This window comes from Mesorhizobium sp. CA7, from assembly GCF_020165015.1.
Lineage (GTDB): Bacteria > Pseudomonadota > Alphaproteobacteria > Rhizobiales > Rhizobiaceae > Mesorhizobium.
Genome location: NZ_JAIUHH010000002.1, coordinates 113,448 through 226,402 on the forward strand (window position 1 = coordinate 113,448; position 112,955 = coordinate 226,402).

Annotated in this window: 107 protein-coding genes (1 of these 107 only partly in view); 45 read left to right on the top strand and 62 right to left on the bottom strand. The window is 64.5% G+C overall.

Going from position 1 to position 112,955, the window contains the following annotated elements:
* A protein-coding gene (galU, locus tag LB552_RS05285; RefSeq protein ID WP_095766145.1) for a UTP--glucose-1-phosphate uridylyltransferase GalU crosses the window boundary here: on the top strand, positions 1 to 257 show its final stretch. Its footprint begins 640 nt before the window's first position; the window shows 257 of its 897 coding nt (coding positions 641-897); the start codon falls outside the window, past its left edge; it ends in the stop codon at positions 255 to 257.
* Positions 258 to 424: 167 nt separating this feature from the next.
* Complete coding sequence (locus tag LB552_RS05290) at positions 425 to 2,806, top strand: polysaccharide biosynthesis tyrosine autokinase (RefSeq protein ID WP_224527074.1); 2,382 nt, start codon at positions 425 to 427, stop codon at positions 2,804 to 2,806.
* Between the two features lie 62 nt (positions 2,807 to 2,868).
* On the opposite strand, the gene LB552_RS05295 is transcribed toward LB552_RS05290, so the two are convergent.
* From LB552_RS05295 to LB552_RS05310, 4 genes are all read right to left on the bottom strand, one after another.
* On the bottom strand, positions 2,869 to 3,582 hold the full coding sequence (locus tag LB552_RS05295) for a metallophosphoesterase (protein ID WP_224602451.1): 714 nt from the start codon (positions 3,580 to 3,582) through the stop codon (positions 2,869 to 2,871).
* 150 nt (positions 3,583 to 3,732) lie between these two features.
* A complete protein-coding gene (locus LB552_RS05300) occupies positions 3,733 to 3,876 on the bottom strand; it encodes a hypothetical protein (RefSeq protein WP_224602454.1) in 144 nt (47 codons plus the stop codon).
* Positions 3,877 to 3,891: 15 nt separating this feature from the next.
* Positions 3,892 to 4,032 (bottom strand): hypothetical protein, encoded by a 141-nt coding sequence (locus tag LB552_RS05305; RefSeq protein WP_224602456.1) that lies wholly within the window; start codon positions 4,030 to 4,032, stop codon positions 3,892 to 3,894.
* Positions 4,033 to 4,154: 122 nt separating this feature from the next.
* The gene (locus tag LB552_RS05310; protein WP_411965538.1) at positions 4,155 to 6,014 is read right to left on the bottom strand and encodes a propionyl-CoA synthetase; all 1,860 of its coding nucleotides are present in this window, start codon (positions 6,012 to 6,014) and stop codon (positions 4,155 to 4,157) included.
* 637 nt (positions 6,015 to 6,651) lie between these two features.
* Here LB552_RS05310 and LB552_RS05315 point away from each other — a divergent pair.
* From LB552_RS05315 to LB552_RS05325, 3 genes are read left to right on the top strand one after another with little or no spacing between them, the layout of a single operon-like run.
* Positions 6,652 to 6,939 carry a PqqD family protein gene (locus LB552_RS05315; RefSeq protein WP_224602461.1) on the top strand — a complete coding sequence of 96 codons (288 nt, stop codon included), beginning with the start codon at positions 6,652 to 6,654 and terminating at the stop codon, positions 6,937 to 6,939.
* Positions 6,939 to 7,370, top strand: coding sequence for a lasso peptide biosynthesis B2 protein (locus tag LB552_RS05320; protein WP_224602473.1), 432 nt, complete (start codon positions 6,939 to 6,941; stop codon positions 7,368 to 7,370). Before LB552_RS05315 ends, LB552_RS05320 begins: the two co-directional genes overlap by 1 nt.
* Complete coding sequence (locus tag LB552_RS05325) at positions 7,367 to 8,347, top strand: serine kinase (RefSeq protein ID WP_224602474.1); 981 nt, start codon at positions 7,367 to 7,369, stop codon at positions 8,345 to 8,347. Before LB552_RS05320 ends, LB552_RS05325 begins: the two co-directional genes overlap by 4 nt.
* Positions 8,348 to 8,354: 7 nt before the next feature.
* Here the strand turns inward: LB552_RS05325 and LB552_RS05330 are convergent, their stop codons facing one another.
* The 16 genes from LB552_RS05330 to LB552_RS05405 form a co-directional block, all read right to left on the bottom strand.
* Positions 8,355 to 9,338: a formyltransferase family protein gene (locus LB552_RS05330; protein WP_224602476.1), complete on the bottom strand. Its 984-nt coding sequence runs from the start codon at positions 9,336 to 9,338 to the stop codon at positions 8,355 to 8,357.
* Between the two features lie 7 nt (positions 9,339 to 9,345).
* The gene (locus tag LB552_RS05335) at positions 9,346 to 10,371 is read right to left on the bottom strand and encodes a nucleotidyltransferase family protein (protein WP_224602478.1); all 1,026 of its coding nucleotides are present in this window, start codon (positions 10,369 to 10,371) and stop codon (positions 9,346 to 9,348) included.
* Between the two features lie 266 nt (positions 10,372 to 10,637).
* The gene (gene dhaK / locus LB552_RS05340) at positions 10,638 to 11,624 is read right to left on the bottom strand and encodes a dihydroxyacetone kinase subunit DhaK (protein ID WP_224602489.1); all 987 of its coding nucleotides are present in this window, start codon (positions 11,622 to 11,624) and stop codon (positions 10,638 to 10,640) included.
* A gap of 77 nt (positions 11,625 to 11,701) precedes the next feature.
* Positions 11,702 to 12,133, bottom strand: a complete 432-nt coding sequence (locus tag LB552_RS05345) for a hypothetical protein (RefSeq protein WP_224527053.1) — start codon at positions 12,131 to 12,133, stop codon at positions 11,702 to 11,704.
* A 7-nt stretch (positions 12,134 to 12,140) separates the two neighbouring features.
* A complete protein-coding gene (gene ptsP, locus LB552_RS05350) occupies positions 12,141 to 13,715 on the bottom strand; it encodes a phosphoenolpyruvate--protein phosphotransferase (RefSeq protein WP_224527051.1) in 1,575 nt (524 codons plus the stop codon).
* 41 nt (positions 13,716 to 13,756) lie between these two features.
* A complete protein-coding gene (locus LB552_RS05355) occupies positions 13,757 to 14,059 on the bottom strand; it encodes an HPr family phosphocarrier protein (RefSeq protein ID WP_095766133.1) in 303 nt (100 codons plus the stop codon).
* Between the two features lie 19 nt (positions 14,060 to 14,078).
* Positions 14,079 to 14,468 (bottom strand): dihydroxyacetone kinase phosphoryl donor subunit DhaM, encoded by a 390-nt coding sequence (gene dhaM / locus LB552_RS05360; protein WP_140544084.1) that lies wholly within the window; start codon positions 14,466 to 14,468, stop codon positions 14,079 to 14,081.
* On the bottom strand, positions 14,468 to 15,067 hold the full coding sequence (gene dhaL / locus LB552_RS05365; RefSeq protein WP_224527049.1) for a dihydroxyacetone kinase subunit DhaL: 600 nt from the start codon (positions 15,065 to 15,067) through the stop codon (positions 14,468 to 14,470). Before dhaL ends, dhaM begins: the two co-directional genes overlap by 1 nt.
* A gap of 10 nt (positions 15,068 to 15,077) precedes the next feature.
* The gene (locus LB552_RS05370; protein WP_224602491.1) at positions 15,078 to 16,718 is read right to left on the bottom strand and encodes a dihydroxyacetone kinase subunit DhaK; all 1,641 of its coding nucleotides are present in this window, start codon (positions 16,716 to 16,718) and stop codon (positions 15,078 to 15,080) included.
* A gap of 62 nt (positions 16,719 to 16,780) precedes the next feature.
* A complete protein-coding gene (locus LB552_RS05375) occupies positions 16,781 to 17,794 on the bottom strand; it encodes an ABC transporter ATP-binding protein (RefSeq protein WP_224602493.1) in 1,014 nt (337 codons plus the stop codon).
* The gene (locus LB552_RS05380; RefSeq protein WP_224602494.1) at positions 17,787 to 18,893 is read right to left on the bottom strand and encodes an ABC transporter ATP-binding protein; all 1,107 of its coding nucleotides are present in this window, start codon (positions 18,891 to 18,893) and stop codon (positions 17,787 to 17,789) included. Before LB552_RS05380 ends, LB552_RS05375 begins: the two co-directional genes overlap by 8 nt.
* 2 nt (positions 18,894 to 18,895) lie before the next feature.
* On the bottom strand, positions 18,896 to 19,099 hold the full coding sequence (locus tag LB552_RS05385; protein WP_224545107.1) for a hypothetical protein: 204 nt from the start codon (positions 19,097 to 19,099) through the stop codon (positions 18,896 to 18,898).
* A 214-nt stretch (positions 19,100 to 19,313) separates the two neighbouring features.
* Positions 19,314 to 20,264, bottom strand: coding sequence for a carbohydrate ABC transporter permease (locus tag LB552_RS05390; RefSeq protein ID WP_140544069.1), 951 nt, complete (start codon positions 20,262 to 20,264; stop codon positions 19,314 to 19,316).
* Positions 20,261 to 21,208, bottom strand: coding sequence for a carbohydrate ABC transporter permease (locus tag LB552_RS05395; protein WP_140544131.1), 948 nt, complete (start codon positions 21,206 to 21,208; stop codon positions 20,261 to 20,263). The genes LB552_RS05390 and LB552_RS05395 overlap by 4 nt, the downstream gene beginning before the upstream one ends.
* A 107-nt stretch (positions 21,209 to 21,315) precedes the next feature.
* Complete coding sequence (locus LB552_RS05400; protein WP_041001246.1) at positions 21,316 to 22,647, bottom strand: ABC transporter substrate-binding protein; 1,332 nt, start codon at positions 22,645 to 22,647, stop codon at positions 21,316 to 21,318.
* Positions 22,648 to 22,917: 270 nt separating this feature from the next.
* Complete coding sequence (locus tag LB552_RS05405) at positions 22,918 to 23,583, bottom strand: PIG-L deacetylase family protein (protein WP_224602504.1); 666 nt, start codon at positions 23,581 to 23,583, stop codon at positions 22,918 to 22,920.
* Between the two features lie 23 nt (positions 23,584 to 23,606).
* Between LB552_RS05405 and LB552_RS05410 the strand changes: the two genes are divergently transcribed.
* The 5 genes from LB552_RS05410 (at position 23,607) to nhaA (ending at position 31,081) form a co-directional block, all read left to right on the top strand.
* Positions 23,607 to 24,497 (top strand): DMT family transporter, encoded by an 891-nt coding sequence (locus tag LB552_RS05410; protein ID WP_224602506.1) that lies wholly within the window; start codon positions 23,607 to 23,609, stop codon positions 24,495 to 24,497.
* A 55-nt stretch (positions 24,498 to 24,552) separates the two neighbouring features.
* On the top strand, positions 24,553 to 27,015 hold the full coding sequence (gene hrpB, locus LB552_RS05415) for an ATP-dependent helicase HrpB (protein WP_224602508.1): 2,463 nt from the start codon (positions 24,553 to 24,555) through the stop codon (positions 27,013 to 27,015).
* 366 nt (positions 27,016 to 27,381) lie between these two features.
* Positions 27,382 to 28,707 (top strand): ActS/PrrB/RegB family redox-sensitive histidine kinase, encoded by a 1,326-nt coding sequence (locus tag LB552_RS05420; RefSeq protein ID WP_176476965.1) that lies wholly within the window; start codon positions 27,382 to 27,384, stop codon positions 28,705 to 28,707.
* A gap of 293 nt (positions 28,708 to 29,000) precedes the next feature.
* On the top strand, positions 29,001 to 29,564 hold the full coding sequence (locus LB552_RS05425; protein WP_127227806.1) for an ActR/PrrA/RegA family redox response regulator transcription factor: 564 nt from the start codon (positions 29,001 to 29,003) through the stop codon (positions 29,562 to 29,564).
* Positions 29,565 to 29,890: 326 nt separating this feature from the next.
* Positions 29,891 to 31,081 (top strand): Na+/H+ antiporter NhaA, encoded by a 1,191-nt coding sequence (gene nhaA / locus LB552_RS05430; RefSeq protein WP_224602510.1) that lies wholly within the window; start codon positions 29,891 to 29,893, stop codon positions 31,079 to 31,081.
* On the opposite strand, the gene LB552_RS05435 is transcribed toward nhaA, so the two are convergent.
* The 3 genes from LB552_RS05435 to LB552_RS05445 form a co-directional block, all read right to left on the bottom strand.
* Positions 31,078 to 32,121 (bottom strand): RNA polymerase subunit sigma-70, encoded by a 1,044-nt coding sequence (locus LB552_RS05435; RefSeq protein ID WP_224602512.1) that lies wholly within the window; start codon positions 32,119 to 32,121, stop codon positions 31,078 to 31,080. The two genes, nhaA and LB552_RS05435, sit on opposite strands and share 4 nt — an antisense overlap.
* A 41-nt stretch (positions 32,122 to 32,162) precedes the next feature.
* Entirely contained in the window at positions 32,163 to 32,909 is a 747-nt protein-coding gene (locus LB552_RS05440) for an SDR family NAD(P)-dependent oxidoreductase (RefSeq protein WP_224602523.1), read from the bottom strand.
* A 177-nt stretch (positions 32,910 to 33,086) separates the two neighbouring features.
* A complete protein-coding gene (locus tag LB552_RS05445; RefSeq protein ID WP_181164855.1) occupies positions 33,087 to 33,587 on the bottom strand; it encodes an MmcB family DNA repair protein in 501 nt (166 codons plus the stop codon).
* Between the two features lie 128 nt (positions 33,588 to 33,715).
* Between LB552_RS05445 and LB552_RS05450 the strand changes: the two genes are divergently transcribed.
* On the top strand, positions 33,716 to 34,195 hold the full coding sequence (locus LB552_RS05450) for a hypothetical protein (RefSeq protein ID WP_224602531.1): 480 nt from the start codon (positions 33,716 to 33,718) through the stop codon (positions 34,193 to 34,195).
* Between the two features lie 394 nt (positions 34,196 to 34,589).
* Here the strand turns inward: LB552_RS05450 and LB552_RS05455 are convergent, their stop codons facing one another.
* Positions 34,590 to 34,835, bottom strand: a complete 246-nt coding sequence (locus LB552_RS05455; protein WP_224602533.1) for a hypothetical protein — start codon at positions 34,833 to 34,835, stop codon at positions 34,590 to 34,592.
* Positions 34,836 to 34,960: 125 nt separating this feature from the next.
* Here LB552_RS05455 and LB552_RS05460 point away from each other — a divergent pair, with 125 nt between their 5' ends.
* Positions 34,961 to 35,431 carry a nucleoside deaminase gene (locus LB552_RS05460; RefSeq protein WP_140846505.1) on the top strand — a complete coding sequence of 157 codons (471 nt, stop codon included), beginning with the start codon at positions 34,961 to 34,963 and terminating at the stop codon, positions 35,429 to 35,431.
* 13 nt (positions 35,432 to 35,444) lie between these two features.
* On the opposite strand, the gene cueR is transcribed toward LB552_RS05460, so the two are convergent.
* Complete coding sequence (gene cueR, locus LB552_RS05465; protein WP_095766116.1) at positions 35,445 to 35,834, bottom strand: Cu(I)-responsive transcriptional regulator; 390 nt, start codon at positions 35,832 to 35,834, stop codon at positions 35,445 to 35,447.
* 227 nt (positions 35,835 to 36,061) lie between these two features.
* Between cueR and LB552_RS05470 the strand changes: the two genes are divergently transcribed.
* Positions 36,062 to 36,679, top strand: a complete 618-nt coding sequence (locus LB552_RS05470) for a L,D-transpeptidase (RefSeq protein WP_140802045.1) — start codon at positions 36,062 to 36,064, stop codon at positions 36,677 to 36,679.
* Between the two features lie 158 nt (positions 36,680 to 36,837).
* On the opposite strand, the gene LB552_RS05475 is transcribed toward LB552_RS05470, so the two are convergent.
* The 3 genes from LB552_RS05475 to trpS form a co-directional block, all read right to left on the bottom strand.
* The gene (locus LB552_RS05475) at positions 36,838 to 37,407 is read right to left on the bottom strand and encodes a NifU family protein (protein ID WP_224602535.1); all 570 of its coding nucleotides are present in this window, start codon (positions 37,405 to 37,407) and stop codon (positions 36,838 to 36,840) included.
* 201 nt (positions 37,408 to 37,608) lie between these two features.
* A complete protein-coding gene (locus LB552_RS05480; protein ID WP_095766113.1) occupies positions 37,609 to 38,100 on the bottom strand; it encodes a universal stress protein in 492 nt (163 codons plus the stop codon).
* Between the two features lie 98 nt (positions 38,101 to 38,198).
* Entirely contained in the window at positions 38,199 to 39,266 is a 1,068-nt protein-coding gene (gene trpS / locus LB552_RS05485; RefSeq protein WP_140846520.1) for a tryptophan--tRNA ligase, read from the bottom strand.
* A 234-nt stretch (positions 39,267 to 39,500) separates the two neighbouring features.
* Here trpS and LB552_RS05490 point away from each other — a divergent pair, with 234 nt between their 5' ends.
* Both LB552_RS05490 and LB552_RS05495 read left to right on the top strand, forming a co-directional pair.
* The gene (locus LB552_RS05490; RefSeq protein WP_095766111.1) at positions 39,501 to 39,746 is read left to right on the top strand and encodes a type II toxin-antitoxin system VapB family antitoxin; all 246 of its coding nucleotides are present in this window, start codon (positions 39,501 to 39,503) and stop codon (positions 39,744 to 39,746) included.
* Complete coding sequence (locus LB552_RS05495) at positions 39,746 to 40,150, top strand: type II toxin-antitoxin system VapC family toxin (RefSeq protein WP_095766110.1); 405 nt, start codon at positions 39,746 to 39,748, stop codon at positions 40,148 to 40,150. Before LB552_RS05490 ends, LB552_RS05495 begins: the two co-directional genes overlap by 1 nt.
* On the opposite strand, the gene murJ is transcribed toward LB552_RS05495, so the two are convergent.
* Entirely contained in the window at positions 40,125 to 41,732 is a 1,608-nt protein-coding gene (gene murJ / locus LB552_RS05500; protein WP_224602546.1) for a murein biosynthesis integral membrane protein MurJ, read from the bottom strand. The two genes, LB552_RS05495 and murJ, sit on opposite strands and share 26 nt — an antisense overlap.
* 39 nt (positions 41,733 to 41,771) lie before the next feature.
* Complete coding sequence (locus tag LB552_RS05505) at positions 41,772 to 44,573, bottom strand: [protein-PII] uridylyltransferase (RefSeq protein ID WP_224602548.1); 2,802 nt, start codon at positions 44,571 to 44,573, stop codon at positions 41,772 to 41,774.
* A 185-nt stretch (positions 44,574 to 44,758) separates the two neighbouring features.
* On the opposite strand from LB552_RS05505, the gene LB552_RS05510 reads away from it, so the two are divergent.
* The 4 genes from LB552_RS05510 (at position 44,759) to LB552_RS05525 (ending at position 49,863) form a co-directional block, all read left to right on the top strand.
* Positions 44,759 to 47,263, top strand: coding sequence for a heavy metal translocating P-type ATPase (locus LB552_RS05510; RefSeq protein WP_224602550.1), 2,505 nt, complete (start codon positions 44,759 to 44,761; stop codon positions 47,261 to 47,263).
* A gap of 41 nt (positions 47,264 to 47,304) precedes the next feature.
* Positions 47,305 to 47,694 carry a DUF305 domain-containing protein gene (locus tag LB552_RS05515; RefSeq protein WP_224602560.1) on the top strand — a complete coding sequence of 130 codons (390 nt, stop codon included), beginning with the start codon at positions 47,305 to 47,307 and terminating at the stop codon, positions 47,692 to 47,694.
* Positions 47,695 to 47,783: 89 nt separating this feature from the next.
* Entirely contained in the window at positions 47,784 to 48,629 is an 846-nt protein-coding gene (locus tag LB552_RS05520; protein WP_224602562.1) for an aldo/keto reductase, read from the top strand.
* A gap of 424 nt (positions 48,630 to 49,053) precedes the next feature.
* Complete coding sequence (locus LB552_RS05525; RefSeq protein WP_224602563.1) at positions 49,054 to 49,863, top strand: MBL fold metallo-hydrolase; 810 nt, start codon at positions 49,054 to 49,056, stop codon at positions 49,861 to 49,863.
* Positions 49,864 to 49,871: 8 nt separating this feature from the next.
* Here the strand turns inward: LB552_RS05525 and LB552_RS05530 are convergent, their stop codons facing one another.
* The 3 genes from LB552_RS05530 to mutS all read right to left on the bottom strand — a co-directional run bounded on the left by LB552_RS05530 (position 49,872) and on the right by mutS (position 53,780).
* The gene (locus LB552_RS05530) at positions 49,872 to 50,441 is read right to left on the bottom strand and encodes a TetR/AcrR family transcriptional regulator (RefSeq protein ID WP_224602572.1); all 570 of its coding nucleotides are present in this window, start codon (positions 50,439 to 50,441) and stop codon (positions 49,872 to 49,874) included.
* A 64-nt stretch (positions 50,442 to 50,505) separates the two neighbouring features.
* Positions 50,506 to 50,970 carry a DUF1348 family protein gene (locus LB552_RS05535; RefSeq protein ID WP_224602574.1) on the bottom strand — a complete coding sequence of 155 codons (465 nt, stop codon included), beginning with the start codon at positions 50,968 to 50,970 and terminating at the stop codon, positions 50,506 to 50,508.
* Positions 50,971 to 51,047: 77 nt separating this feature from the next.
* A complete protein-coding gene (gene mutS, locus LB552_RS05540; RefSeq protein WP_224602576.1) occupies positions 51,048 to 53,780 on the bottom strand; it encodes a DNA mismatch repair protein MutS in 2,733 nt (910 codons plus the stop codon).
* A gap of 166 nt (positions 53,781 to 53,946) precedes the next feature.
* Here mutS and LB552_RS05545 point away from each other — a divergent pair, with 166 nt between their 5' ends.
* Together LB552_RS05545 and LB552_RS05550 are read left to right on the top strand one after the other, a co-directional pair.
* The gene (locus tag LB552_RS05545) at positions 53,947 to 55,134 is read left to right on the top strand and encodes a glycosyltransferase (protein ID WP_224602578.1); all 1,188 of its coding nucleotides are present in this window, start codon (positions 53,947 to 53,949) and stop codon (positions 55,132 to 55,134) included.
* A gap of 135 nt (positions 55,135 to 55,269) precedes the next feature.
* A complete protein-coding gene (locus LB552_RS05550) occupies positions 55,270 to 57,549 on the top strand; it encodes an NADP-dependent malic enzyme (protein WP_224602580.1) in 2,280 nt (759 codons plus the stop codon).
* A gap of 102 nt (positions 57,550 to 57,651) precedes the next feature.
* Here the strand turns inward: LB552_RS05550 and LB552_RS05555 are convergent, their stop codons facing one another.
* The 3 genes from LB552_RS05555 to LB552_RS05565 form a co-directional block, all read right to left on the bottom strand.
* On the bottom strand, positions 57,652 to 58,815 hold the full coding sequence (locus LB552_RS05555; protein WP_140846668.1) for a porin: 1,164 nt from the start codon (positions 58,813 to 58,815) through the stop codon (positions 57,652 to 57,654).
* Between the two features lie 380 nt (positions 58,816 to 59,195).
* Complete coding sequence (locus LB552_RS05560; RefSeq protein ID WP_224602582.1) at positions 59,196 to 59,903, bottom strand: antitoxin Xre/MbcA/ParS toxin-binding domain-containing protein; 708 nt, start codon at positions 59,901 to 59,903, stop codon at positions 59,196 to 59,198.
* A 262-nt stretch (positions 59,904 to 60,165) separates the two neighbouring features.
* Positions 60,166 to 61,158: an adenosine kinase gene (locus LB552_RS05565; RefSeq protein WP_224602598.1), complete on the bottom strand. Its 993-nt coding sequence runs from the start codon at positions 61,156 to 61,158 to the stop codon at positions 60,166 to 60,168.
* Between the two features lie 299 nt (positions 61,159 to 61,457).
* Between LB552_RS05565 and LB552_RS05570 the strand changes: the two genes are divergently transcribed.
* Both LB552_RS05570 and LB552_RS05575 read left to right on the top strand, forming a co-directional pair.
* A complete protein-coding gene (locus LB552_RS05570) occupies positions 61,458 to 62,360 on the top strand; it encodes a DMT family transporter (RefSeq protein WP_224602600.1) in 903 nt (300 codons plus the stop codon).
* Positions 62,361 to 62,424: 64 nt separating this feature from the next.
* Complete coding sequence (locus LB552_RS05575; protein WP_224602602.1) at positions 62,425 to 63,120, top strand: sulfate transporter family protein; 696 nt, start codon at positions 62,425 to 62,427, stop codon at positions 63,118 to 63,120.
* On the opposite strand, the gene LB552_RS05580 is transcribed toward LB552_RS05575, so the two are convergent.
* The 5 genes from LB552_RS05580 to LB552_RS05600 all read right to left on the bottom strand — a co-directional run bounded on the left by LB552_RS05580 (position 63,117) and on the right by LB552_RS05600 (position 66,868).
* Positions 63,117 to 63,923, bottom strand: a complete 807-nt coding sequence (locus LB552_RS05580; RefSeq protein WP_224602604.1) for an isocitrate lyase/phosphoenolpyruvate mutase family protein — start codon at positions 63,921 to 63,923, stop codon at positions 63,117 to 63,119. The genes LB552_RS05575 and LB552_RS05580 overlap by 4 nt on opposite strands.
* A gap of 79 nt (positions 63,924 to 64,002) precedes the next feature.
* Complete coding sequence (locus LB552_RS05585) at positions 64,003 to 64,791, bottom strand: hypothetical protein (RefSeq protein WP_224602606.1); 789 nt, start codon at positions 64,789 to 64,791, stop codon at positions 64,003 to 64,005.
* Positions 64,792 to 64,921: 130 nt separating this feature from the next.
* Positions 64,922 to 65,581 (bottom strand): HAD family hydrolase, encoded by a 660-nt coding sequence (locus tag LB552_RS05590; protein WP_224602608.1) that lies wholly within the window; start codon positions 65,579 to 65,581, stop codon positions 64,922 to 64,924.
* Positions 65,582 to 66,067: a dUTP diphosphatase gene (gene dut / locus LB552_RS05595; protein WP_224602611.1), complete on the bottom strand. Its 486-nt coding sequence runs from the start codon at positions 66,065 to 66,067 to the stop codon at positions 65,582 to 65,584.
* A gap of 330 nt (positions 66,068 to 66,397) precedes the next feature.
* A complete protein-coding gene (locus LB552_RS05600) occupies positions 66,398 to 66,868 on the bottom strand; it encodes an Lrp/AsnC family transcriptional regulator (protein WP_095766090.1) in 471 nt (156 codons plus the stop codon).
* A 115-nt stretch (positions 66,869 to 66,983) separates the two neighbouring features.
* Here LB552_RS05600 and LB552_RS05605 point away from each other — a divergent pair, with 115 nt between their 5' ends.
* From LB552_RS05605 to LB552_RS05620, 4 genes are all read left to right on the top strand, one after another.
* Positions 66,984 to 67,238: a DUF6356 family protein gene (locus LB552_RS05605; RefSeq protein ID WP_040994452.1), complete on the top strand. Its 255-nt coding sequence runs from the start codon at positions 66,984 to 66,986 to the stop codon at positions 67,236 to 67,238.
* A 16-nt stretch (positions 67,239 to 67,254) separates the two neighbouring features.
* The gene (locus LB552_RS05610; RefSeq protein ID WP_224602613.1) at positions 67,255 to 68,055 is read left to right on the top strand and encodes a class II glutamine amidotransferase; all 801 of its coding nucleotides are present in this window, start codon (positions 67,255 to 67,257) and stop codon (positions 68,053 to 68,055) included.
* A 148-nt stretch (positions 68,056 to 68,203) separates the two neighbouring features.
* Entirely contained in the window at positions 68,204 to 69,004 is an 801-nt protein-coding gene (locus tag LB552_RS05615; RefSeq protein ID WP_224602615.1) for a class II glutamine amidotransferase, read from the top strand.
* A gap of 126 nt (positions 69,005 to 69,130) precedes the next feature.
* Positions 69,131 to 70,504, top strand: a complete 1,374-nt coding sequence (locus LB552_RS05620) for an amidase (protein ID WP_224602618.1) — start codon at positions 69,131 to 69,133, stop codon at positions 70,502 to 70,504.
* Here the strand turns inward: LB552_RS05620 and LB552_RS05625 are convergent.
* Both LB552_RS05625 and LB552_RS05630 read right to left on the bottom strand, forming a co-directional pair.
* The gene (locus LB552_RS05625; protein WP_224602620.1) at positions 70,498 to 71,571 is read right to left on the bottom strand and encodes an NAD(P)/FAD-dependent oxidoreductase; all 1,074 of its coding nucleotides are present in this window, start codon (positions 71,569 to 71,571) and stop codon (positions 70,498 to 70,500) included. The genes LB552_RS05620 and LB552_RS05625 overlap by 7 nt on opposite strands.
* 62 nt (positions 71,572 to 71,633) lie before the next feature.
* Positions 71,634 to 73,448, bottom strand: a complete 1,815-nt coding sequence (locus LB552_RS05630) for a winged helix-turn-helix domain-containing protein (protein WP_224602622.1) — start codon at positions 73,446 to 73,448, stop codon at positions 71,634 to 71,636.
* Positions 73,449 to 73,651: 203 nt separating this feature from the next.
* On the opposite strand from LB552_RS05630, the gene LB552_RS05635 reads away from it, so the two are divergent.
* The 4 genes from LB552_RS05635 to LB552_RS05650 all read left to right on the top strand — a co-directional run bounded on the left by LB552_RS05635 (position 73,652) and on the right by LB552_RS05650 (position 76,503).
* The gene (locus tag LB552_RS05635) at positions 73,652 to 73,933 is read left to right on the top strand and encodes a DUF4242 domain-containing protein (RefSeq protein WP_067003570.1); all 282 of its coding nucleotides are present in this window, start codon (positions 73,652 to 73,654) and stop codon (positions 73,931 to 73,933) included.
* A gap of 15 nt (positions 73,934 to 73,948) precedes the next feature.
* Positions 73,949 to 74,464 carry a hypothetical protein gene (locus LB552_RS05640; protein ID WP_224602625.1) on the top strand — a complete coding sequence of 172 codons (516 nt, stop codon included), beginning with the start codon at positions 73,949 to 73,951 and terminating at the stop codon, positions 74,462 to 74,464.
* Between the two features lie 65 nt (positions 74,465 to 74,529).
* Positions 74,530 to 74,787 carry a DUF1127 domain-containing protein gene (locus tag LB552_RS05645; protein WP_224602626.1) on the top strand — a complete coding sequence of 86 codons (258 nt, stop codon included), beginning with the start codon at positions 74,530 to 74,532 and terminating at the stop codon, positions 74,785 to 74,787.
* Between the two features lie 123 nt (positions 74,788 to 74,910).
* Entirely contained in the window at positions 74,911 to 76,503 is a 1,593-nt protein-coding gene (locus tag LB552_RS05650; RefSeq protein ID WP_140843934.1) for a peptide chain release factor 3, read from the top strand.
* 162 nt (positions 76,504 to 76,665) lie between these two features.
* On the opposite strand, the gene LB552_RS05655 is transcribed toward LB552_RS05650, so the two are convergent.
* Positions 76,666 to 77,133 carry a VOC family protein gene (locus tag LB552_RS05655; RefSeq protein ID WP_140843932.1) on the bottom strand — a complete coding sequence of 156 codons (468 nt, stop codon included), beginning with the start codon at positions 77,131 to 77,133 and terminating at the stop codon, positions 76,666 to 76,668.
* A gap of 271 nt (positions 77,134 to 77,404) precedes the next feature.
* Between LB552_RS05655 and ilvD the strand changes: the two genes are divergently transcribed.
* Positions 77,405 to 79,249 (top strand): dihydroxy-acid dehydratase, encoded by a 1,845-nt coding sequence (ilvD, locus tag LB552_RS05660; RefSeq protein ID WP_224602628.1) that lies wholly within the window; start codon positions 77,405 to 77,407, stop codon positions 79,247 to 79,249.
* Positions 79,250 to 79,432: 183 nt separating this feature from the next.
* Here the strand turns inward: ilvD and LB552_RS05665 are convergent, their stop codons facing one another.
* Positions 79,433 to 81,187, bottom strand: a complete 1,755-nt coding sequence (locus LB552_RS05665) for an ABC transporter ATP-binding protein (protein ID WP_224602630.1) — start codon at positions 81,185 to 81,187, stop codon at positions 79,433 to 79,435.
* 176 nt (positions 81,188 to 81,363) lie between these two features.
* Between LB552_RS05665 and LB552_RS05670 the strand changes: the two genes are divergently transcribed.
* Positions 81,364 to 82,644 (top strand): amidohydrolase family protein, encoded by a 1,281-nt coding sequence (locus LB552_RS05670; RefSeq protein WP_224602632.1) that lies wholly within the window; start codon positions 81,364 to 81,366, stop codon positions 82,642 to 82,644.
* Positions 82,645 to 82,725: 81 nt separating this feature from the next.
* Positions 82,726 to 83,646: a DMT family transporter gene (locus tag LB552_RS05675; protein ID WP_224602634.1), complete on the top strand. Its 921-nt coding sequence runs from the start codon at positions 82,726 to 82,728 to the stop codon at positions 83,644 to 83,646.
* Between the two features lie 84 nt (positions 83,647 to 83,730).
* Here LB552_RS05675 and LB552_RS05680 read toward each other — a convergent pair whose 3' ends face one another.
* Complete coding sequence (locus tag LB552_RS05680) at positions 83,731 to 84,633, bottom strand: phosphotransferase family protein (RefSeq protein ID WP_224602636.1); 903 nt, start codon at positions 84,631 to 84,633, stop codon at positions 83,731 to 83,733.
* 96 nt (positions 84,634 to 84,729) lie between these two features.
* Between LB552_RS05680 and LB552_RS05685 the strand changes: the two genes are divergently transcribed.
* Entirely contained in the window at positions 84,730 to 85,362 is a 633-nt protein-coding gene (locus tag LB552_RS05685; protein WP_224602638.1) for a class I SAM-dependent DNA methyltransferase, read from the top strand.
* Between the two features lie 12 nt (positions 85,363 to 85,374).
* On the opposite strand, the gene LB552_RS05690 is transcribed toward LB552_RS05685, so the two are convergent.
* Both LB552_RS05690 and LB552_RS05695 read right to left on the bottom strand, forming a co-directional pair.
* A complete protein-coding gene (locus LB552_RS05690; RefSeq protein ID WP_224602640.1) occupies positions 85,375 to 87,828 on the bottom strand; it encodes an FAD-dependent oxidoreductase in 2,454 nt (817 codons plus the stop codon).
* Positions 87,825 to 88,709 (bottom strand): phosphotransferase, encoded by an 885-nt coding sequence (locus tag LB552_RS05695; RefSeq protein ID WP_224602643.1) that lies wholly within the window; start codon positions 88,707 to 88,709, stop codon positions 87,825 to 87,827. Before LB552_RS05695 ends, LB552_RS05690 begins: the two co-directional genes overlap by 4 nt.
* Positions 88,710 to 89,096: 387 nt before the next feature.
* Here LB552_RS05695 and LB552_RS05700 point away from each other — a divergent pair, with 387 nt between their 5' ends.
* Entirely contained in the window at positions 89,097 to 89,861 is a 765-nt protein-coding gene (locus LB552_RS05700; protein ID WP_224602645.1) for a DeoR/GlpR family DNA-binding transcription regulator, read from the top strand.
* 21 nt (positions 89,862 to 89,882) lie between these two features.
* Here LB552_RS05700 and LB552_RS05705 read toward each other — a convergent pair whose 3' ends face one another.
* Complete coding sequence (locus tag LB552_RS05705) at positions 89,883 to 90,776, bottom strand: NAD(P)/FAD-dependent oxidoreductase (protein ID WP_224602647.1); 894 nt, start codon at positions 90,774 to 90,776, stop codon at positions 89,883 to 89,885.
* On the bottom strand, positions 90,766 to 91,215 hold the full coding sequence (locus LB552_RS05710) for an RrF2 family transcriptional regulator (protein ID WP_224602649.1): 450 nt from the start codon (positions 91,213 to 91,215) through the stop codon (positions 90,766 to 90,768). Before LB552_RS05710 ends, LB552_RS05705 begins: the two co-directional genes overlap by 11 nt.
* A 90-nt stretch (positions 91,216 to 91,305) precedes the next feature.
* On the opposite strand from LB552_RS05710, the gene LB552_RS05715 reads away from it, so the two are divergent.
* The 6 genes from LB552_RS05715 (at position 91,306) to LB552_RS05740 (ending at position 98,294) form a co-directional block, all read left to right on the top strand.
* Complete coding sequence (locus tag LB552_RS05715; protein WP_140629159.1) at positions 91,306 to 92,217, top strand: LysR substrate-binding domain-containing protein; 912 nt, start codon at positions 91,306 to 91,308, stop codon at positions 92,215 to 92,217.
* A gap of 212 nt (positions 92,218 to 92,429) precedes the next feature.
* A complete protein-coding gene (locus LB552_RS05720; RefSeq protein WP_224602651.1) occupies positions 92,430 to 93,584 on the top strand; it encodes an ABC transporter substrate-binding protein in 1,155 nt (384 codons plus the stop codon).
* Positions 93,585 to 93,762: 178 nt separating this feature from the next.
* Entirely contained in the window at positions 93,763 to 94,761 is a 999-nt protein-coding gene (locus LB552_RS05725; RefSeq protein ID WP_224602653.1) for an ABC transporter ATP-binding protein, read from the top strand.
* A 223-nt stretch (positions 94,762 to 94,984) separates the two neighbouring features.
* Positions 94,985 to 95,950, top strand: coding sequence for an ABC transporter permease (locus LB552_RS05730; protein WP_224602662.1), 966 nt, complete (start codon positions 94,985 to 94,987; stop codon positions 95,948 to 95,950).
* A complete protein-coding gene (locus LB552_RS05735; protein ID WP_140629170.1) occupies positions 95,940 to 96,755 on the top strand; it encodes an ABC transporter permease in 816 nt (271 codons plus the stop codon). Before LB552_RS05730 ends, LB552_RS05735 begins: the two co-directional genes overlap by 11 nt.
* A 111-nt stretch (positions 96,756 to 96,866) precedes the next feature.
* Complete coding sequence (locus LB552_RS05740) at positions 96,867 to 98,294, top strand: gamma-aminobutyraldehyde dehydrogenase (protein WP_140843902.1); 1,428 nt, start codon at positions 96,867 to 96,869, stop codon at positions 98,292 to 98,294.
* Between the two features lie 185 nt (positions 98,295 to 98,479).
* Here the strand turns inward: LB552_RS05740 and LB552_RS05745 are convergent, their stop codons facing one another.
* From LB552_RS05745 to LB552_RS05790, 10 genes are all read right to left on the bottom strand, one after another.
* Entirely contained in the window at positions 98,480 to 98,794 is a 315-nt protein-coding gene (locus LB552_RS05745; RefSeq protein WP_095766062.1) for a hypothetical protein, read from the bottom strand.
* Between the two features lie 42 nt (positions 98,795 to 98,836).
* The gene (locus LB552_RS05750) at positions 98,837 to 99,199 is read right to left on the bottom strand and encodes a nuclear transport factor 2 family protein (RefSeq protein ID WP_027166011.1); all 363 of its coding nucleotides are present in this window, start codon (positions 99,197 to 99,199) and stop codon (positions 98,837 to 98,839) included.
* Positions 99,200 to 99,284: 85 nt separating this feature from the next.
* Complete coding sequence (locus LB552_RS05755) at positions 99,285 to 99,758, bottom strand: carboxymuconolactone decarboxylase family protein (protein ID WP_095766213.1); 474 nt, start codon at positions 99,756 to 99,758, stop codon at positions 99,285 to 99,287.
* A 109-nt stretch (positions 99,759 to 99,867) separates the two neighbouring features.
* Positions 99,868 to 101,421 (bottom strand): alpha/beta fold hydrolase, encoded by a 1,554-nt coding sequence (locus tag LB552_RS05760; protein ID WP_224602664.1) that lies wholly within the window; start codon positions 101,419 to 101,421, stop codon positions 99,868 to 99,870.
* Positions 101,422 to 101,534: 113 nt separating this feature from the next.
* Positions 101,535 to 101,846, bottom strand: coding sequence for a formate dehydrogenase subunit delta (locus tag LB552_RS05765; RefSeq protein ID WP_224602666.1), 312 nt, complete (start codon positions 101,844 to 101,846; stop codon positions 101,535 to 101,537).
* Complete coding sequence (gene fdhD, locus LB552_RS05770) at positions 101,836 to 102,666, bottom strand: formate dehydrogenase accessory sulfurtransferase FdhD (protein WP_224602672.1); 831 nt, start codon at positions 102,664 to 102,666, stop codon at positions 101,836 to 101,838. Before fdhD ends, LB552_RS05765 begins: the two co-directional genes overlap by 11 nt.
* Positions 102,667 to 102,810: 144 nt before the next feature.
* A complete protein-coding gene (gene fdhF / locus LB552_RS05775) occupies positions 102,811 to 105,723 on the bottom strand; it encodes a formate dehydrogenase subunit alpha (RefSeq protein ID WP_224602675.1) in 2,913 nt (970 codons plus the stop codon).
* 10 nt (positions 105,724 to 105,733) lie between these two features.
* Positions 105,734 to 107,290 carry a formate dehydrogenase beta subunit gene (locus tag LB552_RS05780; protein WP_224602677.1) on the bottom strand — a complete coding sequence of 519 codons (1,557 nt, stop codon included), beginning with the start codon at positions 107,288 to 107,290 and terminating at the stop codon, positions 105,734 to 105,736.
* A complete protein-coding gene (locus LB552_RS05785; protein WP_095766057.1) occupies positions 107,287 to 107,766 on the bottom strand; it encodes a formate dehydrogenase subunit gamma in 480 nt (159 codons plus the stop codon). Before LB552_RS05785 ends, LB552_RS05780 begins: the two co-directional genes overlap by 4 nt.
* Positions 107,767 to 107,959: 193 nt before the next feature.
* Positions 107,960 to 108,859: a LysR family transcriptional regulator gene (locus tag LB552_RS05790; RefSeq protein WP_224602680.1), complete on the bottom strand. Its 900-nt coding sequence runs from the start codon at positions 108,857 to 108,859 to the stop codon at positions 107,960 to 107,962.
* A gap of 159 nt (positions 108,860 to 109,018) precedes the next feature.
* On the opposite strand from LB552_RS05790, the gene LB552_RS05795 reads away from it, so the two are divergent.
* Together LB552_RS05795 and LB552_RS05800 are read left to right on the top strand one after the other, a co-directional pair.
* Entirely contained in the window at positions 109,019 to 109,660 is a 642-nt protein-coding gene (locus LB552_RS05795; RefSeq protein WP_095766211.1) for a DUF47 domain-containing protein, read from the top strand.
* A gap of 3 nt (positions 109,661 to 109,663) precedes the next feature.
* Entirely contained in the window at positions 109,664 to 110,668 is a 1,005-nt protein-coding gene (locus LB552_RS05800; protein WP_224602682.1) for an inorganic phosphate transporter, read from the top strand.
* 29 nt (positions 110,669 to 110,697) lie between these two features.
* Here the strand turns inward: LB552_RS05800 and LB552_RS05805 are convergent, their stop codons facing one another.
* Entirely contained in the window at positions 110,698 to 111,075 is a 378-nt protein-coding gene (locus tag LB552_RS05805) for a VOC family protein (protein WP_224602683.1), read from the bottom strand.
* A 207-nt stretch (positions 111,076 to 111,282) separates the two neighbouring features.
* Here LB552_RS05805 and LB552_RS05810 point away from each other — a divergent pair, with 207 nt between their 5' ends.
* Positions 111,283 to 112,470, top strand: coding sequence for an Mrp/NBP35 family ATP-binding protein (locus tag LB552_RS05810; RefSeq protein ID WP_224603387.1), 1,188 nt, complete (start codon positions 111,283 to 111,285; stop codon positions 112,468 to 112,470).
* 18 nt (positions 112,471 to 112,488) lie between these two features.
* On the opposite strand, the gene LB552_RS05815 is transcribed toward LB552_RS05810, so the two are convergent.
* Positions 112,489 to 112,938, bottom strand: coding sequence for an SRPBCC family protein (locus LB552_RS05815; protein ID WP_224602685.1), 450 nt, complete (start codon positions 112,936 to 112,938; stop codon positions 112,489 to 112,491).
* Positions 112,939 to 112,955 lie beyond the last annotated feature (17 nt).

The window sequence follows — 112,955 nt, forward strand, 5'->3', positions numbered from 1 at the left end:
TCTTTGCCCTGCTCGGCAATCAGCAGCGCGGCGCCGGCAACGAAATCCAGCTCACCGACGCCATGGTGCGGCTGGCCCAAAGCCAGTCTTTCTACGCCCGGCCTTTCGACGGCCGCATGTTCGACTGCGGCTCCAAGGAGGGCTTCATCGAGGCCACCATCGCCTTCGCCCTGGCGCGCGACGACATGAAGGGCCCTGTCTTCGAGATGCTGCAGCAATTTGTCCGGTCGCATGAGCGCCGGGAAGTGGCCGCATAATGCCCATCTTTCGGGTGCATATGCGGTTTCGCGATGGCGCGACAGCCACACCAGCGCCCGGGCCTTCCGGCCCGGCGCATCCTGGCAGCAACGTTGCGCGGTCTTTTCTGGTCACGACGCCAATCTACCAAGGCCGATAGCGCCTGCAACCTGGAATTGGACCGAAAATGAACTATGCCACCTTCCCCCTCGACAAGAGGATGCCGTTGCCCAGCACCGATCCGGAAAAGGGTGAAGACTTCATCGATATCGAGCGTCTGCTTGGCATGGCCGCCCGACAGGCCAAGGTGGTGGCGGTCTGCGCCATTATCGGTCTGTGCCTGGGCGTCATCTATCTGCAGACTACGCCCAAGCAGTATACGGCGGTCGCCAGCGTTTTGATTGATGAAGGGCTGAACAAGGTCGTTGACGACATCTCGGCTGCGAGCGCCACGGTGCAAACGGACGCGACGATTCTCAGCCAGATAGAGGTTCTCAACTCGGCGCGGCTGGCGTCTGTGGTGGTCGACAAGCTGAAGCTCGATCAAAACCCGGACTTCATGAGCCCGCCGCAGTCGGCTTTGGCCAAAGGTGTGGGGTTCCTGCGCAGTATTGTCGGCTATTTCCGCGGCAGCTCGGCAAACGAGCTCCCCGGCATCGAGAATGTCGACGCCGCGACGCGCGAAGCCATGATCAAGACCGCGACCCACGATTACGCGGTTCTCATGCTGCAGACCGGGTTGATGGCGGATCGCGTCGGCCGTGCCAACGTCATCAGCATCGGTTATCAGTCGACAAATCCGGCACTCGCCACGGCCATCACCAAGGCCTACGCCGACGCCTATCTGGCCGACCAGCTCAACGCCAGCTTCGACGCCACCGAGCGCGCGGCCTTGTGGCTACAGGGCCGGCTCACGGAGTTGCGTGAGAGCTCTCAGCGGGCAGCCCTGGCCGTCGAGAAGTTCAGGGCCGAACATGGATTGTCTGCCAACAGTGACGGCCAGCTCCTGAGCGACAAGCAACTCGCCGATCTCAACGCACAGCTCATCGTCGCCCAGGCCGATACCGCCAGAGCCAGCGCCCGCTATCAGCAATACAAGGCGATCGTCGAAAGCGGTTCCGAAAGCGCCTTCAACGATTCGGCCATCGGCGCCGACCAGCCGAGCAGCTCGGTCATCATCGCGCTCAAGACCCGCTATCTGGCCATTGCCAAGCGTCTGCAGGACATCGAGACTAATTTCGGCAAGGATCACCCGCAAGCGGTCGCGCTGGCCAAGGAAAAGGCCGATGTCTCGGCGCAGATCTTCGACCAGTTGAAACAGCTCACCGAAAGCTACCGCAACGATTTCGAGGTGGCGCAGGCGCGCGAAACTGCTTTGCGCGACAAGATTTCCACCGCTGCCGGCAAGAGCTCGATCGACAACCAGTCACAGGTGAAGCTCAAGGAGCTCGATCAGCAGGCACAGGCGCTCACCACGCTCTATCAGACCTTCCTCAGCCGCTATGAGGAAGCTTCGCAGCAGCAATCCTTCCCGGTCGGCAAGGTCCGCATCATTTCCGACGCGACGATGCCGCTCGCGGCCTCCAGCCCGCGCACCTTGCGCGTGCTGGCGCTCTCGCTGGTGCTCGGCCTGATGCTTGGCGCCGGCTTCGGCGGCCTCAACGAGTTCAACGAGCGTTTCTTCAGGACGGGCGAGGACGTTCGCGACCGCGTCGGCCTGAAATTCCTCGGTTATCTGCCGACGATCGGCGGCGGCAAAGCCAAGGATACCAAAGCCGACGACCTGCCGGCCGACGGCAAGGTGGCCAGCCTCTCCGCGGCTGAGAGACGGGCGCGCATGCGCGTCAGCATCGACGCCCCGGCCTCGATGTTCGCCGAGACGCTGCGTAACGCCAAGATCGCCTTCGACGTGGTGATGGAAGACCGCAGCAGCCGGGTCATCGGCGTCATTTCGGTGCTGCCTGGGGAAGGCAAGTCAACGGTGGCCGCGAACCTGGCCGGCCTGCTCGCGGCCAACGGTGCCAAGACCTTGCTCATCGACGGCGACCTGCGCAATCCGGGCCTGAGCCGCAGCCTCGGCATGGAGGCCGAGCAGGGCCTGATGGAAGCGGTGGTCAACGGCCAGAGCTGGCAGTCCGTCGGCAAGGTCGATCGCCAGACCAAGCTGGCGATCATTCCCGCCGTGCTGCGCGGCCAATTCTCGCACACCAGCGAGCTTCTGGGCTCGGCCGGCATGCGGCGCTTCATCGAAAACGCCAAGGAGACGTTCGAATACATCATCGTCGATCTGCCGCCGCTCGGACCCGTCGTCGACGCCAAGGCCTTCGCACCGCTGGTTGACGGCTTTGTGCTGGTCACCGAATGGGGCCGCACGCCCCGCAACATGGTGCGCTCGATGCTGGAATCCGAGCCTTATATCGCCAATAAGGTGATCGGCGCAGTGCTCAACAAGGTCGATCTGAAGAAGCTGGCGAAATACGGCTCGCTCGGCGGCTCGGAAAGGTTCTTCGACCGCTATTCGAGCTACTATCTGGAAAAATCGGAGCAGCGTCCCAAGCAGGCCGCCTGAGGCGTGGTTCCGTTCGGAAAGACAGAGATCGGGGGCGGTTCAGCCTAGGAGCGTGAACCGTCCTAATCCCTCGAAGACAGCAGCCGGCCGTATTTGCCGACGATCCTGAGCGCCGTCAGTCGTCCCGTTTGAAAGGCGCCGGTGTCGATGTCGAGCCGGCGTCCGTCGAGTGACGGAACATCCACGATCGTGTGTCCGTGCACCACCCAGCGGTCGAGACGGTGCGCCGCCTGGAAGAACTCCTCGCGGATGTTGAGCAGATCGCCCTCGTCCTGCGCCTCGAGCGCCACGCCGGGACGGATGCCGGCATGCACGAAGACGAAATGCTCGGAGCAGACCATCGCCGGCAGCGTGCGCAGGAAGTCGACATGGCTGGCTGGAATGGCCTCGCGTATGCGCGCATCCGCCTGCTCGCTCGAACCGTAGAGGCTCATCAGCCGGTCAGGGTCAACGCCGTAGGAGAACAGGGTTTCGCGGCCGCCATAGCCGAGCCAGGTTTCGCGCGAGAGATGACCATCCAGATAGAGGAGCAGCGCGACTTCATGATTTCCCACGAGGCAGATGCGCTGGAAGCCCTTCGGCGGCGGCGCCATCAGATGGTCGATCACGCGCCGCGAATGCGGCCCGCGGTCGATATAGTCGCCCAGCATGATGATGATCTTGCGCCCGCTGAAGCGCTGCGCATCGACTTGGATCTTTTGCTCCAGCGCACGCAATTCGTCGTGGCAGCCATGCACGTCGCCGATTGCGTAGACGACCATGTCGCGCATGTCCATGACGAGGCGCTCGCGTGGCGCGGGTCGAGGGCGTCTCGATCGTTGGAAAAGATTCACGGATTGAGGCTCGGCTACTTGCACTGATCTGCGCCTCGATATCATGCCGAATGCAAACAATTCCACACCGGCGCGCGATCGGCAGTCGCGTCGTCAGGCGGCCTTCAACCAATAGCGGAACAGCGTGTGATCCAAGAGCAGCCGGATGCGCGGCTCGGCCTCGGTCGCGATCAGCCAGCTCACCGCGATCATGGCCGCGCCGACGACATCATGGATGAGATAGAGCGGATAGGTCATCGGCCCGATCCGCCGTCAGCCGGGCCAGGAAAGGTCGAGGCGCAGCGACAATGCCATCAGCGCGACAGCCGACAGACTGTGATAGAACATCACCATGACGGCAGCCAGGAATCGCAGTATATCGACGCCGCCGAATGTCGTCTTGTGCTGGGCCATGCGGTGCCTTCGGTATGGCCCCCCACGCAAACTTTAAAGTCTGTTGCTGCGCTGCACAATAAGCGATTGCAGTGCGGTACAAATTGGTAAATTGATCCTTAACGCGGTTCGTCTACCGGCGACTACACCCCGATGCCGCGTCCCTTCAGCGCCGCCGTGATCTCGTCCAGGATCGCCGGATCATCGATCGTCGCCGGCATGGTCCATTCCTCCTTGTCGGCGATCTTCTGCATCGTGCCGCGCAGGATCTTGCCGGAGCGGGTCTTGGGCAGCCGCTTGATCGTCACCACGGTCTTGAAGGCCGCAACCGGGCCGATCCGCTCGCGCACCAGCCCGACAACCTCACTTTCGATCGTGCCGCTATCGCGCGACACGCCGGCATTGAGCACGACGAAGCCGAGCGGCACCTGGCCCTTCATGGCATCGGCAATGCCAATGACCGCGCATTCGGCGACATCGGGATGAGCCGCCAGCACCTCTTCCATGGCGCCGGTCGAGAGCCGGTGGCCGGCGACGTTGATAATGTCATCGGTGCGGGCCATCACATAGAGGTAGCCGTCCTCGTCCATCATGCCGGCGTCAGCCGTCTTGTAGTAGCCGGGGAACTCCTCGAGGTAAGCCTGGCGGAAACGGGCGTCGGCGTTCCACAGCGTCGGCAGGCAGCCGGCGGGCAGCGGCAGCTTGACCACGACATTGCCGAGCGTGCCGCGCGCCACCTCGTGGCCGGCATCGTCGAGGATGCGAATGTCGTAGCCCGGCATCGGCACCCCGGGCGAGCCGTATTTCACCGGTAACAGCCCGAGCCCCGCCGGATTGATCGTCATCGGCGAACCGGTCTCGGTCTGCCACCAATGGTCGATGACGGGACGGTCGAGCTTCTGCTCCGCCCATTTGATCGTTTCCGGGTCGGCGCGCTCGCCGGCAAGGAACAGCGTGCGGAACTTCGACAGGTCGTATTTCGGCACGAACTCGCCCTTGGGATCCTGCCCCTTGATGGCGCGGAACGCGGTCGGCGCGGTGAACAGCGCCACCACGCCATGCTCAGAGATCACCCGCCAGTAGGTGCCGGCGTCCGGCGTGCCGATCGGCTTGCCTTCGAACAGCACGCTGGTGCAGCCATGCAGAAGCGGTCCGTAGACGATATAGGAATGGCCGACCACCCAGCCGACATCGGAAGCCGCCCAGAACACCTCGCCCGGCTTGACGCCGAACTCGTTGTCCATGGTCCATTTCAGCGCGACCATGTGGCCGCCATTGTCGCGCACGATGCCTTTCGGCTGCCCGGTCGTCCCGGAGGTGTAGATGATGTAGAGCGGGTCGGTGGCTAAAACCGGCACGCAGTCGACATTGGCGCCGGCGGCGCGTTCGCGCGCAACCGCATCGGCATAGTCGAAGTCGTAATTGTCGTGCATCTCGCAGCGCAGCTGCTCGCGCTGCAGGATGAGGCAGGCGTCCGGCTTGTGCTTCGACATCTCAATCGCCTTGTCGAGCAGCGGCTTGTAGGCGACGACGCGGCCTGGCTCCAGGCCGCAGGAGGCGGTGATGATCAGCTTCGGCTTGGCGTCGTCGATGCGGGTGGCGAGCTCGTGCGAGGCGAAGCCGCCGAACACCACCGAGTGCACGGCGCCTAGCCTCGCGCAGGCAAGCATGGCGATAGCGGCTTCCGCCACCATCGGCATATAGATGATGACGCGGTCGCCCTTGCCGATGCCGCGATGCCTCAGCACCGACGCCAACGCGACCACCTCGCGCTTTAGCTCCGTATAGGTGAATTTCCGCACCGTGCCGGTGATCGCGCTGTCGTGGATCAGCGCCAGCTGGTCGGCGCGGCCGCCCGCCACATGGCGGTCGATGGCGTTGAAGCAGGTGTTGCAGCTGGCGCCGACGAACCAGCGGCCATAAACGCCGGCTTTTGGATCGAAGACACTCTCGGCCGGCCTATACCAGTCGATCGCCTTGGCCGCCTCGGCCCAGAACCCCACGGGGTCGCGTTTCCAGTTCTCATAGACTTCGCGGTAGCGTGAGGCCATCCGCCTTCCTCCCAGGACATTCTGCCGTCTGGGAATAGCTTAGAGCAATTCCAGGAAAAAGTGTGAAACGGTTTCCGTCCGGAATTGCGTAAAAACAAGGAGATGGAGCGGTTCGCCGTTCTGTGAAGGGCGAAACGCTCCAAGTCGTTCTTGCCGGCCATGTCTTCCTACATTTTGGTCGACATCGCCGGCAAACGGCTCCGTCCGGCGCCTGCCTGACACGACGCCGTCACGGTCCGCAATATCAGCCGGCTTAAAGCGGCAGCGCCGCCAGCATCAGCCCGACGCCGCCCGCGATCAGGATGGCCGCCGCAAGCGCCTTCCGATGGCGCTCGAACGCCGTCGGAGCCCGTTCCCAATTGTAACGCATACAGATCACTCCCCAAAGCCCGGCGGACTCATAGCTTACCCAAGGGCAGGAAGGCAACCCTGGCGGCCTGGCCGACTTGACAGTGGGCGCGACTATCCATGCTCATGCCGTGGTTTTTTTGCCGCAAGACGGCCGCCGCAACGGCGCAACCTCGGCGCGAGATGATGGACAGCGCAAGGTGGGCGCGCTATTTGCTCCCGGGCGAAGGGGAGCGGGCGCATGGCTGAGATTGGTTCTGAAACGGTGCTGCGGATGGCGGACGACGCCTCCGTGCAGCATGTCGGCGATGGCGCCGTCGTGCTTTTGGCGCGCAGCGGCCAGCTTTACACCTGCAACGACACGACCGAGGCTTTTCTCGACAAGGTGAACGGCGCGCGCAACCTCACCCAGATCGTCGACCTGCTGTCGGACGAATTCGAGATCGACAAGGCAACGCTCGATCAGGATATGGCCGAATTGGCCGCCGAGCTGGTGGCTGAAGGCATCCTCGCCGACCCGGACGCGTGATGGCGGACGGACCGGCCCTGCGCGTCCTGTTTCGCGTCCATTTGTGGTTCAGCGCCCGGCTGATGCCGGTGCTGGTCGGCCGGCGCGATTTCGAAAGCGTGTTGAAACTGGCGCCGCTGCAGTCGCCCGCACCCTATCGCGACTTGCCCTGGACCTACATCGTCCATCGCGTCAAGCGGACGGTACGGCGCCCCTGGCTGATGCGCGACCGCAGATGCCTTCGGGAAGGTCTGCTCGGTTTTCGCTTTCTGCGCATGGCCGGTCTCGACCCGGAGCTGCGTTTCGGCGTCGATGCCAAGTCGATGCACGAGCCGCGCCTGTCGGCGCATTGCTGGGTGTGCCTGGATGGCAAGCCGGTGGTCAGCGACAGCCAGCCCGGCATGGTGGAGATCTACCGCCACCCGGCCAGGATGAAGGCGCCAGCCGCTTGAGCGACCAGACTTTCCGCTACAACCTCAATGGCCAGGTCATAGGCATCACCGCCGCGCATGCCGATCTGTGGCCAACCTTCGACCTGATGCTCGGCACCCTGCGCGTGAACGAGCCTGTCCCGCCCGGTTTTCGCGTCGACATCGTCGAAACGCTTGAGTTGCAGGAGAACCCCGAAGGAAAGCTGGCTTTCGATGGCGACGTGCCGCTGGACGGCCATTGCCGCATGATCGACGCCGGAAGCGTCTTCCATCTCATCTTTCCGGGTCAGCAGACGCTGTCGATCCGCGACGGCGAGCGCCGGGCCGAAATCCGTCTTCATCCAGACAGCAAGATCAAGTGGACGCTGCTGGTGATGGTGCTGGATGCAGCGCTCGATGCGGACGGCCAGCACATGCTGCACACCGCGGGTCTGACCTTGCCCGGAAAGGACGGCCTGGTTCTCATTCATGCGCCAAGCGGCACGGGCAAGTCGACGACGTCGCTCGCGCTTGCGTCGCGGGGCTTCGGCCTCTGCTCGGACGACGTCATGATCCTCAACGCAAGAGTGCAAGGCATAATGGCTTGGGGCATGCCGCGCAGGGTGAAGGTCCACCGCAACACGGCGGCAATGTTGCCCTTCGTCGCGCCTTGCCTGGGCGAAAACTGGGACGCCGAGGGCGAGCAATCCGTTTCGCTGGACCGCCTCGGCGAAATCATTCGTGTCGAAGATGTGCGCGCCAGGCCCGTCGCCGCGCTCCTGCACCTTGCACGCTCGGCAGACGCCGAGACCCGGCTGCTGCCGATGGCCAGGACAGACGCCATGGTGGCTTTGGCCACCGACAATGTAAGGACCGGCATGACCGGCCTGCTGTCGCTGCAGAAAAGGCGCATGGCGACGATCGCAGCCCTGGTGAAGGCGGTGCCGACCTTCACGCTGGAAGTCGGGGCAAGTCCCGCGGATGCGGCCGCGTTGATCCAAGCTGCGCTGCCAAGTTGACGCGCGCTCAGCCCTTCGCGCCGAAACGCCGGATGTCGAAGGATCGCTGCCTCCACCGGGCCTGACGGGGTTTCGACTGCCATCGCAGCAACAGCCGGGACAGCTTGTTGTAAGCCAGATGGACGACGCGCGCGTCGGCGCAGTCGAACTCCACCAGTCCCCATCGGCATTTCGCCGCTTCGCCACTGGGTGGTCCCAGGCGGCGGATCGGCTGGGCCAGCCGAACCAGTCTTCCATTGATCAGCACACTGACCGGAACAATCGACCCGACGATCCGGCACAGCTGCGCGACATGGTCGCTTGACGATTGCGTGCCGACGGTCAACGGGCCGTGCTCGATGCGTGCCCAGACATATGTCCCATCCGGCTGGGGCATTCCGGCTAGCCTGCCCCGGCAAAACTCAGGCGCAATATCCGCCGCGAGCACAGCCATCGCGTCGGCCAAGGCCTGGTTCACCGTTGCGGCCGAACGCCAATCCTCTGCTGCAAAGCCAACCTGCGCCAGGATATCGCCCGCATCGAAGCCGGATGTCATCTTGTGCAAAGTCACGCCGCCATGGGTTTCTTGCATCTGGTCGATAATTAGGCGGTGAATCGGATGCGGGCCGCGATAGTGCGGCAGAAGCGCGGGATGCAGGTTGAGGCCGCCCTTTGGGAACAGCTCCAGCGCGGTTCGCGGGATCAGCTTGCCGTATCCGAAACAGATCAAAAGATCGGCGCCGAGCACGCTGAGCTCCCGCCCGAGCGCATCCCAGTCATGGGGCGGGCTGAATTCGATCAGCGGGGGCATGGCGTGTCTGGGATGCGATATCAACGCAAACCGTCGCCGCAGGCGGCGGCGCAGGGTACTGAAGCTGAAGCGCTTGCCGGCACGTGGGCCCGGCACGACCACGGCAGCAATGTGGTGGCCGCCATTTGCCCAGCGCGCAAGCATGGGCGCGGTCACGGACGAAATCTCGGTGATGAATACGGCCGAGAGCGGGTTCTCCATGCCGAGCTCAGGCTGGATATGGTCGCGGCCGCGCCAGCCTCTGCACCCAGCGGAAGGCATCGCGACTGAGGCGCGAGCGCAGTTTCTCGCGGGAATTGACCCGAAGCAGCATGTTGCCGGTGATAAGCCATTTCGCCAACCGTATCGAGAGGTCCGGCTTGATGCGGTCGGCAAGCTCGATCGCGCGCGGCGCGCCGAACAGGCGTCCGGTGACGTTGAGGACTGTGGCCAGCTCGAGCTCGATGCCGGTCATGCGGGCGGCATCGAGCAGCCGCGCTTCCTCTTGAGGCGATTTCAGCGCCCGCACGCCTTGCAGCACGTCGACGCAGAGCTGCAGGCGGTGGAACTTGTGGCCGCCGGCGGCATGCACGATGGCGATGGTGAGCAGCGCGGCCGGCGTGTCGGTTTCGCCGCCGTCGATCGCCTGCAACTCGCGGAAGCCAAGCGACAGTCGTCTGCGCATGCCGGTGTCGTGCACCAGATTGCCATGCAATTCGATCAGCAGGCTGGAGTTCTCTTTCTCCAGCCATTTGAATTCCTGCAGTTCATGCGACGCGGCCTCGTCGCTGCCGAGCTCGAAGCCGCATTCGCCGATGGTCTTGTTGGCCGCCTCGATGCTGGCGGGGTCGACGAGAATGTCGATGTCGGTGAAGGGACGGTCCGTAATCTGGCTGTAAAGCTTGCGCGCGAACACCGGCCCCTTAACGATCCGGGCCGGCACGCCCTTTGCCGCCAGCGCTTTCATGATGCGGTCGCCATGGTATTGCAGCAGCATCGATTGGCCGGTCGCCATCGTCGACTCCTCGCGCAACTCCGACAGTCTCCGCTGCAGGGTTGCGTCCTGCGGCAGTCGGGCGTCACCGATCTCCCTGAGTTTGCGCAGCATGATCGGCAGCACGCCGTGGAACTCCGCATTGGCGAGCAGCGCCAGCAGGGTTGCTGCCGCAAGGCCATCGCCAATGGCGGCCGATGCCACTGGGTCGGCGAAGGTCAGCAGCAGTTTTTCATCGGCAGGCGCAAGAGAAGGCAGCATCAACCCGGACGGCGTTCGAATGATAGCAACAAGCCCATGCTTACAGAAAAGCACACTGGAAACCAGTGCGCGGCGGCAAAGCCGGCTTGTGAGTTTGACTTTCCGCGCGGATCGTCCATTCTGTGGATTGATCCGGAGGGTGTTGGAAATGACGAAGAAGAAATATGAGGCGCCGTTGCTGCGCAAGGCTGGAAAACTGTCCAGCGTGGTGGCCGTGGCGTCAAAGACGCTTTGAGGCGTCGGGCTTCGGTTTTGGCTGAAGCCGGCTACATCCCCCAGCGCAGCGCCGCCGTGTGTACCGGCGCGTCCCAAAGTGCTGACGTTTCGTCGTCCAGCATGGTCAGCGTGATCGAGCACCCCGCCATGTCGAGCGACGTCACATAGGACCCGACGAGCGAGCGGACCACCGTTACGCCCTGCCTCTCGAACATTCTGCGGGCGCTGTTGTACATCAGATAGAGCTCCATCGACGGCGTGCCGCCGAAGCCGTTGACGAACAGCAGCGACGGCCCTTTGGCGCGATCGCCGAAGTCGCCGGCAATCGCGGCGCAAACCTCCTCGGCGATGGCGTCGGCGCTCTTCAGCTTGTCGCGCCTCCGGCCGGGCTCGCCATGGATGCCGACGCCGAATTCCATCTCGGCGTCGCCTATCGCGAAGGTTGGCTTGCCGGCGGCGGGCACCGTGCCGCTGGTCAGCGCCACGCCCATCGAGCGCGTCGCGGCGTTGACGCGGTCGCCCAGCGCCTTGAGGTCGGGCAGCGGCACGCCTTGCTCGGCGGCGGCGCCGACGATCTTTTCCACCACCAGCGTGCCGGCGACGCCGCGCCGTCCGGTCGTGTAGGACGAGTTCTCGACCGCGACGTCGTCATTGGTCACCACCTGCAGCACGCGGTCCGCCATCTCGGCCGCCATGTCGAAATTCATCACATCGCCTTCGTAGTTCTTGACGATGAACAGGCAGCCGGCGCCGGTGTCGACGTCCTGGACGGCCGCGAGCATCTGGTCGGGCGTGGGCGAAGTGAAGACCTGGCCGGGGCAGGCGGCGTCCAGCATGCCGTGGCCGACAAAACCGCCATGCAGCGGCTCGTGGCCGGAGCCGCCGCCCGAGATCAGCGCCACCTTGCCCGGCTTCAACGCCCTGCGGCGGATGAATTTGCGGTCGTCGCCAAGCACGAGGATGTCGGCATGAGCCGTCGCAAAGCCATCGAGGCTTTCGGCCAGGACCGTGTCCACCGAATTGATAAATTTTTTCATGGCAGTCCTCCCGACGTCTTAGTTTACGCAATTCCGAACGGAAAACCGCTGGACACTTTTCCTGGAATTGCTCTTGCTCAGCCGCTGCCCTTGCCGGCGATGCTGGTTATTTTCTGGATGAATTCGTTGATCGCCCGGTCGAGCGCGGCGTTCTGCCTGTCGTCGCCGAAATCCGGCACGATGAGTGAGACATGGCGTGTCTTGCGCGGCCCGGAGGCCGCGGGCGCCTTGCCGGGATGCGCCTGGTGATAGGCGGCCATGAACTGGTCGCGCTCGGCCTGGCTGAAATGGCAGACCGAAAAGATCGACGGCAGATGCTTTGACGGGATCGGGATCGAATAGGCCGGACTGGAAATCTGGGTGACGAAGCTGCGGTGCTTGCCGAGCGCGTCGGCAAGACGCTGGCGCATGCCCGACGGACGCTGGTCGATCACCTGCGACAGGATCGTCTTGTAGGCGCGGATCGCCTCCTCCGAGCCTGTTTCCGATATCTTCTCGGTCCTGGCCATGCCGCGTCTACACTAGAATGTCCGCGATGGCCGCCTTGGCCATGGCGAGTTGCGCAGGGGCGACCGACAGGTCGCGCAAGCCCGCCTCCAGCAGGGCCGGGATGGCTGCCGGATCGCCGCCCGCATCGCCGCATAGGCTGACCGGAATATCTCTCTCCCGCCCAAAGGCCGTGATCGCAGCGATCAGCCGCAGCACCGCCGGGTTGCGGACGGCGTTGAGATGCGCGACCGCCGCATTGTCCCGCGCCGCCGCCATCACATATTGCGTCAGGTCGTTGGAGCCAATCGAGAGGAAGGCGACATCGGCGAAATCCTCCGGCGCCAGTGCGACGGACGGCACCTCGACCATGATGCCGAGTGGCGGCAGCCTATGCGCGACGCCCTGCGCGGCAAGCGCGGCTTGTTCTTCCGCGAACAGCGCGGCGGCTTGGCTGTACTCCTCGGGCGTGGCGATCATCGGGAACATCACCTTCAGATTGCCGTGGATGGCGGCACGCAGCAATGCCCGTATCTGCACGCGAAAAATGCCGCGCCGCTTGAGCGAAAGCCTTATGCCGCGCAGGCCGAGAAACGGGTTGGTTTCCTCGACGGTGAAACCCGGCACCGGCTTGTCGCCGCCAGCGTCGACGGTGCGGATGGTCACCGGCTTGTCGCCTGCCCATTCCAGCACCTTGCGATACGCACGGTATTGCGTCTCCTCGTCCGGCAACGTCTTGCCGAACAGGAACTCCGTGCGCATCAGGCCGACGCCGTCGCAGCTTTCGATTTCGATGCCATCAACGTCGGAAGGGTAGGCGATGTTGACCTGGACGCGCACGGCGGTGCCGGCCTTGGTCACCGCCGGCTCCGTCAGGAACGTCCGCGCAGCGCCCTGGCGGTCGGCGAAGGTGGAGGCGGACTGCCGGAAGGTCTCGATCTCGGCCGGTGAGGGCGAAAAGACGATTCCGCCGCGTTCGGCATCGAGCAGCGCGACACCGGTACGCGTTTCAGCCTCGTCGCCGATGCCGACAACCATCGGCACGCCGCGCGAGCGCGCCAGCATGGCGACATGGCTGGCGGTGCTGCCGCGCTTGAGCGCGATGCCGCCGCCCTTGCTCCAATCGGTTGCGAGGAAGCGCGTCGGCGCGATGTCGTCGCCATAAAGGATCGCGCCCGGCGGTGTCGCGGCCTCGCTGTCCTCGCTCAACGCCCGCAGCACCTGGTCGCGGATATCGCGCAAATCCGCGGCGCGGGCACGGAAATAGTCCTGGTCCGACGCTTCATAGCCGGCGATCTCGCTGTCCAGCGCCGCGCGCCAGGCGGCGTCCGCCGGCTGTCCGGAGCCGATCGCCGCCAAGGCCGGTCCGCTCAGCGCGTCGTCCTCCAGCATGGCGATGTGGAATTCGAGAATGCCGGCGGCGTCGCCATTGGCTGTTTCGACCAGCGCCGCCAGCCGGCCGACGGCCTTGCCGATTGCGCTCACCAATGCGGCTTGTTCTTCCTCGGCGCTCGCCTTGGCCTTGTAGCTGGCCGGAGACTGGTCGAGGTCGAACAGCGGGCCTTCGGCGTAGCCGGGTGAGGCGGGGATACCCTCAACCCGCATGGCTCGCATTCCTTGCGGGCCTGGCGACATTCAGATCGGTCTCAAGCGGACCGGGCATGATCCGCGTCCTCGTCGAAGTCCCGCTGCACCAGATCGACCAGCGCCTTCACCGCCTGGGTCGCGCCGTCGCCCTTGGCGCGGATATGCAGCATGGTCCCTTTCGGCGCCTTTGCCGCCATCACCTTGACGATGCTCTTGGCGTCGAACCAGGGGCCATTTGCCGCGACCGCCACTTCCACCTCGGCCGCGAACGACTTGGCAAGCTTGGTGAACTTCACCGAAGGGCGCGCATGCAGTCCCACCGCGTGGGTGATCAGGACCGTTGCTTCGGCGGATGCGGACATTCTGTCGGTTCCCGTTCGTTCACGACGGCGACAATTCATGCGCCGTCGCCACCACTTCCTTGAGCGAGGCGCCGCCGGAGGATTCGGTTGCCGCCATCACCGCGCCCTCGACGATCGGCGCGTTGCAGACGACTATTCTGTGGGAGCGCGGCTCTCCGATCATCTCGACCGCCATCTCCGAGTTGGTCTCGGCGCCGCCGAGATCGACCAGGATGGCGACGCCCGCTTCCGACCAGGCCTTGTCGATCGCGCCCATGATCGCCTCGACGCTGGTGCCGAGCCCGCCATGACCATTTCCGCCGCACCAGGCAAGCGGCACTTCGTCGCCCACCATCTGGCGCACCATATCGGCCGTGCCCTCGGCGACCAAAGGCGAATGCGACACGATGACGATACCGACATTGCTCATCAATTGCCCTCTATCGCTTCCGCGACTGCGCGCACCAGCAGCGCGGTCGAGCGCGCCCCGGCGTCCATATGCCCGATCGAGCGCTCTCCCAGGAAGGAAGCGCGCCCGCGCAGGGCCTTCATCGGCACCGTGGCCTCGGCCGCCTTGTCGGCTGCGTCAGCGATCTCGCCAGCCGTCTTGCCTTGCGCCAATGCCTCATACACCGGCTGCAGCACGTCGAGCATGGTTTTTTGTCCCGGCTGCGATTTGCCGCGCGCGGCCACCGCTTCGATCGCCTTCCCCAATGCCGCCGCCAGCCCGTTGCGATCCGGGGCAGCGGGCAGCTCCTTGCCGAGCGCTATGAACAACGTGCCGAACAAGGGGCCCGAGGCGCCGCCCACGGTCATCACCAGCTTGGTGCCGACCGCCTTCAGCGCCTCGGGCAGCGGTTTCGCCGCGAAGGCGTCGGCCTCGGCGCGCACCGCCTCGAAGCCGCGTTTCATGTTCAGCCCGTGATCGCCGTCGCCGATCGCCTGGTCGAGCGCCGTCAACTCCTCGGCATGCGCCGCGATCGTATCGGCCGCCGCCGCGATCAATCGGGAGAAATCGGCTGCGGCCATCATTTCTCCTTCATGCCGGGGCGAACAGCGCCGCCACGGCAGCGAAAACTTCGGCCACGGCGAAGGCGCCGGGATCCGCGACGTCGAGCTGCGTGCCGATATAGGCGGAACGCCCGGCCTTCGCCCTCTGCATTGCCACCGTCGCCTCCGCGCCATGTCGTGCGGCCGAAGCGGCCGCTTCCAGTCCGCGCGCGTCGAGCGCCTTCAGCGCCGGCTCCAGCGCATCGACCATGGTGCGGTCGCCGATCCTGGCGCCGCCATAGAAGGTCATCCGGTCGAGCCCGGCGAGCAGCGCCTTGGGTAAAGTTGCGCCGAAACCCAAAGTCTGTGCGGTGGCAGTAAAAAAGATCGACAGCAACACGCCACTGGAGCCGCCCATTGACGTGCCCAGCGTATCGCCGATCGCGGCGGCCGTCGCGGCGCGATCGGCGAGCGGCAGCGCATCGATACGCTCGAGAATGCTGCGCGCTCCCGTCGCCACGGTCGAGCCGGTGTCGCCGTCACCTGCCTTGGCGTCCAGCGCGTTGAGGGGTTCTTCGAGCGCGATCAGCCTTTGGCAGGCAGCTTTGATCAGCCGCTCGGCGGCTGCATCGCGGCTGGCGGGCTTTGTGGCTGGGCCGGCGGCAGGCTTGGCCATCGCGACAACGACCGGCTGACGAACCGGCTTTGCCGGCAGCCAGGCAGGCGGCCCGACGGGTGCCAGCAGCGCTGCCTCGCGTTCCGCATCCAGCTTGATCAACGACAACGAAAAGCCGTTCATGTTGAGCGCGGTCATCAGGTGCCCAGGCCCGATCGTCAGCGCCACCGCCTTTGTCAGCGACGAAGACAGCACGGCATTCGCGATCAGTGACATTTCGAGCGGCGGCACCGATCCCAGATTGTTGACCAGCAGGGCGTAGCGGCTGCCTGCATCGAGCCGCGCGGCGAGGCGCTCGGCCATGATGGCGACGAGCGAGCTGGCGCTCTGCAGCGCGATGCGCTCGACGCCCGGCTCGCCATGAATGCCGAGGCCGAGCTCGCCGTCTTCGGCGCCGAAGCGCTCCTCGTGCGCCTGTCCGGGGATCGAGCAGGAGGAAAGCGAGATGCCGAGCGAAAAGATGTCCTTGGCCGCCGCCCGCGCCGCCGCGGCAACCGACGCCAGGTCGCGACCGGCTTCGGACAGATGACCGGCGATCTTGTGCACGAACAACGTGCCGGCGACGCCGCGCGGCTGGGCGATGTCGGGCAACGCGATGTCGTCGGCTACGATCACCATCTCGACTGCAAGACCCTCGGCACGCGCCTTCTCCGCGGCCAGCCCGAAATTGAGCCGGTCGCCGGTGTAGTTCTTGACGATCAGCAGGCAGCCGGCGGGACCGGTCGTGGCGCGGATCGCCGCCAGCACCGCCTCGACGCTGGGCGAAGCGAAGATCTCGCCGGAGACGGCCGCCGTCAGCATCCCGGCCCCGACGAAGCCGGCATGCGAGGGTTCATGCCCGGCGCCGCCGCCCGAAACGATCGCCACCTTCGACTTGTCCCAGTCGGCGCGCAGCACGACCTTGATCTCGGGATAGCCGTCGAGGCGGGCCAGCGCGCCCGATCCCGCCGTGGCGAGGAAGCCGTCCAGCGCCTCGGTGACGATCGTGTCCTTGCGGTTGAAAAAGTGCTTCATGAATTTCGTCCAGTCCGTATCTGCGGTCGTCAATCGGTTTGCAAATTTGTCGCGCGAGCCGGCTACATCAATCTTTGCCCGTCCGAGCCGAAATAGAGCGGCGCCAGGTAGCGGATCGTCACCTTATCCCCTTTGGCTAAAGGCGTGTCCGGATCGGTGAGCGTCACCAGCTTCTTCGGCCCAACCGTCACATGCAGGTGGTTCTGGTCGCCCAAATGCTCGACCCAGTCGACGACCCCGTCGGCATGGCCGTTCATCGCCTTCTCGATCGCGAGATGCTCGGTGCGCGCGCCGATCGTCGTCGTTCCGGTCGGGGCGCCGCCGTCAGGCAGCAGTCCGGCCGGCAGAAGGTTGATAGCCGGCTGTCCGAGGCGCGCCGCGACATGAAGATTTGCCGGCTCAGAATAGATCGCGCGCGGCGTGCCGATCTGCACTAGCATGCCGTCGGCGAGGATGCCGATGCGGTCGGCCATGGTCATCGCTTCGATCTGGTCGTGTGTGACATAGAGCATGGTGGCGCCGAGCTCGGACTGGATGCGCTTCAGCTCGAGCCTGAGATCGGCGCGCAGCTTGGCGTCGAGCGAGGACAGCGGCTCGTCCATCAGGTAGATCGCGGGCTTCCTCACCAAGGCGCGGCCGATGGCGACGCGCTGCATCTCGCCGCCCGACAGTCTTGTCGAGCGGTTGTCCAGCTTGTGGTCGATGCGCACCATGCGCGCCACGTCCTCGACGCGTCGCCGCACAGCCTCTTCCGGAAACCGCCGCGCCGGCGAGCGCAGCGGGAAGGCGAGATTGTCGAACACCGAAAGATGCGGATAGAGCGAATATTGCTGGAAGACGAAGGCGGTGTCGCGTTCGGCCGGCGACAGCGCCGTCGCGTCGTGGCCGCCGATGTGGATCGTGCCGCTGTCCGGCCGTTCCAGTCCGGCGATCAGCCTCAGCGTCGTCGTCTTGCCGGCGCCGGTCGGCCCGAGCAGCACGACGAATTCGCCATCCTTGATCGTGAGGTCGAGATCGTCGATCGCGACGGTGTCGCCAAAGCTCTTGGTCACGCCCTGGATGTGAACGTCAGCCATGGCGCGCCTCCGCTGCCTGATCATGCATGGCGGTCCTGACCGCGCGGCCGGAGCCCTTCTCGAATAGCGACAGCCGCGCGCTGCTCAGCGTCAGCCCGACCTGTTCGCCGGGGCTGAGATGGATGCCCGCCGGCACCCTCGCCTTGATGATACCGTCTGCCGTCTCGACGGCGACGATCTGCGTGGTGCCGAGATATTCGGTGCCGTAGATCGCGCCGCGCAGCTTCGAGCCATCGTCGAAGCGGATGTGCTCGGGCCGGATGCCGAGTGCCATGTCGGCGGGTGCCACATCCTCGCGTACCTCCGGCACCGCGACCTTGGCGCCCTGCACGACGATCTCCTTCGCGCCCCTGGCGAGCCCGCCGCCGAATTTCAGGAAATTCATCGGCGGCGAGCCGATGAAATCGGCGACGAACATGGTTGCCGGCCGGTCGTAGATTTCGCGCGGCGTGCCGAACTGCTCGATGACGCCATGGTTCATCACCGCTATCTTGTCGGCCATCGACATCGCTTCCATCTGGTCATGCGTGACATAGACCGTCGTGGCATGGATGCGGTTGTGCAGCTCGCGCAGCTCATGCACCATCAGGTCGCGGAACTCGGTATCGAGGGTGCCGAGCGGCTCGTCCATGAGAAAACATTTCGGCCGCCGCACGATGGCGCGGCCGAGCGCGACGCGCTGGCGGTCGCCGCCAGCAAGGCCGGAAACGGACTTGTCGAGCAGATGGTCGATGCGCAGTAGCTTTGCTGTCTCCTCGACGCGGCTTCGGATTTCGGCCGAGGGCATGCCCTGCGCCAGCAGCGGGAAGCCGATATTTTTGCGCACATTCATGTGCGGGTAGAGCGCGAAGAGCTGGAAGACGAAGGCGATGTCGCGCTCGCGCGCCCGGCGCATGGTGACGTCCTCGCCGCCGAGCAAGATCTTGCCGCCGGTCGGCAACTCGAGACCAGCGATCATCCGCAGCGTCGTCGTCTTGCCGCAGCCGGACGGGCCGAGCATGACGAAGAACTCGCCGTCCTCGACGACGAAATTGGAATCCTGCACGGCGACGAATGCGCCGAAGGCCTTCCTCAGATTCTGAACACGGATCTCGGCCATCGTTATTCCGGGAATTTCGAGACGATGATGAACATCACCGTGCCGGCAAGCATGGTGACGAAGGAATAGGTATAGAGCGACAGCGCGAAGGGCTGGAACAGCATCAGGAAGCCGATCGCGATGATCGCGGTCGCGATGTTTTCCATCAGGCCGCGCCTTGCCCAGACGGGCCAAGAGGAGCGCTTGGAGGCAACAGAGCGGTTCATGCGTTCCTCCCTTCCTTCTCGTTCAAGGGGAGAGATGGTTGCCAGGTGGTTCCCCCACTCCGTCGCTGCTTCGCAGCGCCACCTCTCCCCCCTCCGGAGGGAGAGGAAAGGAGCCTGGCTGAATGAAGTTCGCGCCCTTCCTCTACCCCGTCGATCGGGGGAGAGGTGTCGAGCGAAGCTCGACGGAGTGGGGGTCGACTTATTCCCACACTAGTCATTTGCGCACCGCGCCGAAGGTGATGCCGCGCAAGAGTTGCTTGCGGAGCAGGATGGTGAAGACGAGGATCGGCACCAGGAAGATGGTCGTGCCGGCGGCAACCGCCGGCCAGTCCTGGCCGCCCTCGCCGATGATGGTCGGGATGAAGGGCGGCGCAGTCTGCGCCGTGCCGGAAGTGAGCAGCGCTGCGAACGCGTATTCGTTCCAGGCAAAGATCAGGCAGAAGATGGCGGTCGCGGCGATGCCGGTCGTCGCCTGCGGCAGCACGGTGCGCCAGAAGGCCTGCAGCCTGGTGTAGCCGTCGATCATCGCGGCCTCTTCATATTCGCGCGGGATCTCGTCGATGAAGCCCTTCAAGAGCCATACAGCCAGCGAGACGTTAACCGCGGTATAGAGCAGGATCATGCCGAGCGCGGTGTCGGAGAGGCCGAGCTCGCGATACATAAGGTAGATCGGAATCGCCACCGCGATCGGCGGCATGAAACGCGTCGACAGGATGAAGAACAAAAGGTCGTCGGCCAGAGGCACCTTGAAGCGCGAGAAGCCATAGGCCGAGAGCGTGCCGAGGAACACCGCGCAGAAGGTCGAGCCGAAGGCGATGATCAGCGAATTGACGAAGCGCGGCAGGAAGTTCGACGGCCCGGCGATCACCATGTTGCGCTTGCGCACGGTCTCGTCGCAGAAGCCGGTCGCCGGTCCGAGCGACTTGATGTAGTCCGGCGTCTGCCTTGTGCGGGTCGTGAACAGGTTGCAATAGCCCTCGATGCTCGGCTGGAAGACGATCTTCGGCGGATAGGCGATCGAATCAGGCGGCGTCTTGAAGCTGGTGGCGAAGATCCACAGCAGCGGCACGATCGAGATCAGCGCATAGGCTATGATGATCGTGCCGGCGATCAGCTTCGCGTTCGACGAGGGCGCGACGACGGAATGGGCGGTGGTCAGGCTCATCTCTGCTTCACCTTGTTGAGCGCCTTGACGTAGATGTTGGCCAGCCCGAACACGGCGACGAACAGGATGATGGCGAAGGCCGAGGAATAACCGGTGCGCCAGCTCTCGAAGGCCTGCCGCTTCAGCGTGATCGAGGCGACTTCCGTGGTCGAGCCGGGTCCGCCGCCGGTGAGCAGGTTGACCATGTCGAACATCTTGAAGTTCTCGATGCCGCGGAACAGCACCGCCAGCATGATGAAGGGCAGCGCCATCGGCAGCGTGATCGACCAGAACTGCCGCCAGTTGGAGGCGCGGTCGACCTCGGCCGCCTCATAGATGTATTCGGGGATGGAGCGCAGGCCGGCGAGGCAGATCAGCATCACGTAAGGCGTCCACATCCAGGTGTCGACGATGATGATCGCCCACGGCGCCAGCTCGACATTGGACAGCATCTGCACATTCGTCGGCGGAATGCCGGTGACGAATGAGACGACATAGGAAAACAGCCCGATCTGCGGCTCGTAGAGGAAGCGCCAGAAATTGCCGACCACCGCCGGCGACAACATCATCGGTACCAGGATGATGGTGGTCCAGAAGGCGTGGCCGCGAAACTTGCGGTCGATCAGCCAAGCCAGCGTGAAGCCGATGACGGTCTGCAAGAGGATCGTCCAGAACACGAAATGCGCCGTCGTCTGCATGGCGATCCAGATGTCCTGGTCGCCGAGGATGCGCTGGTAATTGGCGAGCCCAAGGTTCTTCACCGCCTCGTTCGGCCGGTTGGCGCGGAAATTGGTGAAGGAGAGATAGATCGCCCAGAACAGCGGGAAGATGTTGATGGCCAACAGCAAAAGGATCGTCGGCGAGATGAACAGCCAGGCGAGGCCCTTGTCGCTGATGCCCCGGATCTTCTTGGCCAACGGTTCCGGTGTTGCCCGGGCAACGTTGTCCGCAGTCCGATCGAGCATGGTAAGTCCTGCTTCGGTCACGGGTAAGTCTCGACTGTGGAATTTATCTGAACTGCGTCCCGTGCCAAGGGCGGCACGGGACGCGTGAATCAAGCTCGGGAGGAGCCTTACATCTTGCCGTCGTCCTGGAAGACCTGCGTCCAGTCCTTGACCAGCCCGTCCAGCGCGTCCTTGGCCGAGCCCTGGCCGGCCACGACATAGTCGTGGAAGCGCTTCTGCGAGGCCTGCAGCAGCGGCGCGTAGCTGGGTTCCGCCCAGAAGTCCTTCACGATTGCCATCGAGTCGAGGAAGGCCTGCGCATAGGGCTGGCTGGACGGGAACTTCGGGTCCTTGACCACGGAGTTCAGGCAGGAATAGCCGCCGAGCGACCACCACTTGGCCTGCACATCCTTGTTGGCGAACCACTTGATGTATTTCAGCGCCGATTCCTGCTTGTCGGAATAGGAGACCACCGAAATGCCCTGGCCGCCGAGCTGCGCGAACTGGTCGCCGTCGGGACCCTTCGGATTGACGAAGTAACCGATCTTGTCGCCGCCGACATTCTCGTCCTTCTGCAGACCGGGCCAGGTGAAGGCGAAGTTCATGTGCATCGCCACCTGGCCGGATTTGAAGGCGTCGACACCTTCGCCCATGTAGCTGTTGGAAGCGCCGGGCGGCGTGCAGCAGTCGTAGAGCGCCTTGTAGAATTCCAGCCCCTTCACCGATTTCTCGGAGTTGACGAAGCCTTCCATCTCGTAGGGCTTCTTCGGGTTCTCATATTGGAAGCCGTAGCTGTAGAGCACGTCCATGGCGCCCATGGTGATGCCTTCCGAGCCGCGCTCGGTATAGATCGAGGCGCCATAGACGGTCTTGCCGTCGATCTGCCGCTTCTGGAAGAATTCGGCGATCTGCTTCAGCTGGTCGAAGGTGGTCGGCGGGGCGAGGTCCCAGCCATACTTCTCCTTGAATTCTTTCTGCAATTCGGGTCGCGAGAACCAGTCCTTGCGATAGGTCCAGCCGACGACGTCGCCCATGGCCGGCAGGGCCCAGTAGTTCGGCGTGTTCTTCGGCCATTCCGAATAGCCGACCACGGTCGCCGGCACGAAGTCGTCCATGCTGATCTTCTCCTTGTCGAAGAAGTCGTTCAGCTTGACGTAGTGGCCGTTCTCGGCGGCGCCGCCGATCCATTGGCTGTCGCCGATGATCAGGTCGCAGAGCTTGCCGTGCGAGTTGAGCTCGTTGAGGAAGCGGTCGGCGTAGTTGGTCCATGGCACGAACTCGAATTTCATGCCTATGCCGGTTTCCTTGGTGAAGTCCTTGGACAGTTCCACGAGCGCGTTGGCCGGATCCCAGGCCGCCCAGCACAGCGTCAGGTCTTCCGCATGCGCGACGTTCGAGACGGCTGTCGACGCAAAGATCGCCGAGGCCAGTCCCAACGCCAGTTTCAAGGTCGATTTCATGCCTTACCTCCCATTTGCGAAACGCGTCCGGATGACGGTTTCAAGAGCCCTCAACCCTCGCTCCTCCGAGGGGCCCAAACACGGCGGGCGAATGCACTGCCCGATGTTTAGTAATTTGTTTAGTGATGCGCTTTTTACTAAACAACGCAAGCGAATTCGTTGCTGCGCCGCAGCATGGCGAAATGCGTCATTGAAATCATTGGGAAATGATCGCCGGATCTGGGTCCTGCTGACGTCAGCTGGCCGCGTTGGCGGGGCCCGGACCTGTCGTCACACCGGCCGGATCGGCGGAGCCGGCGGCAGGAGCGCACGTATGTCAGCGAAGGGGAAGGTCGGCTCGAAGCGGAAAGCCTCGGCCAGCGCGCCGGGTGCGCCGTTGCACTGTCCGGCGCGAAACTCGTTCTGGAGGCGCGCCCTGTGCACATAGTGCTCCGGACTCTGCGACTGGTGCGCGAGGATCGCTTTCGCCTTGATGTCCCAATGATGCGAAATCTCGACATAATGCGTCGGCGAAAAGCCTGTGCCGCCGAGCGTATCGGCATGCAGCACCGGCACCGCGAAGGATGCGGCGAGCCGCACGCCGTCGGACAAGGCGCGGTGGTCGCCGTGATAATCGGAGGGCGCATGGGTGATAGCGAGGTCGGGCTTCACCTCGCCGATCAGTGCCTTCAGCGCCGCAATGAACGCGGCATCGGCGACGAGCTGCCCGTCGGGAAAGTCGAGGAAGCGCGGCTCGACGCCGAGCAGGCCTGCCGCCGTGGTCGCTTCCTTGCGCCGCAAGCGGGCAAGCGCCTTGGGGTCGCCCGTGCCGCCCCTGGCGCCGTCCGTGGCTACGGCGAAAGTCAGTTCTGCGCCTTGCGCGGCATAGGCGGCCAGCGTACCGAACATGAATATCTCGATATCGTCGGGATGTGCCCCCAGCGCCAGTATCTTCACGTCTCTCTCCCGGAAATGGAATCGTGCCGAACGGAATCCTGCTCGCACTTCTCGCTTACGCAAACTATTCGTTCAGCGACGCCGTCATCAAGGGTCTGGGCGGGCAGTTCACCGTCTTCGAGATCGGCTTCTTCATGACCTTGTTTGCCGGCTGTTTCCTCTTCTTCACCCGGCCGAAGGAGGAGCGCTGGCGCGATTTCTGGCGCACCGGGCGGCCCTGGGCCGTGCAGGCGCGCGCTTGGGCCGGCATCGCGTCGGGCGTGCTCAGCGTCTATGCCTTCACCACCATTCCGCTGGCGGAGGTTTACGCGCTGCTCTTCCTGGCCCCGTTGCTCGTCACCGTGCTTTCGACCGTCATCCTGAAGGAGGAGGTCGGCCCCTGGCGGTGGCTTGCCGTGGTCGCGGGCTTCGCCGGTGTCATGCTGGTGGTGCGGCCGGGCTTCCGCGAATTGCATCTTGGCCATCTCGCCGCCTTCGCCAATGCCTTCGTCGCGGCGACCATCGTCATCCTGATGCGGTCGCTTGCCCAGCAGGAAAAGCGCACGACCATGTTGGGCTCGCTGATCGGCTATGGGCTGCTCTTCAACGGGGTCGGCGCGGTCGCGACGTCATTTACGCTCCCCAATCTGTGGCAATTGGGCTGGCTGGTCCTGGGCGGCCTGTTCACCGCCGGCGGCCAATTGCTGCATCTCCTGTCGGCCAAATACGCGCCCGCAAACCGCATCGCCCCGACGCATTATTCGCAGATCGTCTGGGCCGTCATCCTCGGCGCGATGTTCTTCAGGGAATATCCCGACGCGATGACGCTGGTCGGCCTTGCAGTCGTCGGAGCCTCGGGCCTCCTCACCATGGTGCGCGAGGAAGTGCGGCTTGGCACCGTGCGCTGGAACCCGTTTACGCGTGCCCGGCTTTGACCGGCATAGGCCCGACAGTTTGCACTGGGACCGCGACCGCTGATATGCGGGCGAAATGACGACGAAACCCTTGCCGGAGCTTCCGGTCACTGCCGTGCTGCCGGCGCTCGGCGAAGCGCTCTCGCGGCGCAGCAGCGCCGTGCTGGTGGCGCCGCCGGGCGCCGGCAAAACGACGCTGGTACCGCTGGCGCTGCTCGACGCGCCTTGGCTCGGCGAGGGCCGGATCGTGCTGCTCGAGCCGCGGCGGCTCGCCGCCCGCGCCGCTGCCCGCCGCATGGCCGAATTGCTGGGCGGGGAGCCCGGCGGCACGGTGGGCTACGCCATGCGCATGGAGAACCGCACCTCGGCGCGGACAAGGATCCTGGTCGTCACCGAAGGCGTGCTCTCGCGCATGATCCTCGACGATCCGGAGCTGCCCGGCGTCTCGGCGGTGATCTTCGACGAATTCCATGAACGCTCGCTGGACGGCGATTTCGGCCTGGCGCTGGCGCTCGATGTGCAGGGCGCATTGCGGCCGGACCTGCGCCTGCTGGTCATGTCGGCGACGCTCGACGGCGCGCGCGTGGCGAAGCTTTTGTCGGCAGCGCCGGTGATCGAAAGCGAGGGCCGCGCCTATCCGGTCGAGATCCGCTACGACGAGCGGCCGGCAGGCACGGCGATCGAAGACGCCATGGCCAGGGCCGTGCGCGCCGCTTTGGCCGGCGAGCCGGGCAGCGTGCTTGCCTTCCTGCCTGGACAGCGCGAGACCGAGCGCACCGCCGAGCGGCTCGCGGGCAACGTCGCGGCCGACACCGACATCGTTCCGCTCTATGGCCAGCTCGACAACAGGGCGCAGGACGCGGCGATCAGGCCGGCGCCGGCCGGCCGCCGCAAGGTGGTGCTGGCGACCTCGATCGCCGAGACCTCGATCACCATCGACGGCGTGCGCGTCGTCATCGATTCCGGCCTGTCGCGGCTGCCGCGCTATGAGCCGGCAAGCGGTCTGACCCGCCTGGAAACCGTGCGCGTCAGCAAGGCCTCGGCCGACCAGCGCGCCGGCCGCGCCGGCCGCACTCAAGCCGGCGTGGCGGTGCGCCTGTGGCGGGCCGAGCAGACAGCGTCGCTTCCCGCCTTCACGCCGCCCGAAATCCTCGAGGCCGATCTGTCCGGCCTGCTGCTCGACTGTGCCGCCTTTGGCGTCGCCGATCCGTCGAGCCTTTCGTTCCTCGATCCGCCGCCGGCGCCCGCTCTCAACGAGGCGAGGATGCTGCTCAAGGCGCTGCATGCCATCGACGATGCCGGCAGATTGACCGAGGCGGGCGCCGCCATGCGCAAGCTGGCGCTGCCGGTGCGCCTGGCGCATATGGTGGCCGAAGCGGCGAAGAGCGGCCACGCGCTCGAAGCAGCGACGCTTGCCGTGCTCTTGACCGAGCGTGGGCTGGGCGGCGACAGCGCCGATCTGGAGCGGCGTCTGATCCGGTTTCGCGGCGAGAAATCCCCTCGCGCCAATGCCGCCAGGCAGCTCGCCGCGCGTTTGGCCGGGCAGGCCGGTGGCCGCCGGGGCGGCGAGACGGCCTCTGCAGGCGCCCTTCTGATCCACGCCTGGCCGGATCGCGTGGCAAGGGCGCGCGGCGAGCGCGGCCGCTTCGTGCTGGCCAACGGCTCAGGCGCCATGGTCGATGCCGCCGATCCGCTCGCCAATGAAACCTGGCTAGTGGTCGCCGACCTGCAGGGCAAGGCGCAGAACGCCCGCATCACCGCCGCCGCTCCGGTCGGCGAAGCCGATATCCGCACCGTCCTTGCCGATCGCATCGAGACAAAGCGTGAGACGAGCTTCGACCGCGAGCGCCGCGCCGTTCGCATGCGCGAGACCGCACGGCTCGGCGCCATCACGCTTTCCGAGCGTATGTTGCCGGCGCCGTCAGGCGCCGACGCAGACCGCGCCATTCTCGACGCCCTGAAAGAGCACGGCCTGTCTCTGCTCGACTGGGGCAAGGAAGCGGAGGCGCTGCGCCAGCGGCTCGGCTGGCTGCATCTCGGCCTCGGCGCGCCCTGGCCCGACGTTTCGGACGAAGCGCTTGTCGAGGGCCTCGATGATTGGCTCCTGCCGTTTCTCTCCGGCGATGCCTCTTTCGCCGCCATCAAGCCGGCGACTTTGTCGTCGGCGCTGATGGCGCTGGTCCCGCACGACCTGCAGCGCAAGGTCGACGCGCTGGCGCCGACCCATTTCGACGCACCGTCCGGCAGTCACGTGCCGATCCGCTATGACGGCGAGTGGCCGGTGCTTTCGATCCGCGTGCAGGAACTGTTCGGCCTCGACCGTCATCCGGCGATCGCAAACGGAACCGTTCCGCTGACGCTCGAATTGCTGTCGCCGGCACACCGCCCGATCCAGACGACGCGCGATCTCCCCGGCTTCTGGCGCGGCTCCTGGACGGATGTGCGCGCCGACATGCGCGGCCGCTATCCAAAGCATGTCTGGCCGGAAAACCCGCTGCTGGCCGCCGCCACCAGCCGCGCCAAACCGCGCGGGACGTAAGCTTGCGCAGTAGCTTTGGCGGCCAGCTCGCGTTAGCGGACGGCGTAGGTGGGCGATTGGCGCAAACATCCATCACGTCGTCATCCACGGGCGAAGCACGGAGCGAAGCGACGCGCGCAGACCCGAGGATCCATTCCGCGATGTCGACGCGTTGCCACAGTTCAGAATTCCGCTCCGCTGCGCTCTACCGGTAACGGAATGATCCTCGGGTCTTCGCTCCGCTTCGCGTCGCTCCGCCCGTGGATGACGAAGGCGCGAAGCCTCGGCCAATGGCCGAGAAGACGATGAAATACCGGCTGCCAACCGATCAAGTCGCTCTTATAGGGCTACTAGCGCTTACCCTCCCGCGGCTATAATCGTAAGTCGATGACCAACATCCTGCGCGCGCCCGATTCCCAGCAAAGCCAGCGGCTGCGGCTCAACACGCTGATCCGTCTGCGCTGGCTGGCGATTGTCGGGCAGAGCCTGACCGTGCTGGTCGTCGCCTATGGCCTGAAATTCCCGCTTCCGGTGTCGATGTGCTTTGCGCTGATCGCCTGCTCGGCCTGGATGAATCTGTGGCTCACCTTCCGCTATCCGGCGGCGCATCGGCTCACCCCGCTTTCGGCCTTCGTGATCCTCACCTTCGACGGCGTCCAGCTCACCGGCCTGCTCTACATGACGGGCGGCCTGACCAATCCGTTTTGCGTGCTGCTGTCGGTGCCGGTCGTCATCTCCGCCGCTTCGCTGCCGCTGCGGTTCACGGCCATCCTTGGCGCGTTGGTCATACTGGCGGCCACGCTTCTGGTGTTCTTCCATTTGCCGCTGCCCTGGTATGAGGGCTCGCCGCTGCCGATGCCCTTCATCTATGTCGCCGGCATGTGGATGGCTGTGTTTGCCTCGATCGCCTTCACCGCCATCTATGCCTTCCGCGTCGCTGCGGAAGCGCGCCTGCTCGCCAATGCGCTGGCCGCCACCGAACTGGTGCTGCAGCGCGAGCAGCACCTTTCGGCGCTGGACGGGCTGGCGGCGGCGGCCGCGCACGAGCTGGGCACGCCCTTGGCCACCATCACCGTCGTCGCCAAGGAGATGGAAAAGGCGCTCGGCAAGGATCCGAAATATGGCGAGGACGTGAAGCTCTTGCGCTCACAAAGCGAGCGTTGCCGCGAGATACTGAAGCGGCTGACCAGCCTTTCCTCGGAAGGCGAAGCGCATCTGTCGCGCATGCCGCTCACCTCGCTGGTCGAGGAGGTGACGGCGCCGCATCGCGATTTCGGCATCTCGATCCGGCTGCGGCCCGGCGAGCGCATCGGTCCCGAGCCGGTCGGCCAGCGCAATCCCGGCGTCATCTACGGGCTCGGCAATCTGGTCGAGAATGCCGTCGATTTCGCCCGCAACGCCGTCACCGTCAGCTGGAGCTGGGACGATGAGAAGGTCATCTTCTCCATCACCGACGACGGGCCGGGATTCCCCGCCGAGATCATCGACCGCATCGGCGAGCCCTATATGTCGACGCGCCAGGGCACTGAGGCCGGCGGCGGCCTGGGGCTCGGGCTGTTCATCGCCAAGACCTTGCTGGAGCGTTCCGGCGCCACCATCGATTTCCGCAATTCGAGCGGGCTCGGCGAAGGTGCAGTGGTGCAGATCTCCTGGCCGCGCGGCCTCTTCCTCAACCAGGAACAGGCCTCGGCCACCATGTTCGACAATGCCTAGCGCAATTCCAGAAAAAGTGCGCAGCGGTTGGGCTCGGCAACTTCGCCGCAGCTTTCCGTCCGGAATTGCGAAACGGTGAGAAAGCCTTGCAATTACCGCATGGCAGCTCTGTTGCCGGCTCTAAAAATTGGACATTGCCTTTGCAGGACTGTATCTGCGTAAAAGTGAGGCATGTCGCCTAAAACTGTGCAGCGGCTTGGGGAAGACGATATGCCCGGAAACAGGGATCGGACGGGCCTTCGCCAGGGTAGGTTTCGGCGCGGCGCGCCTCAGGTCAGTGGGATGCCGATAAGATGAGCGGAGACGAAACGACTGGCGCTATGGTCGAGGGCGAGGACACCTCGCTGCTCATCGTCGAGGACGACAAGCCGTTCCTCACCCGGCTTGCCCGCGCCATGGAGACACGGGGGTTCGTGGTCGAGACGGCGGAGAGCGTGGAAGAGGCGGTCGCCAAGGCGCGCGCCCATCCGCCGGCCTATGCGGTTGTCGACATGCGGCTCGGCGACGGCAACGGCCTCGATGTCGTCGCTGCCATCCGCGAGAAGCGCGACGACGCCCGCGCCATCATCCTGACCGGCTACGGCAACATCGCCACGGCGGTGACGGCGGTGAAGCTCGGCGCCATCGACTACCTGTCCAAGCCGGCCGACGCCGACGACGTCTTCGCCGCGCTTACCCGCACCTCCGGCGAGCGCGCCGCGCCCCCGGAAAACCCGATGTCGGCCGACCGCGTGCGCTGGGAGCACATCCAGCGCGTCTACGAAATGTGCGACCGCAACGTCTCCGAGACGGCGCGCCGGTTGAACATGCATCGCCGCACCTTGCAACGGATACTGGCAAAGCGCGCGCCGCGTTAAACGAGTGTCGTCATCCTAGGGCGAAGCAGGAGCGAAGCTCCGTCGCGAAGACCCTGGGATCCATTCCGTGACCCCGGCCACAGAACGCAGCGGAGCGGAATTCTGCACCGTTGGCACCGCTCCGATGTAACGGAATGGATCCTCGGGTCTGCGCCGCGTCGCTTCGCTCCTGCTTCGCCCGTGGATGACGAAGCGACGGGCGTTTCGGCCAACTGCCGAAGCAGGCGATCTGTCAATGTGAATTCGAACGCTTGCTTCGCCAGCCGGGCTGCGCATCATACGTTATAGGTTCCGGCCGTCAGGTCGGGGTGACGGGCGGAGGGACCATGCAAGATAAGCGGCCGAAATCGATCTTGCGTGAATTCCTCGATGGCGAGGCCGCCGGCGGCATCATCCTGATGATGGCCGCAGCCCTTGCGCTGATCGTCGCCAACTCGCCTTTGGCCGAAACTTATTTCGCCGTCCTGCACGCCTATCTCGGGCCGCTCAGCGTATCGCATTGGATCAATGACGGGCTGATGGCGGTGTTCTTTCTGCTGGTTGGGCTCGAGATCAAGCGCGAGATGCTGGACGGACAGCTCTCGACCTGGCCGCGCCGCGTGCTGCCGGGCATCGCCGCCGCCGGCGGCATGGCGGTGCCGGCGCTGGTCTATGTCTTGATCAACCGCAACAATGCGGCAGCGCTCTCCGGCTGGGCGATCCCTACCGCCACCGACATCGCCTTCGCGCTCGGCGTGCTCTCGCTGCTCGGCAGCCGCGTGCCCGCGTCGCTGAAGGTCTTCCTCACCGCTCTTGCCATCATCGACGATCTCGGCGCCGTCATCATCATCGCGCTGTTCTACACCAGCGGCCTGTCGCTCGCTTATCTGGCCGCCGCCTTAATCGTCATCGCCTTGCTCGTCGTGCTCAACCGCATGCAGGCCATGAAGCTGTGGCCGTATCTCCTGCTTGGCGTCGTCTTGTGGGTGCTGGTGCTGAAATCGGGCGTGCATGCCACGCTGGCCGGCGTCGCCCTGGCGCTCACCATCCCGCTGGAGCGTTCGCCCGGTATCGGCCACGAAACAGAACATTCGCCACTGCATAGGCTGGAACACGGCCTGCACAAGCTTGTGCCGTTTCTCGTCATCCCGATCTTCGGCTTCGCCAATGCCGGCGTCTCGCTCGGCGGCCTGAGCCTTGCAGCACTGGTTGAGCCGCTGACGCTTGGCGTCGCCGCCGGCCTTGTGCTCGGCAAGCTGGTCGGCGTCTTCGGCTCGTCGGCGCTCGCGATCCGGTTTGGCCTCGCCGACCTGCCGGCCAATGCCGGCTGGTTGCACATGCTGGGCATTTCGCTGCTTTGCGGCATCGGCTTCACCATGAGCCTGTTTATCGGCCTGCTTGCCTTCGCCGGCGACCCGGCGCTGCAGGACGCAGTGAAGGTCGGCATCCTCGCCGGCTCGCTGATTGCCGCCCTCTTGGGCGCCGCCATCCTGCTCATGGCGCCGGCGGGCGGCGGAGCGGAAGAAGATCTGAACTAACCGCGAGGTTCCGGCGGCAGACCGAAGGCTGGAAACAAAGCGGGGCCGAGCGGCGGGACATAGATCGTCAGCGAGGCGATCTTGTCGCCGGCGGCTTCGAGGACATGCAGCGAATGCGGCTGCCACATGGAATTCTGGCGGCCGAGCGCGTAGACGCCCACTGCCGGCTGGGTGTTGGCGCCGATAGCCACCGCGCGATAGCCGGCAAAATTGCCCCAGACGCTGCCCAGGAAAGCGCCGATCGCCGGGCGTCCATGATACCATTCCCGCCATGGCGGCATGTGGTAGATGGCGTCCTCGCGCAGCAACTCGACGAGTCCGTCGAGATTGTCGGCCTGCCAAGCCTGCATGTAGCGTTCGAGCAGCACGCCTTCGTTCGCGTTGGGCCGCGACCGCTGCGGCGGGCGCCCCTGCGGGTAGCGTTCGCCCAGCGTCGCGCGGGCCCGCTGCAAGGCGCTGTTGATCGAAGCGATCGACCCGCCCAACAATTGCGCGGTCTCGATGGCGGACCATCCGAGCACATCGCAAAGCAGCAAGGCCGCGCGCTGCCTCGGCGGCAACAGCTGGATTGCCGCCACGAAAGCGAGCCGCACCGCCTCGCGGGCCTCATAGCGCGCTTCCGGGCCGGGCCTGTCATCGGCGATGTCGGGCAGCTCGGCGTCCGGATACGGCTCCAGCCAGGCGAGCTCCGTGGCCGGGCCGCCGGTCGCTCTGCCCTCAGAGGCCGGCCGCTCGGGTTGCTCAAGAATGCGCCGCGCCAGCGAGCGTGCCTTGATCGCATTGAGGCAGCTGTTGGTGGCGATCGCGTAGAGCCAGCCGCGCGCCGAGCCGCGTCCGTCGAATTGCGACCGCGCGCGCCACGCCTTTAGGAACGTCTCCTGGACGAGATCGTCCGCCTCGTTGAGCGAGCCCATCATCCGATAGCAATGAAGCTTCAGCGCGCGGCGATGGGCGACGGTCAGGCGCTCGAAGGCCCGCCGGTCGAGGGCCGGCTGGCCTGGCCGGCCCAAAGGCTCGATAGGGCCGGAAGCGTCAGTCATGGGAGCCCGGGGAGCTGAATTCGGCCACCATCCTGCGCGTCTCATGGCGCCGCCGCAAGGCCGCTGCCGCTTACGGTGAAGGAGCTGCCCTGCGGCTTGCCCGTCGCGAGCTGGATCACAGCCTGTCCGACATCGGCCGGCGTCTGCATGTCGCTCATGCTGGCCAGGAAGTCGGCCGGGCGGATGCCCATATAGGCCGCGATGCCTTCAATGCCGCGATCGCCGACCCCGGTGCCCGGCATGATGCGGGCCGGCGAAAGCGCCATGAAGCGCACGCCGAGGCCGAGGCGGTCCGATTCCTTCTGGCAATGGCCGGCCAGAAATATCTGCATGCGCTTGGCGCCGGCATAGCCGCCGGAATTCGGCGGACCGCCGCTGAAGGCGGCGCCGCTGGCGATCAGCAGCACACGGGTTCCAGGCTTGAGCCGGCCCTTGAGGGCTTCCCGACAGAACAGGAACGATGCCTTGACGTCCATCTCCCAGTTCGCCGAGAAGGCCTCCCAGCTTTGCTCCTGGATCGGCGCCGAAGGGGCGAGCGCGCCCGCGCAGACCACCAGCACGTCGGGTGCCAGCGCATCGAAAACTGCTTGCGGCGCGTCTTCCGCCGTCGCGTCCGCGCTAAGGGTTTTCAAGCCTGGGCGTTCCCAGGCGAGCTGCTTCAGGTCGGCGCCGCCGCGGGCGACGGCAAGCACGGTCGCTCCCGCGCCAAGCGCTGCTTCCACGATCGAGCGGCCGACACCCCGGCTGCCTCCGACCACGACGACATTCTGATTTTGCAACGGCTTCATTTGATCACCTCTTATCCAGCCGCCGGCCATCCGGACGCGCCTGTAGGTGAAGACAATCGGGATCGGCGAAAATCATCGGTGCGAGACAAAAATTCTCGCTGGCCTTGCGCTTGGGGGCCGGCCTGAGCTCGGAAGCCAGCGGTTACGCAACCAACATCCGCACGCTGCGACGACGGTCTACTCGCTCTCGCCATCCAGCGCCGGCACGGCGACGCCGGCAAGCTCGGCCGCCAAGAGCCGCGCGGCGCCTGCGCGGGCAATCCGCAACATCAGCGCCTTGCGCGTCGCTGCCGCCATGCGGTGCTCGGGCGCATCGCGCAGGATCTCCGCGCCATAGCCGTCTGAAAGGATGAAGCCGCATTCCTCAGGAAAGATGTCCTGGGGAACGCCGGGATGGGTGGCGAAGAAGAAGCGGTCGGAATGCAGCCGATAGTCCGGCCATTTGCGGTCGACCCTGAAATCCTCGATCGAGGATTTGATCTCGATGATCCAGATATCGCCCTGCCTGGTCAGCGCCACGAGATCGGCGCGCCGCCCGGTGGCCAGGGAAAGCTCCGGCAGCACATGCGCGCCCATTTCGGTGAGCAGCCGCTGCACGCCGCGCCGCACCAGCATGGCGCGCTCGGACTGGCGGCCGTCGATCAACGGGTTAAGGGGAATCGGGGAAACGAGTGGCATGGGAGGCACCATGCCAGATTTTGTTCACGGTTTGAACCCCCTGTCAGGTCGGCGATTATGACCACGGAATATGTTCCTCGACAGGGCCGGCCCTACCCGGAATAGGCGTCACATGGTAAGGACCGCTGATGCGTGTCGCGAAGTTTAATTGCATATTGATGGCAATCGCTGCTTGTCTCCCTATCGCTGCAGCGGATCCTTCCGAAATAACGCCCGCACAGTTGGTAGGGGACTACATCAACCTCTCGGTCGAAAATCCCGAACAGGCTAAGGCGCTCCTAGTGCCGGATGCGACCGCTATCATATTCGACTACGGTTTGCCTTTGGCGGAGAATTTCCCAGAGTTCGTTAAACTTCTTCCAGGATCGGGCTGTTCAAAGCCACTCATTCGGACTGAGGGAAAAGCCGCACACGCCACCAACGTTCACACAGATGCTGTCATTGTCAGAGTTGAATGGCAGTGCACCAAGCCAACGGAGTTCGTGCTAGCCTCAAACGTGTTGCGCTTCGTCGTTGCCCAGCAAAAAATAGTAGCGGCAGTATTTGAAGACCCGCCCGGCTATCCGCCCAGGTTGAACAGTGGGAACGTCAATCCAAACGGTCCCTAGCTGCAAGCCTTAGGCGTGAGCCGAGTCTCTGTTTGTAAAGTACGCATCGTCTGAGGGCAGGGGGGTATCTGGTTGACAGGCCGCTGCTCAAATCAGGCGAGCACATGAAAGGCGCATGATGAAACCCAGCAAGTTTATGATGAGAGTCGTTATGGTCGCTATGGAGCTTGCTCTAGTCTGGTTGGTTGCCCAATCCCTTTGGACGGGCCGGATTCCTTTTAAGGATGACGCTGTAGAGCGAGGCCATGACCCATTTACCTACTGGGTCGAGTTGGCCGTGATCGTGTTCGGGATGGTAACCGTGCCGCTCTGGATGATCTACCGGGAACGGCAAGGGCGCTAAGGGATGTTACTTCGACCCCAAACCGCCACCGGCTGAATGGCACCCTTACTGCTAGTCCCCCGCTCGAAATTCATCCGCCAGAAGCCTGGCCAAGTGGTCGCGGCTCAGGCTCAATGTCTCTTTCAGGAACCACAGGAAATTGCTCGGACCGTCGGTCGGCAGGCCGTTTTCTTCGGCCTGGGTGATGACCGCGCGCTGGCGCTCGATCCGCTGTTCGATCTCGCGGATATGCTGCTCGACCCGTTCGATGTCCTCTTGGATGGCCATCCCGGCAATCTCATTGTAGGTGATCGTCAAAATAGCATCAAACCAGGAACGGGTGGAGCGCAAAGCCAAGTAAATGCTTGAGCCGTGGTTCAGAGAAGATTAGCCTTGCTGGTCATGCCTCATGGCGGCAATCTCGCCATGAAAGGAATTTCCCCATGACCCGCGACCAGATGCTCGCCCACCTCCGGTCCGCCGATGCCGTCGCGCGCGAGGCGGCGGCGCATGGGCATCATCCGTTCGGCTGCGTGCTGGTCGGGCCGGACGATCGCATTTTGATGCGGCAGGGCAATCTCGACACGGTGCGCCATGCCGAGACCGAGTTGGCCCGCCGCGCCGCGGCGGCCTATGAGCCGGAGTTCCTCTGGCAATGCACGCTGGTCTCGACCTTCGAACCATGCGCCATGTGCGCCGGCACGATGTATTGGGCGAATATCGGGCGCCTGGTCTACGGGGTCGAGGAAACCAGCCTCCTGGCGCTCACCGGCGATCATGCGGAGAACCCGACCATGAACCTTGCATCGCGCGCCGTGTTCGCGTCCGGCCAGAAAAAGATCGAGGTGTTCGGCCCCTTTCCCGAAATCGCGGACGAGATGCTCGCCCCGCACCGCGATTTCTGGAAGCGCTGACAGGCCTCGGACCTCAGGCCGCGCCCGCCATGTCGTCCAGGATCGGACAGTCCGGCCGGTCGTCGCCGTGGCAGGCGTGGATCAGTGTCTGCAGCGTCGAGCGCATCGACTGCAATTCGCGTACCTTCTCCTCGATCGCCCTGACATGGGCGGCGGCGATCTCGCGCACGTCATGGCTGGCGCGGCCGCGGTCCTGATAGAGCGCCATCAGCTGCCTGCAATCGTCGATTGAGAAGCCGAGATTGCGCGCACGGCGCAGGAAGGCGAGCCGGTGGATATCGTCGCGGGAGTAATCGCGATAGCCGTTCTCGGCCCGCGCCGGGCGGATCAGCCCGATTTCCTCATAGTAGCGAATGGTCTTGGCCGGCAGGCCGGAACGCTCCGCGGCATCACCGACATTCATGGCGCTCTCCTCGCATCGCAGGCGGCTTCCCAAGTCGCCCCGTTGATTTTGCTTGATAATCCTGTAAGGCCTGTTGCGAAAATGCCGCAGTCGGGCACTTACCGGCGCGTAAGGCCTTGCATATAGGCAGTGCGCGCTTGGCAAGCAAAAGAAATGCCAGCATGAATGGTGGCAACAAAGCGGCCGACTCGTGCCGCTGGTATCGAGGCGGGGCGTCGGACCTTTTCATGCGCTTGAAGTCATTTGCAATCCTCGCCGCTCTTGCGCTGTCGACCGCGATCAGCGGGTGCAGCACCATCGGTGGGCAAATGTTCACCAACAACTATGGCGCGATGACCGATGCCGGCTATCAGCTGCCGCGCATCCCGATCGAGAAGGTCCCCGCCAGGTACCACCGCCAGGAAGTGCGGTACGACTCGTCGGAGAAGCCGGGCACCATCATCGTCGATACGCAGAATAAGTTCCTCTATTTCATCGAGGGCGACGGCATGGCGATGCGCTACGGCATCGGCGTCGGCCGCGAGGGTTTTGAATGGCACGGCACAGCCCATATCGCGCTGAAGCGCGAATGGCCGACCTGGACACCGCCCTCGCAGATGATCAAGCGCCAGCCCGAGCTCGCCAAGTTCGCCGGCGGCATGGAGCCGGGCCTGAAAAACCCGCTCGGCGCGCGCGCCATGTATCTCTTCAACAAGGGCGGCGACATGGGCTACCGCCTGCATGGCAGCCCGGAATGGTTCTCGATCGGCAAGGCGATGTCGTCGGGCTGCATCCGGCTGATGAACCAGGACATTATCGATCTTTACGACCGCACGTCGGTCGGCGCCAAGGTCATCGTGATGTGATCACGAAGGCCGAGGCCAAAAGCTTTCGCAAGCGGACCGTCTAGGCAACAACAAGACGTCCAAAAACAGAAAACCGGGCTGTTGGGGCCCGGTTTTTTGTTTTTGCGATCTTGGATCGGAATTCGCTTCGCCGCACAATGCGGCCGGCCAGTGGGTTCTCAGGCGACCTGCTCGACCTGCTGCACTTCCGGAACAAAGTGGCGAAGCAGGTTCTGGATGCCGTGCTTCAGCGTTGCCGTCGATGACGGGCAGCCGGCGCAGGCACCCTTCATGTGCAGGAACACGGTGCCGTTCTCGAAGCCGCGGAAGGTGATGTCGCCGCCGTCCTGGGCGACGGCCGGGCGCACGCGCGTGTCGAGCAGTTCCTTGATGGTCAGCACCAGCTCTTCGTCGGCCTTGTCATAGAACTCGCCGGTCTCGCCGCCTTCGCTCGCCGGAGCGGTCGAGGCCATGACCGGCGCACCGGACATGAAATGCTCCATGATGGCGCCGAGGATCGCCGGCTTCAGGTGCTGCCAGTCCGGACCATCCTTGGTCACGGTGATGAAATCATAGCCGAAGAAGACGCCGGTGACGCCCGGGATCTCGAACAGGCGGCCGGCCAGCGGCGAGGCCTCCGCCGCGGCTTCGGCGTTGCGGAAATCGGCTGTGCCTTCGCGCAGCACTTCCTTGCCCGGCAGGAATTTCAACGTCGCCGGGTTCGGCGTCGATTCGGTCTGGATGAACATGGGTATCTCCAGGCCCTTCCCGGGCCGATAGTTTGGAATAATTCTAAATAGGCTCTATCGGCTGGACATTCAAGCGAAACGCGTCGCTGGAACGGCTGGCTGGCGGAATGTTTTTCGGCTTCTATCACGAATGTCGAGGTGGATCGAGATTCAGGTCAGGCCGCCATTTGCACGCCGGCCTCACCTGAATATCGAAGCACCTCAAGCCAGGCTGTCGATCTCTTCGTCGGACAGGTTCTGCGGCACCACCGTGACGGGGATCGGGAATGCGGCTCCCCGCCCGGCGACCGCGCTGACCAGCGGCCCTGGGCCTTCCTTGCCGGCGCCGGCGGCCAGCACAAGGATGGCGATGTCCTGATCTTCCTCGATCAGTTTGTGGATTTCTTCCGTCGGCTTGCCTTCGCGCACCACCAGCTCCGGCTCGATCCCCGCATGCTGGCGCACCTTGTTGGCGTAGCCGTCGAGCGCGGCGCGGGCTGTCGCTGTGGCTTCCTCGCGCATGATCTTTTCCACGCCCAGCCAGTGCTGGAAGTCGTCCGGCTCGATGACGTAGAGCAGCACCAGCACGCCACTGGTGCTTTGCGCCCGCTTCGAGGCATAGGCGACGGCGCGCTCGCATTCGGGCGTGTCGTCGATGATCGCCAGGAACTTGCGGCGATGGCCGGCTTCGCGGCTGAGGCGTTTGGAGACCATGTCTATCTGCTCGGTATGGTTCGGTCGCAATCTGCCACTGCCACGAACCGGCGGCAAGCCGCCGGTCGGCGCGGCAATGGTCCGAGGAGGTCGCTGGATCAGTCCTGCAGAAGGCCGATAATGTCGCGCACCGTCTTCATCGTGCCCTCGGCGATTGCGCGGGCCCGGTCGCCGCCATCCTTGAGCACGGCGTCGACATAGGCGCGGTCGCCCTCGATGCGGCGCATCTCGGAAGCGATCGGCGCCAGCTTCTCCACGGCAAGATCGGCAAGCGCCGGCTTGAACACGGAAAACTGTTGCCCGCCATACTCCTTCAGCACCTCTTCCTTCGAGATTTCCGCGAGGCCGGCATAGATGCCGACGAGATTTTCCGCCTCGGGCCGGCTTTCCAGCCCGTCGATCTCGCTCGGCAAGGCCTCCGGATCGGTCTTGGCCTTGCGGATCTTCTTCGAGATCGTGTCGGCATCGTCGGTCAGGTTGATGCGCGACAGATCCGACGGGTCCGACTTCGACATCTTCTTCGAGCCATCGCGCAGGCTCATGATGCGCGCCGCCGGGCCGCCGATGACCGGTTCGGTGATCGGGAAATAGCCGTTCACCGTCTCTTCGCCGACCTGCATTTCGACGCCGACGCCAAGTGCGGCGATCTTCTCGGAGAAGTCGTTGTTGAATTTCTGGGCGATGTCGCGGGTCAGCTCCAGATGCTGCTTTTGGTCCTCGCCCACCGGCACATGGGTTGCGCGGTAGAGCAGGATGTCGGCGGCCATCAGGCTCGGATAGGCGAGCAGGCCGAGCGAGGCGTTCTCGCGGTCCTTGCCGGCCTTGTCCTTGAACTGGGTCATCCGGTACATCCAGCCGATGCGGGCCACACAGTTGAGGATCCAGGCGAGCTCGGCGTGCTGCATCACCCGCGACTGGTTGAAGACGATGTGCTTCTTGGGGTCGATGCCGGAGGCCAGGAACGCCGCGGTGATCGAGCGCGTCTGGTCGCCCAGGTCCTGATGCACGAGCTGCGCCGTCAGCGAGTGCAGGTCTACGACGCAATAGATGCAGTCGGACTGTTCCTGGAGGGCGACGAATTTCTTGATGGCGCCGAGATAGTTGCCGAGATGCAGGTTGCCGGTCGGCTGGACGCCCGAAAAGACGAGTGGCTTGAAGGCGGACATGAATTCCTCATGGCTTGTGGAGGGCCGTCTAAGCATGATTCCAAAAAGTTGCAGACTTTTTGGAGCCAATCATGCGGCTGGAAACCGCGCGCGGCGAAAGTCTTGCGACGGCGCGCTTATGGACGAAGCCCGTTGCGGGATCAAGAGGCCCGGACGAGCTGGCATGGGGCATCGGTACGTTGACATTTGCCGTGCATAGGCTACATATTTCTAACTACATAAAGGAATGTAGCCATGACCATCAACATCAACAATAAGGAAGCCGACAGGTTGACGCGCGCTTTCGCCAAAGCTGAAGGAGTCGGCATCACCGAGGCAATCGTGATCGCCATGCGCGAAGCCTTGGAGCGGCGCCGCAATCGCGAGACGCCGCTGGAAACGGCGGCACGACTGCGAGCCGAGTTTGGAATCAAGCTTAGCGAACAAGCGCGCAAACCGCTGCCGCAGTCCGTTTATGATGAACTTTCCGGCGACGACTGATGTTTGTCGACGCCGCAGCCATCGTCGCGATCCTAAGCAACGAGACGGAAGCCGAGCGATGCGCGCAGGCCGTCATGAAGGCATCGGCACCGTTCACGTCGGCGATAGCCGTTTGGGAGGCAGCGATGGCGCTCGCGCGACCAGAAAAGCTGGCGATTCCGGTCGCCAGAAGCGCGGAGATTGTAGACCGCTTTCTGGAAGAGCGGGCAATTGCCTTGCACGAGCTTCCGCCTGCATCCGAGGCAACATCCCTATCCGTCGAGGCCGCTGCGCGGTTTCGCAACAATGCTATCCGCCTAAATATGGCGGACTGCTTCCACTACGCTTGCGCCCGATACTACGCCGTTCCGATACTTTCTACGGCCAACGAATTCCGACTCACGGATCTGGAGACTGTTCCCTGACGGGCGGTAGCGCCTTGGGTGAACGACGCTTCACATTCCGCCGGAGCATCCCGAAATCGGCGCCGCCGGTGCCGAAGGCGGCGATGAAATAGAGCGCGGCGCCCCCGGCGACCAGCCCAAGCACCGTCGTCGCCTTTACCACGAGCGGCGAGCCAGGCCCAATCTGCGCGGCAAAGTGGCGCTCCGCGAAGTAAAGCGCCACGGCCATGATTACGGCGGAAAGCACCAGCCGGGGAATGCGTCGCAAGAGCGGCACGTCGCGGCCCCAATGGCCGCGCCTGATCAGCATAGCGAGCAGCATCAGCGCGTTGACCCATCCGGCCACTGCCGAAGCGACCGCAATGCCAGGCGCGCCCATCGACGGGAACAGGCTCAGCGCCGTGGCGACATTCACGACGACCGAGATGGCGGCAAAGATCATCGGCGTGCGCGTGTCCTCGCGGGCGAAATAGCCGGGCGTGAACGCCTTGATCAAAACGAAGGCGGGCAGGCCGAGGCCGAAGATCGCCAGAATCGAGGCGACGATCGGCGTCGAGTGGTTGGCGGCGAAGGCGCCGCGCTCATAGACCAGCCGCACGATCGGCTCAGACATCACCCAGAGCGCCGCGGCGGCGGGCAGCGTCATGAACAAGGTGAATTCGACCGAGCGGTTCTGCAAATTGGCCGCCTCGACCAGGTTGCCCGATTTCAGCGCCCGCGACAGTTCCGGCAACAGCACGATGGCGACGGCCACGCCTACGACGCCGAGCGGCAGCTGATAGATTCGGTCGGCATAGGCGAGCGACGACACTGCGCTGTTCTGCGCCGAAGCGATCGCCGTGCCGATCAGCTGGTTGATCTGCGTGATGCCGCCGGTGATCGCCGCCGGCAGCGCCAGGATCAGCAGCCGCTTGACGTTGGGCGTCATCTTCGGCCGGCGGAAGCCGATCGAGATGCCGGCATTACGCACCGCGATCCAGACGATGGCGAGTTGCACGATGCCTGCAGCCAGCACGCCCCAGGACAGGCCGAAACCGACATCATGCGCGTCCAGCCCGTGATACCAGGCATAGGCGAGCACTCCGATCAGGATGATGTTGAGGAAGGCGGGCGCGATCGCCGCCGCGAAATAGCGGCGCAGCGAGTTCAGCATCCCGGCCATCATGGCGCCGAGCGACATGCAGATGAGATACGGGAACATGATTATCGCAAGCCGGACAGTCGTCTCGAACTTGCCTGGAATGTCGGCAAAGCCCGGCGCCACCAGGTAGCGCACGATCAGCGGCATCGCCAGTTCCATCGCGATGGTCAGCGCCAGAAGCGCGGAGAACAGCACGCCGAACACTTCCTCCGAGAAGCGCTTGGCGCCGTCGGTGCCATGCTGCTCGATCTCCTTGGCGAACAGCGGCACGAAAGCGGCGTTGAAGGCGCCCTCGGCGAACAGCCGGCGGAAGGTGTTGGGAAACTGGAAGGCGGCGTTGAAGGCGTCCGCGACCGGTCCGGTGCCGAGCGCTGCCGCCATCAGCATCTCGCGGCCGAAGCCCAGTCCACGGCTCATCAGCGTGCCGGAGGCGACGGTGGCGAATTTCTTGACTAGGCTCATGCTGGGAACGACTGCCAGAAAAATTGCGTCAAATGGATGTCACTCGGCCGCCGCCTTGACCTTGCCGTTGCGTTCGGACGAATTGCCTTCAAGCGTATCGATCAGCCGCTTGTGGATGGTGGCGGTGCGCGTCGGGCTGTCGATCTTCTGTCCGGTCAGGTCGGTAACGTAGAACGTGTCGATGACCTTCTCGCCGAACGTCGTGATATGCGCCGAGGCGATGTCGAGCGAAAGGTCGGAGAGCGTCCCGGTGATCTCGGACAGCAGGCCCGGCCGGTCCAGTCCCTCGACCTCGATCACCGAAAAACGGTTCGACAGCGTGTTGCGGATCTCGGCGCGCGGCGGAATCCGGAACGCCTTGGCGCCGCGCTTCGGTTTGGTGCGCTTCTCGATCATCTCGGGCAGCCAGCTCTTGCCCGAAAGCACGTCCTCGATCAGCCGGCCGACGCGCTCGGCGCGGCGGCGCTCGTCCTCGTCGCGGTCGAACTCCCTGGAGATCAGTATGGAATCCAGCGCGCGGCCGTCCGAGGTGGTGAAGATCTGCGCGTCGACGATGTTGCCGCCGGCCGCGGCACATGCCCCGGCAATGATCGAAAGCAGGCGCGGATGGTCCGGCGCCAGCACGGTGATCTCCGTCACCGCCTCGAACTCATGCGTCTTGACCATGGTGGCAAGCTTCTTGCCGGCCGCATCCGCCTCGCGGATGAATTCGGCATGGCGAAGCTGGTCGGCCAGATCAACCGCCAGAAGGTAATTCTCGTAGTGCTGCGCGACATAGCGCTTGCGCTCCTTCGCGGGCCAGGCAGACAGCGCCTCGGCCAGCCGCTCGCGCGCCGCGGCCGTGCGCTCGGCGCGCGAGACTTCCGAAAAGCCGCCCGTCAGGAGCAGTTCGGTTTCGTAATAGAGCGTGCGCAGCAACTGCCCCTTCCAGCCGTTCCACACGCCCGGCCCGACGCCCCTGATGTCGCAGACGGTGAGGATCAAAAGCAGCTTCAGCCGCTCGGCCGATTGCACAATCGAGGCGAAATCCTCGATCGTCTTGCGGTCGTTGAGGTCGCGCGTCTGCGCCGTCATCGACATCACAAGATGGTTCTCGACAAGCCAGGCGACGGTCTCGGTGTCGGCGGCCGACAGCCCCATATGCGGGCAGATGCGCCGCGCGATCCTGGCGCCGGCTTCCGAATGGTCTTCGGGCCGGCCCTTGGCGATGTCGTGCAGCAGCACCGCGACATAGAGCGCCTCACGGCTCTTTCTCAGGCCAGGCATCAGCGTGTGCGACAGCGGATGCACCTTCGCGCCGTCGCCGCGCTCGATCTCGGCCAGCACGCCGATGCAGCGGATCAGATGTTCGTCCACCGTATAGTGGTGGTACATCGAGAACTGCATCATGGCGACGATCTTGCCGAAGTCCGGGATCAGTCTGCCGAGCAGCCCCGCCTCGTTCATGCGCCTGAGATTGAGCTCGGCATTGCGGTCCGATGTCAGGATGTCGAGGAACAGCCGGTTGGCCTCCTCGTCGCGCCGGAGCGACTTGTTGACGAGCCCGAGCGAGCGGGTGAGCAGCTTCAGCGCATCGGGGTGGAACTCCAGCCCGTGCTTGTCGGCGAACCAGAACAGCCTGAGCAGATTGACCGGATCGCGCTCGAAGACGCTGTCGTCGGCGATGTTGATGCGGTGATTGTCGACGATGAAGTCGGAGGTGCCGGCAAGCTTGCGCTTGCGCCGCTGGAAGGTGAGGAAGATGCGGTTGAAGCCCGGCACGTGCTTGGCCTGCTCTTCCTCGAGCGCCGCGCAGAAGATGCGGGTGAGGTCGCCGACATCCTTGGCGACGAGGAAATAGTGCTTCATGAAGCGCTCGACCGCCGACAGGCCGGGATGCGTCGTGTAGCCCAGCCGCTCGGCGATCTCGCGCTGGATGTCGAAATGCAGCCGCTCTTCCGCCTTGCCGGTAAGGAAATGCATGTGGCAGCGCACCGCCCAGAGAAAATCCTCGGCCTTCTGGAATTCGCGATATTCGGCCTCGGTGAAGACGCCCTTCTCGACCAGTTCCTCGCCGGTGCGCACGCGGTAGAAATATTTGCCGATCCAGAACAGCGTCTGCAGGTCGCGCAGGCCGCCCTTGCCGTCCTTGACATTAGGCTCGACCAGATAGCGGCTTTCGCCGGCCTTGGCGTGGCGCTCGTCGCGCTCGGCGAGCTTGGCCTGCACATATTCCGGCCCGGTCGTGCGCACCACTTCGTGATCGAAACGGGTGAGCAGTTCTTCATAGAGCTTCTGCTCGCCCCACAGGAAGCGTGCCTCGAGGATCGACGTGCGGATGGTGATGTCGCCGCGCGACAGCCTGAGGCACTCGTCGATGTTGCGGGTGGCGTGGCCGACCTTCAGCCCCATGTCCCACAGCATGTAGAGCATGTATTCGACAATCTGCTCGCCCCATGGGGTCTGCTTGTAGGGCAGCAGGAAAAGCAGGTCGATGTCGGAACCCGGCGCCAGCGTGCCGCGGCCGTAGCCGCCGACGGCAACGATCGCCATGCGCTCGGCCGCGGACCGGTTCTTGACCCGGTAGACATGGGTGGCGGTGAAATCATAGAGCGCCCGGATCAGTTCATCCATCAGATGCGACAGCCGCTCGGCGCAGGCATTGCCGCCGCCGTCCTGCTTGAGCATGGTCTCGGCGATCTTTCGCCCTTCGGCCATCCTGGGCTTGAGCAGTTGGAGGACGGCCGTGCGGACAGCCGGTCCTGAACCGTCGCCGGCGCTCGCCGCCGTCAACGCGGTCAAGTCGCGGCGCAGCGCATCGCCATCGATGATTTCGTCGAGTTTCAGGGAGATCTTTGCCATTCCGCGGCGTCTATAGCCTGTTTTCGCGGCGCTGTGTATGGGGCAGGCCGCCGCGATTGCCATCGCGCAGAAGCGTAATCCGCAATCGCCCGGCCGACTTTCGCAAAAGTCGAAACCGGCTCTTGACCTTCCAGTTACTGGAAGGACTACCTCCGCCTCAATTCGAGAATTCCGAGGTATTGCTGATGACCCATTCCGACCACCACCACCATCATGCGCATGGCGGCGGCTGCTGCTCTGCGAAGAATGTCGCGCCCGACACCGAAGCGGTGATTCGCGACCCTGTCTGCGGCATGACGGTCGATCCGGCGGCCGGCAAGCCGACGGCCGAGCATGGCGGCCGCACCTTTCATTTCTGCAGCGAGCGCTGCCGCACGAAATTCCAGGCCGAGCCCGAGGGCTATTTGACGGCCACGGACCCCGTCTGCGGCATGAGCGTCGACCGCGCGAGCGCGAAGCACTTCGTTCGCCATGAAGGGCAGGGCTTCTATTTCTGCTCCCCCGGTTGCAAGGCCAAATTCGAGGCGGAGCCGGCAAAATACCTCGCTGGCCGGCCCGAGCCGCAGCCGATGCCCAAGGGCACGCAATACACCTGCCCGATGCATCCCGAGATCATCCGCGACAAGCCCGGCTCCTGTCCGATCTGCGGCATGGCGCTGGAACCGATAGGTGTGCCGACAGGCGAGGAAGGCCCGAATCCCGAGCTCGTCGATTTCACCCGCCGGTTCTGGGTCAGCGCGGTGCTCTCCGTACCGCTCCTGATCATTGCCATGGCGCCGATGCTGGGCTTCAGCTTTGAAACCCTCATCGACGGCCGCACCAAGACCTGGATAGAGCTGGCGCTGGCGAGCCCGGTGGTGCTGTGGGCGGCGTTTCCGTTCTTCCATCGCGGCTGGGAATCGATCCTCAACCGTAGCCCGAATATGTGGACGCTGATCTCGCTGGGCGTCGGGGCCGCCTACCTCTACAGCGTGATCGCCGCCCTGTTCCCGGGCGTCTTTCCGCATCAGTTCCGCGGTCATGACGGCGCCGTCCCGGTCTATTTCGAGGCCGCCGCCGTCATCGTCGCGCTGGTCTTTCTCGGACAGGTGCTGGAACTCAAGGCCCGCGAGCGCACCGGCTCGGCCATCCGCGCCCTGCTCGACCTTGCTCCGAAGACAGCGCGGCTGATCGGCGCCGACGGCTCCGAGAAGGACGTGCCGCTCGACAGCGTCAAGTCCGGCGACCGCTTGCGCATCCGTCCCGGCGATGCCGTGCCGGTCGACGGCATCGTGCTCGAGGGTCGGTCGGCGATCGATGAATCGATGATCACGGGCGAACCGCTGCCGGTCGAGAAGACGGAAGGCGACATGCTCACCGGCGGCACGCTGAACAAGAACGGCTCGCTGGTCATGCGCGCCGAGAAGGTCGGCGCCGAGACCACGCTGTCTCGCATTGTCGAGCTGGTCGCCAAGGCGCAGCGCTCGCGGGCGCCGATCCAGGGTCTCGCCGACCGCGTGTCTTTCTATTTCGTCCCGGCCGTCGTGCTGGTGGCGGTCCTGGCCTTCATCGCCTGGTCGATCCTCGGCCCCGAGCCGAGCCTGATCTTCGCCATCGTCTCGGCGGTGTCGGTGCTGATCATCGCCTGTCCCTGCGCGCTTGGCCTCGCCACCCCGATGTCGATCATGACAGCGACCGGGCGCGGCGCGCATGCCGGCGTGCTGATCAAGGAAGCCGCGGCGCTGGAGCGCTTTGCCGCCGTCGACACGCTGATCGTCGACAAGACCGGCACGCTGACAGAGGGCAAGCCGCGGCTTACCGATGTCGTTGCCGCCGACGGCATCGACGAGAACGAGCTGCTGGGACTCGCGGCTGGGCTAGAAAAGGGCTCCGAGCATCCGCTGGCCGAGGCGATCGTCGAGGGCGCCGCCGCGCGCGGCCTGAAGCTGGCCGACGCGGTCGATTTCGAAGCCATCACCGGCAAGGGCGTTTCGGGCACGGTTTCGGGCAGGAAGGTCGCGCTCGGCAATGCGGCCATGATGACTGATCTCGGCGTCGAAACGCCGGGGGCCGATGCCGAGGCGCTGCAGGCCGACGGCAAGACGGCCATGTTCGTGGCCGTCGGCGGCAGGTTCGCCGGCATCGTCGCTGTCGCCGATCCGGTAAAGACTACGACGGCCGAGGCGATCAAGGCGCTGCACGACAAGGGGCTGCGCATCATCATGGCGACAGGCGACAACGAGCGCACGGCACGAGCGATCGCCCGCAGGCTCGGCATCGACGAGGTCCGCGCCGGGTTGCTGCCGGATGAGAAGGGCGCGCTGGTCGAGGAACTGCGTGCCAAGGGCGCCGGCGTCGCCATGGCCGGCGACGGTGTCAACGACGCGCCGGCGCTGGCCGGGGCCGATGTCGGCATCGCCATGGGCACCGGCGCCGATGTCGCGGTCGAAAGCGCCGGCATCACGCTGGTCAAGGGCGACCTCAATGGCATCGTCAGGGCACGCACGCTCGCCCAGGCGACGATCCGCAACATCCGCCAGAACCTGTTCTTTGCCTTTCTCTACAACGTGCTCGGCGTGCCGGTCGCGGCCGGCGTGCTTTATCCGCTCACCGGCACGCTGCTGTCGCCGATGCTGGCGGCGGCGGCGATGAGCCTGTCATCGGTCTCCGTGATCGGCAACGCGCTGCGGCTGAGAACGTTGAAACTCTGAGCAAATCCCCCAGATACGAAATCCAACAGAAGGAGACTTGAATGAGCCTGGCCAAGAAAATCGTGCTGCTTTTGATGGCGGCCGGAATGCTGCTCGCCGTGTTCCTCGAAAGCGTGCCGGCCTCGTCGGAGGAGATGAAGCACGACATGTCCAAGATGGCGATGGGCGCCCAGAGCCCGGCCACCGTCGGCTACGAGAAGGCGATGAAGAAGATGCACAAGGACATGACGATCAAATACACCGGCAATGCCGATGTCGATTTCGTCCGCGGCATGATCCCGCATCATCAGGGCGCCATCGACATGGCCAAGGTGGTGATCGCCAACGGCAAGGACCCGGAGATACGCAAGCTCGCTGAAGGCGTCGTCACGGCACAGGAGGCCGAGATCAAGCAGATGCAGGACTGGCTCGCTAAGCATTCGGCGAAATAGTCACTGCGGGAAATCCGGGCGGCCAGCCGGCGTCGGTCTGGATTTCCAGCCGTGGCTGTGCTGCGATCCAGCCTTACGCGGAGAAGGCCATGCCCTCGTTGATCAGAACCTTGAAGCTGCCGTCGGGCGAAATCGTCCCGGTGCTGGGCCAAGGCACCTGGAAGATGGGTGAGGATCGACGGCGCCACGCCGATGAGGTCGCGGCGCTGAAGCTTGGACTGGACCTCGGCATGACGCTGATCGACACGGCCGAAATGTATGCCGATGGGGGCGCCGAGGAGGTGGTGGCGCAAGCCATCGCCGGGCGCCGCGACGAGACCTTCCTGGTCTCCAAGGTGCTGCCCTCCAACGCCTCGCGAGCCGGCGTGAAGCGCGCCTGCGAGAGCAGCCTGAACCGCCTCGCCACCGACCGCATCGATCTCTATCTGCTGCATTGGCCGGGCAGCGTGCCGCTTTCCGAAACCGTGGAAGCGTTCGAGGCGCTAAAAACGGAAGGCAAGATCCGCCACTGGGGCGTCAGCAATTTCGACACGGACGAGATGGAGAATCTAGTCAGCCTGCCGTCCGGCGGCAATGTCCAGACTAACCAGGTGCTTTACAACCTGTCGCGGCGCGGGCTCGAATTCGACCTTGCGCCGTGGAGCCGGCAGCGCCGCATACCGCTGATGGCCTATTCGCCGGTGGAGCAGGGCGCGCTGGCCCGCAATGCGCGGCTAGAGGCGGTCGCCGCCCGCCACAACGCAACGGCCGCGCAGATCGCGCTTGCCTGGATAATGATGCAGGACGGCGTCATCGCGATCCCGAAGGCCGGCCGCCAGGAGCATGTGCGCCAGAACGCCGCCGCGCTCGACATCGCTCTGACGGCGGAAGACCTTGCCGAGCTCGATCGCGCCTTCCCGCCGCCGACGCGCAAGCGCGGCCTGGAGATGATTTAGTGGCACTGCCACAGGGATGTTGATCGGCCGGCTCTGTTGTATGGCAGGCAGCATGCGCTGAAGATTGGCCGAAACGCCCATCGCGGTCGTCATTCCAGGGCGGAGCAGCCGCGAAGCGGCGTCGCGGAGACCCTGGAATCCATTCCGTGACCTGGGCCGTGGGATGCGGCGAAGCAGAATTCTGCACCCTTGCTACGCCTCGAGGTCACGGAATGGATTCTATGGTCTGCGCGGCGTCGCTTCGCTCCTTGCTCCGCCATAGAATGACGAGGTTGCGGCGGCTTCAACCAATCCCTGGCGTTTGCGATGATTTCACGGAAATGAACGGAAAATCTAGCACCAAGACAAACGGCAACCTTTCAAAATCCCTGTCGAGGGAATAACCGAAAACCTCGCGTCGGGATGCGCGGTTGAAAGAGAGCAAGTGTTGGAACGAATTTCAGCCGGACCTCATTACGCGACCTATAAAATCGGCGACTTGACGGTCACCTCGCTGCGCGACGGTTATGTCGACATGCCCGTCCGGCGACTGCGCCAGCCGGGAGACAAGCCTTTCGGCGACGATCTGCCGCCGCAGGTGCCGCTCTTCGACGGCGCGCTCCGATTGTCGGTCAATGCCTTTGCCATCGATGACGGCGAAGACATCACGCTGATCGATACCGGATCCTCGAACGCCTGGCACCCGACGATGGGCTTTCTGCCGCAGGCGCTGAGCGAAGCGAAGATCGCCATCGATCGGATACGCACGGTCGCCTTTACCCACACCCATCTCGACCATATCCAAGGGCTCATCCTTCCGGATGGCGGGGACGGTTTCCCGCGGCTCTCCCGCTTGCTTGTCCCTCGAGCCGAGCTCGACATGTTTCGGTCGGTAGCGAGGTTGAGCCGCTTCCATGATCGAGCGCAGCCCTTGGACCCGGGCCAGCTGAATGCGAATATCGAGGCAATCGCCGCCTCGGGTCATGAAATCGGCCATACCTGCTTTCGCGTCACGAGCGGCGGCGAAATATTGTTGGTCTGGGGCGACCTCGTGCATGCTCCGTCGCTTCAGTTCGATCGGCCGGAGGTCGCGTGGGAGTTCGACGCGGATCAGGAACAGGCGCGGACAATCCGGCTGCAGATATTGGCCCTTGCCACCGACAACGGCTGGTGCGTTGCAGGAGCGCATCTCGATTCACCGGGCGTGGGCCGGATTTCCCGAACCGAGACGGGCTACCGCTTCGAACCTCTGTAGGACTGGGGCTAGGTCTTGGCCGACAGCCCGAGCCGCATGCGCAGCCGGCGCAGCGTACGGGAGAATACCCCGGCATCGTCAGCGGCACGGGCAAGGGTGAGCGCGCCCTGGATGGCGGCGACGGTTTCCTCCGCCAGTTCGACGGCTTCGGTTTTCCCATGCCCAACTCGCGCCAGCGCATCGGCGAGGTGCGCGACCCAACGGCCGAAATAGTCCCTTATCTGGCTGGCGAAGAGGTCGCGGGATGCCTCCAGTGCGAAGGCGCCGATGAGACAGACCCGGCGCCCGGAGCGGAAGTAGCTGTCCGTCGCCGCGAGCATCTGCTCGATCCCGGCCGACGGATCGCCGCCGTCGCGCAGCGGCGCAAAGACATTGTCCCCGAACCAGCCGTCGATATGGGCGATGACGGCCCTCGCCATCTCTTCCTTGCCGCCCGGAAAGAAGTGGTAAAGGCTCCCCTTGCCGAGCCCCGCCGCCTCGCCGATCAGGGCCAGGCTGGCGCCCTCATAGCCGTGCTCGCGGAAAACCTCGGCCACGATCGCCAGCAACTGGTCGTGGTCCGGAGCGATGCGCCGCATGTTTAGTGTTCTTGTTCGAGCATGATCTTTTCCAAAACCGCTACACACTTTTTGGGGTCATGCTCTAAAGCCCGAGTTCCGAAAGGCCGGGATGGTCGTCCGGCCGGCGGCCGAGCGGCCAATGATATTTCCGCTCGCGCTCCGTGATCGGCAGGTCGTTGATGCTTGCCACGCGCCGGCGCATCAGCCCGGCCAAGTCGAATTCCCAGTTCTCGTTGCCGTAGGAGCGGAACCAATGGCCGCTGTCGTCGCGCCATTCATAGGCGAAACGCACCGCGATGCGGTTTTCATTCCAGGTCCACACTTCCTTGATCAGGCGATAATCCAGCTCGCGCGCCCATTTGCGCTTGAGGAAGCCGACGATCTCGTCGCGGCCTGAGATGAATTCGGCCCGATTCCGCCAGATGCTGTCCTCGGTATAGGCGAGCGAAACACGTTCCGGGTCGCGGCTGTTCCAGGCATCCTCGGCGAGGCGCGCCTTTTGCGCCGCTGTCTCGGCCGTGAAGGGCGGCAATGGCGGACGGCTCATGAAATCTCCTGTCGGTTCCGATCGTCGATAACCGACATTGTACCGACAGGTACAATCAGTCAAGGCCACGCCTGGTTCTACTGCTTCGTTGCCAGCCCCTTCAGCCGGTAGAGCGCCTCCAGCGCCTCGCGCGGCGTCATCTCGTCCGGATTGATCGCGCCGAGCGCTTCGCCCAGCGCATCGCTTTTGGCGGGTTTCGGCGCTTCGCGTTTCACCGCCACCGAAAACAGCGGCAGGTCATCGACGAGCCGATTGGTCTTGCCCGAGACTTCGCCCTCTTCGAGCTGGTGCAGCACTTCCTTGGCGCGGGCAACGACGGCTTCCGGTAGGCCGGCGAGCCGCGCCACCTGTACGCCGTAGGAGCGGTCGGCCGCGCCCTTGCCGACCTCGTGCAGGAAGACGACGTCGCCTTCCCATTCCTTCACCCGCATGGTGACGTTGTGAAGCCGGGGGAGCTTGCCCGCCAGCGCCGTCATCTCATGGAAATGCGTGGCAAAAATCGCCCGGCAGCGGTTCTTCTCATGCAGATATTCGACCGCCGCCCAGGCGATCGACAGGCCGTCGAAAGTCGCCGTGCCGCGGCCGATCTCGTCGAGGATGACCAGCGCCCGCTCGCCGGCCTGGTTGAGGATCGCCGCCGTCTCGACCATCTCGACCATGAAGGTCGAGCGGCCGCGCGCCAGGTCGTCCGAGGCGCCGACGCGCGAGAACAGTCGGTCGACGACGCCGATATGGGCGCTTTGCGCCGGCACGAAGGAGCCGGTCTGAGCGAGTATGGCGATCAGCGCATTTTGCCTGAGGAACGTCGATTTGCCGCCCATATTCGGGCCGGTGAGCAGCCAGATCGCGCCGGCCTTGGCGCCGCCTTGGGGCGACAGGTCGCAATCATTGGCGACGAACGGGCCATCGCCGGAACGCCTGAGCGCCTGTTCGACCACCGGGTGGCGCCCGCCGGCAATTTCGAAGGCGAGGCTCGAATCCACCAGCGGCCGGCACCAGCCCTCGCTTTCGGAAAGCAATGCCAGGGCCGATGAAACATCCAGAGCCGCAAGCGCGTCGGCGCCGGCGCGGATCCGTTCGGCCTCGCCCACCACTTCCGCGGTCAGCCGGTCGAAAGCGGCGAGCTCGATGCTCAGCGCCCGGTCGGCGGCGTTGGCGATCTTCGATTCCAGCTCCGCCAGCTCGGTCGTGGTGAAGCGCATGGCGTTGGCCATGGTCTGGCGATGAATGAAGCGCGCCTTGGCGGCATCGTTGCCGGTCATGATCGAATGGTGATTGGCCGTCACCTCGATGTAATAGCCGAGCACATTGTTGTGCCGGATCTTCAGCGAGCGGATGCCGGTCTCTTCGATCAGCGAGCGCTCCAGCCCGGCGATCACCTTTCGCGATTCGTCGCGCAGCGCCCGCATCTCGTCGAGCTCGGCATTGTAGCTCGACCGCACGAAGCCGCCGTCGCGCTTGATCAGCGGCAGCTCGTCGTCGAGCGCTTCGCTGAGGTGGCGGGCAAGCGCCTCGGGCAAGGCCTTGATCGCGGCCAATGCCGCAGCGAGCTCGGCGGGCAGATCGGCCGCCGCGAACAATTCGGCGATCGCGCCGGCCGCCTCGAAGCCGGCGCGCAGCGCGCCTAGGTCGCGCGGTCCGCCGCGGTTGAGCGCCAGCCTGGACAGCGCGCGCGGCATGTCGGCGACACTTTTGAGGCTCGCCCGCAGGCCCTGGCAAAGCCGCATCTCGGAACGGAAGAACGACACCGAATCCAGCCTGGCCGCGATTGCTGTTGGATCGGTCAGCGGCGCCATCAGCCGGTCGGCGAGCAGTCGCGCGCCGCCCCCCGTCACCGTGCGGTCGATCGCCTTGAACAGCGAGCCGTCGCGGTTGCCGGACAGCGTGCGCAGCAGTTCCAGGTTGGCGCGCGTCGCCGGATCGATGAACAGCGTCGAGCCCTGCTCCTCGCGCTCGGGCCGCGACAGCGGCGGACGTTCGGCTTTTTGCGTTTTTTCGACATAGGCGATGGCGCCCGAGATCGCCGACAGCTCGGCGCGCGAGAATGTGCCGAAACTGTCCGGCGTCGCGACCTCGAAGAAGCGCGCGATGCGTCCGGTGGCTGAGGCCGAATCGAACAGCGACGGCGGCTGCGGATTGGCGACGCGGCCCAGCACGTCGAACACGGGCCTGAGCTCCGGATCATGGAAAACCGGCTCGGCGACGATCAGCTCGCGCGGGTCGACGCGGAAGATGTCGGCAAGCAGCCGCTCGACGCTCGTCTCGGCAACGCGGAAAGCGCCTGTCGAAATGTCGATCCAGGCCAGCGCGAAGCCGGCTTGGCTGGTCGCGCCCCCCTTCACGCGGCCAAGCGCCATCAGGAAGCTCGATTCCGAGGGCGCGAGCAGCTTGTCCTCGGTGATGGTGCCTGGCGTGACCAGCCGCACCACGTCGCGGCGCACCACCGATTTGGAGCCGCGTTTCTTGGCTTCGGCCGGGTCCTCGATCTGCTCGCACACGGCAACGCGAAAGCCTTGCGCGATCAGCTTCTGCAGATAGTCGTCCGCCGCATGCACCGGCACGCCGCACATCGGTATGTCATTGCCCTGGTGCTTGCCCCGCTTGGTCAAGACGATGCCGAGCGCCTGACTCGCCTTCTCCGCGTCGTCGAAGAACAGCTCGTAGAAATCGCCCATGCGGTAGAACAGCAGCGAATCCGGGTTCGCCGCCTTGATCTCGATGAATTGCTCCATCATCGGCGTGACGCCGGCCGTGACAAACGGTGCCGGTGCCGCCGTGGCGTTGTGTTCTTCCGGGGTACGCATATCCATCCCGGCACGCTAGCAGATGTGAGCGGGCGGTTTAATGCCGGCGGTTGCAAAAACGGGGGACGAGTGGGCCGTTGCCACCATCGGCAGGACGGACGCGTAGGGCGTGTTGCCTCATGCAGCCGGCCGACATATGGATCGTTCGGGGTCAGGAGAAGATAGCGGGGCGATGAAGAAGGACGGACACGAGACGTTCGAGGAGATGGTCGGCCCGGTCGGCTCGCCGCTCAGGCGGGTGCGGCTTCTTGCCACCAACCGCGCCAACCGCACCAGAACCAAAGTCAAGGCGTGGGTGCGGACACGGTTTCCCTTCATCCTGCCGACGCGCGGGCCGCTCTCCGGCCTCGACGGCGGCATCGACATACCCGTCCATATCTTCAGTCGCGATCCGTTGATCCTCTACATACCTGTCGGCGGCCGGCGCCCGCTTTACGCACTCGCTGCCCTCTGCCGGCGCATGGTGCCAGCGCGCGCGACCTTCCTTCTGATGCCGAACTGGACGCTGGAGAGGCCTACCGTCGTCGAACAGATACGCAAGGATCTCGCGTGGTTCGCCGCGGTCTGCCCCAACCATGACCTGATCTTCCTCTGCAACACAGAAGAAGAGCGCCGTCTGATTGCAGGCGTTGGCGGCACAGCGATCTTCTCCAATCACAATCTGATGATTTCGGAAGACGTCTTCCGGCCGCTGCCGGACGTGCCGGTCGAGTACGATGCCGTCTACAATGGCCGCATCTCGCACACCAAGCGGCACCACCTCGCCTTCGAGATCGAAAGACTGGTCCATGTGACGTCCTCGATTGGCGAATTGCCGCCGGCCGGCGACCGCGCCTTCATCCGCCGGCTGCAGGCGCAATCGCCGCTTCACAGCATCGCCAATCCCCTCCTTGACGGCCTGCCCGGGCGGATGCCGCCTTACGAGGTCAACCGCGTCTACAACCGGGCCGCGGTCGGGCTCTGCCTGTCGGCGGTGGAAGGGGCAATGTATTCCAGCATGGAGTATCTGCTGGCCGGCCTGCCGATCGTCTCGACGCCGAGCATCGGCGGCCGCGATGTCTATTTCGATCCGGACTATTGCCTTATCGCCGAGCCGGAGCCGGCCGCAATCCGCCGCGCGGTCGAGCGACTTCGCGACCGCGCCATCCCGCGCGAGGAGATTCGTGGCCGCACGCTGGAAAGGGTGCGGGCGCAACGGCTGGAACTGATGGCCTATCTCTCGGCGCTTAAGCAGCGCATGGGAAGCAACGATCCGCCTTTCTCCGAATGGCCGTTCGCCGGCACCTCGGGGCTGACGCGGTGGGCCCCGGTACGCGAGCACCTGCGCGAGATTGCCGCGATCTCATCGGGCAAGATTTGACAGCTTGTCTCTGCCAACGGAGGAACAAAATCGCTGGATCGCTTGGCGGTTTACAGCGGCGGCGTGTACCCTTAAGCGGGTAATTCAAAACAATGCGCCTCAAGAGCGCGAAATGGTGGGAGAAGCGTCAGCAACATGGCCAGGAAAACGGAAAGCAGCGGCCCCTCCGTCAGCCCCGAGGAGGCGCTGGAGTTCCACGCCATGGGACGGCCCGGCAAGCTGGAGATCGTCGCCACCAAGCCTATGGCGACGCAACGCGATCTGAGCCTCGCCTATTCGCCGGGCGTCGCCGTTCCCGTGCGCGCCATCGCCGAGGATCCGAGCCGCGCCTTCGACTATACGGCGCGCGGCAACATGGTCGCCGTCATCTCCAACGGCACCGCCATCCTCGGCCTCGGCAATCTCGGCGCGCTGGCCTCGAAGCCGGTGATGGAAGGCAAAGCGGTGCTGTTCAAGCGCTTCGCCGATGTCGATTCGATCGACCTCGAAGTGGCGACCGAGGACGCCGACGAGTTCATCAATTGCGTGCGCTTCCTCGGGCCGTCCTTCGGCGGCATCAATCTCGAGGATATCAAGGCGCCCGAGTGCTTCATCATCGAGCAGCGGCTGCGCGAGCTGATGGACATTCCCGTCTTCCATGACGATCAGCATGGCACGGCAATTATCTCGGCCGCCGGGCTGATCAACGCGCTGGAGATCACCGGCCGCGACATGAAGACCACAAAAATGGTCTGCAACGGCGCGGGCGCCGCCGGCATCGCCTGCATCGAATTGATGAAGGCGATGGGTTTTTCGCCGGAAAACATCATCCTGTGCGACACCAAGGGCGTGGTCTTTCAGGGCCGCACCGAAGGCATGAACCAGTGGAAGTCGGCGCATGCGGTCAAGACCGAGGCGCGCAGCCTGGCCGAAGCGCTGGACGGCGCCGACGTCTTCCTTGGCCTGTCCGCCAAGGGCGCGCTCACCACCGCCATGGTGCAGTCGATGGCCAAGAACCCGATCATCTTCGCCATGGCCAATCCCGATCCGGAGATCACGCCGGAGGAAGTGGCCGACATCCGCACCGACGCCATCATGGCCACCGGCCGCTCCGACTACCCAAACCAGGTCAACAATGTTCTGGGCTTCCCCTATATCTTCCGCGGCGCGCTGGATGTGCGCGCCACCACCATCAACGACGAGATGAAGATCGCGGCCGCCAGGGGGCTTGCCGAGCTGGCGCGCCAGGACGTGCCGGACGACGTCGCCGCCGCCTATCAGGGCAACCGGCCGAAATTCGGCCCCAACTACATCATTCCGGTGCCATTCGATCCGCGCCTGATCTCGGCGATCCCGCTGGCGGTGGCCAAGGCGGCGATGGAATCCGGCGTCGCCCGCAAGCCGATCCTCGATCTCGACCGCTATGCGCAGGAACTGTCCGCGCGCCGTGACCCGATCGCCTCGACCTTGCAGCGCATCTACGACCGTGTGCGCCGCCAGCCCAAGCGCATCGTCTTTGCCGAGGGCGAGGAGGAGCAGGTGATGCGCGCCGCCGTCTCCTATGTGAACCAGAGGCTCGGCACGGCGATCCTGCTCGGCCGCGACGACGTCATCAAGGACAATGCCCGCAATGCCGGCATCGACCTCAACAAGCCGGGCATCGAGATCATCAACGCCAGGCTGTCGCGCCGCAACGGCATCTACACCGACTATCTCTACGAGCGCATGCAGCGGAAGGGTTTCCTGTTCCGCGACTGCCAGCGGCTGATCAACAACGACCGCAACCATTTCGCCGCCTGCATGGTGGCGCTGGGCGACGCCGACGGCATCGTCACGGGTGTGACCCGCAACTATTCCACCGCGCTCGACGACGTGCGCCGCATCATTGACGCCAAGCCGGGCCACCGCGTCATCGGCGTCTCGATCGTGCTGGCGCGCGGCCGCACCGTGTTGGTCGCCGACACCGCCGTGCACGACATGCCGAACGCCGAGCAGATCGCGGACATCGCCGAGGAGGCGGCCGGTTTTGCCCGCCGCATGGGCTACGAGCCAAGGCTCGCCATGCTCGCCTATTCCACCTTCGGCCATCCGCAGGGCGAGCGTTCCGAGCGCGTGCAGGAAGCGGTGCGCATCCTCGACAAGCGCCGCGTCGATTTCGAGTATGACGGTGAGATGGCCGCCGACGTGGCGCTGAACCCGCGCGCCATGGCGCAGTATCCTTTCATTCGCCTGACGGGACCGGCCAATGTGCTGGTGATGCCGGCATTCCACTCGGCCTCGATCTCGACCAAGATGCTGCAGGAGCTCGGCGGCTCGACCGTCATCGGCCCGCTGCTGGTCGGCCTCAACAAGCCGGTGCAGATTGTGTCGCTGAATGCCAAAGACAGCGACATCGTCAATATGGCGGCAATTGCAGCTTATACGGCGGGCAACTGACGAAGGCGTTTGCTGACGAGGCGTTTGCCCACATCGCCAACGTTTGGAATTGGAAAAGGCCCGCGGCGATGCCGCGAGCCTTCCCTGAGATCGCCAGTCCGATCAGAAATTGCGCTGGAAGCGAACGATGCCGCCGACGCTGTTCTTCTTGTCGGCCTTGGTCCAGTCGACGACATTGGTGTCACCGATCCCATCGTCAAACCTGCCGAAATGGTCCCAATCAACTTCGCCTGTGATCGTGAAGCCCGGAACGATGCTGTAGGCGATGTTCGCAGCCACGGCGTAGTTCTTGTCGTCGTCAGCCGAAGCCTGGAGGTTGAACGAAGTCTTGGCGTCGAACTTGTAGGTGCCGCCACCCCAGACAGCCCAGTTGCCGCCCCACGGCTTGTAGAAGCCGCGGCCATGGGTGTTGATGGCGTTACCCGCGTCGCGGAAGTTATCGTCCGTACCGTAGCCGCCCATGATGAACAGCGTCAGTTCCTTGGTGACATTGACATCCAGGCGAACCTTGCCGGCCACTTCTTCGTAGTTGCTGTCATAGGCAACGACGCCGGTGATCGCACCCCAGTCGCCCTTATACTTCAGACCGCCGACGACATGCGGAACGTAGCTGTCGATCGTGCCTGCGATAACGCCCGTACCCGTGCCGGTAGCAAGACCTGTAACGTCCGATCCTTCTTCAAGGGAGATCACGCCCGAGAAGCCGCTGCCAGCATCGAAGTAGTAGCTGACGACATTGGTGTCCTTTATGCCGTACGGGATGGTCGTGTCCTGGATGACGTTGCCGGCATAGCCGATGAACGAGTCATAAGGCGTCTCGTCCTTGCCGACGCGCAGCCCGCCGAGCTGGATCCAAGCGAAGTTCAGCGTTGGCGTGCTCGTCGGGCCACCATTCTTGAAGTTGAAACGCGTCTCGGTATAGGTCTTCAACGTGCCGAGCTCGGTCTCCTGGCCGGTCCAAGTCTTCAGGTTAAAACGGGCGTTCTTGTTCCAGCTGTTCTGCGAGTCGCCGTCCTGAACGTCGGTGGTCTTGCGGCCGTCGAAAGTGCCGACGTCGCCGAAGCCGGCGTCATAGCGGATGTAGCCGCCGACGCGCAGGCAGGTCTCGGTGCCGGGGATGTAGAAGTAGCCGGCGCCGTAGACGTCGCAGATCTTCACGTATTCGGCCGGTTCCGGCTCGGCGACGGTGACCGCGTCGGCGGCGCGGGCGCCCGAAACTGCGATCAAAGCCGCAGCGGAGCCGAGTAGAAGGCTCTTGATGTTCATTTTCTTGAATCTCCAGTCAAAGGTTCAAGACAGGCCTGACGTGCCGTTCGGCTTTGCCACCCCCGTCCCCATCGTTGAAAAAGCGCGCGCAACGGCGCCGCTTCTTCGCCTCGGACATGGCCTAATCGTTGGCCTCACACAACAGGGATTGTGTCGGAAAGGCGGCCTTTTGAACTCTTGTGGAAGTCTTGTTGCGCAAATATCACGTCACATAAATGCAAAGATGGGACATTCTGAACAATAAGTACAATCGGAACGTAGGATAACCTGAAAAATGTGCCAAATGTGCCGATTGTTACAGTTTTATGACGGACGATTTGCCGGATAAATTTCTAAGAAAGGCGAGAAACATAGAAAAAAACGACTCCGCGAAACGGGAGTCAGGATAGAGTGCGTGCTGCGCGGATGACGTCCTCGACCATGTCTTCCCTCAGCATCTCTATGGGGATGCGGCCGTCGAGCTCGGGCGAGGGTCGGGTTAGCCAGAACCAGGCAAGCCTCGGATTGGCGATCGTCGAAAGCACGCCGCTGATCCCCGGCACCGGCCTGCCGTCGACGAACTGGGCCAATGGGAAGACATGTTTGCGGCCGCCCTTGCGCAGCGCAACGACCTCGCCGCGCCTTTGCCAGCGATGCAGCGTCGACCGCGGGATACGGAGCTTGTCCTCGAGATAGGTGGAGCCGGCGACTTCGCCGGCCCAATCCTCGATCAGCATCGACTGGAGATCCGCGGCGCGCTCGGCGATATGCGGTGCAATCGGCCTTCCTGCTTCCGGTTTCGGCGGGGTCTCGAAGCTGCGGTCGGGGAAGGTCGAATCCCTGTTCGCTATCTTTTTCGCAATTTCGCGCAGAAAATCGGAGGCAAGGCCGGTCCAATCGCCCTTGAAGGAATCGATTGCAAGGCGCTGCTCAGATGGCAGGAAGGGAAGGGCAGCGGCCACATGGCCGGCAATCTTGCCGGCTGAAGTCAGCGCCTCGGTGTCAAGCAGGACGCCCTGCTGCATCAAGGCCTGCTGCACCGCCTCGGCGACCAGGCCTGCCAATGCCTCTTGTGAAATCCCGTCGGACGAGTTCTGGAATCTGGTCATGAATCTGTCTTGCGGCCGGCGCTCCTCCCAGGCGCCGGCCGATGATGAAATTCTTATTGCGGAAAGCAAAAACTGCGGCGGCAACGAACGCCGCGGCCCGGCAGGTTGCTGGCATGCATCTTCACACCCCTGGTTTAGCGTGCCGCAATGTCAGTCGCAGTACGCCTCAGTTTGCGTGTAGGAGCGCTCTATGACAGGGGCGCGACAGAGAAGCCGGTTTTGACCCTGTTGGCGGTGACGCAACGGTACATATTGGGCAGCTTTAAAGAAGCCCCACTTGCTCGGCCTCGCGACGCAGATTCTGGCGCGGGCGCGGGCCGATCTGCTGGATCACCAGCCCGGCCGACAGCGAGCCGAGATCGCCGCAGTCCTTGAGGCTGCGGCCGGTCGTGTAACCGTAAAGGAAGCCGGCAGCGTAGAGATCGCCGGCGCCGGTCGTGTCGACCAGCTCCTTGATCTTCGTCGCCTGGATGACGACGGTCTCGTCGCCGCGCACGATGACCGAACCTTTTTCAGAACGGGTGACGGCGGCTATTCTGCAATCCTTGCGGATGGCGGCGAGCGCCTCCTCGAAGGAGGCGGTCTGGTAGAGCGACTTGATCTCGTGGCTGTTGGCAAAGACGATGTCGACGGTGCCCGAACGCATCAGCTCGAGGAACTCGTCGCGGTAGCGGTCGACGCAGAAGGAATCCGACAGCGTCATCGACACTTCTCGGCCCGCCGCATGCGCCAGCTTCGCCGTCTGCCGGATGGCCTCCTTGGCGCGCGGCGGATCCCACAGATAGCCTTCGAAATAAGTCACCTTGGCGCCGGCGGCCTTGTCGGCCTCGACATCCTCGGGGCCAAGCTCGACGCAGGCGCCGAGATAGGTGTTCATCGAACGCTCGCCGTCGGGCGTGACAAAGATCATCGAGCGCGCCGTCGGCGGTTCGCCCTTGAGCGGTGCGGTATCGAAGGCCACGCCCTGGGCGTGGATGTCATGGGTGTAGATCTCGCCCAGCGCGTCGTTCGACACCTTGCCGAAGAAGGCGGCCCGTCCGCCGAGGCTGGCGACGCCGGCCGCGGTGTTGCCGGCGCTGCCGCCGGAAGCCTCGATCGCCGGACCCATGCGGCTATAGAGCAGTTCGGCGCGCTTGGCGTCGATGAGGTTCATCGCGCCCTTGATGATGCCGTTGGTCTCGAGAAAAGCTTCGTCGCACTGCGCGATGATGTCGACAATGGCATTGCCGATGCAAAGCACGTCATATTCCGGCATCAAAATCTCCGCCAAGGGCTGCCCGGCTATCTGGCATGCCGGCCGGGCGCGGGTCTAGCGACTTGGCATTGCTTTGCCTACCCCGAAAATCGCCATTGTTTGCGAAGCGCCGGCTGCGGCAGCGTTCGTGTCGAACTGGCCCATATCGACCGCGGCCTTCACCGCTATGGTTTCGCGGCGATCGAAACATTTCCGCGCCGCCATGGGCTAGAAGCAATTCCAGGAAAAGTGAGTGGCGGTATTCCGTCAGCAATTGCGTAACAACAAAGCGGATCGTTCCCGCAATGGAAGGCGCAGAAATGTCCGAGAAGAGCGAAATGTCCACCGAGCTGGCGCTGCTTGGCGTTTTGGCGGTGCTGTGGGGCGCTTCCTACACCTTCATCAAGATCGGCGTCGAGACGATCCCGCCTGTGACCTTCATCGCCGCCCGGACCTTGATCGCCGGAGGCATTCTCTTCATCATCATCCGCTGGCGCGGCCTTGCCATGCCGGCCGATGCGGCAGTATGGCGCCGGTTCGCCTTCCAGGCCTGTCTCAACAGCGTCGTGCCGTTCACGCTGATCGCCGCCGCCGAGCGCTCGGTCGATGCCGGCCTCGCCACCATCCTCAATTCGACGTCGCCGATCTTCACCTTCCTGCTGACGGCATTGATCACGCGCCATGAGCCCGTAACGGCGCGCAAGCTGCTCGGCGTCGGCGCCGGCATCGTCGGCATCTGTCTCATCATCGGCACGCAGGCGCTTGGCGGGCTTGGCCATCAATTGTGGGCGCAGCTTGCGATCGTCATCGCGACGGTCTCCTATGCCGGCGCTGCGATCTTTGGCCGCGGCTTCAAGGGCCTCGATCCGATGATACCCGCCGCGGGTTCGATGCTTTGCGGCGCCGCCATCCTTGTGCCGCTGAGCCTGGTTGTCGACCGGCCATGGACGCTTGCGCCGTCGGGCGCATCGATCCTGGCCCTGCTCGGCCTGTCGGTCTTCTCGACGGCGCTGGCCTTCGTCATCTATTTCCGCCTCATCCACACGCTGGGCTCGGTCGGCACCACCTCGCAGGCCTATCTGCGCGTGCCGATCGGCGTCGGCATCGGCGCCGTCTTCCTCGGCGAAAGCCTCGGGCCGGCGGCCTGGCTCGGCATGGCCTTCGTCGTCGCCGGCGTCGCGGCGATGACCATTCCGGCCAGGCGGGCCAGGCTTGCGCAATAGTTGCGCCTGGCATCCAGCCTGCTTATCTGCGAAGCGTCTTTTTCGATGAGGGGTTGAAGACGCTGTGATCCTCGACGCCGCCCGCGCCGCCGCCAGCCGGTTGTTCTCTCCCGAATTCCGCTCCGTCTTTCTAAAGACGCTGGGGCTGACGCTGCTCGCTCTGCTGGCGCTCTGGGTCGGTTTGGAGAGCCTGCTCGAATGGCTGGCCTGGCCATGGCTGCAAACGCTGCTTCCGGGCCTGCCGTCCTGGGCCGGGTGGCTGGGGGCCGTCATCGCCGGCATCGTTCTGGCTGTAGGCTTGGCCTTGCTCATCGCGCCGGTGACCGCGATCGTCGCCGGCCTGTTCCTCGACGATGTCGCCGAAGTGGTCGAACGTACCGACTACCCCAACGATCCGCCCGGCCGCGCCGTGCCGGCGCTGCATTCGCTTGCGCTGGCCGTCAAATTCTTCGGCGTGGTCGTCCTCGGCAACATCGTCGCGCTGCTGCTGTTGCTGGTGCCGGGCATCAACATTGCCGCGTTCTTCATCGTCAACGGCTATCTGCTGGGCCGCGAATTCTTCGAGTTCGCCGCCATGCGGTTTCGTCCCGAGCCCGAGGCCAAGGCGTTGCGCCGCAAACATGCCGGCACGGTGTTCCTGGCCGGGCTGGTCATCGCCGTGTTCCTTGCCGTGCCGCTGCTCAACCTTCTGACGCCGCTTTTCGCCGCCGCCATGATGGTGCACCTGCACAAGGCGGTTTCGGCGCGGGAACTGCTTTAATTGGTGCCGCCGCGGAACAGCGCCTGCAGCTTGCCGAACGGCATCGCCGCCCGGGCGAAGCCGAAGGTGCCGTCCTGCTGGATTTCGCGCGCCGCCGTCTCCAGCATGCCATAGGCGAAATTGGTCAGCCACGGTCCGAGCGAGATGCGCTTGGCTCCGGCCGTGGCAAGGTCGGCGATGGTGAAGCCGGGTCGGGCCATCACATTGACCGGCCGGCTCACCGACGAGCAGATCGTGCGCACCATTTCGACGTCGCCGATGCCCGGCGCATAGAGCACGTCCGCGCCGGCTTTCTCGAAAGCCTGAAGCCGCTTGATGGTGTCGTCGAGGTCTGTCTTGCCCCACAGGAAATTCTCGGCCCGCGCGGTGAAGACGAAATCATGCTTGAGCGCCCGGGCCGCCTCGACAGCGGCAGCGACGCGCTCCGTCGCCAGCGAGAAATCGTAGATCGGATTGCCAGGGTCGCCGGTGTGGTCCTCGATCGAGCAGCCGGCGAGACCGGCGGCTTCGGCCGCGAAGATGGTTTCGGCCGCCTGTTCTGGGCTGTCCCCCTTGCCGCGCTCCAGATCGGCCGAAACCGGCAAGTCCGTCGCGGCCGTCACTTCTCGGCAATGATGGATCATGGCGTCGAAGGTCACGGCGCCGTCCGGCAGGCCGCGCGAGAAGGCGAAGCCGGCGCTGGTCGTCGCCAGCGCCTTGAAGCCGAACGAAGAAAGAAGCTTTGTCGTGCCTATGTCCCAGGGATTGGGCATGACGAAGGTGGAGGCGTGCAGATCGCGAAAAATCTTGCCCTTGTCGTCCATGGCAGGTCCTCAATCATGAGTTGGGTCGTGCGGCGAATTTATAGCGGCCGCTTGAACCGGGCAAACGAATGCTTGCGGCTCAGAAACGTTTGGCGTTTTCTGCTGACAATTTCTCGAAAGCGTCGGAATTGCTTGCGTAACGCGATCTGGCTTTATTCCAGCGATAGGTGACGGAAATGTCATGCGAGACCGCCTTGGGCGCCGGCTCCTCGCAACTCTCGCCGCTCGGCTTGGTGGCATCGGTCACCGTCACTTTGATCGCGGCGTAGGGTTTGTCGCCGCCGAGCGTCCAGAAGGACAGGTCCTGCGTGCGCTTGTAGGCGCAGACATTCTCGTCGAACGTGTTGATCTGGTCGATAGGCTCGAAGCGGTCGTCGCGGACGAGGATCAGGATCGTGCCGACATAGCCCTGGTTCGAATTGAAATGTGTGCTCATGGTGATGAGCGCGTCGTCGCCCGCACTGATCGGGAGTTTTCCTGGACCGCGAAAATAGGTGCTCCGGTCGGTTCCGACATTGACGGCGTCGAGCAGCCTCGGCTTGCCGGTGAGATCGTAGAGCGCCAGCGCGGCAAACCCTTCGGCGCTGTCCTGCGCCTGGCCGAGGTCGAGAAGCATCGCCAGCCGGTCCTTGCCGCCGGCCTTGATGGCCAGCACCGCCGCATTCGGCAGGTTGACGGCCTCGGGCGGCGATCCGCCATCGTAGCCGCCGAGGATGTCGCGCATCTCGATCGGCGCGCCGCCTGTGTAGAAGCCGTCGTCGCCGGGCTTGAGATCAGGCACGATCATTTTGGCGAGGTCGAAATAGGTGACGTCCTGGTGCCCGGGAACGGCGCTGTTCAGTTCCGGAAAGCTGACGGCCTGCGCCATCGCGGCCGCGCACACGCATGGCAGCAGCAGGCATGCAAATATGAAACGGCATAAGGTGGAAATCACCGGCCGCGCCCCCTCGGATGCGCTCACGCTAGCACGGCGCGTTGCGATGCGCAGCCGGGTGCGATCAGCGGATCGGCACGAGCCCGGCAAGGTCGCGCATATCGTCGAACAATATGCCGCCGGCCGCCGCCAGGCCATCGCGATCGGAGAGCGGATCGGCGTAATAGGAGAACACCCGCATGCCGGCGGCAATGCCGGCCTGGGTACCGGCGACGCTGTCCTCGATGACGATGCAGTCGGCCGGCGCGAAGCCCATCGTCCTTGCCGCATGCAGAAAGAGATCCGGGAACGGCTTGCCTCGGCTGACCATGGTGGACGAGAACATCGCATGCTCGAACAGCGGCAACAGCCCGGTCTGGCCCAGCGTGATGTGCATCTTCGCGACGCGCGCCGAGGAGGCGACGCAATAGGCGATGCCCGCGGCCCGCACCTTATCGATGAAGTCGCGCACATAAGGGATCGCTTCGACCCCGTTCGAAAAAAGGTCCGGCAGGCCGGCATTCCAGCGCTCGACGAAGTCGGCGCCGAGCCGCACCTCGGTCGTCTCTTCGATCTCCTTCTGCACCGAGGCCATGCTGCGGCCGGAGAAGTTCTTGCGGCAATATTCGAACGTGGTCGTAAACCCGGCGACGGTCAGCCATTCGGCGAGGCGCCTGTTGGCAAGGTTCTCAGTGTCGACCAGGACACCGTCGCAGTCGAAGATAACGAGCTTGGGGATTGCCATTCAAGCGGTGCCGGTCGACCCGAAGCCGCCTGCGCCGCGCGCCGTGCCGCCGGCCAATGCTCTTTCCTCGACCGCAACCTGGGTCACGGCCGCGAAAACGATCTGGGCAATGCGCATGCCGCGCGTCACCGAGAAATCCTCGTCGCCGAGATTGACCAGCAGCACCTTCACCTCGCCGCGATAGTCGCTGTCGACGGTGCCGGGCGTATTGAGGACGGTGAGCCCATGCTTGAAGGCAAGGCCCGAGCGCGGCCGCACCTGGCCTTCCATGCCTTCCGGGATTTCCAGGACGAGCCCGGTCGGCACCAGCGCGCGTTTTCCTGGCAGGATGAGCAGCGGCCGGTCCTCCGGCACCGCGGCGCGCAAATCCATGCCGGCGGCGCCTGAGCTCTCATAGGCAGGTAGAGGCAGGCCATCGCCATGCGGAAGCCTGACGAAACCGACGGTGGGGCCGATGACGGAGGAAGAATGGACAGCCGTGCGCATGAAATCGATCCTATCGGCGCGTGCGGCGATTCGGTCAACTCGCCCGCCATACTATCAACGGCTTTCTTTCTGGCGTGACTATGGCCTCGCGGTCTACTTTGGCGATTGGCGAAAACACTCGTCACTTCGTCATCCACGGGCGGAGCAAGGAGCGAAGCGACGCGGCGCAGACCCGAGGATCCATTCCGTGACCTCAAAGCGTCGCAACGGTGCAGAATTCTGCTCCGCCGCAGTCTCTGATCGAGGTAACGGAATGGATCCTCGGGTCTCCGCGTCCGCTTCGCTCCCGCTCCGCCCGTGGATGACGAAGTCGCGGAGGCCTCGGCCTACCTAGCGCAGTTCCACCGGTACCACCGTGGTCTCCTTGATCTCCTCCATGACGAAGGAGGCCGAGACATCCGATAGCGCCACCTTGGCGATCAGCCGCTGGTAGAGGCGGTCATAGGCTTTGACGTCGGCGACGCGGGCCCTCAGCACATAGTCGAGGTCGCCCGACATGCGGTAGACGCCGGTTATCTCGGCAAAGCCGGTCACCGCCGCGCGGAATTTCTGCAGCCAGTCCGGATCATGGTTGGAGGTGCGGACCAGGATGAAGACGGAAAGGCCCAGCCCGAGCTTGTCGGCATCGACCAGCGCGACGCGGCCGGTGATGACGCCATCTTCCTCCAGCCGCTTGACACGCCGCCAACAGGCATTGCGCGAAAGCGCCACCCGCTCCGACAGCTGGTCGACCGACAGCGTGCCGTCGCGTTGCAGCTCAGCCAGCAATCTTCGATCAATCTCATCGATTTCCGTCGCCATGTTGGGATGAATGTCCCACAAAACATCGAAAAGCAAGGACCATTTGGGACCAATGAACCAAAGCCGTATGGCACGATACTCATTATCGGGACTCATCCCGGCAGGAGGGATCACCATGACGACACGGTTTACGGCACTGTTCACGGCTCACCCGGAGAAGGTCGGCGAGACCTATTTCGGCCATATGGCTTTCGCCGCCTGGTTCTGCTCGCGCCTGTCGATGGCGGCGGGCGCCGCGCTCGTTCACGCTTTCTTGCCATTTCTGTTCGAGACTACGGCCAGCCGAATCGTTCGCGAGCTCTATGAGCGCACGCACAACAGAGGCTCGCACGCGGTGAAGGAGCCAAAGGCTCTCCTGGACCGCGCCTGATAGATGGTGGAATGCGATGTGCCGGTGGGCGGCCTATCTTGGTGAAGCGGTCTTCCTCGAAGACATCATCACCGCGCCCTGCCATTCGCTGATCGCCCAGAGTCACTGCGCCCAGGAAGCCAAGTCGCCGACCAATGGCGACGGCTTTGGTCTGGCCTGGTATGGCGACCGGCCCGAGCCTGGACTCTACCGCGACATCCTGCCGGCATGGTCCGATCCCAATCTGAAGAGCCTCTGCCGGCAGATCAAGTCGGGCCTATTCCTCGCCCACGTGCGCGCTTCGACCGGCGGCGCCACCAGCCGCATGAACTGCCACCCCTTCGTCTCCGGCCGCTGGTCGTTCATGCATAACGGCCAGATCGGCGGCTTCGAAAGGATCCGTCGCGCGCTGGAGAACACGCTCTCCGACGCGGTCTTCGATCAGCGCGAGGGCACCACCGATTCCGAGCTCTTCTTCCTCTTGATGATCGACCAGGGACTGGCGACCGACCCGCAGGGCGCGGTGTCGCGGGCAACCGGTCGCGTCATCGAAGCCTCCCGCCGGGCCGGCATCGAGCCCTCTTTGAAACTGACGGCGGCCTTTTCGGATGGCGAGGCGCTGTACGCCGTCCGCTATGCCACCGACGGCCATGCGCCGACGCTTTATACCGGCGCCTTCGCGAAGCGCGAGGGCCATTGCATCGTCTCCGAGCCCTTCGACCGCAACGGCGGCGAGTGGCAGGCGATCCCGCCATCGCGCTTCGTCACCATGACGAGGGGCGGCACCGGCATCCGTCCGTTCGCGCCGGCGGCGGCCCCGCTGGCGCTGGTCGGCTGAAGCAAGATCCAGGCTGCCGGATTCAGGCAGAGATCAGCAAAACGTAAGCGCGGCGTAAGGACACCCAGGCTTCCTCCTGTCATCCGTGGCGCTCGACGGATCGCGAATCCATTCGCGCGCCCAGAACGCATCGACAGAGGATCAAACAATGTGCAGGTGGGCAGCCTATCTCGGCGATGCGATCTTCCTCGAGGACGTCATCGCCGCACCCTCCCATTCCCTGATCGTTCAGAGCCATGGCGCGAAGGAGGCGAAATCGCCGACCAATGCCGACGGCTTCGGCGTAGCCTGGTACGGTGACCGGCCGGAACCCGGCCTTTACCGCGACGTCCTGCCGGCCTGGTCCGATACCAATCTCAGGAGCCTTGGACGCCAGATAAAATCCGGCGTGTTCCTGGCCCATGTGCGCGCCTCGACAGGCGGCGCCACCAGCCGCGCGAACTGCCATCCCTTCGTTTCGGGCCGCTGGTCGTTCATGCATAACGGCCAGATCGGCGGCTTCGAGAAGATCCGTCGCGCGCTCGAGAATTCCCTCTCCGATACGTTGTTCGACCAGATCGAAGGCAGCACGGATTCCGAACTGTTCTTTCAGCTTATGATGGGCGAAGGGCTTTCGGACGATCCCTACGGTGCGGTGTCGCGCGCCACCAGTCGCGTCCTTGAGGCTGCGCGCGGTGCCGGCATCGAACCGTCGCTGAAGCTGACGGCTGCGTTCAGCGACGGTCGGGCGCTTCACGCCGTTCGCTACGCCACCGACGAGCATGCTCCGACGCTTTATACCGGCGCCTTCGCCAAGGGAGTAGGTCGCTGCATCGTTTCCGAGCCGTTCGATCGCGACGGCCGGACCTGGCACGAGATTCCACAGTCGAGTTTCGTCACCATGACCCGCGACAGCACCAGCATCAAGCCTTTCGCGCCGGCGGCCATCCAGTTGGCTCTGGCAGGGTGAGGCAAATCGGCACTTGGCGCAATTTCGATCAAGCGCTCGCGAGCTTCGGATGCTGAATTCGGCTTGAAGCCGCGCCCTCATCCGCCATGTTCAAGGCAAAGCGCGGCAAGCAGCCGGAGTGTGCACATGGATATCGGGTTTTCCTCGACTGCCGAGCTCGCGGCAGCCATTGCCCAGCGAAAAATTTCTGCGATCGAGGCGCTCGATGCGCAGCTTGCCCAGATCGACCGGCACAACGGGGCGGTCAACGCTGTCGTCATCTTCGATCGCGAACAGGCGCGGGCACGTGCCCTGCTGGCCGATGCGGCAACGGCGCGCGGCGACACGCTCGGTCCGCTGCATGGGGTGCCGTTCACGCTGAAGGATGCGCACGAGACGGCGGGCATCAGGACCACCGTCGGCTTTCCACCCTTCGCCGACTACGCGGCCAATCAGGACAGCCCTGTGGTTGAAAGGCTTAAAGCAGCCGGGGCCATACTGGTCGGCAAGTCCAATGTCCCCACTATGCTGGGCGACTGGCAGTCCGACAATCCGCTGTTCGGGCGCACTCGCAATCCGTGGGATCCGTCGCGCACGGCGGGCGGCTCAAGCGGTGGCGCGGCCGCGGCAGTCGCGACAGGCATGACGCCGTTCGAAGTCGGCACTGACATGCAGGATTCCATACGCTTGCCCGCTGCTTTCTGCGGCGTCTATGGCCTGAAGCCGACTGAACATCGCGTGTCGCTGGCCGGCGCCTTTCCCGATCCCGGCGGCATGCCGCGCAGCGTGCGGCTGATGTCATGTGTTGGCCCGCTTGCTCGCAACACCGAGGATCTGGCGCTGATCTATCGGATCATTGCCGGACCGGACCGCGCGGACACCGACCTGGCGCCCGTGCCGGTTGAGCCGATGCCGAAACTCGAACTCAAGTCGTTGCGCATCGCCGTGGCCGAATCTTTCCCGGGCTTCCCGGTTGCCACCGAAATCCGTGTCGCCGTCGAAAGCCTGGCCGCGAAGCTGGCCTCGGCGGGCGCGGTTGTGGAGAACGCGAAATTGCCGAAGCTCGACCTGCACGACGATTTGTCCGAAGGCGGTGCATTGATCGGCATGATGTTGGAAGCCGCGCAGCCGGAACCGCCGGAGCAGCCGACGCCGGTGTCGCGCTGGTTCGCCGCGCTTGCCCGCCGCGACCGGTCGATCTTTGCCTGGGAGCGGTTCTTTGACAGCTGCGATGCCTTGCTCTGCCCGGTCGCCATGACCACGGCCTTCCCGCACTGCAAGCCGGGCAGCCCTCTCAAGGTCAACGGCAAAGAGGAGAGCTACTGGATGCTGCCGGCCTATGGCGCGGTGTTCAACTATTCCAGCCATCCGGCGCTCGCGTTCCCTTGTGGGCAGGACCGCGACGCCTTGCCGATCGGCCTTCAATTGGTCGGCAGGAAATGGTCGGAAGCGCGGCTGCTCGGCATTGCAGCCGCGATTGCGTCGCTCACCGGCGGGTTTCACCGGCCTCCTGGCTACTGAGCGAAACGCGACAGCGCGTAGGGTTCAAGCAACGCATCGCGCTCGTCGTCGAGGATTTCGCCGGCCGCAAACAGGCCTATCGCCGGCGCCAGGGTGATGCCGGAATGGGTGACGGCGACGTAGAGGCCGCCGACGCCTTCCGCGCGGCTGACGATCGGGAAACCGTCGACCGGCGTCGGACGGTAGCCGATCGTGTGGAAGTCGAATTCCAGCCCGCTGGCGTCGCGCAGCATCGCTTTCGTCGCGGCGAACAGCGCCTGCGCGGCGGCCTCCGGATTCTCGCCTGGATCGCCGCCGCCGAAATCCGAGCCGGCGATGATACGGCCGTCGGCGGTTTGGCGCATATGCAGTCTGTCGGCCAGCACCAGCCCGTTGAGCAGCTTTGGGTGCGGTCGCGAATGCACGATTAGACCGGGCGGAGTCTCGATCGGCAGCTTGATGCCTGCCGTCGCGGCGATCGCCGGAGCGCCGGCGCCCGCTGCGATCACCACCTCGTCGGCGGCGATGATCTCGCCCGAAGCGACGACGCCCGTGATCTTGCCGTTGACCAGCGCCAGCCTGTCGACGGTTCCCGTGACGACCCGCGCGCCGCGCCGTTCGGCGTCGGCCAGCAGCGCCTTCGTGGCCGCCACAGGCTCGGCCACGCCTTCCTGCGCGACATAAAGCGCAAACTCGGGAAGCTCCGCCAAATTGGGCTCGATGCGCGCCGCCTGTTCGCGCCCGACCCGTTCGATGCCATAGCCCCAGGACGAATGCTCGGCCGCATAGGCCTCGAGCCTGTCCGCGGGCAGGTCGAAGCACAGGCCGCCGCACCACGCGACCGGCAGGCCGGGCAGGTCGTTCGCCAGCCGTTTCCATTCGGCCATGGCGCGGATGCGCAGCCGGAAATAGGTTTCCGGATTGCCCCAGCTTGCATTGATCCAGGCAAAGGAATTCGGCGTGGCGACACCGCCGGCGCCGCTTTCCGAAACCACCGTCACCCGCGCGCCGGCTTTCATAAGATGCCAAGCGATCGAGGCGCCGATGATGCCAGCGCCGATGACGATGACTTGCTTTGCGCTGCTCATGCCGGACCTTTGAGAGAGATTTCCCTCTCATGCCACCGCGCCGAGCAGACCTCAAGTGAGAGCTAGACGCTGCCCGCCGCTACCGCCTGCGCCCCGGCAATCAGGCCCTTCAGCTCGTCGCAGCGCCGCATGAGCCGTGAAGAGTCGACTTTCTTCGCAATCGCGAGCGCGGTGCCGAGCTCCAGCTCAGCGCCGGAACGATCGCCCATCCTGATGAGCAGCGCCGCGAGCGACAGCCGGGCGTCAGCGACATTGATCGGCGAGCCGATCTCGTTCCAGTGCGAGCATGCGATCTGCAGCTCCCGGGCAGCCTCGGCGGGGCGCTCTTCCTGCATGAAAAGCTCCGCTTTGGCTTCCGCGGTCAGCGCCTGGATGGAGGCCATTGGCCAGCGCTGCGGCTGGGTCTCCAATTCGGCGATCACCTCCTTCGCCCGCTCGCGCCGATTGGTCCGCGCCGCCACCTTGGCGAGCGTGGCGAGGACCATGCCTCGCCGCTGCAAGGTCGGCCAGCCATTGCCCACCAGGGAACGTTCGAGAGCGCTGAAAGCGGCCTCCGCCTGCCCTTGCTCCAGTTGCAGTAGCGCAAGTCCGGGCTGCGGATCCCAGCCTGCTGCGTGCGATGCGCGGTAGGCCGTTTCGGCTTCCGTGAATTCTCCGGCCGCCAGGTGAATGTCGCCCAGCACGCGCAAGGCGTCGCCGGTCGCCCAGGGCGCGTCGAGTGCGAGCTGGTCGAGTGCCGCGCGCACAAGCGCTTCCGCCTCCTTCAGCGTGCCATGAACGCCGAGCACTTCGGCGCGATGCAGCCGGCACGAGCCCGAAAGGTCTTCCAGCCCGTGTCCCCTGCACCAATCTTCGTAGCCGAGCGTCCATTGGTTGGCGCGCGACCAGTCGCCGAAATTCCGGCAAGCCCACAGAATGTTGCAATAGAGGATCCCGCCGACGACCGGGTCGACATCGCTGGACAGGCCGAGCGCGGCGGCAAGGTCCTGATCCTCCTGCCCGGCTTTGGTTTCACCGAGACACAGCTTGAAGAAGCCGCGATAGATAAGGCCGAGCGACTCCACCACCGGATCGTCGAGGTGCCTGCCGACCGCGAAGGCTTGCTCAGCCAGCGCAAGCGCCTGTTCCGGCTCGGCTTCCGCGCCCATGATGCGCGCCCCCATCCAGCACCAGAGACCGTGCTCCCTGCTGTCGGAAGCGGTATCGATCAACTGCGCGGCGCGCTTGTGCCAGCCCTTGGCGACGGCAAGCTCGCCTCTCTCGAGATGGATCCTGGCGAGGGTGATTGCGGGGGAAGCCGCGCGCAGTCGCTCGCCGGCCACGCCGTAAGCCGTCACCGCGCGCGCCAGAAGCGGAATGGCTTCGGCCGGCCGGCCCATGCATTCCAGCGCCAGCGCCCATTCCTCGAGATCGGCCGTCAGCAGCTCGTCGGCGGCATCCGCCTGCGTGAAAGAGGCCGCGGCGTCATGCCATTTCCTCGCTGCAACGGCAGCCCGCGCCGACAGAATTGGCAGGCCGGGGATCGAGGGCCTGCCGCCCCCATCAGCCGGCGCCGGCCTGGTTTGCAAGGCGGCCGGCTGATCGAGGCAAATCCGGTAGCCGAAGCGGGGCAGGTTGCGCAGCGCCGTCTCCATGCCGCCCTGGCGAAGGATGCCGCGGGCAAGGCTCGCGACGCGCTGCAGCGAAGCCTCGGTCACCGTCACGTCGGGCCACAGCCTCTCAAGCAATTCGTCCTTGCTCAAGGCGCGCTCCTGATGGCGCAGCAGGACGGCGAAGAAATCGAAGACCAGGGGCTGCACCTCGATCTCGCTTCCGGCGAGGTGAAGGGCGCGGGACTCCTCATTGAGTTCGAAGTCGCCGAAGCAATAAATTCCCATCGGCAGCAATCCCTGTAACGGCAATAGGCAAAGGATCAGAATAAGATAAGGGCGGCGTAAGGACTGTTGGCCGCCGCTTTCGTAATTCTCCGTCTGCCTGGCGGGCCAAGCTGCAGTTTAGCTCAGCGGCCCCCGGGATGTCACGGGCACCGACCTGGTCGGGCGCCCGGTGGCATTTGAACCCAGATCAAGGAGATTATGATATGCAGAAATACATCATCGAACGCGAGATTCCCAAGGTCGGCACCTTCGAGCGCGAGCAGCTTCGCGATGCGTCCAAGGCCTCAAATGCCGTTCTGGCCGAGCTTGGCCCCGACATCCAGTGGGTCGAATCCTTCGTGGCGGACGACAAGACCTTTTGCGTCTATCTCGCCAAGGACGAGGCGATCATCCAGCGTCATGCCAAGATGAGCGGCTTCCCGGCAACGAAGATCACGCAGGTCAAGCGCCTGTTCGATCCGACGACGGCTTACGCCGCAGCCTGACGGGGAGGATCGATCGTGAAGCGCTTTGCCGAAATTGTCCTTGCCGTCGGCGCCTCCGCGCTGTTTTGCGGCACCGCGGTCGCCCACGACATGCCCGATCCGGTGCTCAACCGGTCTCGGGAGATGGCGGCCAAGTATCTCGACATCGAGGTCGCCAAGGCGGACGGCTATCGGCAACTGTTCGAATGCACGACGCATGACCAGCACGGAACGATGGGCGTCCACTTCATCCATCCCGAGCGGGCCGGCGACGGCAGGCTCGTGCTCGGCGAGCCAGATGTGCTGACCTACGAGCCGGAGGCCGATGGCTCGATGCAGCTCGTCGGCATGGAATACATCGTCTTCGAAAAGGACTGGAAGGGCAAAGGTGTACCCGAATTCCTCGGCCGCACCCTGCAGCGCAAGACGACGGTGGGAGTCCATCCGGTGGACCCGTATTACGAGCTCCATGTCTGGCACTGGCGGCACAACCCGGCCGGCATGTTCGCCGACTGGAACCCTTATGTGAGCTGCGAGCACGACCGGTCCTGACACGCGCAGCGTCTTCGGGAGGGCCTGCACGGCCCTCCCGATCCTTTCGTTCAAACAAGAGGAAGATGATCATGCCATCCCTTCGCATGGGAATGAAGCCCGTCGCCCGCTCATCCGTTAACGGGCGTTTCTTCGCGACAGCCGTCGAAATATGCCGTTCCGGCCTGCGCGTCCTCGCGCGGATGGTCCGCATTCGCAGGGATCGCGCCTGGCTGGACGAGTTGCCGGACTACCTGTTGCGCGACATCGGTATCGAACGCTTGGAAATATCGTCGGTCACCAGGTACGGCGGCAAGACCGATCGCGACGGAATGTGGAATTGAGGACCAAGGTCTTTTGCCGACGGCACGTCTCTCTGCTGCGCCGGTCGAACCGGTCTCTCCAAAACCGTCGACACGCCGGACAAGCGCTGCTAGAAGCCCGCGCCACAGACAGGATTCCAGAAATTGGCAGAAGACATCGAACAGGCGGTATCGCGCCGCCGCACCTTCGCGATCATCGCGCACCCTGACGCCGGCAAGACCACGCTCACCGAAAAGCTGCTGCTGTTCGGCGGCGCCATCCAGCTCGCCGGCGAGGTCAAGGCCAAGAAGGATCGCATCCAGACGCGGTCCGACTGGATGAAGATCGAGCGCGAGCGCGGCATCTCGGTCGTTACCTCGGTGATGACCTTCGAATATGACGACAACGTCTTCAACCTGCTCGACACGCCCGGCCACGAGGATTTCGCCGACGACACTTATCGCACGCTGTCGGCGGTGGATTCGGCGGTCATGGTCATCGACGCCGCCAAGGGCATCGAGCCGCGCACGCTGAAATTGTTCGAGGTCTGTCGGCTGCGCGACATTCCGATCATAACCTTCGTCAACAAGATGGACCGCGAGAGCCGCGATCCGTTCGAAATTCTCGACGAGATCGAGCAGAAGCTGGCGCTGGACACCGCGCCGGTCACTTGGCCGATCGGCCGCGGCAGGACCTTTTCCGGCACCTACCACCTGGCGCTGAATGCGGTGCGCAAGGGCGACGCGGAAAAGGAGCGCACGCCGGTCAACGGACCCGATTCCAACCGCGTCGCCGGCCTTTTGCCCGAAAACGAGCGCGAGGCCTTCATCGAGGAACTGGAACTCGCGCGGGAGGCTTGTCGCCCGCTCGACGTGGAAGCCTTTCGCGAAGGCCACCTGACGCCGGTCTATTTCGGCTCGGCGTTGCGCAATTACGGCGTGCGCGACCTGATCGAGGCGCTCGGCGCCTACGGCCCGCCGCCGCGCGCCCAGGAAGCCGACGAGCGAACGGTCGAGGCGACGGAGGAGAAGATGACCTCCTTCGTCTTCAAGATCCAGGCCAACATGGATCCGAACCACCGCGACCGCATCGCCTTCGTGCGCGTCTGCTCGGGCAAGCTTGAGCGCGGCATGAAGGCCAAGCTGGTGCGCACCGGCAAGCCGATGAGCCTGTCGGCGCCGCAGTTCTTCTTCGCCCGCACCCGCGTCACCGCCGACGAGGCCTTCGCCGGCGACGTCGTCGGCATCCCCAACCACGGCACCCTGCGCATCGGCGACACGCTGACCGAAGGCGAGGAGATCCTGTTCCGCGGCGTGCCGAACTTCGCGCCCGAAATCCTGCGCCGCGTGCGCCTCGGCGACGCAATGAAGGCCAAGAAGCTGAAGGAAGCGCTGCACCAGATGGCCGAGGAAGGCGTCGTGCAGCTGTTCTCGCCCGAGGACGGCTCGCCGGCGATCGTCGGCGTCGTCGGCGCGCTGCAGCTCGACGTTCTGAAGGAACGGCTGAACATCGAATACACGCTGCCGGTTGATTTCGAGATGTCGCGTTTCTCGATCTGCCGCTGGATTTCGGCCGACGACAAGGCGGAAGTCCAGCGTTTCATCGAGGCGCATCGGGGCGACATTGCCCGCGACCTCGACAACGATCCGGTCTTTCTCGCCCAGCACGCCTTCTCGCTGAACTACGAAGCCGAGCGTTGGAAAGCGATCCGCTTCACCGCGGTCAAGGATTACCAGGTGCGTGATAAGGCGGCGTGAGTGTTTTTCCCTTCCCCCTTGTGGGGGAAGGTGGCCGCGGAGCGGCCGGATGAGGGGTGTTCCAGGGAACACCGACGTCTCATTCCGCTGGAACACCCCTCATCCGTCTCGGCGCTGCGCGCCGATCCACCTTCTCCCACAAGGGGAGAAGGTAAAGGGCGCTCACCCCTTCGCCGCTTCCTCGATCTTGGCGATGTCGATCTTGCCCATCTGCATCATCGCGGACATCACGCGGCCGGCTTTCTCGCGGTCCGGATCCTGAAGCAGCCGCGGCAGTTGCTCCGGCACGACCTGCCAGGAAACCCCGAACTTGTCCTTCAGCCAGCTGCAGCGTCCCGGTTCGCCGCCTTCGGTGAGCCTGGTCCAGAAATGATCCACCTCTTCCTGCGTCTTGCAGTCGATCGACAGCGAGATCGCTTCGGTGAACTTGTATTGCGGCCCGCCGTTGAGGGCTTGGAACTGCACGCCGTCGAGCTCGAACGAGGCGACCAGCACCTGGCCTTCCTGGGGATGGCCCTTGGGCCAGCGCGTCACGCTCAGCACCTTCGAATTCTTGAAGATGGAGATGTAGTGGTTCATGGCCTCCTCGGCCTGATCGTCGAACCACAGGAAGGTGGTGATCTTCTGCATGCCTTGCTCCTCGGGCTTCATGTTGGCTTCGTCGTCAAACGGTTCGGTGGCGATTTCGTGCCATTTCGATGCCGTCTGCCTCAAGGACGCTTCAGCGAAGCGTCATCCGACAGCGGCAGCAAAAATTTCCTGAAAAGCGCAAATTTGCCGAAGCATGCTGGCGCAGCGCAAAATGGTGGTCATGCCGGAACATGGCCGCTATAACCGCTGCCGACTAAATTCGAGCGCCGCCCGCCGCGCATCGGTGTGGCCAGCCAGCAAGGACAATCGAATGCCCGCCTATCGTTCCCGCACCACCACCCATGGCCGCAACATGGCCGGCGCTCGCGGCCTCTGGCGCGCCACCGGCATGAAGGATTCGGACTTCGGTAAGCCGATCATCGCGGTGGTCAATTCCTTCACCCAGTTCGTGCCGGGCCATGTCCATCTGAAGGATCTCGGCCAGCTCGTCGCGCGCGAGATCGAGAAGGCTGGCGGCGTCGCCAAGGAGTTCAATACCATCGCGGTCGACGACGGCATCGCTATGGGTCACGACGGCATGCTCTATTCGCTGCCGTCGCGCGAGCTGATCGCCGATTCCGTCGAATATATGGTCAACGCGCATTGCGCCGACGCCATGGTCTGCATCTCCAACTGCGACAAGATCACCCCCGGCATGCTGATGGCCTCGCTGCGCCTCAATATCCCGACCGTCTTCGTTTCCGGCGGTCCGATGGAGGCCGGGAAGGTGGTGCTGGCCGGCAAGGCGCAGGCGCTCGATCTGGTCGACGCCATGGTCGCGGCCGCCGACGACACGATCTCCGATGAGGACGTCAAGGTCATCGAGCGCTCGGCCTGCCCGACCTGCGGCTCGTGTTCCGGCATGTTCACCGCCAATTCGATGAACTGCCTGACCGAGGCGCTGGGTCTGTCGCTGCCGGGCAACGGCTCGACCTTGGCCACCCATGCCGACCGCAAGCGCCTGTTCGTCGAGGCCGGCCATCTCATCGTCGATCTCGCCCAGCGCTATTACGAGCAGGACGACGAAACGGCACTGCCGCGCAGCATCGCCTCCAAGGGTGCCTTCGAGAACGCTATGGCGCTCGATATCGCCATGGGCGGTTCGACCAACACGGTGCTGCATATCCTTGCCGCCGCGCATGAAGGAGAGGTCGACTTCACCATGGAGGACATCGACCGGCTGTCGCGCAAGGTGCCGGTGCTCTGCAAGGTGGCGCCGGCCAAGTCCGACGTGCACATGGAGGACGTCCACCGCGCCGGCGGCATCATGGCCATTCTTGGCCAGCTCGACCAGGCCGGCCTGATCAACCGCGACCTGCCGACCGTCCATGCCGCCACCCTCGGCGAGGCCCTTGACCACTGGGATATTTCACGCACCTCTGCCGAAAATGTCCGCGACTTCTTCCTCGCCGCTCCCGGCGGCGTGCCGACCCAGGTCGCTTTTAGCCAGGACCGCCGCTGGGACGAGCTCGATCTCGACCGTGAGAAGGGCGTCATCCGTTCGGCCAGGACGCCGTTCTCGAAAGATGGCGGTCTTGCCGTCTTGAAGGGCAATCTGGCGCTCGACGGCTGCATCGTGAAGACTGCCGGCGTGGATGAGTCCATCCTGAAATTCACCGGCCCGGCCCGCGTCTTCGAAAGCCAGGACGCCTCGGTCAAGGCGATCCTCGGTAACGAGATCAAGGCCGGCGACATCGTCGTCATCCGCTACGAGGGACCGCGCGGCGGCCCCGGCATGCAGGAGATGCTCTACCCGACCAGCTACCTGAAGTCGAAGGGCCTCGGCAAAGCCTGCGCGCTGATCACCGACGGCCGCTTCTCCGGCGGCACGTCGGGCCTTTCCATTGGCCACGTCTCGCCGGAAGCCGCCGAAGGCGGCGCCATCGGCCTGGTCCAGGAAGGCGACACGATCGAGATCGACATACCCAACCGCAAGATCAATCTCGCCGTCAGCGAGGCCGAGCTCGATACGCGCCGCAAGGCGATGGCGGCCAAGGGCACCGATGCCTGGAAGCCGGCCGAGAAGCGCAAGCGCAAGGTGACGACGGCATTGCGTGCCTATGCGGCTTTCGCCACCAGCGCCGACAAGGGCGCGGTCAGGAAGGTGCCGGAATAAGGAGCGCTTCCCCTTCTCCCCTTGGTGGATCGGCGCGCAGCGCCGAGACGGATGAGGGGTGCTCCAGCGGAGCGAGACGCTCGCAAATTCCGACTGGATGAACACGCCACCAAGCCGGAACACCCCTCATCCGTCGCCTTCGGCGACACCTTCTCCCGCAAGGGGAGAAGGAGAGGCGCTGCGTCACGGCATCAGCTGATATTCATAAAGCTTCTGGTAGAGCCCGCCCTGCTTGAGCAGCGTCTTGTGCGGGCCGCTTTCCACTACCTTGCCCTTTTCCAGCACCACGATCGTGTCGGCCTGGTGCACGGTCGACAGCCGGTGCGCGATCACGATCGTCGTGCGCCCGACGGTAAGCTGCTGCAGCGCGTCGCGGAACAGCGCTTCCGATTCAGCATCGAGCGCGCTGGTCGCCTCGTCGAGCAGCAGGATCTCGGCGTTGCGCAGCATGGCGCGCGCGATCGAAATGCGCTGGCGCTGGCCCCCGGACAACAGCGAGCCGTTCTCGCCGACCTCCGTATCGTAACCCTTGGTCATGGCGCTGATGAAGTCATGCGCGTTGGCGGCCTTGGCGGCGGCGATCACCTCTTCGTCGGTCGCGTCCTCGCGGCCGAGGCGGATGTTGTGCATGACCGTGCCGGCAAACAGGAACGTGTCCTGGCTGACATAGGCGATCTTGCTTCTGAGCGAATCGAGCGTCGCGAACGAGATATCCTGGCCGTCGAACATCACCTTGCCGGTCTGCGGATCATACATGCGCATGATCAGGTTCAGGATCGTCGACTTGCCGCTGCCCGACGGTCCGACCAGCGCCGTCATCTTGCCGGCGTCAAGCGTCAGGTTGAATCCTTCGAACACCGGAGGGCTTTCCGGATAGGCGAAGGTGACATTGTCGAAGCGGATTTCGCCCGGACCGGGTTGCAGCGGCGTGGCGCCGGGTTTCTCGGCCAGCGTCAGCGGCCGGTCGGCGAGCTGGAACATCATGCGCACGCCGACGATGCCCGTCTCCAGCGAGATGCGGACGCGGGCCAGGCGCTTTGCCGGCTCATAGGCCAGCAGCAGCGCGGCGATGAAGGCCATGATGTTGCCCGGCATCTGGCCGCCCTGCAGCACCAGCAGGCCGCTGACCAGCACGGCGCCGGCAATCGCCAGCCCGGCCAGGGTTTCCATCACCGGGCTGGTGGCGGCTTCCAGCGTGGCGATGTTGTTGGCACGGGTTTCGACGTCCGACACCGCCTTGTGCATGCGCTTGCGCATAGCGGCTTCGAGATTGAAGGATTTGACGACCCGCACGCCGATCGCCGTTTCCTGCATCACATGCACGATCTGGCCGAGCGAGATGAATTCCATCGCCGCGATCTTGCGGACGCGTCTCAGGATGCGGTTGACGCCGTAGATCGCCACCGGTCCGACGACGAAGCAGATCAGCGACAGCGCCGGCTGTTGCCAGACCATGACCATCACCAGCACAACCAACGTCACCAGGTCTCGCACATAGGACGTGACGACGAGGTCGAGCACGCTGCGCGCCGCCTGCGCGTTGTTGGTCATGCGGGTGATCAGGTCGGAAGACGAGGTCGAATGGTAGAATTCGATGCCTTGCGCCAGGATCCGGTCATAGATCTTGCGCTGCCGGTCGGCAATGATGGCATTGCCGACGCGGCTCATGAAATAGGTCTGGACGAAAGTCGCGATGCCCTTGAGAACAAAGATCGCGGCCACACCCCCGGCAATCAGGTTGACGCGGTCTATCCGCTTATAGACCACGAACTCGTTGGTGATTTCGCGCAGGATCCAGGCGCTTGCCCCCGTCATGAGGGCGACCACCAGCATCGACAATATGGCCGCGCCATAGCCGAACTTATGGTCATGGAAGGATTCTCTTACCAGCCTCGCGATGAGGCGTTGGTTTTCCGTCGAGCGGAAGAAGCGAAACAACGGCCGATCCTATGGCTGGCTGTGAGAAATTCGGATTCGCCACAAGGGCGCGTGGCGGCTTATAGAGCGAGTTGAGGCCGGATGGAACCTTTCGCCGTCGAGGGAAAGAAAAGGCTGCGGCAGGCTGTCTTTTCGGTCACGATAGCAGCCGATTCTGGTATTGGGGACGACGACAGATGGATTTCGACTTGATCGTGCGCGGCGGCACGCTGCCGGATGGCAGGATTGCCGACATAGGGATTGCGGGCGAGACCATCGTCGCGATCGAACCAAAGCTCCAGGGTTCGGCGCCGGCCGAAATCGACGCGAGCGGCAATCTCGTCTCGCCGCCTTTCGTTGATCCGCATTTCCATATGGACGCCACGCTCTCCTACGGCATTCCGCGCATCAATGCGTCGGGCACGCTGCTCGAGGGCATCGCGCTCTGGGGCGAGATGAAGCCGCTTTTGACGCATGAGGCCGTGCGCGAGCGCGCGCTCGCCTATTGCGATTGGGCCGTCTCGATGGGCCTGCTCGCCATCCGCAGCCATGTCGATGTCTGCGACGACCGGCTGCTCGCAGTCGAAGCCCTGCTCGACGTCAAGAAAACCGTCGCGCCTTATATCGACCTGCAACTGGTCGCGTTTCCGCAGGACGGCCTCTACCGCTCGCCCAATGCTCGTGAAAACACCATCCGCGCGCTCGACATGGGCGTCGACATCGTCGGCGGCATCCCGCATTTCGAGCGCACCATGGCCGAGGGCGCCCGCTCGGTGACGGAGCTTTGCGAGATCGCGGCCAAACGCGGCCTGATGGTCGACATGCATTGCGACGAGACCGACGATCCGCTGTCACGCCATATCGAGCAGCTGGCCTATGAAACGCAGCGCCTTGGGTTGCAGGGCAGGGTGGCCGGCTCGCACCTCACATCGATGCATTCGATGGACAATTATTACGTCTCGAAGCTTTTGCCGCTCATCGCCGAGGCCGGTGTATCGGCAATCCCCAATCCGCTGATCAACATCATGCTGCAGGGGCGCCACGACACCTTCCCGAAGCGGCGCGGCCTGACCCGGGTCAAGGAGATGCAGGCGCTCGGCATCCGCGTCGGCTGGGGCCAGGATTGCGTGCTCGATCCCTGGTACTCGCTGGGCACCGCCGACATGCTCGACGTCGCCTTCATGGGCCTGCATGTCGCGCAGATGTCGAGCCCGGCCGACATGGCGCGCTGCTTCGACATGGTGACCAACGTCAACGCCGCCATCATGGGGCTCGATCATCTGGGCCTTGCCGTCGGCAAGCGGGCGAGCCTCGTCGTGCTCGATGCCGGCAATGCGATCGAGGCCGTGCGCCTGCGCCCCGAGCGCCTTTGCGTCATCGCCAGGGGCAAGGTGGCGGCTGAGCGGACGAAGCAGGAAACACGGCTGTCGATCGCGGGACGGCCAGCGCAGGTGAACCGGCGGCATAAGGCGGGCTAGAACCAGCCGATTTCCGCCGCTGGTCTTACCGATGCTCCGGATTTCCCTCGTCAAACCGGCGGCATGCGGCTAGGGAGCGGCATGGCCTTGCTCGCCCGAAATTTCACGATCAGGAACATGTTGCTCGCCGGCATCCTGTTGATGCTGGCCGGCGACTTCATGTTCGCGCTGAACGACGCGATGGGCAAATGGCTGGTCGCCTCCTTTTCAGTCGGGCAGGTGGTGCTGATCCGCTCGATCGGCGCCTTCATCGTGCTGGGCCCGATGATCGCCAACCAGGGCACGGCCAGGCTGTTTCACATGGACCGGCCGGTTTTGCAGTTCCTGCGTGTCGTGGCCACCACCGCCGATACCGGGCTTTTCTACGCCGCGGTCGTCTACCTGCCGCTGGCCGACGTGATGAGCTTCTATATGGCCGGCCCGATCTATGTCGCGGCGCTGTCGCACCTCTTGCTTGGCGAAAAGGTCGGCTGGCGGCGCTGGCTGGCAATCCTGGTCGGCTTCTGCGGCGTGCTGATCATTTTGAAGCCGTCTTCGGCCGCCTTCTCGCTGTCGTCGGCCTTCGCGCTGGTGGGCAGCATCGCCTTCGGCTTCGCCATCATCCTCGGCCGCCTCCTGCGCGGCACCAGCGACACGACCTTGGTCACCTGGCAGACGATCGGCACGCTGATCGTCGGCGGCCTGCTCACCATCGGCGCCTGGCGCACGCCGTCGGCGCTCGATTTCGGCGCCATGCTACTACTCGGCGTCGTCTCCTGCGCCGCGCATCTGATGATCACGAGGGCGCTGAAGCTGGCGCCGGCCTCGACGCTGGCGCCGCTGCACTACAGCCTGCTTCTGTGGGCGGTGGTCTTCGGACTGGCCTTCTTCGGCGACATGCCCGGCCCGCGCATTCTCGTCGGTGCCGCCATCGTCGTGCTTGCCGGCATGTTCATCTTCCATCGCCAGAAGGTGGTGGAGACCGAGGTGCCGCCGGAGAACGTGCCGAAGGGCGTGAATTAATGCATGTCGCGCAAAAGTGTGCAGCGGCTTTGCGATAACGACATGTATGAAAACAAAAGCTTGAAGGCTTGGCTTTTCCGGTGCCTAACCCGCGCGCACGGCGGCGAGATGCCGCGAAAATTCCGCGGTCTCCATCAGCGCCTTGCAGCGGGCAAAGCGACCGTCGGCATAGGCGCGGAAATCGTCGGCCGGATTGTCGTTGGCGAGCTGGATCAGTCCCCAGAGCGTCCAGAGCAGGTCGCACATCGCCTTGTAGATGACGATACGTCCGCGCGCCGCCGGCCTCGCCTCGCCGCCGAAATAGGCGCGCATCAGTTCCTCGTCCTGGGCCGCATCGAACCTGCCCTCGACCGAAAGGTCGCCGAGGTCCCACAGCGGATCGTTCATGCCGGAATATTCCCAGTCGACGATCCACATCCGCTCGCCCGTATCAAGGAAATTTTCGCACAGCGGATCGCAATGGCAGGCGGCGAGCGGGATAGGGTGCGCGGCAAGCGCGGCGCGCACCGCGCCTGCCTCGCGCACCACGTCGTGATAGCCGGCGGGCAGCGCCACGTCCTTCGTCGATAAGACCTTGAGATAGTCGTCGATCATCGCGAACAATTCGAAACGGAAGGGGAACACCGCGCCCGAAGCATGCAGCTTGCGGAAGGCGTAGCCCGCTCGCGCGGGGCTGCCCGACCGCGCCTTGAATTTCTCCGGCGACATCGTCTCGGCGCCGGCGATAAAGCGCGTCGCCATCAGGCCGGACGCCGGATCGGCATAAAGCACCTCGGGGCTGACTCCGGCCTTGGCCGCCTCGCGCGCCGCCACCGCCTCGTTGGCGCGGTTGATATATTCTTCCGTGCCCTTGCCGGGAATGCGCAGACACGCTTCGCCGGCCCGGTAGACCTTGTTGGTCAGGCCGGCCAAACGCTCCAGCGGCCCGTCATAGCCTGCCAGCGCCGGAATGGCGGCCAACGCGGCGCGCGCCTCGTCCATCGTCATCCCCTTTACCATCACACGATGTTTTACAGCGGAACGGTTCCACAGTTTTTGCCGCTTGGCTACCATTGCGCATACGAATCGGCGGCGGGAGCAGAAATGGCGGACGGCAAGCACAGCGGCTCGCTAAGCGCGGCCTACGCCGCCAAGCGGCCTGAGGAAGTGGCTGCGATCTATGACAGCTGGTCCGAGACCTATGATGCCGACATGTCGGCCGCCGGCTATCGCCACCCGACGATCTGCCTGGCGCTGCTTGCCAGGCACCTGCCGCGCGGCGCCGAACCCTTGCTCGATGCCGGCGCCGGCACTGGCCTGATCGGCGAATGGCTGGCCATCACCGGCTATCCGAAGGTCGAGGCGCTCGACATCTCGCAAGGCATGCTGGACAAGGCCGGCGCCAAGGGCGTCTACAGTGCGCTGCATCGCCTGGCGATGGGCGACGCTTTGCCCTTCGCCGACGGCGTCTATGCCGGCATTGTTTCGGCGGGCGTCTTCACTTCGGGCCATGTCGGGATCGAGGGGCTGGACGAGTTGATCCGCATCTGCCGTCCAGGCGGGATCATCGTGCTGACCGTCAAGAACACGCTGTGGCAATCAGGCTTCGCCGAGCGCATTGCCGGACTTGAGGCTCAGGGCAGGTTGAAGCGCGTCGAGGAAACGGCGCCTTATGCCTCGATGCCGGGCGAGTCCGATACCGTGCCGAGCAGGGGGCTTGTGCTGCGCGTCAACTGACCGTTTCGTCGATCAGGCCTTAATCCTTGCCCCGGCCGGATCGTACATCGGCTCGAGATGGATCTTTGCCGGCGTGCGCTCCATCGCCACGACTAGCTCATAGTCGCCCGAGGCCAGAAAATCGTCGCTGACGCCGTCGGCATTGCGCACATAGCCGTAGCCGATATTCTTGCCCACCGTGTAGCCGTAGCCGCCGCTGGTCAGGTAACCGACCGGGTCGCCATTGCGCAGGATCGTCTCGCGTCCGACCAGCACGATCTCCGGGTCGTCAACCGTGAAGCCGGCAAAGCGTTTCATCGGCGGCTTGCCGGCTGCCTTCTCCAGCGCCCGGCGTCCGACGAAGTCGGTATTCTTGCGAAGCTTCACGGCCCAGCCGAGCCCCGCCTCCTGCGGCATATCGTTCGGCGTGATGTCGGAACCCCAGGCGCGATAGCCCTTCTCCAGTCGCAGCGATTCCAGCGCCCGGTAGCCGACCGGGCGAATGCCATGCGCATTGCCCGCCGCCATCAGCGCATCGAAAACCTCGCCGGTGGCGGCGATCGGCACATGCAGCTCCCAGCCCAGTTCCCCGACATAGGTGACGCGCAGCGCCCTCACGCTATGGCCGGCAATCTGGATTTCGCGGGCATGGCCGAAGGGGAAGGCGGCGTTCGAGACATCGGCGTCCGTCACCGCCGACAGCACGTCGCGGGCGCGGGGTCCCATCAGCGACAGCGTGCCGAAATCCTCCGTGACGTCGGTCAGTCTGGCATCCAGCCCGGGGCCGATATGATCGCCGATCCAGGACAGGTCATGCGTGCGGAAGCCGGTGCCGGTGACGATGTAGAACCGGTCCTCGTCGAGCCGCGACACGGTAAGGTCTGCCTCGATGCCGCCGCGCGTGTTGAGCAGCTGCGTGTAGGTCAGCCGTCCGACCGGCTTGTCGACGTCGTTGGCGCAGATCCAGTCGAGCGCCTTCAGCGCGTCAGTGCCGGTCAGCTCGTATTTGGCGAAGGAGGACTGGTCGAAGATGCCGACCTTCTCGCGCACATGACGGTGCTCGTCGCCGACCGGGCCGAACCAGTTCTGGCGGCCCATCGAATAGACGTCCTCGGCGGCCGCGCCATCCGGCGCGAACCAGTTCGGCCGCTCCCAGCCAAGCTTGGAGCCGAACACGGCGCGATGCGTCTTCAGCCGCTCATAGAGCGGCGAGACGATGCGTGGCCGCCCGGACAGATATTCCTCGTGCGGGAAGCCGATCGCGTAGTGCTTGCCATAGGCCTCCAGCGTGCGGTCGCGGACCCAGTCGCGGTCACGGTGCAGGCCGGAGAAGCGGCGGATGTCGACCACCCACAGGTCGAGCGGCGCCTCGCCGTCGGCCACCCATTGCGCCAGCACCCAGCCGGCGCCGCCGCCGGACGCTATGCCGAAGGCGTTGAAGCCGGCGCCGACGAACATGTTGGCGCATTCGGGCGCTGCGCCGAGGATGAAGTTGCCGTCCGGCGTGAAACTCTCCGATCCGTTGATCATCTGCTTGACGCCGGCGGTTTGCAGCGCCGGAACGCGCGCGATAGCCTGGGCCATGTGCTGCTCGAAATGATCGTAGTCGTCGTCGAAGAGACGGAACTCCCAGTCGTTCGGGACATCGTCGCCGGGAAGTCCGGTTGCCCAGGCCTGCGGGTTGGGCTCATAGCCCCCCATCACCAGCCCGCCGACCTCTTCCTTGAAATAGGTGCGGCGGTCGGGGTCGCGGATTGTCGGCGCGTTGGTCGCCAGGCCCGCAATCTTTTCAGTGATGATGTACTGGTGCTTGACCGGCTGCAGCGGCACGTTGATGCCGGCCATCGCGCCGACCTGCCTTGCCCATTGTCCGGCGCAGTTCACCACCTTGTCGCAGGCGATGTCGCCCTGTGAAGTCTTCACCGCCGTGATGCGGCCGTCCTTCATCGTAAAGCCTGTGACGCGCACGCCCTCGAACAGTTTCGCGCCATGCATGCGCGCGCCCTTGGCGAGCGACTGGGCGATGTCGGAGGGGCTCGCCTGCCCATCGGTCGGCAGCCAGGAAGCGCCGACAAGGTCGCTTGTCTCCATCAGCGGCCACATGCGCTTCACTTCCGCCGGCGACAGCAGCTGCATGTCCATGCCGAAGCTTTTGGCCGTGGTCGCCAGCCGCTTGAACTCGGTCCAGCGGTCGGCATTCGTCGCCAGCCGCAGACAGCCGGTCATCTTCCAGCCGGTCGCCAGTCCCGTCTCGGCCTCCAGCCCCTTGTAGAGCTCGACCGAATATTTGAGCACGCGCGTGATCGAGGCCGAGGAGCGCAGCTGCCCGACCAGGCCGGCGGCGTGCCAGGTCGAGCCCGAGGTCAGCTTGCCCTGCTCGAGCAGCACCACGTCCGTCCTATGGTCGCGCGCCAGGTGGTAGGCAGTGGAACAGCCGATGATGCCGCCGCCGATGACGACGATTTCGGCATGGCTGGGCAAGGTCATGATCTGGTTCCGTATTTCGTCCGGTAGTTGTCCAGCGCCGCGTCGAGCCGGACGAGGTTTTCCTCGCTATAGGCGACATAGTCGATGCCGGGCGCGTCGAGATAAAGCTCGGACACCATGCTCCACATCGCTTCGCGCAGCAGCGAGGCGCATTGCATGGCGGCATGCGAGCGGCGGATTTCGCCGTCCGGCTCCTTCATGAAATAGGCGGTCATGAAGGCGAAGGATTCGTCATCGCTCAGGCCGGCGTTCGAGGCGGCGCCGGCGAGGTCGAACATTGCCGTGTTGAAGCCGGCATACTCGAAGTCGATCAGCCACAGCCGCTTGCCGTCGTCGAGGATGTTAGCTGGCAAAAGGTCGTTATGGCCGAAGACGATCGGCAGCAGTTTTTGCGCCCGCTCGAGCTCGTCCGCCAGGGCCAGATAACGTGGCAGCTCGCTCTTCTTGCGGCTGCCGCCCTCGTCCAGCGTGCGCGCATAGTCGCGTATGACGTGGAACACCCAGAACATGAAACCTGCGCCGGAGACATGCTTCGGCATCTCGCGGTGAAAGCCGCGCAGCAGCGCGGCCACGCGGCCGAGATTGGCCCGCACATCCTCTCCCAGGAGGGTCTTGGCGCCGAGAAATTCCGTCACCAGGATGCCGGGCTCGGCATAATGCACGGCCGGCGCGAAGCCCGCTGCATGCGCGGCCCGCGCGGTCATCACCTCGCGTTCGCGAAAGACATGGTGGAACGGGAAGTCCTGGCCGAAGCGCACGACATGCCGCCCGGCCGCATCGGTGACGACATAATTGGCGTTGCTGAGGCCGCCCGGCAGCGGCTCGATCTCGATGCCGCCGTTCCAGCACGGCAAGGCGCGGATGCGGTCTTCGGCACTCACAGCTTCGCTCCGGCCTCAGCCGGCCCCGCGGACAACAACGATGGAACGAAACAAAAAAGCCTCGTCGGTGCGAGACGCCAGGATCGGTATCCCGCACCGCACCGACGAGCCCCTTGGCCAGGTATGATATCCCGGCATCCGCCCCCGCGGATTCGATAAAAGCTCGCGCCTGGCTGGTTCCAGGCGATCTGGTCACTAGGTTGCGGCTCTGCCATCACCCTCCCGCGGCAGTTCCGAGCCTGTCACAAGGTCAATGTCACGCCAGCGTGGCAGCGCTGTCAATCCAAAAGCTGTGACCTTTTTTGGGTGTTTTGCCCGAAAATATAAGCGACTTCTTTCAAAGCGTCGGCAAAGCCTTAAATTCGGTCAGAATTCCCGGACACACCGATGATCCATTCGAAACGGCACGGCGAAATCCTGCGGCTCCTCAGCGAGGAGGGCACGATCACCATAGCCAGCCTCGCCGAGCGGCTCGGCGTCTCGCTGGAAACCGTGCGGCGCGACGTCAAGCCACTCGCCGATGACGGCTCGGTGCTGAAGATGCATGGTGCCGTTGGCCTTTCCTCGATGCTGGGCGAGGCGCCGTTCGAGCGGCGCATGCGCGAAAATGCCGAAGCCAAGCGCCTGATCGCCAGGATGGTCGCGGCTACGATCCGCGATGGCGAGGCGATCATGCTCGATACCGGCACGACCACCTCCTTCCTGGCGCGCGAGCTGCTCGGCCATCGCCGGCTGACGGTGGTCACCAATTCCTCCGACATTGCCCGCACGCTGGCGACGGTGAACGGCAACAAGGTCTATATGGCGGGCGGCGAGCTGCGCAGCGATTCAGGCGCGGCTTTCGGCATTTCGGCGATCGAGTTCGTCAGCCGCTTTTCGGTCGATCATGCGGTGATCTCGATCGGAGCCGTCGATGCGGCCGCCGGCCTGACCGACTATGATCTGGACGAGGCGGAGTTCGCCCGCATGGTGCTGTCGCGCGGCCAGCGCTCGCTGGTCGTCACCGATCATTCCAAGTTCGGCCGCCAGGGACTGGTCCGGGTCTGCGGCTTCGATGGCTTTTCCGAGCTTGCCACCGACCAGCCGCCGCCGCGCGACATAGCCGCCGCGCTGAGTCAGGCCGGCGCCCGGGTCAGTATCGCCGCGGCCTGACGTCGCCCAAGGGATAAGAGCCTAGCCGAACACCAGCGACTGGTGCGCCGCAACCCCGGCCATCGCGCCGCCCGACACCGCGAAGGCGATGTTGTGCATGAGGCGCGCGGCGTCTCCTGCCGCGAAGACGCCAGGCAACGATGTCTGCTGCTTGTCGTCCACGACGACCGCCTTGCCGAACGGGCCTTCGTTGAAGGCGCAGCCAAGCTGCTCGGCAAGCGGACTTGCCATCACGTTGCGCGGCGCGGTGAACAGCGCCCGCACGCTCGCGCTGCGATTGCCGTCGAGCCTGATGAGCAGACCGTCGGACCCGTTCTGCACTTCGCTCACCTTGCCCGGCTCGAACCGGATGTTGCGCTTCTCCAACGCCCTTGCCTGGTCCGCATCCGGTTCGAACAAACCGTCGGCGAACAGCGTGACATCGCCCCAGTCGGAGATCAGCTCGGCCTGGTGCAGCGACATCGGTCCAGTCGCCAGCACGCCGAGCGGCCCGCCGGCCACCTCGTAGCCGTGGCAATAAGGACAATGCAGCACCGTCTTGCCCCAATGCGCGGCCAGTCCGGGAACGTCCGGCAGGATGTCCCGGACGCCGGTGGCGAGCACCAGCCGCGTCGCGCCGAAACCCTCGCCGTCGTCCATCCGGACCTCGAAGCCGGTGTCGGTGATTGCCGCCCGCTCGGCGCGGCCCTCGATCACCGTGACGGCGGGATAGGCGAGCAGCTGTGCCCTGGCCTCGCCGAGAATGTCCGCCGGCGCCCGTCCGTCCTGGCCGAAGAAGCCGTGCGAATGTTCGGCAAATCGATTCCGCGGCTCGCCGGCATCGATCACCAGCACCTTGCGCCGCCCGCGCGCCGCATACATGGCGGCGGACAGGCCGGCAAAGCTGCCGCCGACGACGATCACATCATACTGCATGGCTGGATACTCCAATGAGGTCATAACGGCGGCGGAAATCGGCCGTCAGGTCGGCCAGCGTGATATGGCTGAGCCGCTCAGTGAGCAGCCTTTCCGCCTCCAGGCGAAAATCGTCGAGCACGGCGATCACCGCCTGCTCGACTAGGCATCCGGGACTTTCCGGTTCGGTGCTGAACGGCAACAGCGTCTCGCCGAGCGCGCCGCTGATCTCGGCCAGCGAGATCTTGTCCGGCGCGCGGCCGAGCTGCCAGCCGCCGCCATGGCCGCGCGACGAGGTGACGATGCCAGCCTCCCGCAGCCCGGCAATGGTGCGGCGCACCACAACCGGATTGGTGTGGATGAAGCCGGCAAGCTCTTCGGAGGTCAGCGCTCGCTCGGGAGCGTCGGCCATATGGACGAGGATATGCAGGGTCGAGGACAGTCGGCTGTTGCGTTTCATGTAACTTAGTTAGTTACGAATCGGAAGGTGGTCAAGTTTCGGAGCTTGCCCCACTTCCCAACGCCACGTTGGCCGGTGTTTAGTCCGGCCATGGCTTTCACCATCCGCCAATTGCAGTTCTTCGTCGCCGTTGCCGAGCAGGGCACCGTCTCGGGCGCCGCGCAGAACCTGTCGATTTCCCAGTCCTCGGTCACCGAGGCGATCAAGGAACTGGAGAGCGATCTCGGCGTCGAGCTCTTCGAGCGCCATCCACGTGGCCTCAACATCACCCACAAGGGCCACCAGTTCCTGCGCCACGCGACCAAGATCCTGGCCGACGTTTCCGACGCGCGCCGCTCTTTCTCCAGCGAGCAGGCCGCCGCTGGCGGCCGTCTGCAGCTCGGCGTCACCTCGCTGGTCGCCGGCTATGTGCTGTCCGACCTGCTCGCCCGCTACCGGCGCGCCTATCCCGGCGTCGAGGTCTCGGCAATCGAGGACAATGGCGATTATCTCGAGCACCTTTTGGTCGGCGGCAAGCTCGACATCGCCGTCATGGTGACGTCAAACCTGCGCGACCGCACGGCGCTGCAGTCGGAAATCCTGGAAGTCTCGGCCTACAGGCTGTGGATTCCGCTCAGCCACAGGCTCGCCAGCGCCGACATCATCGGGGTCAATGACATCGTCTCCGAGCCGCTGATCATGCTCACGGTCGACGAAATCGAGGAGAACACCGGCAAGCTGCTGTCGGCGATCGGCGCCAGGCCGCATGTCGCCTTCCGCACCCGCTCGGTCGAGGCAGTGCGCAGCCTGGTCGCCACCGGCGCCGGCGTGGCGCTGCTGCCCGACCTCGTCTACAGGCCCTGGTCGCTGGAAGGCGACCGCATCGAATCGCGCGACGTTTCCGGCTCGCTGCCGGTGGTCCAGGTCGGCACGGTGTGGCGTCGCGGCTCCGCCCTGCCGCAGGCGGCTCGCGATTTCATCGGCCTCGCGCAGTCGCAGCGCATGGTGCGCCAGCGGCCCTGAAAAGAGCAGTTCCAGGAAAAGTGTGGAGCGGTTGGGTTCGGCGACTTCGCCCTAGCCTTCCGTCTGGAATTGCGTCAAACAAGTATCGGTAAAACCGATATCGGCCTTCTGATAAATGAATTTGCGAAACCGGATTTTTCAAAGCACCTTTCGCTCAGGGAACAAAGCCGCGCCCTGAGAGCGCTGCTGCCCCTAGCAATGGGAGATCGACGATGAATGCATTCCTGAAGTCGTGCACGGCGCTGACTGTCGCGCTGACTTTTTCCGGTCAGGCCATGGCCCAGGTCAAGGAACTCGGCAAGGGCGAGGGCGAGGTCAACATCGTTGCCTGGCCCGGCTATATCGAGCGCGGCGAGACCGACAAGAATTACGACTGGGTGACGGCTTTCGAGAAGGAAAGCGGCTGCAAGGTCAACGTCAAGACCGCCAACACCTCGGACGAGATGGTCTCCCTGATGAACGAGGGCGGCTTCGACCTGGTCACCGCTTCGGGCGATGCTTCACTGCGCCTCGTCGCCGGCAAGCGCGTGCAGCCGATCAACACCGATCTCATCCCGAGCTGGAAGACCGTCGACGACCGGCTGAAGGACGCGCCCTGGTTCACCGTCGACAAGGTCCATTACGGCGTTCCCTACCAGTGGGGTCCGAACATCCTGATGTACAACACCGAAGTCTTCAAGGAAGCGCCCAAGAGCTGGAACGTCGTCTTTGAGGAAATGAAGCTGCCCGACGGCAAGTCGAACAAAGGTCGCGTCCAGGCCTATGACGGCCCGATCCACATCGCCGATGCCGCCAACTATCTGATGTTCCACAAGCCGGAGCTCGGCATCAAGGATCCTTACGAGCTCAACGAAGACCAGTACAAGGCGGCGCTCGAACTCTTGCGCACGCAGCGCACGCTGGTCGGCCGTTACTGGCACGATGCCGCGATCCAGGTCGACGACTTCCAGAACGAGGGCGTGGTCGCTTCCGGCTCATGGCCCTATCAGGTCAATACGCTGGTCGCCGCCAAGAAGCCGGTCGCCTCGACCGTGCCGGAAGAGGGCGTCACCGGCTGGGCCGACACCACCATGATGGAAGCCGACGCCGCCCATCCGAACTGCGCCTATATGTGGCTCGAGCATTCGCTGTCGCCGAAGGTCCAGGGCGACGTTTCGGCCTGGTTCGGCTCGCTGCCCGTCGTACCCGCCGCCTGCAAGGGCAACGAGTTGCTCGGCGACGAGGGCTGCAAGACCAACGGCTACGATAATTTCGAAAAGATCAAGTTCTGGAAGACGCCGGTGTCGAAATGCGCCAGCCAGAACGACCAGTGCGTGCCTTATTACCGCTGGGTGTCTGACTATATCGGCGTCATCGGCGGCCGGTGAGCTCCCTTGCCCTCCTCCTTGTGGGGAGGGTCGACGCGTAGCGTCGGGGTGGGGGTCAGCATGGACGTTGGCGCCTACCACCCCCACCCGCGGCTTCGCCGCGACCTCCCCATCGAGGGGAGGCAGGGCGCCGTGCGAACTCGCCTTCGTTTAACCGGCAACTGAACTGACTGGGCCCATGACCTCTGCCGTTTCCTTCAAACAAGTCTCGCGCCATTTCGGCAGCGTGCGCGCCGTCGACGCCGTCGATCTCGACATCGTGCCCGGCGAGTTCTTCGCCATGTTGGGGCCGTCCGGTTCCGGCAAGACAACGTGCCTCAGGCTGATCGCCGGCTTCGAGCAGCCGACGACAGGCTCGATCTCCATCTTCGGCGAGCGCGCCGAAGGCGTTCCGCCCTATCGCCGCAACGTCAACACCGTCTTCCAGGACTATGCGCTGTTTCCGCATTTGAATGTGCTCGACAACGTCGCCTACGGCCTGATGGTCAAGGGTGTCGGCAAGGCCGAGCGGCTGAAGGCGGCTGAGGAAGCGCTTTCGCTGGTGCGCCTGCCGGGCTACGGCGCGCGCCGTCCCGGCCAGCTCTCCGGCGGACAGCGCCAGCGCGTGGCGCTCGCCCGAGCGCTGGTCAACCAGCCCAAGGTGCTTTTGCTCGACGAGCCGCTCGGCGCGCTCGACCTCAAGCTGCGCGAGAACATGCAGGAGGAATTGAAGTCGCTGCAGAAAGTGCTTGGGATCACCTTCGTCTTCGTCACCCACGACCAGGGCGAGGCGCTGTCCATGGCCGACCGCGTCGCCGTCTTCAACGACGGCAGGATCATGCAGGTCGGCACGCCGGAGGATATCTACCAGCGGCCGAACACGCGCTTCGTCGCCGATTTCGTCGGCTCGTCCAATGTGCTGCCGCCGGATTTCGTCCAGCGCTATTCCGGCCAGCACCGTTGGGGGAGCTTGCGCCCGGAGTCGATCCGCGTTTCAGGCGCGGCAAGCGGCGACGGCGTTGCTGCCCGCCTTGTCGGCACGAATTATCTCGGCGCGACGACCAGGCTCGCGCTCGATGCCGACGGGCTGCGGCTGCATGCCATGGTGCCGGCGGGAACGGCGCTGCCGGCGGAGGGTGAAGCGGTGGTGCTGACCTTCAACCGCGACAGTCTGCATCTGATGGACGAGCCGGCATGAGGAAGGTTTGCGCGAGGCGCCCCCCTCTGGCCTGCCGGCCATCTCCCCCTCTAGGGGGGAGATCAGCAGTTTCTCGGCCTCGCCAATCCTGTCACGTTGGCAATTGGCGAAAGCGGCCGCGACATCCAATCTCCCCCCTTGAGGGGGAGATGTCCGGCAGGACAGAGAGGGGGGCGAAGGATCGCGGCCTCTCCCTTGATCCCGTTCAACACGCGGCGGCGCCATGACCATCGCCACTGTTCAATCCAACCCTACGCCCGCCATACTGCCCGGCAGCGGCGGCATGCGCGGCGCGTTCTCCGACCTCTTCTGGCGCCGCCCAAAACTCCTGCTGCTGCTCATGTTGCTGCCGCCGCTTCTCTGGCTGGGCATCGTCTATATCGGTTCGCTGTTCGCGCTGCTCCTGCAGAGCTTCTTCTCGATCGACGAGTTTTCCGGCCTCATCAACCGCGAGTTCACGCTGAAGACCTATGGCGACCTGTTCCAGGCCGCCAATCTCGACATCATCCTGCGCACGGTGACGATGGCGGCGCTGGTCACGCTTGCTTCGGCAATCATTGCTTTCCCCATCGCCTATTATGCGGCGCGCTATGCGCGCGGCCGCTGGAAGGCGCTGTTCTATCTCGGCGTCATGCTGCCGCTGTGGTCGAGCTACCTGGTCAAGATCTATGCCTGGAAGCTGATCCTCGCCAAGGAAGGCATCCTCACCTGGCTGCTCGCCAAGCTCAACCTGCTTTGGCTGCTCGACGGCTGGCTGTCGCTCCCCGTTGTCGGCGGCAACTCGCTGTCGGTCTCCTTCACCGGCACGTTCATCGTCTTCGTCTATGTCTGGCTGCCCTTCATGATCCTCCCCGTTCAGGCCGCGCTCGAGCGCGTGCCCGGCAATCTGGTCGAGGCTTCGTCCGATCTGGGCGCCTCGCCGGGACAGACCTTCCGCAACGTGCTGTTCCCGCTGGCGCTGCCCGGCATCGTCGCCGGGTCGATCTTCACCTTCTCGCTGACGCTCGGCGACTACATCATCCCGCAGATCATCGGCACCTCGCGCCTCTTCATCGGCCAGGCCGTCTATTCGCAGCAGGGCACCGCCGGCAACATTCCTTTGGCCGCCGCCTTCACCGTGGTGCCCATCGTCATCATGGGCTTCTATCTCTGGGGCGCCAAGCGCATGGGGGCTTTCGATGCGCTCTGACCGTGGTCAATCTGCTCCGCTCGGCCTGAAGATCGCCGCCGCCTGCGGCCTGCTCTTCCTGCATTTGCCGATCTTGCTGATCTTCGTCTACGCCTTCACGACGGAAGAGAAGAGTTTCGTCTGGCCCCCGCCGGGGCTCACCACGCAATGGTTCGCCGTCACCTGGAACCGGCCGGATGTCTGGGAGGCGCTGTCGCTGTCGGTCCGTGTCGCCGCCATCTCCACGGCGATCGCGCTGGTGCTCGGCACGCTCTGCGCCGCGGCCGTCTCGCAGACGCGCTTCTTCGGCCGCGAGGCCATCTCTTTGCTGGTCATCCTGCCAATCGCGCTGCCCGGCATCATCACCGGCATTGCGCTGCGCTCGGCCTTCGCGCTCGCCGACATCCCGTTCTCGTTCTGGACGATCGTGCTCGGCCACGCAACCTTCTGCGTGGTCGTCGTCTACAACAACGCCGTCGCCCGCTTCCGCCGCACGTCGGGCTCTATGATCGAGGCTTCGATGGATCTCGGCGCCGACGGTTTTCAGACCTTCCGGCATGTCGTGTTGCCGAACATCGCAACCGCGCTGCTTGCCGGCGGCATGCTCGCTTTCGCGCTGTCCTTCGACGAGGTCATCGTCACCACCTTCACCGCCGGCCAACAGCAGACCGTGCCGATCTGGATGCTGGAGGAACTGATCCGCCCGCGCCAGCGCCCGGTCACCAATGTCGTGGCCATGGTCGTCGTGCTGGTGACGCTGCTGCCGATCCTCTTTGCCTATTACCTGACCCGCGACGGCGATCAGATTGCGGGCAGTGGAAAATGAAAAACAGCGAATAGGGAGTAGCGAATAGCAAATAGCGAATAGGGAAATCGATGGCCAAACCCTACTCGCTATTCGCTACTCCCTATTCGCTCCTGTTAAGGGAGAAATCCAATGGACACCCAAATGCTGATCGGCTCGAAATTCGAGAAGGGCACCGAGGCCGAGGAGCCGATCCTCAATCCGAAAACCGGGGCGACGATCCTCAACCTGCCGGAGGCGAGCCCCGCGCAGATCGAGGCTGCCGTTAGTGCCGCCGAACGAGCGTTCGTCAGTTGGTCGCGCACCACGCCGGCGCAGCGCTCCGGCTACCTGCTCAAGATTGCCGACCGCATCGAGGCCGAAGCGAAGGAGTTCGCCGCGCTCGAGGCGCTGAACTGCGGCAAGCCGATCAATGCCGTGCTCAATGACGAGATTCCGGCGATCGTCGACTGCTACCGCTTCTTTGCCGGCGCGATACGCTCGATGCCCGGCCAGGTCGCGGGCGAATACCTGCCTGGCCACACCTCGATGGTGCGGCGCGATCCGATCGGCATCGTCGCCTCCATCGCGCCCTGGAATTATCCGCTGATGATGATGGCCTGGAAGCTGGCGCCGGCCATCGGCGGCGGCAACACGGTGGTTTTCAAGCCGTCGGAGCAGACGCCGCTGACGACGCTGAAACTGGCGAGGATCCTTTCCGAGATCCTGCCCGAAGGCGTCGTCAATGTCGTGCTCGGCCGCGGCGACAGTGTCGGCAACACGCTGATCAACCATGCCAGGGTCAACATGATCTCGATCACCGGCGATGTCGCTACCGGCAAGAAGGTGCTGCAGGCGGCCGCCAAGTCGGTCAAGCGCACGCATCTGGAGCTCGGCGGCAAGGCGCCGGTCATCGTCTTCGACGACGCCGACCTCGGCGCCGTGGTCAACGGCCTGCGCGCCTTCGGCTACTACAATGCCGGCCAGGATTGCACCGCCGCCTGTCGCATCTATGCCGGCAAGAAGATCTACGACAAGCTCGTCGCCGACCTCTCCTCCGCTGTCTCGACCATCAAATACAATCAGCCGGACGATACGGACAATGAGATCGGACCGCTGATCTCGCGTCGCCAGCGCGACCGTGTGTCGAGCTTCGTCGAGCGTGCTTCGGAACTGAAGCACATCGAGATCACCACCGGCGGCAAGCCGGGCGAGGGCTCCGGTTTTTATTACCAGCCGACCGTCGTTGCCGGCGCGCTGCAGGAAGATGAGATCGTGCGCCGCGAAGTATTTGGCCCGGTCGTTTCGGTCACTCGCTTCGCGGATGTCGACGAGGCGGTGAGCTGGGCGAACGACAGCGACTACGGCCTGGCCTCGTCGGTGTGGACCAAGGACGTCTCGCGCGCCATGGCGACCGCCGCCCGCCTGCAATATGGCTGCACCTGGATCAACACCCACTTCATGCTGACCAACGAGATGCCGCATGGCGGCCTGAAGCAATCCGGCTACGGCAAGGACATGTCGCTCTACGCACTGGAGGATTACACCGCCGTGCGGCATGTGATGGTGGCGCATGGGTAGGCTCCTTTTTACCTCTCCCCTTGTGGGAGAGGTCGGATTGCCCCGATTTGCTCTTCGCAAATCGGATGGCAATCCGGGTGAGGGGTAGCTTGGCGCCAAGCTGGAGCACCCCTCATCCGTCTCGGCGCGGCGCGCCGAGCCACCTTCTCCCACAAGGGGAGAAGGCCGGGGCGGCGCTCAGGCCACTACTCCACGATCCGGAAGATCGTCCATTTGCTGGTGCCCGACACCACATAGGGTTCCAGCTCCTTGCCCCATTTGGCATGCGCGTCGATCTTGGCGATCTTGGCGAAGAACTCCTCCAACTGGGCCAGGCTTTCGACCTGGTGGTGCGCCTCGATCGTCGCTTCGCGCGCGCCCACGGAACCGGTCATGAGCTGGAACTTCATGTCGGCGAGCCCGACCTGCGAGCCGATCTCACGCTCCCATTTGCGCATCAGCTCGAGCGCGGTCTGCTTGTGACCGAACTTGGCGTCGATCTGCCATCTTGCGCTGAACATTTTGGTTCTCCTCCCTGATTTGCGGTTGAGCCCGCGGTTGATCTATTCGTCCCAAGCCTGCACGACGGTCTGGCGTGCGATACGGCCGTTCTTCAATTCCAGCATCGCCGCGCAGAACACCTTCGTGCCGTCCGGATAGGCGCAGGCCTGGGTGAAGGCGAGGCTGTCGCCCTCGGCGATCGTGGTGTCGACCTTGTGGGTCATCGCCCGGCTGCAGATGTCGTCCCAGAAGGTGCTGATCGCCGCCCGGCCGCGGATCTCGCGCGGCTTGCTCGGCGGATTGTTGCGGTCGATCACCCGCACCAGCGCGTCGTCATTGTAAAAGCTCGACAGGAGCTTGCCGTCACGGCCTTCGATCGCCTTCTTGATCGCCGCGCCGTCCACTGTCTGTGTCTTGGTCAGCATGTCATCCTCCATGTGCCCGTCTTCTCGATCGGGCTGTTGACGAGGGAAGGACTGTCCGGCGATCATCGTCGGGCAGGGATTTCGTTCACTGCGACTTGGCCTTGACGGCCGCGAACACGTCGTCTGTCTGTTTCTTGAAGGTCGCCAGGTCGACCTGGCTGCCGTTGAGCATCGTCGACCAGTGGCGCACGATCGCCGCCATGGCCACCGCCTCCTTGATTTCCTCGTCGCTCGCGCCGTTGAGCTTGGCGGCCTCGGTGTGGAAATAGATGCAGTACTGGCAGGGAATCTGCGCGGCGACCGCAAGGCCCATCAGCTCTTTGGTCTTGCCGTCGAGCGCGGTCTTGGGGTTGAGCTGCACGCCCTTGATCTCGGCCCAGGCGCCGGCGACCGCGACGTCCGGCAAGGTCTTGAACATGTCGGGCACCGAGCCGAGGGTGGCCTGGATGTCCTTGTAGGCGGCGCTGGCCGAAGCGTCTTCGGCATGCGCCGGGGTGATGGCCAGCAATGCGCCCGCGGCGAATGCCAGCAATCCGATCTTGCGACTGAGTTTCAGCATTTCATCCTCCATTTCGCAGCGCCCTTTCGGCGACATCGCCCGGCCTGCATGGGGAGAATTGATATCGCTTGTGGCGGCCCCGGCGCTTCCCCCGAAAGCGCCATGGCTCTCATGGCCCGTCCGGGCCAGTGTGCCTCGCCGAAAATGCCGCCGCCGCCGCCCGCGACGGCAGATCGAGCTTCAATAGAATGTTGGCGACGTGCCGCTTGACCGTGTGCTCGCTGAGGCTGAGCTCGGCGGCGATCGCCGCATTGCTCTTGCCATTGGCGATCAGGTTCACCACCTCGCTCTCGCGCGCCGTCAGCGCGGGCGGCTCGGCCGGCCTGGCCCTGGGCCGGCAGGCGGGCTCCAGATGCTGCTCCGACGTCGCCAGAACCGCCGGCATGGGCTCGTCCAGCTCGTCGAGGCTGACGCGGCCGGCATCGACGAAATGCAGGCCGGACCCTGTTGCGAGATCGGCGACCAGCCGCGAGGCGAGGATGTCGCCGCGTCCGGCATGCGTGGCGAGCTGCATCGTCACCCGCGCCGTCAGCCCGACCGGCTGGCCGCGCATTTCGATCTCGCCGACATGCACGCCTTGCGCGCTCGCCACGCCGATCTGCTGCGCCGCCTCGCGCAATGCCGCGGCGCAGCGCACGGCGCGCGCCGGCCCATCGAAGCGCGACATCATCAATTCGCCATGCGTGCCGGCCGTGCGGCCGCCATGGCGGCCGACAAGAAGCCGCCAGGTTTCCTGGAAGCGCTGGCTGCGCTCGCTCCACATGCGATCGCCGAGCCTGGCCGTGTCGTAGATGCGCGTCGCCAGCAGCGCTGCCAGCACGCGCTCGGTGTCGGCCACCGCGGGCTCGCCGGTGAGGCATTCCTCGATCAGGTCGGCCACGCGATCGACATCGCCGGTCCAGATCGGATGATCGCGCCCGACTATCTCGACCAGCCGGGCATGCGGGATCTTCTTCGCCAGGAAGCGGCTGGCGTCAGGATCGACACGGACGTCGTTGCGGCGATGGATGATCAGCGTCGGCGCGCTGATCATCGCCAGGATGCCGCGCACATCGATATCGGCGTTCATGCAGGCAAGCGCCGCCGCGGCAGTCGGGCTGGCAGAAAGCCGCTCGAACCGGGCCCACCACTGGGCGAAATGCGCATCGTCCACCCGGCCAGGCGCGAAATTGGGCAAGGTGGCGCCGGTGCCCCACGACGTCTCCGCCGTCTCGATGAAGGCCTCCAGCCGCTCCGGCGGCATCACCCATTTGTGGAAATGCGCATAGCCGCCATAAAGCACCAGCGCGCGTGTCCGCTCCGGATAGGTGGCGGCGAACAGCATCGCCATCGGCGCGCCTTCCGAGGCGCCGAGGATCGCTGCCCGGCCGCTGCCGGCCGCGTCCATCACCGCGCGGACGTCGTCCATGCGGGCCTCTAAGCTCGGCAGATGACGGGCATCGACACGGTCGGAGAGCCCGGTGCCGCGCTTGTCGAACAGGATGAGCCGCGAGAAAGCCGAAAGCCGTTTCAACAGGCGGCTGTAGCCTTCGTCTTCCCAGTGCAGGTCGAGATTGGAGATGAAGCCCGGCACGAACACAAGATCGAACGCGCCTTGGCCGACCACCTGATAGGCGATCCGCACGTCCCCGCTGCGGGCATATCGCGTCTCGATCGGCCTCACGAGTTCTTCCGCCCGGCCCGACGATTTTCCGATCGTCAAACATAGCAGAGCCGCGCAGCTAGCGGCAGCTTAAATTTTAGCAGAAAGAAATGTAAGGCAGCCCGGTTGCTACGCTATTTTTGCGAAGCGGCGATATCGGCCGGGAACGCCGCAAGCCCAAGCTTCATGTCGGCCTCCGCGGGGCTGATCGGCCGCTTGATCCTGGCCGAGGCAGCGACCACGAGCTCGTCGAAATTCTCGGTGCCGGCGTCGAGCATCTCGAAGAACTGGCGCCGCATCCGCGGCTCCCAGAACTTGTTGATGTGCTCGGCAACGCCGGCAATGCCTTCCTCGCGCGGTTTCGAATGGAAGAAGGTGGCGATCTGGTTGGCCATGCGCACCAGCTTCTCCCTGGTGCTGGTGATGTGGTCTTCGTCATGCGACATGCTTGGCAACTCCGGAAGCCACCCGTTCAGGGTGGGTGAAAATATCGAAATCGTCGCCGCGAACCAGCGCCACCAGCGTCATGCCGGCGGCCTCGGCCGTGCGGATGGCAAGCGCGGTCGGCGCCGAAACCGCCATAATGATCGCGGCGCCGATGGCGGCCGTCTTCTGCACCATCTCCACCGAGACGCGCGACGTCACCACGACGGCGCCGCTCGCACCGTCGATGCCGGCCCTGGCCAGCGCGCCGGCCAGCTTGTCCAGCGCGTTGTGACGGCCGACATCCTCGCGCGCCATGACGATGCCCTTGCCTGGAACGTAGAAGCCGGCGGCATGCACTGCGCCGGTCTCTTTGTGCAGCGGCTGCTGCTTCGACAGCAGGCGGACGGCGCTTGTTATATCGTCAGATTGAAGCGTAAGTCGCGATGCACCAACGGCGTCGACCGAGCGCATCGCCTCCTCGATGGATTCGATGCCGCACAGCCCGCAGCCGACCGGCCCGGCCAGCCTGCGCCGCCGCGCCTGGAAGCGCGTGTTGGCCTTGTCCTTGAGCCGTATCTGGATGTCGATGCCGGCGCCGAGATCCTCGACCTCGATCGCCTCGATCTCTGCCGGGCCGGCAATGATGCCTTCGGTCAGCGAGAAGCCGAGCGCGAAATCCTCGAAATCGGCGGGGCTCGCCATCATCACCGCATGCGTCGTGCCGGCATAGGAGAACGCCACCGGCGTCTCTTCCGGCACCATGCGGTTCGCGGCCGCGGTGCCGCCGGCGCGATGCGCGAGGCGAGAGATCTGGGAAATGGCGGGACGTTCTTTCGTCACGAGGCGCGCCTCCCTGCACTGCCCACCCTTCGCAGCAACTCGCGCCTTTCCTCTCCCCCGTCGATTGGGGGAGAGGTGTCGAGCGAAGCTCGATGGAGTGAGGGTCGATCAGCCGTCAAGATTGAAGCTCTTGCCTCGACACACCTACTCCGCCGCCTGCAGCGGGGCGATGCGCCGGCTCTGCTTGGCCTGCTCGTTATAGTCCTTCTGCCAGTCGGTCGGGCCGTTGGATGGCGCCACCTGCACGGCGGTGACCTTGTATTCCGGACAGTTGGTCGCCCAGTCCGAGAAGTCGGTCGTGATGACGTTGGCCTGCGTGTCGGGGTGGTGGAAGGTCGTGTAGACGACACCGGGCGAGACGCGGTCGGTGATCAGCGCGCGCAGCGTGGTTTCGCCCGAACGGCTTGCCAGGCGCACCCAATCGCCTTCGTGCACGCCGCGGACTTCGGCGTCGTGCGGATGGATCTCCAGCCGGTCCTCGGCATGCCATGCGACGTTTTCGGTGCGCCTGGTCTGCGCGCCGACATTGTATTGCGACAGGATACGGCCGGTGGTCAGCAGCAGCGGATAGCGCGGACCGGTCCGCTCGTCCGTCGCCACATATTCGGTGCGGATGAACTTGCCCTTGCCGCGCACGAAGCCGTCGACATGCATGATCGGGGTGCCGAGCGGCGCCTTCTCGTTGCAGGGCCACTGCACCGAGCCGACGCGGTCGAGCAGCTCGAACGAGACGCCGGCGAAGCTCGGCGTCGTCTGGGCGATCTCGTCCATGATCTGCGAGGGATGGGTATAGTTCCAGTCGAGTCCGATGGCGCGGGCAAGCTCCTGGGTCGCTTCCCAGTCGGCATAGCGCGCCTTCGGCTCAATGACCTTGCGCACCATGTTGATGCGGCGCTCGGCATTGGTGAAGGTGCCGTCCTTCTCGAGGAAGGTCGAACCCGGCAAGAAGACGTGCGCGTAGTTCGCCGTCTCGTTGAGGAAGAGGTCGTGCACGACCACGCATTCCATCGCGGCGAGGCCGCCGGCGACATGCTTGGTGTCGGGATCGGACTGCAGGATGTCCTCGCCCTGGATGTATATGCCCTTGAACGAGCCGTCGACGGCGGCGTCCAGCATGTTGGGGATGCGCAGGCCCGGCTCATCGTCCAGCTTCACGCCCCACAGGCTCTCATAGATGTCGCGCACCGCTTCGCCCGAGATGTGGCGGTAGCCCGGCAATTCATGCGGGAACGAGCCCATGTCGCAGGAGCCCTGCACGTTGTTCTGGCCGCGCAGCGGGTTCACGCCGACGCCCGGACGGCCGATATTGCCGGTGGCCATAGCGAGGTTGGCGATGGCGATCACCGTGGTGGAGCCCTGGCTGTGCTCCGTCACGCCGAGGCCGTAATAGATCGCGCCATTGCCGCCCTTGGCATACATGCGCGCGGCACCCCGGATCAGTTCCGGATCGACGCCCGAGAGCTTGCCGACGGTTTCGGGACTGTTTTCCGGCAGGGCGACGAAGGATGCCCAGTCCTGGAACTCGGCCCAGTCGCAGCGCTCGCGGATGAAGGCCTCGTCGAACAGGCCTTCGGTGACGATGACATGTGCCAGCGCCGTCAGCACCGCCACGTTGGTGCCAGGCTTCAAGGGCAGGTGGTAGTCGGCTTCGATATGCGCCGACTTGACCATTTCGGTGCGGCGCGGATCGAGCACGATCAGCTTGGCGCCCTGGCGCAGCCGCTTCTTCAGCCGCGAGGCGAAGACGGGATGGGCGGAAGCCGGATTGGCGCCGATGATGACGGCGACATCGGTGAACTCGACCGAATCGAAATCCTGCGTGCCGGCCGATGTGCCGTAGGTCTGGCCGAGCCCGTAGCCGGTCGGCGAGTGGCAGACGCGCGCGCAGGTGTCGACATTGTTGTTGCGGAAGCCCTGCCGCACCAGCTTCTGGACGAGATAGGTCTCCTCATTCGTGCAGCGCGAGGACGTGATGCCGCCGATTGCCGTGCGTCCATACTGATACTGGATGCGGCGGAATTCCTTCGCCGTATGGGCGATCGCCTCTTCCCAGGTCACTTCGCGCCACGGATCGGTGATCTTTTCGCGGACCATCGGCGACAGGATGCGGTCCTTGTGCGTGGCATAGCCATAGGCGAAACGGCCCTTGACGCAGCTATGGCCGTGGTTCGCCTTGCCGTCCTTGTAGGGCATCATGCGGATGACCTCGTCATCCTTGACTTCGGCCTTGAACGAGCAGCCGACGCCGCAATAGGCGCAGGTGGTGACGGCCGAGCGCTCCGGCATGCCCTTCTCGAGCACGGTCTTCTCGCGCAGCGCGTCAGTCGGGCAGGCCTGCACGCAGGCGCCGCAGGACACGCATTCGGAAGCGATGAAGTCCTCATGCATGCCGGCGACCATGCGCGATTCGAAGCCGCGGCCCTCGATGGTCAGCGCGAAGGTGCCCTGCACCTCCTCGCAGGCGCGCACGCAGCGCGAGCAGACGATGCACTGTGCCGGATCATAGGTGAAATAGGGATTGGATTCGTCGCGGGCGATGTAGTCGACCGCCAGCGAGCCGTGGCCGGGCGCGACGCCGCCTTCTTCCTTGACGTGGTTGCGGCCCTCGACACCATAGCGGTTCTCGGTGAGGCCGACCGACTTCGCCACCGCGTCGAACTCGCTGGCGCCGGTTCCGGCCTTTTCGTTCCAGCCCATCGGGTGGTCGGAGACATAGAGTTCCATGACGCCGCGGCGGATGGCGTCGAGCCGGTCGGACTGCGTGCGCACCACCATGCCTTCGCCGACTGGCGTCGTGCAGGAAGCCGGCGTGCCGCCGCGCCCTTCGATCTCGACCAGGCAGACGCGGCAGGAACCGAAAGAGTCCAGCATATCGGTGGCGCAGAGCTTCGGGATCTCGACGCCGCCTTCCATGGCCGCGCGCATGATCGAGGTGCCTTCCGGCACGGTGATGCTTTGCCCGTCGACTGTCAGGGTCACCTGCTTCGTCGCTTTCGACTCCGGCGTGCCGTAGTCGATCTCTTCGATGAGTGTCGGGAAGTCGGCCTTGATGTTCATCTGCCAGCTCCTATTCAGCCGCCACGCGCGCCGGCGCGGGCTTGAAATCCTCGGGGAAATGCGTGATCGAACTCATCACCGGGTAGGGCGTGAAGCCGCCCAGCGCGCAAAGCGATCCGAACTTCATCGTGTTGCAGAGGTCGGTGACCAGAGCGAGGTTCTTCTCCGCCTCTATACCAGCTGCAACCTTGTCGAGAACCTCCACGCCGCGCGTCGAGCCGATGCGGCAGGGCGTGCACTTGCCGCAGCTTTCGATGGCGCAGAACTCCATGGCGAAGCGCGCCTGCTTCAGCATGTCGGCGGTGTCGTCGAACACGGTGATGCCGGCATGGCCGATCAGCCCGTCGCGCTTGGCGAATTCCTCGTAGTCGAACGGCGTGTCGAACAAAGCCCGCGGGAAATAGGCACCGAGCGGACCGCCGACCTGCACCGCCTTCACCGGACGCCCAGTGGACGTGCCGCCGCCGATGTCGTCGACGATCTCGCCCAGCGTCAGACCGAAAGCCGTCTCGAACAGGCCGCCATGTTTGACGTTGCCGGCGATCTGGATCGGGATCGTGCCGCGCGAGCGGCCCATGCCGAAATCCTTGTAATAGGCGGCGCCCCTGTCCATGATGATCGGCACGGAAGCCAGCGAGATGACGTTGTTGATCACCGTCGGCTTGCCGAACAAGCCTTGGATCGCGGGCAGCGGCGGCTTGGCGCGCACCACGCCGCGCTTGCCTTCGAGACTGTTCAAGAGCGAGGTTTCCTCGCCGCAGACATAGGCGCCAGCGCCGACGCGGATTTCCATGTCGAAGGCGTTGGGTGAGCCCAGCACGTTGACGCCCAGCACGCCCGCCTTGCGGGCGATAGCGACGGCCTTGTTCATCGTCGCCACCGCATGCGGATATTCCGAGCGGATATAGACGAAGCCCTTGGTCGCGCCGGTGGCGATGCCGGCGATCGCCATGCCTTCGATCAGCACGAAGGGATCGCCTTCCATGATCATGCGGTCGGCGAAAGTGGCGCTGTCGCCTTCGTCAGCGTTGCAGACGATGTATTTCTGCTCGCCCGCCGTATCCAGCACCGTCTTCCACTTGATGCCGGTCGGGAAGCCGGCGCCGCCGCGGCCGCGCAGGCCGGATTCGGTCACCTGTTTCACGATGTCCGCGGGCGCCATCGCCACTGCATTCTGCAGGCCGTTCAGGCCGCCATGCGATTTGTAGCTGTCGAGTGACAGCGGATCGATGATGCCGCAGCGCGCGAAGGTCAGCCGCGTCTGCTTGGCGAAGAAGGGGATCTTGTCGGGGGAGCCCAACCAGCGCTTATGATGGCCGCCCTTGAGGAAGCCGCTGTCGAACAGGCTCTTGACGTCGGACGGCTTGACCGGCCCGTAGGCGACGCGGCCCTCAGCCGTGGCCACCTCGACCATCGGCTCCAGGAAATAGGCGCCGCGCGAGCCGTTGCGCACGATCTTGGCTTCGACGCCGCGCTCCTTGAGCTCCTTCTCGATCGCTTTGGCGACCTTTTCTGCGCCAAGCGCCAGCGCGCCGGAATCTGCCGGGACATAGATGCGCGGGATCATGAACGTACCTCCGCGACGATCTCTTCGATCTTCTCGTCATCCAGCCGACCGATGACTTCGCCGTCGAGCATCGCCGACGGCGAGCAGGCGCAAAGCCCGAGGCAATAGACCGGCTCCAGTGTAACCGATCCGTCGCGCGTGGTCTCGTGGAAATCGATGCCCAGCAACTGCTTGATCTTGGCCGCGACGGCGTCCGAGCCCATCGATTGGCAGGCTTCCGCCTGGCAGAGCTTCAGCACGTGCCGCCCGGCGGGCTTGGCGCGGAAATCGTGATAGAAGCTGACCACGCCGTGCACCTCGGCCCGCGATAGGTTCAGCCCATCGGCGATCACCGGCAGCGCGTCTTTCGGAACATGCCCGAACTCTTCCTGTATGCTGTGCAGGATCGGCAGCAACGGGCCTTCGAGGCCCTTCATCTCGTCAATGATCGCCGCCGTGCGCGACGCGATCTCGGTACTTGCGGCCTGCATGCTCACGCAGCGCCCTCCCTGGTCGTGGCGGCCAATGTATGTCACCCCGGAATATAGAGCGGTTTCGGGGCAACGACATGCATAGGGCGCAATATCGCTAAGTCCTTACGAAATCAGAGGAAACCTCCGAAATCAATAAAGCGCTTTCGTCGCTTGATAGAAATTTTCTATCAAGCTCCATCGGCTCGCATTGTCTAACCTAGCGGTGGGCGCGGAAATCGTCCGCCAGCGCCATCGCCTCTCCCAGAAGCGCCTGCACCAGCGGCGTGTGCGGCTCGCGCGGCGCCGCCACCAGCCCGACCGTGTGGCTGGCGTCCGGCTCGACGATCGGGATGGCCCGGATGGGCTCGGAAAAGCCGAACGTTTCCGCAAGGTTGAGCGGCATGATCGACGACCATTTGCCGGTGCGGATATGCGAGAACAGCACGATCATCGAATTCGATTCCAGCGTCGGCCGCACCTGCACGCCGGCTTCCGCCAGATGCTGGTCGATGATGCGGCGGTTCTGCATATCCGGCGTCAGCAGGCAGAGCGGCAACTGGCTGATCTCCGACCATGTCACTTTGTCGCGGTCGGAATAGGGGTTTCCGACCGCGGTGATCAACTGGTAGCGCTCGTCATAGAGCGGCACGCTGGTCACGCGGCCGAGCGGCTCGTTGTCGAGATAGGTGATGCCGGCATCGACGTCGAAATTACCGAGCAGCGACAGCACTTCGATCGATGTACGCGACAGCACCGAGAAGGTGACGCCCGGATGCTTTTCGCGGAATGGCGTCGTCAGCCGCGCCACCATGGCGAGGGCCGTCGGGATCGCGGCGATGCGGATGCGCCCGGACAGGCCGTGGCGCGCCGCCCGCATCTCCTCGCGCATCGTGCGGGAGTCGCCGACGATGCGGCGCGCCCAGCCCAGCACCTGCGTGCCCTCCGGCGTCAGCCCCTGGAAGCGCGAGCCGCGCAGCACCAGCATGACGCCGAGCTGTTCCTCGAGCTGCTTGATGCCGGCCGACAAGGTCGGTTGGGTGACGCCGCACACCTCCGCGGCCCGGCCGAAATGCTCCTCCTTGGCGAGAGCGATGAAGAATTCCAGTTTGTCGATCATGCCGTCCGATCCGCCGCGGTTTGCCCAAGGGTCGGGGAAATCGCCCTGCTTCGCAAGACGCATGCGCAATCGGCCTCGTCCACATTTTTGAGCCGGCTATCTGTTTTCCCGCGCTGCGCGTGGCGTTATGTGAGATAGGTGGAAGCAGGGAGGGACGACATGCTGGGTTGGTTTCGCAAGCTGTTGCCGCGCGAGGATCGCTTCTTCGACCTGTTCGAGCGGCATTCGCGCACGGTGGTCGGCGGCGCCGAAGCCCTTGAGCAGCTTCTCCAGGGCAAGGACATCGACCGCTGGTGCCAAAAAATCATCGATCTCGAGAACGAGGCTGACGGCATCACCGCCGAGGTCCTGCTTGCCGTCAGGCGCTCCTTCATCACGCCCTTCGACCGCGGCGACATCAAGGATCTGATCCAGTCGATGGATGACGCCATCGACATGATGCACAAGACCGTCAAGACGGTGAAACTGTTCGAAGTGAGGGAATTCGATCCGCTGATGCGGGAAATGGGCGGCGTCATCGTCCAGGCGGCCCGATTGGTCGCCGAGGCGATCCCGCTGCTCGGCAAGGTGGGCGCCAACGCAGCGCGCCTCAACGCCATCGCCGAGGAGGTCATGCGCGTCGAGGGCCGCGCCGACGATCTGCACGAGCATGGCCTGAAGGATCTGTTCAAGCGTCACGGCCGCAGCGACGCCATGGCCTATCTGATCGGCTCGGAGATTTATGGCCAGCTGGAGAAGGTGGTCGACCGTTTCGAGGATGTCGCCAACGAGATCAGCGGCATCGTCATCGAGAACGTTTAGGCGATGGACGCCACGATCGCCTTTCCCCTGCTGGTCGGCCTCGTTGCCGTGGCGCTGTTCTTCGATTTCCTCAACGGCCTGCACGATGCCGCCAACTCGATCGCGACCATCGTCTCCACCCGGGTGCTCAGGCCGCATTACGCGGTGCTGTGGGCGGCTTTCTTCAATTTTATCGCCTTCCTGTTCTTCGGCCTGCATGTCGCCGAGACGGTGGGAAAAGGCATCATCGACGCCAGCATCGTCACGCCGGCGGTGATTTTTGCCGCACTCGTCGGCGCCATCGTCTGGAATATCGTCACCTGGGTCGCCGGCATTCCGTCGAGCAGCTCGCACGCGCTGATCGGCGGGCTGGTTGGCGCCGGCGTCGCCAAGGCAGGCCTGGGCGCCATCGTCTGGTCGGGGCTCGGCAAGACTGTCGCGGCCATCGTGCTCTCACCCGCGACGGGATTCGTGCTGGCGCTCGTCCTGGTACTCATCGTCTCATGGCTGTTCGTGCGGCAGACGCCATTTGCGGTCGACAACAGCTTTCGCGTGCTGCAGTTCTTTTCCGCCTCGCTCTATTCACTGGGACACGGCGGCAACGACGCGCAGAAGACCATGGGCATCATCGCCGTGCTGCTCTTTTCGCAAGGCGCGCTCGGCCCGACTTTCCATGTGCCGCTGTGGGTGGTGCTCACCTGCCAGTCGGCACTGGCGTTGGGCACGCTGCTCGGCGGCTGGCGCATCGTCCACACCATGGGATCGAAGATCACGCGGCTGAACCCGATGCAGGGTTTTTGCGCCGAGAGCGGGGGCGCCATTACGCTCTTCGCCGCCACCTGGCTCGGTGTCCCGGTTTCGACGACGCATACCATCACAGGCGCCATCATCGGCGTGGGTGCCGCCCGCCGCGTCTCCGCCGTGCGCTGGGGCATCGCCGGCAACATCGTCGTCGCCTGGGTGATCACCTTGCCGGCGACGGCGGCGATTTCGGCGTTGACCTATCTCGCCACAAGGCTGGCCGGATGACGGGTTCCGGCTCCGCCTGAGAGTGGGCGCTATTTGCCCACCAGGTTCAGGATGTTGCCGTCGGGATCCTTGAACCAGGCCACCTTCATGCCCGAGCCGACATGGATGTCGCCTTCAAGCGACAGGCCGGGCATATCATAGTGCTCGAAGGTGATGCCCTTCGACCGCAGCGATTTGACGATCGACTCGATGCGGTCGCCTACCGCCCAGGTTGCGGCCGTCGCCTTGTTGGTGCCGGCGAATTGCGAGCGATAGACATTGAGGAGCGTGTCACCGCTTTTGTAGACGATCAGCTCGCCATCCATGTCGTCCACTTGGCTGAGGCCCAGCGTGCCCTCGTAGAACGCCCTTGCCTTGGCGATGTCCTTCACCGCGAGATTGGCTGTCACATTGCTGTTTTCAAGCATGACCGTCTTCCTTCCCCGGTTGTCGTGATGGCGATGGAGATAGCGCGGGCGCACCGTTTGGCTATGACCGGGCCCGAACCTGCGCCGCGGCCGTGGCCAAATCCGACACCATCCGTCGCTTTCCGGGGCACGCCAGGCGAGCCGCTGCGCCACGGCTTGGTTCCGTCGGCAAACTGCACTATCTGGAACGCCAAACGCCGAGGAAAGATCATGACCGTTACCAAGGAATCCGTCATCGAGCGCCTGAAGACGGTGAACGGGCCGGACTTCACCGGCAACATCGTCGATCTCGGCATGGTCTCCGAGATTTTCATCGCCGATTCCAAGGTCTTCTTCTCGATCACCGTGCCCGCCGCCCGCGCCCAGGAGCTGGAGCCGTTGCGTGCCGCCGCCGAGCGCGCGGTGAAGGCTATCCCCGGCGTCGCCAGCGCGGTCGTCGCGCTGACGGCGGAGAAGAAGGGCGGCGGCATGGAAGCGCCGGTTCCGCCGCGTCAACCTTCGCAGGCTGCACCGCAGCGGCCGACTCCGCAGCCGGCGCCGCAGCGCCCCGCGCCGCATGCGCCCGCCTCGCAGCGCCATGGCAGGCGCGGCGTGCCCGGCATCGACGCCATCATCGCCGTCGCCTCCGGCAAGGGCGGCGTCGGCAAGTCGACGACCGCCGTCAACCTGGCGCTCGGCCTTGCCGCCAACGGGCTGAAGGTCGGCGTGCTCGATGCCGATATCTACGGCCCTTCCATGCCCAGGCTGCTCAACATCCACGGCCGGCCGCAGACCGTCGACGGCAAGGTGCTGAAGCCGATGCAGAATTACGGCCTCAAGGTGATGTCGATGGGCTTCCTGGTCGATGAGGAGACGCCGATGATCTGGCGCGGCCCGATGGTGATGTCGGCGCTGACGCAAATGCTGCGCGAGGTCGAATGGGGTCCGCTCGACGTGCTGGTGGTCGACATGCCGCCCGGCACCGGCGATGCCCAGCTCACCATGGCCCAGCAGGTGCCGCTCGCCGGCGCCGTCATCGTCTCGACGCCGCAGGATCTGGCGCTGATCGACGCCCGCAAGGGCCTGAACATGTTCAAGAAGGTCGACGTGCCGCTGCTCGGCATCGTCGAGAATATGAGCTACTTTCTCGCTCCCGACACCGGCAAGCGCTACGACATTTTCGGTCATGGCGGCGCGCGGCGCGAGGCCGAGCGCCTCGGCGTCACCTTCCTCGGCGAGGTGCCGCTTGAGATGGGCATCCGCGAAAGCTCGGACGCCGGCACCCCAGTCGTCGCCTCCAAGCCGGAGGGCGCCGAGGCAAAGATCTACCGCGATATCGCCAGCAAGGTCTGGGAACGGGTCCAGGAAGAGCGCGGCGCCGCTGAAGCCGCCGTGCCGAGCATCGTGTTCGAATAACGCCCCTTTCTTTGAGGGTCAGGCGCCGACCTTCTCGCCGAACGTCGAGAAGAACTGCCCTGCCAATTTCTTCGATGTCGATTGGATCAGCCGGCTGCCGAGTTGCGCGATCTTGCCGCCGACCTCGGCCTTGGCAGCGTATTTGAGCACTGTCGAGTCCGCCCCGTCGGCGGTGAGCGTCACGTCGGCGCCGCCCTTGGCGAAACCGGCAACGCCGCCCTTGCCTTCGCCCTGAATGGTGTAGGAATGCGGTGGCTTGAGGTTTTTCAGCGTGACTTCGCCGTTGAAGGTCGCCTTGATGGGGCCGATCTTGAGCACCACGGTCGCAGCCATGGCGGTGTCCGAATTCTTCTCGAGGCTCTGGCAGCCGGGAATCGCCACCCTCAGGATCTCCGGGTCGTTAAGGGCTTCCCACACTTTCCCGATGGGTGCGGCGATCCGCTCCTCGCCTTCGATCACCAAAGCCATCAAGACCTCCCGCATTG

Coding starts and splice junctions, on each gene's coding strand:
- LB552_RS05780 (WP_224602677.1), bottom strand. CDS start 107,290: ATGATCCCGCGCATCTATGTCCCGGCAGATTCCGGCGCGCTGGCGCTT.
- LB552_RS05815 (WP_224602685.1), bottom strand. CDS start 112,938: ATGGCTTTGGTGATCGAAGGCGAGGAGCGGATCGCCGCACCCATCGGG.
- LB552_RS05670 (WP_224602632.1), top strand. CDS start 81,364: ATGGATTTCGACTTGATCGTGCGCGGCGGCACGCTGCCGGATGGCAGG.
- trpS (WP_140846520.1), bottom strand. CDS start 39,266: ATGTCCGCCTTCAAGCCACTCGTCTTTTCGGGCGTCCAGCCGACCGGC.
- LB552_RS05375 (WP_224602493.1), bottom strand. CDS start 17,794: ATGGCTGACGTTCACATCCAGGGCGTGACCAAGAGCTTTGGCGACACC.
- LB552_RS05440 (WP_224602523.1), bottom strand. CDS start 32,909: ATGAAGCCGTTGCAAAATCAGAATGTCGTCGTGGTCGGAGGCAGCCGG.
- ilvD (WP_224602628.1), top strand. CDS start 77,405: ATGCCCGCCTATCGTTCCCGCACCACCACCCATGGCCGCAACATGGCC.
- LB552_RS05335 (WP_224602478.1), bottom strand. CDS start 10,371: ATGCTGCCTTCTCTTGCGCCTGCCGATGAAAAACTGCTGCTGACCTTC.
- LB552_RS05490 (WP_095766111.1), top strand. CDS start 39,501: ATGACCATCAACATCAACAATAAGGAAGCCGACAGGTTGACGCGCGCT.
- LB552_RS05315 (WP_224602461.1), top strand. CDS start 6,652: ATGGCTGAGATTGGTTCTGAAACGGTGCTGCGGATGGCGGACGACGCC.
- LB552_RS05685 (WP_224602638.1), top strand. CDS start 84,730: ATGGCGGACGGCAAGCACAGCGGCTCGCTAAGCGCGGCCTACGCCGCC.
- LB552_RS05715 (WP_140629159.1), top strand. CDS start 91,306: ATGGCTTTCACCATCCGCCAATTGCAGTTCTTCGTCGCCGTTGCCGAG.
- LB552_RS05510 (WP_224602550.1), top strand. CDS start 44,759: ATGACCCATTCCGACCACCACCACCATCATGCGCATGGCGGCGGCTGC.
- LB552_RS05505 (WP_224602548.1), bottom strand. CDS start 44,573: ATGGCAAAGATCTCCCTGAAACTCGACGAAATCATCGATGGCGATGCG.
- LB552_RS05545 (WP_224602578.1), top strand. CDS start 53,947: ATGAAGAAGGACGGACACGAGACGTTCGAGGAGATGGTCGGCCCGGTC.
- LB552_RS05800 (WP_224602682.1), top strand. CDS start 109,664: ATGGACGCCACGATCGCCTTTCCCCTGCTGGTCGGCCTCGTTGCCGTG.
- LB552_RS05620 (WP_224602618.1), top strand. CDS start 69,131: ATGGATATCGGGTTTTCCTCGACTGCCGAGCTCGCGGCAGCCATTGCC.
- LB552_RS05355 (WP_095766133.1), bottom strand. CDS start 14,059: ATGTCCGCATCCGCCGAAGCAACGGTCCTGATCACCCACGCGGTGGGA.
- mutS (WP_224602576.1), bottom strand. CDS start 53,780: ATGGATATGCGTACCCCGGAAGAACACAACGCCACGGCGGCACCGGCA.
- LB552_RS05300 (WP_224602454.1), bottom strand. CDS start 3,876: ATGACCTATCCGCTCTATCTCATCCATGATGTCGTCGGCGCGGCCATG.
- dhaM (WP_140544084.1), bottom strand. CDS start 14,468: ATGAGCAATGTCGGTATCGTCATCGTGTCGCATTCGCCTTTGGTCGCC.
- LB552_RS05765 (WP_224602666.1), bottom strand. CDS start 101,846: ATGTCGCATGACGAAGACCACATCACCAGCACCAGGGAGAAGCTGGTG.
- LB552_RS05475 (WP_224602535.1), bottom strand. CDS start 37,407: ATGTTCATCCAGACCGAATCGACGCCGAACCCGGCGACGTTGAAATTC.
- LB552_RS05755 (WP_095766213.1), bottom strand. CDS start 99,758: ATGCTGAAACTCAGTCGCAAGATCGGATTGCTGGCATTCGCCGCGGGC.
- LB552_RS05555 (WP_140846668.1), bottom strand. CDS start 58,815: ATGAACATCAAGAGCCTTCTACTCGGCTCCGCTGCGGCTTTGATCGCA.
- LB552_RS05790 (WP_224602680.1), bottom strand. CDS start 108,859: ATGATCGACAAACTGGAATTCTTCATCGCTCTCGCCAAGGAGGAGCAT.
- LB552_RS05515 (WP_224602560.1), top strand. CDS start 47,305: ATGAGCCTGGCCAAGAAAATCGTGCTGCTTTTGATGGCGGCCGGAATG.
- LB552_RS05690 (WP_224602640.1), bottom strand. CDS start 87,828: ATGACCTTGCCCAGCCATGCCGAAATCGTCGTCATCGGCGGCGGCATC.
- LB552_RS05460 (WP_140846505.1), top strand. CDS start 34,961: ATGACCCGCGACCAGATGCTCGCCCACCTCCGGTCCGCCGATGCCGTC.
- LB552_RS05630 (WP_224602622.1), bottom strand. CDS start 73,448: ATGGGAATTTATTGCTTCGGCGACTTCGAACTCAATGAGGAGTCCCGC.
- LB552_RS05385 (WP_224545107.1), bottom strand. CDS start 19,099: ATGAACCGCTCTGTTGCCTCCAAGCGCTCCTCTTGGCCCGTCTGGGCA.
- LB552_RS05395 (WP_140544131.1), bottom strand. CDS start 21,208: ATGCTCGATCGGACTGCGGACAACGTTGCCCGGGCAACACCGGAACCG.
- LB552_RS05495 (WP_095766110.1), top strand. CDS start 39,746: ATGTTTGTCGACGCCGCAGCCATCGTCGCGATCCTAAGCAACGAGACG.
- LB552_RS05445 (WP_181164855.1), bottom strand. CDS start 33,587: ATGCCACTCGTTTCCCCGATTCCCCTTAACCCGTTGATCGACGGCCGC.
- LB552_RS05470 (WP_140802045.1), top strand. CDS start 36,062: ATGCGCTTGAAGTCATTTGCAATCCTCGCCGCTCTTGCGCTGTCGACC.
- LB552_RS05730 (WP_224602662.1), top strand. CDS start 94,985: ATGACCATCGCCACTGTTCAATCCAACCCTACGCCCGCCATACTGCCC.
- LB552_RS05725 (WP_224602653.1), top strand. CDS start 93,763: ATGACCTCTGCCGTTTCCTTCAAACAAGTCTCGCGCCATTTCGGCAGC.
- LB552_RS05585 (WP_224602606.1), bottom strand. CDS start 64,791: ATGGCGCAGGCCGTCAGCTTTCCGGAACTGAACAGCGCCGTTCCCGGG.
- LB552_RS05400 (WP_041001246.1), bottom strand. CDS start 22,647: ATGAAATCGACCTTGAAACTGGCGTTGGGACTGGCCTCGGCGATCTTT.
- LB552_RS05745 (WP_095766062.1), bottom strand. CDS start 98,794: ATGTTCAGCGCAAGATGGCAGATCGACGCCAAGTTCGGTCACAAGCAG.
- LB552_RS05590 (WP_224602608.1), bottom strand. CDS start 65,581: ATGGCAATCCCCAAGCTCGTTATCTTCGACTGCGACGGTGTCCTGGTC.
- LB552_RS05390 (WP_140544069.1), bottom strand. CDS start 20,264: ATGAGCCTGACCACCGCCCATTCCGTCGTCGCGCCCTCGTCGAACGCG.
- LB552_RS05565 (WP_224602598.1), bottom strand. CDS start 61,158: ATGCCGGAATATGACGTGCTTTGCATCGGCAATGCCATTGTCGACATC.
- LB552_RS05570 (WP_224602600.1), top strand. CDS start 61,458: ATGTCCGAGAAGAGCGAAATGTCCACCGAGCTGGCGCTGCTTGGCGTT.
- LB552_RS05700 (WP_224602645.1), top strand. CDS start 89,097: ATGATCCATTCGAAACGGCACGGCGAAATCCTGCGGCTCCTCAGCGAG.
- LB552_RS05535 (WP_224602574.1), bottom strand. CDS start 50,970: ATGAGCCGTCCGCCATTGCCGCCCTTCACGGCCGAGACAGCGGCGCAA.
- LB552_RS05675 (WP_224602634.1), top strand. CDS start 82,726: ATGGCCTTGCTCGCCCGAAATTTCACGATCAGGAACATGTTGCTCGCC.
- LB552_RS05295 (WP_224602451.1), bottom strand. CDS start 3,582: ATGGACATGCGCGACATGGTCGTCTACGCAATCGGCGACGTGCATGGC.
- LB552_RS05645 (WP_224602626.1), top strand. CDS start 74,530: ATGATCATGCCATCCCTTCGCATGGGAATGAAGCCCGTCGCCCGCTCA.
- cueR (WP_095766116.1), bottom strand. CDS start 35,834: ATGAATGTCGGTGATGCCGCGGAGCGTTCCGGCCTGCCGGCCAAGACC.
- LB552_RS05625 (WP_224602620.1), bottom strand. CDS start 71,571: ATGAGCAGCGCAAAGCAAGTCATCGTCATCGGCGCTGGCATCATCGGC.
- hrpB (WP_224602508.1), top strand. CDS start 24,553: ATGACGACGAAACCCTTGCCGGAGCTTCCGGTCACTGCCGTGCTGCCG.
- LB552_RS05750 (WP_027166011.1), bottom strand. CDS start 99,199: ATGCTGACCAAGACACAGACAGTGGACGGCGCGGCGATCAAGAAGGCG.
- LB552_RS05560 (WP_224602582.1), bottom strand. CDS start 59,903: ATGACCAGATTCCAGAACTCGTCCGACGGGATTTCACAAGAGGCATTG.
- LB552_RS05480 (WP_095766113.1), bottom strand. CDS start 38,100: ATGGTCTCCAAACGCCTCAGCCGCGAAGCCGGCCATCGCCGCAAGTTC.
- dhaL (WP_224527049.1), bottom strand. CDS start 15,067: ATGGCCGCAGCCGATTTCTCCCGATTGATCGCGGCGGCGGCCGATACG.
- fdhF (WP_224602675.1), bottom strand. CDS start 105,723: ATGAACATCAAGGCCGACTTCCCGACACTCATCGAAGAGATCGACTAC.
- LB552_RS05530 (WP_224602572.1), bottom strand. CDS start 50,441: ATGCGGCGCATCGCTCCGGACCACGACCAGTTGCTGGCGATCGTGGCC.
- LB552_RS05655 (WP_140843932.1), bottom strand. CDS start 77,133: ATGCAGAAGATCACCACCTTCCTGTGGTTCGACGATCAGGCCGAGGAG.
- LB552_RS05580 (WP_224602604.1), bottom strand. CDS start 63,923: ATGGACGACAAGGGCAAGATTTTTCGCGATCTGCACGCCTCCACCTTC.
- LB552_RS05705 (WP_224602647.1), bottom strand. CDS start 90,776: ATGCAGTATGATGTGATCGTCGTCGGCGGCAGCTTTGCCGGCCTGTCC.
- LB552_RS05615 (WP_224602615.1), top strand. CDS start 68,204: ATGTGCAGGTGGGCAGCCTATCTCGGCGATGCGATCTTCCTCGAGGAC.
- LB552_RS05290 (WP_224527074.1), top strand. CDS start 425: ATGAACTATGCCACCTTCCCCCTCGACAAGAGGATGCCGTTGCCCAGC.
- LB552_RS05605 (WP_040994452.1), top strand. CDS start 66,984: ATGACGACACGGTTTACGGCACTGTTCACGGCTCACCCGGAGAAGGTC.
- LB552_RS05370 (WP_224602491.1), bottom strand. CDS start 16,718: ATGAAGCACTTTTTCAACCGCAAGGACACGATCGTCACCGAGGCGCTG.
- nhaA (WP_224602510.1), top strand. CDS start 29,891: ATGCAAGATAAGCGGCCGAAATCGATCTTGCGTGAATTCCTCGATGGC.
- LB552_RS05345 (WP_224527053.1), bottom strand. CDS start 12,133: ATGGCCAGGACCGAGAAGATATCGGAAACAGGCTCGGAGGAGGCGATC.
- dut (WP_224602611.1), bottom strand. CDS start 66,067: ATGCGCACGGCTGTCCATTCTTCCTCCGTCATCGGCCCCACCGTCGGT.
- LB552_RS05795 (WP_095766211.1), top strand. CDS start 109,019: ATGCTGGGTTGGTTTCGCAAGCTGTTGCCGCGCGAGGATCGCTTCTTC.
- LB552_RS05635 (WP_067003570.1), top strand. CDS start 73,652: ATGCAGAAATACATCATCGAACGCGAGATTCCCAAGGTCGGCACCTTC.
- LB552_RS05450 (WP_224602531.1), top strand. CDS start 33,716: ATGCGTGTCGCGAAGTTTAATTGCATATTGATGGCAATCGCTGCTTGT.
- LB552_RS05435 (WP_224602512.1), bottom strand. CDS start 32,121: ATGACTGACGCTTCCGGCCCTATCGAGCCTTTGGGCCGGCCAGGCCAG.
- LB552_RS05680 (WP_224602636.1), bottom strand. CDS start 84,633: ATGACGATGGACGAGGCGCGCGCCGCGTTGGCCGCCATTCCGGCGCTG.
- LB552_RS05320 (WP_224602473.1), top strand. CDS start 6,939: ATGGCGGACGGACCGGCCCTGCGCGTCCTGTTTCGCGTCCATTTGTGG.
- LB552_RS05305 (WP_224602456.1), bottom strand. CDS start 4,032: ATGGCCCAGCACAAGACGACATTCGGCGGCGTCGATATACTGCGATTC.
- LB552_RS05720 (WP_224602651.1), top strand. CDS start 92,430: ATGAATGCATTCCTGAAGTCGTGCACGGCGCTGACTGTCGCGCTGACT.
- LB552_RS05330 (WP_224602476.1), bottom strand. CDS start 9,338: ATGGAGAACCCGCTCTCGGCCGTATTCATCACCGAGATTTCGTCCGTG.
- LB552_RS05520 (WP_224602562.1), top strand. CDS start 47,784: ATGCCCTCGTTGATCAGAACCTTGAAGCTGCCGTCGGGCGAAATCGTC.
- LB552_RS05420 (WP_176476965.1), top strand. CDS start 27,382: ATGACCAACATCCTGCGCGCGCCCGATTCCCAGCAAAGCCAGCGGCTG.
- LB552_RS05600 (WP_095766090.1), bottom strand. CDS start 66,868: ATGGCGACGGAAATCGATGAGATTGATCGAAGATTGCTGGCTGAGCTG.
- LB552_RS05380 (WP_224602494.1), bottom strand. CDS start 18,893: ATGGCCGAGATCCGTGTTCAGAATCTGAGGAAGGCCTTCGGCGCATTC.
- LB552_RS05610 (WP_224602613.1), top strand. CDS start 67,255: ATGTGCCGGTGGGCGGCCTATCTTGGTGAAGCGGTCTTCCTCGAAGAC.
- LB552_RS05710 (WP_224602649.1), bottom strand. CDS start 91,215: ATGAAACGCAACAGCCGACTGTCCTCGACCCTGCATATCCTCGTCCAT.
- LB552_RS05550 (WP_224602580.1), top strand. CDS start 55,270: ATGGCCAGGAAAACGGAAAGCAGCGGCCCCTCCGTCAGCCCCGAGGAG.
- LB552_RS05735 (WP_140629170.1), top strand. CDS start 95,940: ATGCGCTCTGACCGTGGTCAATCTGCTCCGCTCGGCCTGAAGATCGCC.
- dhaK (WP_224602489.1), bottom strand. CDS start 11,624: ATGAAAAAATTTATCAATTCGGTGGACACGGTCCTGGCCGAAAGCCTC.
- LB552_RS05425 (WP_127227806.1), top strand. CDS start 29,001: ATGAGCGGAGACGAAACGACTGGCGCTATGGTCGAGGGCGAGGACACC.
- LB552_RS05740 (WP_140843902.1), top strand. CDS start 96,867: ATGGACACCCAAATGCTGATCGGCTCGAAATTCGAGAAGGGCACCGAG.
- LB552_RS05805 (WP_224602683.1), bottom strand. CDS start 111,075: ATGCTTGAAAACAGCAATGTGACAGCCAATCTCGCGGTGAAGGACATC.
- murJ (WP_224602546.1), bottom strand. CDS start 41,732: ATGAGCCTAGTCAAGAAATTCGCCACCGTCGCCTCCGGCACGCTGATG.
- ptsP (WP_224527051.1), bottom strand. CDS start 13,715: ATGCGGGTTGAGGGTATCCCCGCCTCACCCGGCTACGCCGAAGGCCCG.